At 63.6% G+C, this 111,619-nt stretch carries 102 protein-coding genes; 57 read left to right on the top strand and 45 right to left on the bottom strand.

Annotated elements, in window-relative coordinates; all coding sequences use genetic code 11:
- The 5 genes from IVB01_RS24945 to IVB01_RS24925 form a co-directional block, all read left to right on the top strand.
- The coding region (locus IVB01_RS24945; RefSeq protein WP_247301210.1) for an efflux RND transporter permease subunit at positions 1 to 305 on the top strand (305 nt) is incomplete at its 5' end.
- A gap of 164 nt (positions 306 to 469) precedes the next feature.
- Positions 470 to 3,052, top strand: a complete 2,583-nt coding sequence (locus IVB01_RS24940) for an ATP-binding protein (RefSeq protein ID WP_247279851.1) — start codon at positions 470 to 472, stop codon at positions 3,050 to 3,052.
- Positions 3,049 to 3,438: a response regulator gene (locus tag IVB01_RS24935; RefSeq protein WP_247279850.1), complete on the top strand. Its 390-nt coding sequence runs from the start codon at positions 3,049 to 3,051 to the stop codon at positions 3,436 to 3,438. Before IVB01_RS24940 ends, IVB01_RS24935 begins: the two co-directional genes overlap by 4 nt.
- Positions 3,435 to 4,685, top strand: a complete 1,251-nt coding sequence (locus IVB01_RS24930; RefSeq protein ID WP_247279849.1) for an adenylate/guanylate cyclase domain-containing protein — start codon at positions 3,435 to 3,437, stop codon at positions 4,683 to 4,685. Before IVB01_RS24935 ends, IVB01_RS24930 begins: the two co-directional genes overlap by 4 nt.
- A gap of 9 nt (positions 4,686 to 4,694) precedes the next feature.
- Positions 4,695 to 5,441 (top strand): hypothetical protein, encoded by a 747-nt coding sequence (locus tag IVB01_RS24925; protein WP_247494941.1) that lies wholly within the window; start codon positions 4,695 to 4,697, stop codon positions 5,439 to 5,441.
- Positions 5,442 to 5,557: 116 nt separating this feature from the next.
- Here IVB01_RS24925 and IVB01_RS24920 read toward each other — a convergent pair whose 3' ends face one another.
- The 12 genes from IVB01_RS24920 to IVB01_RS24865 form a co-directional block, all read right to left on the bottom strand.
- Positions 5,558 to 6,442 (bottom strand): ABC transporter permease, encoded by an 885-nt coding sequence (locus tag IVB01_RS24920; RefSeq protein ID WP_247279847.1) that lies wholly within the window; start codon positions 6,440 to 6,442, stop codon positions 5,558 to 5,560.
- Positions 6,443 to 6,446: 4 nt separating this feature from the next.
- On the bottom strand, positions 6,447 to 7,388 hold the full coding sequence (locus tag IVB01_RS24915; protein ID WP_247279846.1) for an ABC transporter permease: 942 nt from the start codon (positions 7,386 to 7,388) through the stop codon (positions 6,447 to 6,449).
- 10 nt (positions 7,389 to 7,398) lie between these two features.
- The gene (locus tag IVB01_RS24910) at positions 7,399 to 8,907 is read right to left on the bottom strand and encodes an ABC transporter substrate-binding protein (RefSeq protein ID WP_247279845.1); all 1,509 of its coding nucleotides are present in this window, start codon (positions 8,905 to 8,907) and stop codon (positions 7,399 to 7,401) included.
- Positions 8,908 to 8,929: 22 nt separating this feature from the next.
- On the bottom strand, positions 8,930 to 10,036 hold the full coding sequence (locus IVB01_RS24905) for a dipeptide ABC transporter ATP-binding protein (RefSeq protein ID WP_247279844.1): 1,107 nt from the start codon (positions 10,034 to 10,036) through the stop codon (positions 8,930 to 8,932).
- Entirely contained in the window at positions 10,036 to 11,025 is a 990-nt protein-coding gene (locus IVB01_RS24900; protein WP_247494940.1) for an ABC transporter ATP-binding protein, read from the bottom strand. Before IVB01_RS24900 ends, IVB01_RS24905 begins: the two co-directional genes overlap by 1 nt.
- Positions 11,022 to 11,732 carry a DUF1028 domain-containing protein gene (locus IVB01_RS24895; protein ID WP_247279842.1) on the bottom strand — a complete coding sequence of 237 codons (711 nt, stop codon included), beginning with the start codon at positions 11,730 to 11,732 and terminating at the stop codon, positions 11,022 to 11,024. Before IVB01_RS24895 ends, IVB01_RS24900 begins: the two co-directional genes overlap by 4 nt.
- A gap of 9 nt (positions 11,733 to 11,741) precedes the next feature.
- Complete coding sequence (locus tag IVB01_RS24890) at positions 11,742 to 13,547, bottom strand: gamma-glutamyltransferase family protein (protein ID WP_247279841.1); 1,806 nt, start codon at positions 13,545 to 13,547, stop codon at positions 11,742 to 11,744.
- Between the two features lie 81 nt (positions 13,548 to 13,628).
- Positions 13,629 to 14,618 carry an oligopeptide/dipeptide ABC transporter ATP-binding protein gene (locus tag IVB01_RS24885; RefSeq protein WP_247279840.1) on the bottom strand — a complete coding sequence of 330 codons (990 nt, stop codon included), beginning with the start codon at positions 14,616 to 14,618 and terminating at the stop codon, positions 13,629 to 13,631.
- A complete protein-coding gene (locus IVB01_RS24880) occupies positions 14,615 to 15,601 on the bottom strand; it encodes an ABC transporter ATP-binding protein (RefSeq protein WP_247279839.1) in 987 nt (328 codons plus the stop codon). The genes IVB01_RS24885 and IVB01_RS24880 overlap by 4 nt, the downstream gene beginning before the upstream one ends.
- A gap of 13 nt (positions 15,602 to 15,614) precedes the next feature.
- On the bottom strand, positions 15,615 to 16,586 hold the full coding sequence (locus IVB01_RS24875) for an ABC transporter permease (RefSeq protein WP_247279838.1): 972 nt from the start codon (positions 16,584 to 16,586) through the stop codon (positions 15,615 to 15,617).
- A 10-nt stretch (positions 16,587 to 16,596) separates the two neighbouring features.
- On the bottom strand, positions 16,597 to 17,577 hold the full coding sequence (locus tag IVB01_RS24870) for an ABC transporter permease (RefSeq protein WP_247279837.1): 981 nt from the start codon (positions 17,575 to 17,577) through the stop codon (positions 16,597 to 16,599).
- 104 nt (positions 17,578 to 17,681) lie between these two features.
- Positions 17,682 to 19,277 (bottom strand): ABC transporter substrate-binding protein, encoded by a 1,596-nt coding sequence (locus tag IVB01_RS24865; RefSeq protein ID WP_247279836.1) that lies wholly within the window; start codon positions 19,275 to 19,277, stop codon positions 17,682 to 17,684.
- A 304-nt stretch (positions 19,278 to 19,581) separates the two neighbouring features.
- Between IVB01_RS24865 and IVB01_RS24860 the strand changes: the two genes are divergently transcribed.
- The 6 genes from IVB01_RS24860 (at position 19,582) to IVB01_RS24835 (ending at position 27,309) form a co-directional block, all read left to right on the top strand.
- Entirely contained in the window at positions 19,582 to 19,839 is a 258-nt protein-coding gene (locus IVB01_RS24860; protein ID WP_091891548.1) for a DUF6489 family protein, read from the top strand.
- Positions 19,839 to 20,639, top strand: a complete 801-nt coding sequence (locus tag IVB01_RS24855; RefSeq protein WP_247279834.1) for an alpha/beta hydrolase — start codon at positions 19,839 to 19,841, stop codon at positions 20,637 to 20,639. Before IVB01_RS24860 ends, IVB01_RS24855 begins: the two co-directional genes overlap by 1 nt.
- A 48-nt stretch (positions 20,640 to 20,687) precedes the next feature.
- Positions 20,688 to 22,238, top strand: coding sequence for a wax ester/triacylglycerol synthase family O-acyltransferase (locus tag IVB01_RS24850; protein ID WP_247279833.1), 1,551 nt, complete (start codon positions 20,688 to 20,690; stop codon positions 22,236 to 22,238).
- 10 nt (positions 22,239 to 22,248) lie between these two features.
- Complete coding sequence (locus tag IVB01_RS24845; RefSeq protein WP_247279832.1) at positions 22,249 to 23,244, top strand: alpha/beta hydrolase; 996 nt, start codon at positions 22,249 to 22,251, stop codon at positions 23,242 to 23,244.
- Positions 23,245 to 23,367: 123 nt separating this feature from the next.
- Complete coding sequence (locus IVB01_RS24840) at positions 23,368 to 26,604, top strand: cytochrome P450 (RefSeq protein WP_247279831.1); 3,237 nt, start codon at positions 23,368 to 23,370, stop codon at positions 26,602 to 26,604.
- Positions 26,605 to 26,634: 30 nt separating this feature from the next.
- On the top strand, positions 26,635 to 27,309 hold the full coding sequence (locus IVB01_RS24835) for a spermidine synthase (RefSeq protein ID WP_247279830.1): 675 nt from the start codon (positions 26,635 to 26,637) through the stop codon (positions 27,307 to 27,309).
- On the opposite strand, the gene IVB01_RS24830 is transcribed toward IVB01_RS24835, so the two are convergent.
- Positions 27,306 to 28,220 (bottom strand): alpha/beta hydrolase, encoded by a 915-nt coding sequence (locus IVB01_RS24830; RefSeq protein ID WP_247494939.1) that lies wholly within the window; start codon positions 28,218 to 28,220, stop codon positions 27,306 to 27,308. The two genes, IVB01_RS24835 and IVB01_RS24830, sit on opposite strands and share 4 nt — an antisense overlap.
- Before the next feature lie 164 nt (positions 28,221 to 28,384).
- On the opposite strand from IVB01_RS24830, the gene IVB01_RS24825 reads away from it, so the two are divergent.
- The 16 genes from IVB01_RS24825 to IVB01_RS24750 all read left to right on the top strand — a co-directional run bounded on the left by IVB01_RS24825 (position 28,385) and on the right by IVB01_RS24750 (position 42,511).
- Entirely contained in the window at positions 28,385 to 28,768 is a 384-nt protein-coding gene (locus tag IVB01_RS24825; RefSeq protein WP_247279828.1) for a hypothetical protein, read from the top strand.
- Positions 28,765 to 29,847 (top strand): alpha/beta fold hydrolase, encoded by a 1,083-nt coding sequence (locus IVB01_RS24820; protein ID WP_247279827.1) that lies wholly within the window; start codon positions 28,765 to 28,767, stop codon positions 29,845 to 29,847. Before IVB01_RS24825 ends, IVB01_RS24820 begins: the two co-directional genes overlap by 4 nt.
- Complete coding sequence (locus IVB01_RS24815) at positions 29,844 to 30,437, top strand: GNAT family N-acetyltransferase (protein WP_247279826.1); 594 nt, start codon at positions 29,844 to 29,846, stop codon at positions 30,435 to 30,437. Before IVB01_RS24820 ends, IVB01_RS24815 begins: the two co-directional genes overlap by 4 nt.
- Before the next feature lie 212 nt (positions 30,438 to 30,649).
- Positions 30,650 to 31,069: a phasin gene (locus tag IVB01_RS24810; RefSeq protein WP_247494938.1), complete on the top strand. Its 420-nt coding sequence runs from the start codon at positions 30,650 to 30,652 to the stop codon at positions 31,067 to 31,069.
- A 238-nt stretch (positions 31,070 to 31,307) separates the two neighbouring features.
- Positions 31,308 to 32,594 (top strand): DUF445 domain-containing protein, encoded by a 1,287-nt coding sequence (locus IVB01_RS24805; RefSeq protein ID WP_247494937.1) that lies wholly within the window; start codon positions 31,308 to 31,310, stop codon positions 32,592 to 32,594.
- A 199-nt stretch (positions 32,595 to 32,793) separates the two neighbouring features.
- Positions 32,794 to 33,564, top strand: coding sequence for an alpha/beta hydrolase (locus IVB01_RS24800; RefSeq protein WP_247279824.1), 771 nt, complete (start codon positions 32,794 to 32,796; stop codon positions 33,562 to 33,564).
- Positions 33,565 to 33,659: 95 nt separating this feature from the next.
- On the top strand, positions 33,660 to 34,526 hold the full coding sequence (paaX, locus tag IVB01_RS24795) for a phenylacetic acid degradation operon negative regulatory protein PaaX (RefSeq protein WP_247279823.1): 867 nt from the start codon (positions 33,660 to 33,662) through the stop codon (positions 34,524 to 34,526).
- A 74-nt stretch (positions 34,527 to 34,600) separates the two neighbouring features.
- Entirely contained in the window at positions 34,601 to 35,593 is a 993-nt protein-coding gene (gene paaA / locus IVB01_RS24790; RefSeq protein WP_247494936.1) for a 1,2-phenylacetyl-CoA epoxidase subunit PaaA, read from the top strand.
- Positions 35,594 to 35,602: 9 nt separating this feature from the next.
- Complete coding sequence (paaB, locus tag IVB01_RS24785) at positions 35,603 to 35,890, top strand: 1,2-phenylacetyl-CoA epoxidase subunit PaaB (protein WP_106942621.1); 288 nt, start codon at positions 35,603 to 35,605, stop codon at positions 35,888 to 35,890.
- Positions 35,890 to 36,666: a 1,2-phenylacetyl-CoA epoxidase subunit PaaC gene (gene paaC / locus IVB01_RS24780; RefSeq protein WP_247279821.1), complete on the top strand. Its 777-nt coding sequence runs from the start codon at positions 35,890 to 35,892 to the stop codon at positions 36,664 to 36,666. The genes paaB and paaC overlap by 1 nt, the downstream gene beginning before the upstream one ends.
- Positions 36,660 to 37,163, top strand: a complete 504-nt coding sequence (paaD, locus tag IVB01_RS24775; protein WP_247279820.1) for a 1,2-phenylacetyl-CoA epoxidase subunit PaaD — start codon at positions 36,660 to 36,662, stop codon at positions 37,161 to 37,163. The genes paaC and paaD overlap by 7 nt, the downstream gene beginning before the upstream one ends.
- Positions 37,164 to 37,300: 137 nt before the next feature.
- Positions 37,301 to 38,383: a 1,2-phenylacetyl-CoA epoxidase subunit PaaE gene (paaE, locus tag IVB01_RS24770; protein ID WP_247279819.1), complete on the top strand. Its 1,083-nt coding sequence runs from the start codon at positions 37,301 to 37,303 to the stop codon at positions 38,381 to 38,383.
- Between the two features lie 55 nt (positions 38,384 to 38,438).
- Complete coding sequence (gene paaI / locus IVB01_RS24765; RefSeq protein ID WP_247279818.1) at positions 38,439 to 38,888, top strand: hydroxyphenylacetyl-CoA thioesterase PaaI; 450 nt, start codon at positions 38,439 to 38,441, stop codon at positions 38,886 to 38,888.
- Positions 38,889 to 38,929: 41 nt separating this feature from the next.
- Positions 38,930 to 40,261 (top strand): phenylacetate--CoA ligase PaaK, encoded by a 1,332-nt coding sequence (gene paaK, locus IVB01_RS24760; protein WP_247279817.1) that lies wholly within the window; start codon positions 38,930 to 38,932, stop codon positions 40,259 to 40,261.
- A gap of 51 nt (positions 40,262 to 40,312) precedes the next feature.
- Entirely contained in the window at positions 40,313 to 41,317 is a 1,005-nt protein-coding gene (locus IVB01_RS24755; protein WP_247279816.1) for a zinc-binding alcohol dehydrogenase family protein, read from the top strand.
- Between the two features lie 114 nt (positions 41,318 to 41,431).
- On the top strand, positions 41,432 to 42,511 hold the full coding sequence (locus IVB01_RS24750; RefSeq protein ID WP_247279815.1) for a YeeE/YedE family protein: 1,080 nt from the start codon (positions 41,432 to 41,434) through the stop codon (positions 42,509 to 42,511).
- Position 42,512: 1 nt separating this feature from the next.
- Here IVB01_RS24750 and IVB01_RS24745 read toward each other — a convergent pair whose 3' ends face one another.
- From IVB01_RS24745 to IVB01_RS24725, 5 genes are read right to left on the bottom strand one after another with little or no spacing between them, the layout of a single operon-like run.
- A complete protein-coding gene (locus IVB01_RS24745) occupies positions 42,513 to 43,736 on the bottom strand; it encodes a bifunctional alpha/beta hydrolase/OsmC family protein (protein WP_247449728.1) in 1,224 nt (407 codons plus the stop codon).
- 25 nt (positions 43,737 to 43,761) lie between these two features.
- Positions 43,762 to 44,421: a sulfite oxidase-like oxidoreductase gene (locus IVB01_RS24740; RefSeq protein ID WP_247279814.1), complete on the bottom strand. Its 660-nt coding sequence runs from the start codon at positions 44,419 to 44,421 to the stop codon at positions 43,762 to 43,764.
- 3 nt (positions 44,422 to 44,424) lie between these two features.
- On the bottom strand, positions 44,425 to 45,747 hold the full coding sequence (locus tag IVB01_RS24735; RefSeq protein WP_247494935.1) for an MFS transporter: 1,323 nt from the start codon (positions 45,745 to 45,747) through the stop codon (positions 44,425 to 44,427).
- Positions 45,748 to 45,777: 30 nt separating this feature from the next.
- Positions 45,778 to 47,001, bottom strand: coding sequence for a cytochrome P450 (locus IVB01_RS24730; RefSeq protein ID WP_247279812.1), 1,224 nt, complete (start codon positions 46,999 to 47,001; stop codon positions 45,778 to 45,780).
- A 55-nt stretch (positions 47,002 to 47,056) separates the two neighbouring features.
- Positions 47,057 to 47,266 (bottom strand): ferredoxin, encoded by a 210-nt coding sequence (locus IVB01_RS24725; RefSeq protein ID WP_247279811.1) that lies wholly within the window; start codon positions 47,264 to 47,266, stop codon positions 47,057 to 47,059.
- Positions 47,267 to 47,401: 135 nt separating this feature from the next.
- On the opposite strand from IVB01_RS24725, the gene IVB01_RS24720 reads away from it, so the two are divergent.
- A complete protein-coding gene (locus IVB01_RS24720) occupies positions 47,402 to 48,046 on the top strand; it encodes a TetR/AcrR family transcriptional regulator (RefSeq protein ID WP_247279810.1) in 645 nt (214 codons plus the stop codon).
- Here the strand turns inward: IVB01_RS24720 and IVB01_RS24715 are convergent.
- The 4 genes from IVB01_RS24715 to IVB01_RS24700 all read right to left on the bottom strand — a co-directional run bounded on the left by IVB01_RS24715 (position 48,043) and on the right by IVB01_RS24700 (position 52,084).
- A complete protein-coding gene (locus IVB01_RS24715) occupies positions 48,043 to 48,681 on the bottom strand; it encodes an aspartate/glutamate racemase family protein (protein WP_247279809.1) in 639 nt (212 codons plus the stop codon). The two genes, IVB01_RS24720 and IVB01_RS24715, sit on opposite strands and share 4 nt — an antisense overlap.
- Before the next feature lie 151 nt (positions 48,682 to 48,832).
- Positions 48,833 to 49,846 carry an amino acid ABC transporter substrate-binding protein gene (locus IVB01_RS24710; RefSeq protein WP_247279808.1) on the bottom strand — a complete coding sequence of 338 codons (1,014 nt, stop codon included), beginning with the start codon at positions 49,844 to 49,846 and terminating at the stop codon, positions 48,833 to 48,835.
- 12 nt (positions 49,847 to 49,858) lie between these two features.
- The gene (locus tag IVB01_RS24705) at positions 49,859 to 51,208 is read right to left on the bottom strand and encodes an aspartate aminotransferase family protein (RefSeq protein ID WP_247279807.1); all 1,350 of its coding nucleotides are present in this window, start codon (positions 51,206 to 51,208) and stop codon (positions 49,859 to 49,861) included.
- A gap of 3 nt (positions 51,209 to 51,211) precedes the next feature.
- The gene (locus tag IVB01_RS24700) at positions 51,212 to 52,084 is read right to left on the bottom strand and encodes a MurR/RpiR family transcriptional regulator (RefSeq protein WP_247279806.1); all 873 of its coding nucleotides are present in this window, start codon (positions 52,082 to 52,084) and stop codon (positions 51,212 to 51,214) included.
- A gap of 88 nt (positions 52,085 to 52,172) precedes the next feature.
- Here IVB01_RS24700 and IVB01_RS24695 point away from each other — a divergent pair, with 88 nt between their 5' ends.
- Together IVB01_RS24695 and IVB01_RS24690 are read left to right on the top strand one after the other, a co-directional pair.
- A complete protein-coding gene (locus IVB01_RS24695; RefSeq protein WP_346015459.1) occupies positions 52,173 to 53,360 on the top strand; it encodes an ABC transporter permease subunit in 1,188 nt (395 codons plus the stop codon).
- A 2-nt stretch (positions 53,361 to 53,362) separates the two neighbouring features.
- Positions 53,363 to 54,469, top strand: coding sequence for an amino acid ABC transporter permease (locus IVB01_RS24690; RefSeq protein ID WP_247279804.1), 1,107 nt, complete (start codon positions 53,363 to 53,365; stop codon positions 54,467 to 54,469).
- A 69-nt stretch (positions 54,470 to 54,538) separates the two neighbouring features.
- Here the strand turns inward: IVB01_RS24690 and IVB01_RS24685 are convergent, their stop codons facing one another.
- Complete coding sequence (locus IVB01_RS24685; RefSeq protein ID WP_247279803.1) at positions 54,539 to 55,957, bottom strand: amidase family protein; 1,419 nt, start codon at positions 55,955 to 55,957, stop codon at positions 54,539 to 54,541.
- A 126-nt stretch (positions 55,958 to 56,083) separates the two neighbouring features.
- Positions 56,084 to 56,860, bottom strand: coding sequence for an SDR family oxidoreductase (locus IVB01_RS24680; protein WP_247279802.1), 777 nt, complete (start codon positions 56,858 to 56,860; stop codon positions 56,084 to 56,086).
- 153 nt (positions 56,861 to 57,013) lie between these two features.
- On the opposite strand from IVB01_RS24680, the gene IVB01_RS24675 reads away from it, so the two are divergent.
- A complete protein-coding gene (locus IVB01_RS24675; protein ID WP_247449733.1) occupies positions 57,014 to 58,087 on the top strand; it encodes a tartrate dehydrogenase in 1,074 nt (357 codons plus the stop codon).
- A gap of 198 nt (positions 58,088 to 58,285) precedes the next feature.
- Here the strand turns inward: IVB01_RS24675 and IVB01_RS24670 are convergent, their stop codons facing one another.
- From IVB01_RS24670 to IVB01_RS24655, 4 genes are read right to left on the bottom strand one after another with little or no spacing between them, the layout of a single operon-like run.
- Positions 58,286 to 59,359: a malate/lactate/ureidoglycolate dehydrogenase gene (locus IVB01_RS24670; RefSeq protein ID WP_247279800.1), complete on the bottom strand. Its 1,074-nt coding sequence runs from the start codon at positions 59,357 to 59,359 to the stop codon at positions 58,286 to 58,288.
- An 11-nt stretch (positions 59,360 to 59,370) separates the two neighbouring features.
- Entirely contained in the window at positions 59,371 to 60,282 is a 912-nt protein-coding gene (locus IVB01_RS24665; protein ID WP_247279799.1) for an NAD(P)-dependent oxidoreductase, read from the bottom strand.
- A 12-nt stretch (positions 60,283 to 60,294) separates the two neighbouring features.
- Entirely contained in the window at positions 60,295 to 61,545 is a 1,251-nt protein-coding gene (locus IVB01_RS24660; protein ID WP_247279798.1) for a Zn-dependent hydrolase, read from the bottom strand.
- A 32-nt stretch (positions 61,546 to 61,577) separates the two neighbouring features.
- Positions 61,578 to 62,495: a LysR family transcriptional regulator gene (locus IVB01_RS24655; protein WP_247279797.1), complete on the bottom strand. Its 918-nt coding sequence runs from the start codon at positions 62,493 to 62,495 to the stop codon at positions 61,578 to 61,580.
- 120 nt (positions 62,496 to 62,615) lie between these two features.
- Between IVB01_RS24655 and IVB01_RS24650 the strand changes: the two genes are divergently transcribed.
- The 6 genes from IVB01_RS24650 to IVB01_RS24625 all read left to right on the top strand — a co-directional run bounded on the left by IVB01_RS24650 (position 62,616) and on the right by IVB01_RS24625 (position 68,209).
- On the top strand, positions 62,616 to 63,431 hold the full coding sequence (locus IVB01_RS24650) for a putative hydro-lyase (RefSeq protein WP_247279796.1): 816 nt from the start codon (positions 62,616 to 62,618) through the stop codon (positions 63,429 to 63,431).
- Between the two features lie 88 nt (positions 63,432 to 63,519).
- Positions 63,520 to 64,764: an ABC transporter substrate-binding protein gene (locus tag IVB01_RS24645; RefSeq protein ID WP_247279795.1), complete on the top strand. Its 1,245-nt coding sequence runs from the start codon at positions 63,520 to 63,522 to the stop codon at positions 64,762 to 64,764.
- Positions 64,765 to 64,931: 167 nt separating this feature from the next.
- Complete coding sequence (locus tag IVB01_RS24640; protein WP_346015458.1) at positions 64,932 to 65,810, top strand: branched-chain amino acid ABC transporter permease; 879 nt, start codon at positions 64,932 to 64,934, stop codon at positions 65,808 to 65,810.
- Positions 65,810 to 66,793 carry a branched-chain amino acid ABC transporter permease gene (locus IVB01_RS24635; RefSeq protein ID WP_247279794.1) on the top strand — a complete coding sequence of 328 codons (984 nt, stop codon included), beginning with the start codon at positions 65,810 to 65,812 and terminating at the stop codon, positions 66,791 to 66,793. The genes IVB01_RS24640 and IVB01_RS24635 overlap by 1 nt, the downstream gene beginning before the upstream one ends.
- On the top strand, positions 66,790 to 67,521 hold the full coding sequence (locus tag IVB01_RS24630; protein ID WP_247279793.1) for an ABC transporter ATP-binding protein: 732 nt from the start codon (positions 66,790 to 66,792) through the stop codon (positions 67,519 to 67,521). Before IVB01_RS24635 ends, IVB01_RS24630 begins: the two co-directional genes overlap by 4 nt.
- Positions 67,505 to 68,209 (top strand): ABC transporter ATP-binding protein, encoded by a 705-nt coding sequence (locus IVB01_RS24625; protein ID WP_247420781.1) that lies wholly within the window; start codon positions 67,505 to 67,507, stop codon positions 68,207 to 68,209. The genes IVB01_RS24630 and IVB01_RS24625 overlap by 17 nt, the downstream gene beginning before the upstream one ends.
- 182 nt (positions 68,210 to 68,391) lie before the next feature.
- Here IVB01_RS24625 and IVB01_RS24620 read toward each other — a convergent pair whose 3' ends face one another.
- Positions 68,392 to 69,066 carry an aldolase gene (locus IVB01_RS24620; RefSeq protein ID WP_247279791.1) on the bottom strand — a complete coding sequence of 225 codons (675 nt, stop codon included), beginning with the start codon at positions 69,064 to 69,066 and terminating at the stop codon, positions 68,392 to 68,394.
- A 104-nt stretch (positions 69,067 to 69,170) separates the two neighbouring features.
- On the opposite strand from IVB01_RS24620, the gene ltnD reads away from it, so the two are divergent.
- The 6 genes from ltnD (at position 69,171) to IVB01_RS24590 (ending at position 78,550) form a co-directional block, all read left to right on the top strand.
- Positions 69,171 to 70,088 carry an L-threonate dehydrogenase gene (gene ltnD / locus IVB01_RS24615; protein WP_247279790.1) on the top strand — a complete coding sequence of 306 codons (918 nt, stop codon included), beginning with the start codon at positions 69,171 to 69,173 and terminating at the stop codon, positions 70,086 to 70,088.
- Positions 70,089 to 70,104: 16 nt separating this feature from the next.
- Positions 70,105 to 70,887: a 2-oxo-tetronate isomerase gene (otnI, locus tag IVB01_RS24610; RefSeq protein WP_247279789.1), complete on the top strand. Its 783-nt coding sequence runs from the start codon at positions 70,105 to 70,107 to the stop codon at positions 70,885 to 70,887.
- Positions 70,884 to 72,158, top strand: coding sequence for a 3-oxo-tetronate kinase (otnK, locus tag IVB01_RS24605; protein ID WP_247494934.1), 1,275 nt, complete (start codon positions 70,884 to 70,886; stop codon positions 72,156 to 72,158). The genes otnI and otnK overlap by 4 nt, the downstream gene beginning before the upstream one ends.
- 167 nt (positions 72,159 to 72,325) lie before the next feature.
- Complete coding sequence (locus IVB01_RS24600; protein ID WP_247494933.1) at positions 72,326 to 74,017, top strand: methyl-accepting chemotaxis protein; 1,692 nt, start codon at positions 72,326 to 72,328, stop codon at positions 74,015 to 74,017.
- Between the two features lie 170 nt (positions 74,018 to 74,187).
- The gene (locus tag IVB01_RS24595) at positions 74,188 to 77,367 is read left to right on the top strand and encodes an efflux RND transporter permease subunit (protein WP_247279786.1); all 3,180 of its coding nucleotides are present in this window, start codon (positions 74,188 to 74,190) and stop codon (positions 77,365 to 77,367) included.
- A complete protein-coding gene (locus IVB01_RS24590) occupies positions 77,354 to 78,550 on the top strand; it encodes an efflux RND transporter periplasmic adaptor subunit (RefSeq protein ID WP_247279785.1) in 1,197 nt (398 codons plus the stop codon). The genes IVB01_RS24595 and IVB01_RS24590 overlap by 14 nt, the downstream gene beginning before the upstream one ends.
- Positions 78,551 to 78,694: 144 nt before the next feature.
- Here the strand turns inward: IVB01_RS24590 and IVB01_RS24585 are convergent, their stop codons facing one another.
- Positions 78,695 to 80,203 carry an acetyl-CoA acetyltransferase gene (locus tag IVB01_RS24585; RefSeq protein ID WP_247279784.1) on the bottom strand — a complete coding sequence of 503 codons (1,509 nt, stop codon included), beginning with the start codon at positions 80,201 to 80,203 and terminating at the stop codon, positions 78,695 to 78,697.
- A 134-nt stretch (positions 80,204 to 80,337) separates the two neighbouring features.
- On the bottom strand, positions 80,338 to 81,471 hold the full coding sequence (locus IVB01_RS24580) for a nitronate monooxygenase (RefSeq protein WP_247279783.1): 1,134 nt from the start codon (positions 81,469 to 81,471) through the stop codon (positions 80,338 to 80,340).
- Positions 81,472 to 81,791: 320 nt separating this feature from the next.
- Between IVB01_RS24580 and yghU the strand changes: the two genes are divergently transcribed.
- On the top strand, positions 81,792 to 82,667 hold the full coding sequence (gene yghU / locus IVB01_RS24575; protein ID WP_247279782.1) for a glutathione-dependent disulfide-bond oxidoreductase: 876 nt from the start codon (positions 81,792 to 81,794) through the stop codon (positions 82,665 to 82,667).
- Positions 82,668 to 83,022: 355 nt separating this feature from the next.
- Here yghU and IVB01_RS24570 read toward each other — a convergent pair whose 3' ends face one another.
- The 3 genes from IVB01_RS24570 to IVB01_RS24560 form a co-directional block, all read right to left on the bottom strand.
- Positions 83,023 to 84,300 carry an acyl-CoA dehydrogenase family protein gene (locus IVB01_RS24570; RefSeq protein ID WP_247279781.1) on the bottom strand — a complete coding sequence of 426 codons (1,278 nt, stop codon included), beginning with the start codon at positions 84,298 to 84,300 and terminating at the stop codon, positions 83,023 to 83,025.
- Positions 84,301 to 84,652: 352 nt separating this feature from the next.
- Positions 84,653 to 85,033, bottom strand: a complete 381-nt coding sequence (locus tag IVB01_RS24565) for a VOC family protein (RefSeq protein ID WP_247279780.1) — start codon at positions 85,031 to 85,033, stop codon at positions 84,653 to 84,655.
- Between the two features lie 107 nt (positions 85,034 to 85,140).
- Complete coding sequence (locus tag IVB01_RS24560) at positions 85,141 to 85,920, bottom strand: SDR family oxidoreductase (RefSeq protein ID WP_247279779.1); 780 nt, start codon at positions 85,918 to 85,920, stop codon at positions 85,141 to 85,143.
- A gap of 165 nt (positions 85,921 to 86,085) precedes the next feature.
- Between IVB01_RS24560 and IVB01_RS24555 the strand changes: the two genes are divergently transcribed.
- The 3 genes from IVB01_RS24555 to IVB01_RS24545 are packed head-to-tail and all read left to right on the top strand — an operon-like array spanning position 86,086 to position 88,238.
- Entirely contained in the window at positions 86,086 to 86,874 is a 789-nt protein-coding gene (locus IVB01_RS24555) for an enoyl-CoA hydratase/isomerase (protein ID WP_247279778.1), read from the top strand.
- On the top strand, positions 86,871 to 87,857 hold the full coding sequence (locus IVB01_RS24550; RefSeq protein ID WP_247279777.1) for a phosphotransferase family protein: 987 nt from the start codon (positions 86,871 to 86,873) through the stop codon (positions 87,855 to 87,857). Before IVB01_RS24555 ends, IVB01_RS24550 begins: the two co-directional genes overlap by 4 nt.
- Before the next feature lie 3 nt (positions 87,858 to 87,860).
- Entirely contained in the window at positions 87,861 to 88,238 is a 378-nt protein-coding gene (locus IVB01_RS24545; RefSeq protein WP_247279776.1) for a DUF6285 domain-containing protein, read from the top strand.
- 111 nt (positions 88,239 to 88,349) lie between these two features.
- Here the strand turns inward: IVB01_RS24545 and IVB01_RS24540 are convergent, their stop codons facing one another.
- Entirely contained in the window at positions 88,350 to 89,129 is a 780-nt protein-coding gene (locus tag IVB01_RS24540) for an enoyl-CoA hydratase-related protein (RefSeq protein ID WP_247279775.1), read from the bottom strand.
- 210 nt (positions 89,130 to 89,339) lie between these two features.
- Between IVB01_RS24540 and IVB01_RS24535 the strand changes: the two genes are divergently transcribed.
- A complete protein-coding gene (locus tag IVB01_RS24535) occupies positions 89,340 to 90,614 on the top strand; it encodes an acyl-CoA dehydrogenase family protein (protein WP_247279774.1) in 1,275 nt (424 codons plus the stop codon).
- Positions 90,615 to 90,727: 113 nt separating this feature from the next.
- Here the strand turns inward: IVB01_RS24535 and IVB01_RS24530 are convergent, their stop codons facing one another.
- Positions 90,728 to 92,305: a fatty acid--CoA ligase gene (locus tag IVB01_RS24530; RefSeq protein ID WP_247279773.1), complete on the bottom strand. Its 1,578-nt coding sequence runs from the start codon at positions 92,303 to 92,305 to the stop codon at positions 90,728 to 90,730.
- 223 nt (positions 92,306 to 92,528) lie between these two features.
- Complete coding sequence (locus IVB01_RS24525; protein WP_247279772.1) at positions 92,529 to 93,401, bottom strand: SDR family oxidoreductase; 873 nt, start codon at positions 93,399 to 93,401, stop codon at positions 92,529 to 92,531.
- A 105-nt stretch (positions 93,402 to 93,506) separates the two neighbouring features.
- On the opposite strand from IVB01_RS24525, the gene IVB01_RS24520 reads away from it, so the two are divergent.
- The 4 genes from IVB01_RS24520 (at position 93,507) to IVB01_RS24505 (ending at position 97,337) form a co-directional block, all read left to right on the top strand.
- Positions 93,507 to 94,316 (top strand): crotonase/enoyl-CoA hydratase family protein, encoded by an 810-nt coding sequence (locus IVB01_RS24520; RefSeq protein ID WP_247279771.1) that lies wholly within the window; start codon positions 93,507 to 93,509, stop codon positions 94,314 to 94,316.
- Between the two features lie 125 nt (positions 94,317 to 94,441).
- The gene (locus tag IVB01_RS24515; RefSeq protein WP_247279770.1) at positions 94,442 to 95,986 is read left to right on the top strand and encodes an acyl-CoA synthetase; all 1,545 of its coding nucleotides are present in this window, start codon (positions 94,442 to 94,444) and stop codon (positions 95,984 to 95,986) included.
- Positions 95,987 to 96,174: 188 nt separating this feature from the next.
- Entirely contained in the window at positions 96,175 to 96,543 is a 369-nt protein-coding gene (locus tag IVB01_RS24510; RefSeq protein WP_346659348.1) for a YccF domain-containing protein, read from the top strand.
- 368 nt (positions 96,544 to 96,911) lie between these two features.
- Entirely contained in the window at positions 96,912 to 97,337 is a 426-nt protein-coding gene (locus tag IVB01_RS24505; RefSeq protein WP_247279768.1) for a DUF4440 domain-containing protein, read from the top strand.
- A 306-nt stretch (positions 97,338 to 97,643) separates the two neighbouring features.
- Here the strand turns inward: IVB01_RS24505 and IVB01_RS24500 are convergent, their stop codons facing one another.
- Together IVB01_RS24500 and IVB01_RS24495 are read right to left on the bottom strand one after the other, a co-directional pair.
- Positions 97,644 to 98,033, bottom strand: a complete 390-nt coding sequence (locus IVB01_RS24500; protein WP_247449744.1) for a hypothetical protein — start codon at positions 98,031 to 98,033, stop codon at positions 97,644 to 97,646.
- Positions 98,034 to 98,376: 343 nt separating this feature from the next.
- Complete coding sequence (locus tag IVB01_RS24495; RefSeq protein WP_247279766.1) at positions 98,377 to 98,667, bottom strand: hypothetical protein; 291 nt, start codon at positions 98,665 to 98,667, stop codon at positions 98,377 to 98,379.
- A 211-nt stretch (positions 98,668 to 98,878) separates the two neighbouring features.
- On the opposite strand from IVB01_RS24495, the gene IVB01_RS24490 reads away from it, so the two are divergent.
- Positions 98,879 to 101,830 (top strand): BTAD domain-containing putative transcriptional regulator, encoded by a 2,952-nt coding sequence (locus IVB01_RS24490; RefSeq protein ID WP_247279765.1) that lies wholly within the window; start codon positions 98,879 to 98,881, stop codon positions 101,828 to 101,830.
- A 296-nt stretch (positions 101,831 to 102,126) separates the two neighbouring features.
- Here the strand turns inward: IVB01_RS24490 and IVB01_RS24485 are convergent, their stop codons facing one another.
- Both IVB01_RS24485 and IVB01_RS24480 read right to left on the bottom strand, forming a co-directional pair.
- Positions 102,127 to 102,738 (bottom strand): protocatechuate 3,4-dioxygenase, encoded by a 612-nt coding sequence (locus IVB01_RS24485; RefSeq protein WP_247279764.1) that lies wholly within the window; start codon positions 102,736 to 102,738, stop codon positions 102,127 to 102,129.
- Positions 102,738 to 103,727 (bottom strand): tripartite tricarboxylate transporter substrate-binding protein, encoded by a 990-nt coding sequence (locus IVB01_RS24480; protein ID WP_247449747.1) that lies wholly within the window; start codon positions 103,725 to 103,727, stop codon positions 102,738 to 102,740. Before IVB01_RS24480 ends, IVB01_RS24485 begins: the two co-directional genes overlap by 1 nt.
- Before the next feature lie 117 nt (positions 103,728 to 103,844).
- Between IVB01_RS24480 and IVB01_RS24475 the strand changes: the two genes are divergently transcribed.
- The 3 genes from IVB01_RS24475 to IVB01_RS24465 all read left to right on the top strand — a co-directional run bounded on the left by IVB01_RS24475 (position 103,845) and on the right by IVB01_RS24465 (position 106,386).
- Complete coding sequence (locus IVB01_RS24475) at positions 103,845 to 104,795, top strand: LysR family transcriptional regulator (RefSeq protein ID WP_247279762.1); 951 nt, start codon at positions 103,845 to 103,847, stop codon at positions 104,793 to 104,795.
- 158 nt (positions 104,796 to 104,953) lie between these two features.
- Positions 104,954 to 105,397, top strand: coding sequence for a cache domain-containing protein (locus IVB01_RS24470; RefSeq protein WP_247279761.1), 444 nt, complete (start codon positions 104,954 to 104,956; stop codon positions 105,395 to 105,397).
- Positions 105,398 to 105,573: 176 nt separating this feature from the next.
- Entirely contained in the window at positions 105,574 to 106,386 is an 813-nt protein-coding gene (locus tag IVB01_RS24465) for an alpha/beta hydrolase (protein WP_247416717.1), read from the top strand.
- Between the two features lie 581 nt (positions 106,387 to 106,967).
- On the opposite strand, the gene IVB01_RS24460 is transcribed toward IVB01_RS24465, so the two are convergent.
- From IVB01_RS24460 to IVB01_RS24445, 4 genes are read right to left on the bottom strand one after another with little or no spacing between them, the layout of a single operon-like run.
- Positions 106,968 to 107,651 (bottom strand): MIP/aquaporin family protein, encoded by a 684-nt coding sequence (locus IVB01_RS24460; RefSeq protein ID WP_247279759.1) that lies wholly within the window; start codon positions 107,649 to 107,651, stop codon positions 106,968 to 106,970.
- Positions 107,651 to 108,034: an arsenate reductase (glutaredoxin) gene (arsC, locus tag IVB01_RS24455; protein WP_247279758.1), complete on the bottom strand. Its 384-nt coding sequence runs from the start codon at positions 108,032 to 108,034 to the stop codon at positions 107,651 to 107,653. The genes IVB01_RS24460 and arsC overlap by 1 nt, the downstream gene beginning before the upstream one ends.
- A 2-nt stretch (positions 108,035 to 108,036) precedes the next feature.
- Entirely contained in the window at positions 108,037 to 108,507 is a 471-nt protein-coding gene (locus IVB01_RS24450; RefSeq protein ID WP_247279757.1) for an ArsI/CadI family heavy metal resistance metalloenzyme, read from the bottom strand.
- 13 nt (positions 108,508 to 108,520) lie between these two features.
- Entirely contained in the window at positions 108,521 to 108,868 is a 348-nt protein-coding gene (locus tag IVB01_RS24445) for a helix-turn-helix transcriptional regulator (RefSeq protein ID WP_247279756.1), read from the bottom strand.
- A 1,287-nt stretch (positions 108,869 to 110,155) separates the two neighbouring features.
- On the opposite strand from IVB01_RS24445, the gene IVB01_RS24440 reads away from it, so the two are divergent.
- Entirely contained in the window at positions 110,156 to 110,992 is an 837-nt protein-coding gene (locus IVB01_RS24440; protein ID WP_247416722.1) for a tetratricopeptide repeat protein, read from the top strand.
- Positions 110,993 to 111,619: the final 627 nt, after the last annotated feature.

The following is a 111,619-nucleotide window of genomic DNA, read 5'->3' as shown; positions in this document are numbered from 1 at the left end:
ACCGCCGCTCGGCCATCGAGATGTCGGCGCGCATTCGCCTGCGCCCGATCCTGATGACCACGGCCGCGATGGTGACGGGTCTGATCCCGCTCCTGACTGCGACCGGCGCCGGTGCGGCCAGCCGCTTCTCGATCGGTCTGGTCGTCGTGGCCGGCATGTCGATTGGCACGCTGTTCACGCTGTTCGTGCTGCCGGCGGTCTACGTGGTGCTGGCGACCGACCATCGCGCGGCGGCCGATTCGGAGCGGAACAAGCAAGTCAACGAGCTCGACCTCGGCTCCAACAAGGCCTTGCGGCCGACCTGAGGCTGTAGGCGCGCGAACCAGAGGGCGGCAGCGGTTTCCGTTGCCGCCCTTTTATTGTGTTTTTTGTGCCCCGGCGCGTAGTGAGGCGCCGCACCGGCCATCGGGCGGCCGCTCCCGGGTGCTTGCGAGAGACAAGGTCCGCTCTTCTTGGTAGTTTCCAAGGGATGAGCCTTTCCGTTGTTCCCGACACCCCGCAAGCCAGGACGTTGCCGACCGCGGCAGCGGATGGTGTCCCTGCCGGCGCGGGGATGGGGCAGGGGATCAGGAGCCGGTTGTTCACCAAATATGTCGCGCTGTTCGTGGCCGTGGTCACCGTCGCGCTCCTCGCCAACGGCCTGTTCGAGGTCTTCTTCTATTATCGCGAACACAAGGCCTCGCTGATCCGGGTCCAGCATGAGCAGGCCGAGGCGGCCGCGGCCAAGATCGGGCAGTTTGTCAAGGAGATCGAGAGCCAGCTCGGCTGGACCACGCAACTGCCCTGGTCGGCGGGCTCGATCGAGCAGCGCCGGTTCGACGCGCTGCGGCTGCTGCGTCAGGTGCCTGGGATCACCGAGTTTGCCCAGGTGGATTCGACCGGCAAGGAGCGGTTGCGGGTCTCGCGGCTGGCGATGGATGCGATCGACAGCGGCATCGACCTATCGAGCGACCCAAAGTTCACCGAAGCAGTCGCACACAAGGTCTATTACGGACCCATCTATTTCCGCAGGGAGTCCGAGCCGTACATGACGCTGGCGCTGGCCGGTGCGCGCAAGGATGCCGGCGTCAGCATCGCCGAGGTCAACCTCAAGCTGATCTGGGACGTTGTGTCCCAGATCAAGGTCGGTGAGCGCGGAGTTGCCTACGTGGTCGGACCGGGAGGGCGCCTGATCGCGCATCCCGACATCAGTCTTGTGCTGCGCAACACCGACATGTCTGGTCTCGCGCAGGTGCGCGGCGCTCAAGCCGGGGGCGGCGTCATGCCGGACGCATTGCAGGAGGCGACGAACATTCAGGGGCAGAAGGTTCTGACGGCCTCCGCCCCGATCGCGCCGCTCGGCTGGACAATGTTCGTGGAATTGCCGGTCGAGGAGGCCTACGCTTCGCTCTACGCCTCGTTACAGCGGCTTGCGATCGTGCTGCTGGCGGCTTCGATTTTCGCGGTGCTTGCGGGGATCTTTCTCGCGCGCCGCATGGTCGGTCCGATCCAGGCGCTGCGCAGCGGCGCCGAGCGGATCGGCGGCGGCGACTTCTCCCAGCGCATCTCGATCAAAACCGGCGACGAGTTCGAAGGTCTCGCCGACCAATTCAACGAGATGGGCGCGCGCTTGCAGGAATCCTACGCCGACCTCGAAAACAAGGTCGAACGGCGCACAGCGGAATTGAGCGAGTCCCTGCAGCAGCAGACTGCGACCGCCGACGTGCTGAAAGTCATCAGCCGTTCGGCGTTCGACCTGCAAGCCGTGCTGAACACGCTTGTTGGCTCGGCAGCCCGCCTGTGTGACGCGGACGAGGGAACGATTTTCCGGCCCAATGATGGCGTTTTCTATTTGGCGGCAAGCTGCGGGCTCGGCGCGGAGCAGGAAAACAAGCTTCGGACTTTCGCGTCTGTACCTGAACGGGGAAGTGTGGTCGGCCGCACGCTGCTCGATGGCAAGACGGTTCATGTCCCGGATGTGCAGGCCGACCCGGAATACGCGCCTTCGTCCGCCCGAAGGCGCGCCAACGTACGTACGATGCTGGGTGTGCCCTTGCTTCGAGAGGGCACACCGATCGGCGTGTTCGTTCTGACGCGACACGAGGTGCGGCCGTTTAGCGCGAAGCAGATCGGACTCGCCACGACCTTCGCAGACCAGGCCCTTATCGCGATCGAGAATGTCCGGTTGTTCGAGGAGGTCCAGGAACGGACCAGAGAGTTGTCGCAGTCGCTCGACGACCTGCGCGCCGCCCAGGATCGCCTGATCCAGACCGAGAAGCTCGCGTCCCTCGGCCAGCTCACGGCGGGCATCGCCCATGAGATCAAGAATCCGCTCAACTTCGTCAACAACTTCTCAGCGGTGTCGACCGAGCTGCTCGACGAGCTCAAGGAGACCCTGCAGTCGGCCGCGCTCGACGGCAAGATGAAGGAGGAGGTCGATGAGCTGACCGGCATGCTCAGGAGCAATCTCGAGAAAGTGGTGCAGCACGGCAAACGCGCCGATTCCATCGTCAGGAACATGCTGCTGCATTCGCGCGAGGGCTCCGGCGAGCATCGCGTCGTCGATATCAATGCAGTCCTGGAGGAGAGCCTAAATTTGGCCTACCACGGCGCGCGCGCCGAAAGACCGGCCTTCAACGTCACGCTCCAGCGCGAACTCGATCCCGCCGCCAGTATGGTCGATATCTATCCGCAGGAGATCACGCGCGTCTTTCTCAACCTGATCTCCAACGGCTTCTACGCAACTGCCAAGCGCAAGGAGAGCGCCGTTGACGCCTTCGAGCCGATCTTGCGCGCGGCAACGAAGAACCTCGGCGAGAGAGTCGAGATCCGGATCCGCGACAACGGCACCGGGATCCCGCCCGAGGTGAAGGAGAAGATGTTCAATCCATTCTTCACCACCAAGCCGGCCGGCGAGGGCACCGGGCTCGGCCTTTCCATGAGCCATGACATCGTCGTGAAACAGCACGGCGGCACGATCGACGTGAACACCGAGCCCGGTGTATTCACCGAATTCATCATCACGCTGCCGCGCATGATGGCGGCAAGTGGAACTACTGGAGACAAGACTTGAACGTTTATATCCTGGTCGTCGATGACGAGCCCGACGTCGAGGCGCTGTTCCGGCAGCAGTTCCGGCGGGAGCTGCGCGCGGGACGCTTCCAGATGGAGTTTGCGTCCTCTGCGCCAGATGCGCTGAGGCGCGCGGCCGAAGTTCGCGATCCCTCGCTGATTTTGATTCTCTCGGACATCAACATGCCCGGCATGAGCGGGCTCGACATGCTGCCGAAGGTGCGTGCCGCGCATCCGGATGTTCCCGTCATCATGATCACGGCCTATGGCGATGCCGAAACGCGCCGCAAGGCGATCGAGCGCGGCGCCGTCGGGCTCCTCACCAAGCCGATCGACTTTGCGCTGTTGCGGCAGGAGATCGACACGAGGCTCGAGCAAGCCGCATGACTGCGACCATCCTCTTCGTCGATGATGAACCGGATCTCGAGGCGCTGATTCTGCAAAAATTCCGCAGGCAGATCCGGGACGGGCTCATCGACATCATGTTCGCGCGCGACGGCCTTGAGGCGCTGCAATCGCTTGAGCGGAATCCGCATGTCGATATGGTGGTCTCCGACATCAACATGCCGCGGATGGACGGACTGTCGCTGCTCACGAAGCTTCAGGAGGCCGAGGACAAGAAGTCGACCATCATCGTCTCCGCCTATGGTGACATGAGCAACATCCGTACCGCCATGAACCGCGGCGCGTTCGACTTCCTGACCAAGCCGATCGATTTCGCCGATCTGGAAGCCACGATCGATAAAACCATTCGCCACGTCGAGATGCTGCGCGAGGTGCGGCGGCGCCAGATGGAAGCCGAGCGCGCCCATGCCTCGCTGTCGCGCTTCTTCTCGCCGGAGATCGCAAGGCGCCTGGCGGCGGATGTCGCCGGCGACGGCATGGAGGTGCAGTGGCGCGACGTCGCGACCATCTTTACCGACATCACCGGCTTCACCTCGCTGGTGGAGAGCGCACCGCCCCAGATGCTCGGCGAGCTCCTCAATGAATATGTCGGCGGCATGACCGAGATCGTCTTCGCACATGAGGGGACGGTCACGAAAATCATCGGCGATGCGATCCAGGTGCTCTTCAACGCGCCGGGGGACCAGCCGGATTATGCGACGCGTGCAGTCACTTGCGCACATGATCTCGACGCCTGGGCGGAGGCCTTCTCGGCGCGTTGGAGGGGCAGAGGCGTGAATTTCGGGACCACTCGGATCGGCGTGCATGCAGGCCCGGCGCTGGTCGGTAATTTCGGCGGCAATCGCTTCTTCGACTACACCGCCTACGGCGACACCATCAATATTGCGGCGCGGCTGGAGGCTGCCAACAAGCATCTGGGAACGCGCATGTGTGTCAGCATCAGCGTCGCCACGTCGGCCGATAACTTTCAAGGCCGCCCAATAGGCGAGCTGATGCTGCGCGGACGCAGCGAGCCGCTGCGCGCGTTCGAACCGCTGTCGGAGGCCAAATTCGAAGCGTCGGAAACGGCGCTATATTCCCAGGCTTTTGCCAAGATGGAGGCCGGCGACGTCGCCGCCATGCCGGCATTCGCGGCGCTGGTCGGCATGAACGCCGACGATCCCCTGGCCGGCTTTCACCTGAAGCGCCTGCTCAACGGCGCCAAGGGCATTCGCATGCAACTGGAATAGGAGTCCGTCATGATTCGTGAGTTCTCTGCCGGCAATTATCGTTTCATTCCGTCCGTGTTCCAGTATTCGGCGGGTGCCGCCGCAGATGACGGCTACGAGATCGAGCGCGTCCGGTCCGATCGCCTGGTGCCGCTTGCGGAAGGATTTGCGCTGGCGGCAAAGCTCATCCAGGAGGCAGGGCGGCCGCTCACGGCGTTCTGTGCCTGCGAATTGCGCTCGCCGGCGGCCTTCAGCGAGGAAGGTTTTCGCGCGTTCAACCTGCACTATGTGAAGACGCTGTCGGAATGGGGGATCTTCGACGGCACCAACAATCCCGTGGCACGCAGCAATGTCTGTCCCGAGATCGATCCGCCGTCGGAGCCGTCGTTCTACGCGTTCTCCTTCACGCGCCCGACCCCGTCGAAATCGCCGAGCTTCGTGATCGCCGGCGGAGCCGAGGCTCGCGAGGGCAGCGGCACCTATGTCGAGCGCACGGTACGTTACCGCGACCTCAGCCCGGAAGGGCTGCGGGAGAAGGTACGCTTCACGACGACCGCGCAGATGGAGAACCGGATGGCGGCCTTCGGCTTCGGCTGGAAGGACACCACCGGCGTGCAGGCCTATTCGGTGCATGACTTCCATCACGCGCTGGTCGACGAGTTGGTGCGCCGCGGCGCGTTGCGCTCCGGCCTCACCTGGCATTTTGCCCGACCACCCGTGGTCGATCTGGAATATGAGATGGACTGCCGCCGCGTGATGCGGGAGATCGTCATTTAAGATCCTCATCCTGAGGAGCGGCCGCTAGGCCGCGTCTCGAAGGATGGCTACAGGGACAGTCGGGCCTTCATGGTTCGAGACGCGCGTAAGAACGCGCTCCTCACCATGAGGGACAGCTAGCGCTGGCGCGGGTCGAGCGCGTCGCGCAGGCCGTCGCCAAGCAGGTTCAGCGACAACACCACGAGGAAGATCGCGAGCCCCGGCCAGATCGCCATCCAGGGCGCCTGGGTCAGGAAGCGCTGTGCGGCATTGAGCATGCTGCCCCAGGACGGTGCCGGCGGTTGCTGGCCCAGGCCAAGGAACGACAGCGCCGCTTCGGCGATGATGGCGGCGGCGATCGACAGCGTCGCCTGAACCAGCAGCGCCGGAAGGATGTTCGGCAGGATGTGCGAGAATGCGATCCGCCATGGCGGATTGCCGAGTGCGCGCGCGGCCTCGACATAATCCTCGGCCTTGACGCTCAGCACCTGGCCGCGGGTCAGGCGGATGAAGATCGGGGTGGCCGAAATGCCGATGGCGATCATGGCGTTGCCGAGGCTGGGGCCGAGGAATGCCGCGAGCGCAATTGCCAGGATCAGGAACGGGCAGGCGAGCATTGCGTCCGTGATCCGGCTGATCAGTGCGTCGGTGAAGCCGCCGCGATAGCCTGCGAGGAGGCCCAACGGGACGCCGATGCCGAGCGCGATCGCAACCGAGATCAGGCCCGCGAGCAGCGAGGCTCGCGCGCCGTAGACGACGCGGCTCAGGATGTCGCGGCCGAGTTCGTCGGTGCCGAACCAGTGCGCGGCGGTCGGCGGCTTGCGCACCAGGCTCCAGCTCGTCGCGATGGGATCGAAGGGAACGAGGACCGGCGCAAGCACCGCAAGAAGGATGAACGCGATGATCACGATGAGGCCAAACACAGCGGCCTTGCGCTTGAACAGGCGCCGCCGCGCGCGGCGTGCCGGGCTGTCCAGCTCGTGAGCTTGCGTGAGGGGACTGGCGAGCGTCGTGTCGCTCATGGCACTAGCCCCGCAGCCGCGGATTGACGAGAATATAGGCGACGTCCGCAATGAGATTCAGCGTGATGTAGACGGTGGCTGTCACCAGCACCACGCCCTGCACGACCGCATAATCGCGATTGAACACCGCATCCACAATCAGCTTGCCGAAGCCGGGGATGGAGAAGATCTGTTCGGTCAGCACGGCGCCTGACAGCAGCGTGCCGAGCTCGAGCGCACCGAGCGTGATGATAGGTGTCAGTGCGTTACGCATCGCGTGCTTGAGGATGACCGAGCGTTCCAACAGTCCCTTGGCGCGCGCAGTGCGGACATAGTCGCTCTCCATCACCTGGAGCATAGCGCTGCGGGTGTGCCGCATCAGGATCGCGGCAATTGCATTGCCGAGCACGAAGGCGGGCATGATGGTGGCAGCCAGGCTCGCGCGCCAGTTTTCGGTGAGCGGCACATAGCCCGAGGCCGGCAACCAGCCGAGCTCGATCGAGAACAGGAAGATCAGCATGATGCCGAGCCAGAAGTTCGGCGTGGAGATGCCCCATAGCGCGAAGAAATTGGCGCCATAGTCCCAGACGGTGCCCTTCTTCACCGCCGCGACAATGCCGGCGGGGATGCCGATCAGGAAAGCGATCAGGATTGCCATCGAGCCGAGCTGTAAGGTCACCGGCAGCTTCTGCGCGATCAGCTCGCGCACCGGCATCTTGTTGCGCAGCGATTCGCCGAAATCGCCGGCGAGTACGCCCTTGATCCAATAGGCGTACTGCACAGGGATGGGCTGATCGAGCCGGTACTGATGCCGGATCTGTTCGATCACGGCAGGATCGCGCTCTTCGCCCGCCATCACCAGCGCAGGATCTCCCGGCAACAATTGCTGGAGCGAGAAGATCAGCACCGAGACGAAGAACAGTGTCGGCACGATCTGCACAAGGCGGCGCGCGAGGAACTTCAGCATCCCTTCATTGTCACTTCAGCTTGAGGCCGATAACGCGCACGAGCCCGTCAGGCATCTGCCTGTAGCCTTCGAGCTTCGTCGCATGCGCGATGATGATGCGGCGGTGGTAGAGGTACAGGAGGGGCTCTTCGTCCTGGACCAGCCTCGCCAGGGCTTCGTAACTGGCTTTGCGCTTGGTGGGATCGGTCACCGATCGCGCATCCTCCAGCGCCTTGTCGGCCTGCGCATTGTTCCAAGCGCCGTAATTCTGCGGCGCGCCGCTGTGCAGGAAGACGAAGGTGTTGCCGTCGGGATCGACGCGCCCGCTCCAGGCCAGCATGAAGGCTTGGTAATCGCCGGCCTCAGCCTGCTTCAGCCCGGTTGCGAATTCGGTGACGCGGAGCTTCATGTCGAACCCGGCTTCGGCCGCCATGGACTGGATCACCTGCGCCGGCGTTTCGGTCTCCGCGCCCTTCGATACCAGGAAATCGACGCTGACCGGCGGTGTCACGCCGGCTTCCTTCAGCAGCGCCTTGGCCTTCTCGACGTTGCGGGGACGGACCGGCAGGGATTTCTGATAATAGGGATGATCGGGATTGACCCATTGATTGCCAACCTGAAACTCGCCGTTGAACACGACCTGGTTGATCGCCTCGCGGTCGATGGCAAGGTCGAGCGCCTGGCGCACCTTGGCCGATTGGCTGAGTGGCCCCTTGGCCTTGTCCTTGCCGATGTTGAGCGTGATGCCCTGATACCCGAGCTCGATGGCGGTCGCGACCTTCAGCCGCGAATCCGCGCGGACCTCCTTGAGGTCGGTGGCGAGCACGCGCTCGATCAGGTCCAGTCCACCGGATTTCAGGTTCGCGAGCCGCACCGTGGCATCGACGATCGGCTGGAACACGATACGATCGATGAAGACGTTGTCCTTGTTCCAGTAGTCCGCGAACCTCTCGAATACGATGCGGTCCTGCTGCACGCGTTCGACGAACTTATAGGGGCCGGCGCAGACCGGACGCAGGCCGAACTTATCGCCGGCTTCCTTCGCCGCCTTCGGCGACATCATCATGCCCGCGCGATCGGTGAGCTGCGCGAGCAATGGCGAGAACGGCGACTTCAGTACCAGCTTGATCGTGAGGGGATCGACGACCTCGACGTGATCGACCGAGGCCAGCTCCGGCTTGCGGAACGAGCCGGGAAAGGTGAGGTGGCGTTCCAACGAGAACTTGGCGGCCTCGGCATCGAACGGCTCGCCGTCGTGGAATTTCACACCGGGGCGGAGCTTGATGACGAGCGCCTTGCCGTCGTCGTCCGTTTGGCTCGATAGCGCGAGCTGCGGCACGATGTTGAGCTTCTCGTCGATGTCGAACAGCTTGTCGCAGAATGCGGAGAACACGATCCGGCCGACATAGGTGCGCGCCATGGTCGGATCGAGGATGTCGGGGTCCTCGGCGAGGCCGATGCGCAGCGTGGTCTGGGCTTGCGCTGTTACGACCGACAGCAGGAAGGCGGTGGCCGTTATGGCCAGGCGAAACATGTTCATCGGGCAGTCCCCATTGCTTCGGCTACGTCGTGGTGGGTGCGGTGCCTTGTATACCAACCCCGGAAACCGCTGCGCCTTCCGTCTTTCGGCTGAAAGCCGCGACCAATTTCGCAAGTGCTGGCGAAAACCCGCCGGCTGCCGGCAGGATGGCGTCGGTAGACGGTAGCTCTGCCGTACGGTGACAGGCGGCGGCGTGGCCCGCGCTGTCTGCCAGGAGCTCCGGCGCTTCAATGCGACAGCGCTCGACAACGAAGGGGCAGCGGGTATGGAAGCGGCAGCCCGCCGGCGGATTGAGTGCGCTCGGGATCTCGCCCGTCAATAGGACGGTCGTTCGTTTCGCTTTCGGCTGGGGCAGGGGGATCGCGGACAACAGCGCCCGGCTATAGGGATGGCGGGGCGCTGCGAACAGCGCGTCCGCCTCCGCCGTCTCGACGATCTGGCCAAGATTCATCACCGCCACGTGGTCGGCGATATGCTTGACCACCGCGAGGTCATGCGACACGAAAATATAGGCGAGGCCGAGCCGGTCCTGGAGCTCGCGCAGCAGGTTGAGGATCTGCGAGCGGATCGAGACATCCAGCGCCGAGACCGGCTCGTCGCAGACGATCAGCTTCGGCTCGACTGCGAGCGCACGGGCGATGGCAATGCGCTGGCGCTGACCCCCGGAGAATTCATGCGGATAACGGCGCTCCAGCCGCGGCTCCAGCCCGACCAGCCGCAGCAGTTCGGCGACCCGCCCGCGCCGCTGCGTCGGCGGCACCAGATCGTGCAGCGCCAGCGGCTCGGTCAGGATCTGGCCGACGGTCATGCGCGGATTGAGCGAGGCGTAGGGGTCCTGGAAGATGATCTGGGCTTCGCGGCGGAAGGCGCGGAGCGCATTGGCGTCGAGGGAGAGAAGATCGCGGCCGTCAAAACGAACCGTACCCGCGTCCGGCTCGATCAGCCGCAGCACCAAGCGGCTGACGGTGGATTTGCCGCAACCGGACTCACCGACCAGGGCCAGCGTCTTGCCGGCCTCGAGCGAGAAGCTGACGCCATCGACGGCCTTGACATGCGCCCGCGCGCGGCCGAACAGCGAGCGTTCGGCGACGAAATGCTTGACCAGGTCTTGGACCTCGAGCAGTGCCATCACGACACCAAACGTTCGAGCGGCGCACGGATGCAGCGCGAGAGGTGGCCGGGGCTGACTTGCAGCAGTGGCGGCGGCGCCCTGGTGCAGGCGTCCAGCACGAACGGGCAGCGCGCGGCGAAGCGGCAACCGGCGGGCAGCCGTGCCATGTTCGGCACCATGCCTTCGATCGTGGCGAGCTGCTCGGGGCGATGATCGAGCCGCGGGATCGAGCCAAGCAGGCCGACCGTGTAGGGATGCTGCGGCGCCGAGAACAATTCGTCGACAGGCGCGCGTTCGACGATCTCACCGGCATACATCACCGCGACCTCGTCGCAGACTTCGGCGACGACGCCGAGATCATGCGTGATCAGGATGATGGCGGCACCGCTCGCCGCCTTCAACTCGCGCATCAGCTCCAGAATCTGGGCCTGCAAGGTGACGTCGAGCGCCGTGGTCGGCTCGTCCGCGATCAGCAGGCGCGGATCGCAGGCGAGCGCCATTGCGATCATCACGCGCTGGCGCATGCCGCCGGAGAGCTTGTGCGGGAATTCGTCGATCCGTCGCTCCGGTGAGGGGATGTGGACGCGGCGCAGGAGCTCGATCGCCCGCTCCCGCGCATTGCGCCGCGAACCGCCGCGATGGCGCTGGATCGTCTCGATGATCTGCTCGCCGATGGTCAGGCTCGGGTTAAGTGAGGTCATCGGCTCCTGAAAGATCATCGCCAGACGGTTGCCGCGCAGGTCGCGTAGCGTCTGGTCCGGCGTCTTCAAGAGGTCGAGCCCCTCGAAGCGGATCGCTCCGGATATCTCCGCGCTTCTCTTCGGCAGCAGGCCCATGATCGCCAACGAAGTCACGCTCTTGCCGCAGCCGGATTCGCCGACGAGGCCGAGCGTCGCGCCATTGGCGACGCTGAGATCGACGCTGTCGACCGCATGCGTGATACGGCCGTCGTCGCCGTGGAAGCGGATGCGCAGATCCTTGATCTCGATGAGTGGGGTGGCGCTCATGACTGTCTTGCGCGGGCTGCGGTGATGCTGGCGTCGATCACGCTGCGATCGGTGTTGCCGGCCGGATTCTGCCGCGTCGGCATGGAGGCGCGGAAGTGCACCCAGAGCTCCTGGCTGACACGCTCGAGCCGTTCGAGCTCCCCCAGCGGATCGGGATGATCGTCGGCCCGAATGTCGAGCGCCGGCCATTCCTCCTCGCCGTGGATCAACAGCGCGGCCGACTGCTTGCCGCGCTTGTCGCCGCCGGCGGCTTCGCCCGCACGCATGGCCGCGAGCAGGCGGCGCGGAAAGGGCAGGCTGTCGTTGGCAATGTAGGTCTTGGCCGTCTCGTCGAGCACGTCGGCTCCCGTCAGCATGTTGCCGGCGATCGAGAAGCCGCTGCCTGCGATGTGCCCGCACCATTCGACGCAATCGCGCCCGGTGTGCGCGGCGATGTCGCCGCTAGCGTCCATGATGTGGATCTGCCGGCTTTCGCGGCCGTCATCGGTCGCGAGCAGGGCGGCGAGCACGTCGTGTGCATTGAGGCCTTCGCGCAGCAGCTTGACACCGTCGATGCCGTAATAGGGATTGACGAAGGCCTGCGTCGCGATGGCGCCGAGGCCGGCGGCAATGTACGGAACACGCGCGCCGACCGCGAAGAAGCGGGTCGCGACGACAATGCCGAACTGGCCGGTGGCAGCATCTCGCGCGATGATCGACCAGGTCATGTGCTGCCTTCAGCGTCCCGCGGCATAGCCCTGCATCCCGCGCGGATTGGCGGCAGCGCGTCGACGGGGGCCGACGCGCGAGGCCGCGGTAAGACGGCCTTCGGACCAGTCGGGACCGACCTCGACGATATGCCCGCGCTCGCGAAGGTTCTCGATCGTGGCCTTTGGCACGCGGTTCTCGACCACGAGCACGCCCGGGCGCGCAGTGCGCGGCCAGAACGAGATCGGAAAATGCTCGGAGTGCCAAGCCGGCGCGTCGATCGCCTCCTGGAGGTTGAGGTTGCAATGGACGTGGCGCAGGAAGAACTGTGTGATCCACTGGTCCTGCTGATCGCCGCCCGGCGAGCCCCAGGCGAGATAGGGCTCGCCGTCGCGCAGCGCCATGGTCGGCGACAGCGTGGTGCGCGGCCGCTTGCCCGGCGCAAGCGCGGCGGGATGGTTCTCCTCCAGCCAGAACATCTGCGCACGGCTGCCGAGGCAGAAGCCGAGCTCGGGAATGATCGGCGAGGATTGCAGCCAGCCGCCCGATGGCGTCGAGGACACCATGTTGCCGGCCTCATCGATGATGTCGAAATGCACGGTGTCGCCGCGCACTTCGCCGAAGCGGCCCACCGTCGGCTCGCCGGCGCCGAGCGCGCCGACCGCCTCGCGCTGGCCCTCGGCACGGCGCAGCCTGACCACGCCACCAAAACCCTCGACCGTGCCGGGCACGAAGTCGAGCGAGGCCTTGTCGGTGACGAGCTTGCGGCGCTCGTCATTATAAGCATCCGACAGCAGCGTCGTGATCGGGATCTCGGTGAATTTGGGGTCGCCGTAGAATTTTTCGCGGTCGGCGAATGCCAGCTTGGCGCATTCGATCTGGAAATGGATGAACTCCGGCCCGGTCGGATCGAGCCCATCGAGCGCAAAGCCTTTCAACAGAGCGAGCTGCTGAAGCGTCACCGGCCCCTGGCTCCAGACGCCGGCCTTGCAGACGGTGTAGCGACCGTAATCGTAGGTGAGCGGCGCCTCGATCGTCGGCTGCCACCGCGCCATGTCGTCCGCTGAGAGGACGCCGCGATGCGGCGAGCCGCTGACGTCCATCACCTCTTGCGTCCGACAGAATTTGTCGATTGCTTCTGCGACAAAGCCTTGCGACCAAGCCTTGCGCGCGCGCTCGATCTCGGCGTCGCGGCCGCCGCCGCCGCTTTCGGCTTCGCTGAGAATGCGGGAGTAGGTCGCAGCCAGTGTCTTGTTGGTGAACAGCGTACCGGGCTTTGGCACTTCACCGTTCGGCAGGTAGACGGCAGCCGAGGTCGGCCAATGCTTGCGGAACAACTGCTCGACGGTCTGGATTGTGGCGCAGGCGCGCTCGACCAGCGGATAGCCGTCACGCGCATAGGAGATCGCGGGCTCCAGCACGTCGCGCACACGCATCGTGCCATAGTCGCGCAGCAGCATCATCCAGGATTCGAAGGTGCCGGGGACGCAAGCGGCGAGCAGGCCGGTGCCGGGCACCATGTCGAGTCCCTCGCTCCTGTAGTGCGCGATGGTGGCGCGCGCCGGTGCGGGGCCCTGGCCGCAGATCACCTCGGTGCGCCCGCGCTTCACGTCATGGACGATGATGGGCACATCGCCGCCGGGGCCGTTGAGATGCGGCTCGACGACCTGGAGCGTGAAGGCTGTGGCGACGCCGGCATCGAAGGCGTTGCCGCCCTTCTCCAGAATGGCCATGCCGACGGCGGTCGCGATCCAGTGCGTGCTGGCGACGACCCCGAAGGTGCCTTCGATTTCCGGTCTCGTCGTGAACGGATCGGGATTGATGTTGCTGGCCATAGGCTACCTCATTTGCGGCGCGCGCAATTGATCACAGGGCCACCCCGCCGCCAAATGCGCAGGTTGCATGGCACGCGCGCGTCACGCCGGGATCGGCGCGGTGTTGACCGCGTGGCAGGCGACGCCGTCGATCAGTTCGGGGGTCTCCTTGCGGCAGCGATCGAACGCCAGCGGGCAGCGCGGATTGAAGGCGCATCCGGGGGGCGGATTGATCGGGTTCGGGATCTCGCCCTTGACTGGAATGCGCTGGCGGCCGCTCATGGCGAGATCAGGCACGGCACCGAGCAGCATCTTGGTGTAGGGCATGCGCGGACGGGCGAACAGCTCGCGTCCTTCCGCGATCTCGACGATGCGGCCGAGATACATCACGCCGACCCGGCTCGCCATGTGGCGGACCACGGCGAGGTTGTGGCTGATGAACATGTAGGTCAGGCCGAATTTGTCCTGGAGGTCGCGCATCAGGTTCAGGATCTGCGCCTGCACTGAGACGTCCAGGGCCGAGGTCGGCTCGTCGCAGACGATGAACTCGGCGTCCGATGCGAGCGCGCGCGCGATCGCGATGCGCTGGCGTTGGCCGCCAGAGAATTCATGCGGAAATTTCAGTCGGTCGTCGGGGTGCAGGCCGACGAGGCTGAGCAGCTCGCCGACGCGCGACTGGATGTCACGCTCACCCTGGATCAGGTCGAAGGCGCGGATCGGCTCGGAGATGATGGCGTCGACCCGGAAGCGGGGGTTCAGGCTCGCATACGGATCCTGGAAGATCATCTGGATGCGGCGGCGCAGCTTGCGGCGTGCGGGAGCCTGTCGCGGATCGGTCATCGACACGCCGTCGATCAGCACGTCGCCGGAGCTCGGCGGCAGCAGGCCGACGACCATCCGCGCCACCGTGGTCTTGCCGGAACCGGATTCACCGACCAGAGCAAACGTCTCGCCCTTCCTGATCTCGAAGGTGACGTGGTCGACCGCCTTGAGATATTCGAGATGCCCGCCTTCGAGCACGCGGTTGAGCCATGGCTTCGACACGTCGAACACCCGGCGCAGATTTCTAGCCTGGACGAACGGTGCGCTCATACCGCGCTCTCCGCCGGCACATTGTCATAGAGGTGGCAGGCGACCGACTGCGCGCCACGTGGGAGCGGCTCCGGCCGCTCCACGCGGCAGCGGTCAAAGGCGAACGCGCAGCGCGGGTTGAACGAGCAGCCCGGCGGGATCGCCGACAGGCGCGGCATCGACCCGGGAATCTGCACGAGGCGCTTGTCGTCTCCGGCCAGCGTCGGGATCGCGCCCATCAGCCCCTTGGCGTACGGGTGTAGCGGGTTCTTCACGACGTCCTGCACGGGACCGATCTCGGCGATGCGGCCGGCATACATCACCGCGACGCGGTCCGATGTCTCTGCGATCACGCCCATGTCGTGGGTCACCAGCATCACGGCCGTGCCGTGGTCGCGCCCGAGCCGCTTGATCAGCGAAATGATCTGCGCCTGCACGGAGACGTCGAGCGCGGTCGTCGGCTCGTCCGCGATGATCAGCTCCGGTTCGGCGCAGATCGCCAGCGCAATCACCACGCGCTGGCGCATGCCGCCGGAGAATTCATGGGGATAGCCGTCGATGCGTTTTTCCGGCGCTGGGATGCCGACTTCGGCCAAGAGTTCGACGGCGCGGCGCCGCGCCGCTTGTTCGGAGAGATTGAGATGGGTTCGGATCGTCTCCACGATCTGGTCGCCGACCCGGTAGAGCGGATTAAGCGAGGTGAGGGGATCCTGGAAGATCATGCCGATGCGCTTGCCCCGGATGCGGCGCATCTCTTCCGGCGGCAGATTGTCGATGCGCAGGCCCGCGAGATGAATCTCGCCGCCGGCGATGCGGCCGGGTGGATCGATCAGACCGATTACCGAGAGGCCGGTGACGGATTTGCCGGCGCCGGATTCGCCGACGACGCCGAGCACCTCGCCCTTGGCAATGTCGAAGGAGATGCCGTCGATGGCGCGCAGCGTGCCGCGGCGGGAGGCGAACTCCACATGAAGATTACGCACGGAGAGAACAGGTACGGTCATGAGCGAGGCGTACTCATCTGAGCTTCGGGTTGAGCGCGTCGCGCAGCCAGTCGCCGAGCAGGTTGATCGAGAGGATCAGCGCTGCCAGCGCAAGCCCCGGGAAGGCGACGATCCACCATTCGCCGGCGAACAGGTAGTTGTTGCCGATCCGGATCAGCGTGCCGAGCGAGGGCATGGTGTCGGGCAGCCCGACGCCGAGGAAGGACAGCGTCGCCTCGGTGATGATCGCAAGAGCGAGATTGATCGTGGCGATCACCAGGATCGGGCCCATCGTGTTCGGCAGCACATGCCGCAGCATGATCTTCGGTGCGGGCAGACCGATCAGCTGCGCGGCGGCGACGTAGTCCTTGTTCTTCTCGACCATCACGGAACCGCGCACGGTCCGGGCGTAACCCACCCAGAAACTGAGGCCGATCGAGATCACCAGCACGACCAGCATGCTGGTGGCATCCAGCCGGTTGCCAAGGATCGATTTGGCGACGCCATTGACCAGCAGCGCGATCAGGATGGCGGGGAAGGTGAGCTGCACGTCGGCGATGCGCATGATCACGCCATCGACTGCACCGCCGAAATAGCCGGCGATCAGGCCGAGCGCGATACCGAGCGCACCGGCGAAGATCACGCCGGCCACACCCACGGCGAGCGAGATGCGCATGCCGTAGAGAATGGCGGAGAACACGTCGCGGCCCTGCTCGTCAGTGCCGAGCAGGAACGGGCTCTGGCCGTCGGCGGTCCACAGCGGTGAAATACGCGAATTCATCAATTGCAGTTGTGCCGGATCGAACGGGTTCTGCACCGCGAGCGCGGATGCAAAGATCGCAAGCAGGAAGAACAAGACCGTGATGGCCGCCGCTACCATGGTGAGCTTGGAGCGCCGAAACGAATAGAAGATATCGCTGTCGAGCGTGCGGCTGAGCCAGCCGCGGGCCGTTTGCGCTGGCTGCGTGCTCTGCCCATTGGAATTGGAGACGACTGCGTCGGACATACAGGCTGCCTTACGTGGCGCGGCCGACGGTCGCGCGTAGACGCGGATCGACCACGGTGTAGAGGATATCGACCACCAGATTGATGGTGACGAAGATCAGCGAGACCATCAGCAGGTAGGCGGCCATGATCGGGATATCGACGTTTTGCACGGCCTGCACGAACAGAAGTCCCATGCCCGGCCATTGGAACACGGTTTCGGTGATGATCGAAAATGCAATAACCGAGCCAAACTGCAATCCCGCCACCGTGATCACGGGGATGAGCGTGTTCTTCAGCGCGTGGCCGAAATGGATGGCGCGGGTGGTCAACCCGCGCGCGCGGGCGAAGCGGATATAGTCGGTTCGCAGCACCTCCAGCATCTCCGCGCGCACCAGCCGCATGATCAGGGTCATCTGGAACAGGCCGAGCGTGATCGCGGGCATGATCAGCGCCTTCAGGCCCGAAAGCGTGAGCAGGCCCGTAGTCCACCAGCCGAGCTTCACCACCTCGCCGCGGCCGAAGGAGGGCAGCCAGCCCAATGTCACCGCGAACAGATAGATCAGAAGAATACCGATCAGGAAAGTCGGCAGCGAGATGCCGATCAGCGAAACCGCCTGGAATAACTTGGCGAGCACGGTGTCGCGCTTGAGCGCCGAATAGACGCCCATCAGGATGCCGAGCACCATTGCAAAGACGGTCGCGCAGATCGCAAGCTCCAGCGTCGCGGGCATGCGCTCCATCAACAGCGTCGAGACCGGCTGGCGGAACTGATAGGACACGCCGAACTTGAATTGCGCGGCATCGGCGAAATAGCGCACGAACTGCACCGGCACGGGATCATCGAGGCCGAGCGACTTGCGCACGGCTTCGCGTTCGGCCGCCGACGTGTCGATCGAGACGATCTGGTTGACGGGGTCGCCGGCGAAACGGAACATCGAGAAGGCGATGATGCCGACGGCGAACATGACGCCGATGGCCTGAACGGCGCGGCGAAGAGTGAAAGCGAGCATGCCTTCCACTGTCCTTGAGTGTGTGTCTGGCCGACGCCTTTGTCAGCCGGAAAAGGAAAGGTCCCGGAGGCCTGATGCTGCCGGGACCTTGTGTTCAACGGAGGCTATTCCTTCTTGGTCGCCCAGTGGAACATGACGAGATTGTCGGCGCGCTGCGGCAGGTTGACCTTTTTCGATACGCCCCAGGCCAGCGCCTGCTGGTGCAGCGGGATGTACGCCCAGTCCTTGTTGGCGATTTCGTAGGCTTGCTTGATCAGCTGGTTGCGCTTGGCGGTGTCGGTTTCAACCAGCACCTTGTCGGTGATGGCGTCGAACTCCTTGTTGCAATAGCCGCCGAGATTGGCTTCGCCGCGCGAGGATTTCGCATCGTCCCGGCAGCCCATGATGTCGTAGAGCACGTTGTGGGAATCCATCGTGCTCGGCGTCCAGCCCAAGAGATAGAACGAGGTCTGGTAGCCGCCTTGCTTGAGCACCTTGGCGAAGTATTGCGCCTTCGGCTGCGCCAGGAGATTGATCTTGATGCCGATACGGGCGAGCATGCCGACGACGGCCTGGCAGATCGCCGCATCGTTTACGTAACGATCGTTCGGGCAATCCATGGTGACCTCGAAGCCATCGGGGTAACCGGCCTCGGTCAGGAGCTTCTTGGCGCCATCGGGGTCGAATTTCGGCCGCGTGAACTCCTTGGACAGCGCGAACAGTTCCGGCGCAATCATCAGAGCTGACGGCGTCGACAGCCCGCGCATCACGCGCGTCTTGATCAGCTCGATGTCGATAGCCTTGTAGAAGGCTTCGCGGACGCGGACGTCCTTGAACGGATTCTTGCCCTTGATGTTGGAGTAGAGCAACTCGTCGCGGGTCTGATCGAAGCCGATGAAGAGGGTGCGCAGTTCCGGCCCTTTCAGCACCTGGGCATTCGGGCTGGAATCGACGCGGGAGATGTCCTGGATCGGCACCGGCTCGATGACGTCGACTTCGCCCGAGAGCAGCGCGGCAACGCGGGTGGCGTCGGAGGCGATCGGAGTGAAGGTGATCTCCTTCAGGTTACCATCCATCTTGCCCCAGTAATTGGGGTTGGCCTTGAACACCGTCTTCACGCCGGGCTGATGGCTTTCGATGATGAAGGGGCCGGTGCCGTTCTCGTGGAGCGAGGCGTAGCTCGGCGTGGTTGCCGCCACCGGCGTCGGATCGACGACGTTGTTCTCCTCGGCCCATTTCTTGTCCATGATATACCAGACATCCCACGACGAATGCAGGATGGGATTGGGCGAGGGCAGGACGAAATCGACGGTGTAGTCGTCAACCTTGACGACCTTGACGTCGGGTGCAAGGCGGGTCTGCATATTGGACCCCTTCTTGCGGACGCGATCGGCGGAGAACAGCACGTCGTCGGCGGTGAACGGATCGCCGTTATGGAATTTCACGCCCTTGCGCAGGTGGAAGCGCCAGCGGGTCGGCTCCGGCGTCTCCCAGCTTTCCGCCAGCGCCGGAATGATCTTGAGATCCTTGTCGCGCGCGGTGAGGCCCTGATAGACGTGGCCGAGATGGGCGTGGGTGGTGCTCTCGTTGAGGGTATAGGGATCGAGCGACTTCAGGTCGCCCTGGTTGGCATAGCGTAGTGTCTGGCTCGACGCCGGCGAGACCGAGAACGCAGCCATACCGGCGAGCGTCGCCACAAACAGACTTCGACCTACTGACATTCTTGACCCTCTCCACACTGCCGTGCCGGTGATTTTTGATTTGTTCGGCCGGCCGATCAATCCATGTTGCCCAGAGTTCTCGACCCGTGCAAGCGCCATTCCAGCAAGGAACGCGCCAAGTTGCACCGCTGTGCAGCAATGCTGATCGTGCCGCCTGGCTTGGGCGGCTTACGACTTTGGACTTGGTTGACCATATTCGGCCGTTGCGGGTCGGGACATGTCGCGCCGGCATCAGGCGCTTGCGTCGCACCACAACTCGCGGCGATACTGCCGGCAGGCCGCTCGAATCTCATCCGGAGGGGACATGAAGGTTAATATCGAAATCGACTGCACTCCCCTCGAGGCCCGCCAATTCTTTGGACTGCCCGACGTGTCGCCGATGCAGACGGCGGTGATGGACAAGCTGCAGCAGCAGGTCCTGAGCAACATCGACAAGGTCTCGCCTGAATCGTTGGTGCAGAGTTGGTTTACATACGATCCCAAGCTCGCCGAACGGTTTCAGGACATGTTCGTCGCGATGGCAGGCCTCGGCGGCACGCGCAGCAGCGACAAGAAGAAATAGTGTCATCAGGGCCGGACGGGACGCGGGATTCCGGCCGGCTTCGTCCGCCGGGTATCGGGCTGCTACTTGCCGAGGCTCGGGGTCTGCTCGAATTCAATGCGAGCCTGCTGCTGTCACCGCTGCTGATGCGCGCGCCCAGGGGCGACGGCCATCCGGTGCTGGCGCTGCCGGGCTTCCTCGCCAGCGATCTCTCGATGGCACCGATGCGACGCTATCTCAGCGAGCTCGGTTATGAGGCACATGCCTGGCGGATGGGCCGCAATCTCGGCGGGCTCGGGCGGATGCGGGATTCGCTGCGCATGCGCTTGGCCGAGATCCACGCCGCGTCGCGTCGCAAGGTCAGCCTGATCGGATGGAGCCTCGGCGGCGTCTATGCCCGCGATCTCGCACTTCAGGCGCCGGAGATGGTCCGCTATGTCGTCACGCTCGGCAGCCCTTTTGCCAACGACGTACGGGCGACCAACGTCACGCGGCTGTACGAGGCGCTGTCCGGCGAGCGGGTCGAGGATTTTGCCGAACAGCGCGAGGCGCTCGCCGGCGATCTGCCGGTGCCCACGAGCTCGATCTATTCGCGTGCCGACGGCATCGTGAACTGGCGGACCTGTCTGCTCCGTCCCTCTGCCCGTGCCGAGAACATCGAGGTGCACCTGGCGAGCCATATCGGGCTCGGGGTCAATCCCGCGGCGCTATGGGCCGTGGCGGACCGCCTGGCGCAATCGGAGGGGGAATTCCGGCCATTTGACCGGGCCGGGCCGTTTGCCATTGCATATGCCCCGGCGGAACAGGCAGTATCGGCCTGACGAGAAGCGCCGACCAAAGGCGCCCGTCTAGTCTTGCGGGAGGGAATTATGGCTGACGGGAAGAAGCTGTCGTCGCTGGACGCGTCGTTTCTCTATCTGGAAACGCCGGAAATGCCGATGCATGTCGGAAGCATGGCAATCTTTCGCCTGCCCGACGACTACAAGGGCGACTTCTTCGAAGACTTCAAGGCCATGATCGTCTCGCGCCTGCACATCGCGCCGATCCTGAAGGCGCGGCTGGAGAAGGCGCCGCTGGACATCGATCATCCCTCCTGGGTCGAGGACGATCAGTTCGACATCGATCGTCACATTTTCCGGGCCAGCCTGCCGCAGCCGCGCGACCGCGCCACGCTCGAACGCATCGTCGGCTGGATGCATGCCAAGCTCCTGAACCGGGCCCGTCCGCTCTGGGAGTTCTACGTGTTCGAGGGCATGAAGGACAACGAGGTCGGCCTTTATTCCAAGATGCATCATGCCGCCATCGACGGGGGCGCCGGTGCAGCCTTCACCAACATGATCTATGACATCTCGCCGATCCCGCGGAAGGTCGATCCGCCGACGGCTGGATCCAAGCCCGGACAGGAGCCGCGCGATATCGCGGCCAACCTGCTCGATTCCTATCAACAGCTTTTCAGCCAGCCGCTCGACGCGTCGGCGGCCGCGAAGAACCTGCAATTGCCGCGTACCGGCAAGAGCGACATCGGCTCGATCCTGTTCGACAATGCGATGTACCAGATCGAGAGCGCGGTGCGGTTTGCCGGCAACATCCCGACGGTGCTCAAGAGCGTCTCCGACGTGCTCGGTAAGGTCGCAGATCCGAAATCGCGCGAGAGCCTCGCCAGCATGGTGTCGCCGCCGACCATGCTCAACAAGACCATCTCGTCGGAGCGGAGCTTCGCCGGCGTATCGATCTCGTTGTCGCGGGCCAAGGCGCTGGCCAAGCAGGCCGGCGGCAAGCTCAATGACGTCGTGCTGGCGCTCGCCTCCGGCGTGGTCCGCCGTTATCTTCAGCAATATGGCACGCTGCCGGCGAAATCGCTGACTGCGGCGGTGCCGATCTCGCTGCGCGAGGAGGGCAACACCGAGGCCAATAACCAGGTGTTCGGCATGATCTGCTCGATCGCAACCAACATCGACAATCCAAAGGCGCGGCTGGAAGCCATCATCGCGCAATCGGCCAAGTCCAAAGAGATGTCGCATCCACTGCGGGCGCTGATGCCGCAGGTCTCCAACATCTCGATGCTGGGTGCCCCGATCATGGTGCAGATCCTGGCGCTGCTCTACGGCCGCTCCAACCTGTCCGACGTGCTGCCGCCGGCCGCCAATATCACGGTGTCCAACGTCCCGGGACCGCGGCAGACGCTCTATGCTGCAGGGGCCGAGCTTCTGCACATTTTTCCGGTCTCGATCTCGACGCATGGGCAGGCGCTCAACATCACCGTGCAGAGCTATCGGGACCAGCTCGATTTCGGCTTCATCGTCGGCGCCAACATCATTCCGCATGTGCAGGTGATGTGCGACATGCTGCCGGAAGAGTTCGCCGCACTGGAGGCGGCCTATGCGCCGCCCGCGGCCGACATCAAGCGCGCTGCGGAATAAGGAGTTCGCGATGATTGAAATGCCGCCGCTCAAGTTCGCGACGACGAACGGAATCCGCATGGGCTATTACGAGGCTGGCCCGGCAGACGACAAGCCGCCGGTCGTGCTGTGCCACGGCTGGCCCGAGCTCGCCTTTTCCTGGCGCCACCAGATCAAGGCACTGAGCGAGGCCGGCATCCGCGTGATCGCGCCCGACCAGCGCGGCTACGGTGCGACCGACCGGCCCGAGCCGGTCGAGGCCTACGACATTGAGCACCTGACCGGCGATCTCGTCGGACTGCTTGATCATCTGCAGATCGATAAGGCGATCTTCGTCGGTCACGATTGGGGCGGCTTCATCGTCTGGCAGATGCCGTTGCGGCACATCGACCGGGTCGCCGGGGTAGTCGGCATCAACACGCCCCACACCAATCGCGCCTGGGCCGATCCGATCGAGCTGTTGCGCGCACGCTTCGGCGACAAGATGTACATCGTTCAATTCCAGGATCCGGCGCGCGAGCCGGACAGGATTTTCGGCAGCCGTGTCGAACAGACTTTCGATGCGTTCATGCGTAAGCCGGTGCCGCGCCCGGCCGACACCCCGCCGGAGGAGGTGGTTGCCGGTGTCGGCGCTTCGCCGCGGCTCAATCTGGCATTTCCGCAGATGATTGCCGGCTATGATGCGAGGCACGATCCGCGTACGCCGATCCTGTCGCCGGAAGAGAAGAAAGTCTTCGTCGATGCCTTCACCAAAACGGGTTTTACCGGCGGCATCAACTGGTACCGCAACATGTCGCGCAACTGGGCGCGCTCCGAAGGGCTCGATCATACGGTCCGCGTGCCGTCGCTGATGATCATGGCCGAGAACGACGCGGTGTTGCCGCCATCCTCCGCTGATGGCATGGACAAGCTGATTCCCGATCTCGAGAAGTATCTCGTTAAGGACAGCGGCCATTGGACGCAGCAGGAGAAGCCGGAAGAGGTCAGTGCCAAGCTGATCGAATGGCGTAGAAGGCGGTTCGGCTAGGCCGTTATTGCGAGCGCAGCGAAGCAATCCAGGAATGTGCCCGCGGAGGCAGTCTGGATTGCTTCGTCGCTTCGCTCCTCGCAATGACGAGATCGACGCCTGAGGCAGGGGGAAGCACTTCTGATGTCATCCAAGAACCGACTGGACCCGATCCCGCATCCGCCGACCAAGCCGGTGGTCGGCAACATGCTGTCGCTGGACTCGGCCGCCCCCGTGCAGCACCTGACGCGGCTCGCAAAAGAGCTGGGTCCGATCTTCTGGCTCGACATGATGGGCTCGCCGATCGTGGTCGTCTCCGGCCACGACCTCGTCGACGAGCTCTCTGACGAAAAGCGCTTCGACAAGACGGTGCGCGGTGCGCTGCGGCGTGTGCGTGCGGTCGGTGGCGACGGCTTGTTCACGGCCGATACCAAGGAGCCGAACTGGAGCAAGGCGCACAACATCCTGCTCCAGCCGTTCGGCAACCGGGCCATGCAGTCGTATCACCCGAGCATGGTCGACATCGCCGAGCAGCTCGTCCAGAAGTGGGAGCGGCTCAACGCCGACGACGAGATCGATGTCGTCCACGACATGACCGCATTGACGCTGGACACAATCGGCCTGTGCGGCTTCGACTACCGCTTCAACTCGTTCTACCGCCGCGATTACCACCCGTACGTCGAGTCGCTGGTGCGCTCGCTCGAAACCATCATGATGACGCGTGGCCTGCCCTTCGAGCAGCTTTGGATGCAGAAGAGGCGCAAGACCTTGGCCGAAGACGTCGCCTTCATGAACAAGATGGTCGACGAGATCATTGCAGAACGACGCAAGAGTGCGGACGAGATCGACGACAAGAAGGACATGCTGGCCGCGATGATGACCGGCATCGACCGCGCGACCGGCGAGCAGCTCGATGACGTCAACATTCGCTACCAGATCAACACCTTCCTGATCGCGGGCCACGAGACCACCAGCGGCCTGTTGTCCTACACGCTCTATGCACTGCTCAAGCATCCGGACATCCTCAAGAAGGCCTATGACGAGGTCGACCGCGTCTTCGGTCCCGACGTCAATGCGAAGCCGACCTATCAGCAGGTGACGCAGCTCACCTACATCACGCAGATCCTGAAGGAGGCGCTGCGGCTGTGGCCGCCGGCGCCAGCCTATGGTATCTCGCCGCTCAACGATGAGACCATCGGCGGCGGCAAGTACAAGCTCAGGAAGGGCACGTTCACCACCATCCTGGTGACGGCGCTGCATCGCGATCCCTCAGTCTGGGGACCGAACCCTGATACCTTCGATCCCGAGAATTTCAGCCGCGAGGCGGAAGCCAAACGGCCGATCAATGCCTGGAAGCCGTTCGGCAACGGCCAACGGGCTTGCATCGGCCGGGGCTTTGCCATGCACGAGGCTGCGCTTGCGCTCGGGATGATCCTCCAGCGCTTCAAGCTGATCGATCACCAGCGCTATCAGATGCACCTGAAGGAAACGCTGACGATCAAGCCGGAGGGTTTCAAGATCAAGGTTCGCCCGCGCGCCGATCGCGAGCGCGGTGCCTTTGGCGGACCAGTCGTGGCAGTGGCTTCGGCACCCAAAGGACGGCGTCAGCCGGCCGCCCGGCCCGGCCACAACACGCCGATGCTGGTGCTCTACGGCTCCAATCTCGGCACCGCCGAGGAACTCGCGACGCGCATGGCCGACCTCGCTGAGATCAACGGCTTTGCCGTGCGTCTCGGCCCGCTCGACGATTACGTCGGCAAGCTGCCGCAGGAAGGTGGCGTACTGATAATCTGCGCCTCCTACAACGGCGCACCGCCTGACAATGCGACGCAGTTCGTCAAATGGCTCGGCAGCGATTTGCCGAAGGACGCCTTTGCCAATGTGCGCTACGCCGTGTTCGGCTGCGGCAACAGCGACTGGGCAGCGACGTATCAGTCGGTGCCGCGCTTCATCGACGAGCAATTGTCGGCACATGGCGCGCGCGCCGTCTATCCGCGCGGCGAGGGCGATGCGCGCAGCGATCTTGACGGCCAATTCCAGAAATGGTTTCCGGCGGCTGCCCAGGTCGCGACCAAGGAATTCGGCATCGACTGGAATTTCACCCGCACCGCGGAGGACGATCCGCTCTATGCAATCGAGCCGGTGGCGGTGACCGACGTCAACACTATCGTGGCCCAGGGCGGTGCTGTCGCGATGAAGGTTCTGGTCAATGACGAGCTTCAGAACAGAAGCGGGCCCAATCCGTCGGAGCGTTCGACGCGCCATATCGAGGTGCAACTGCCGTCCAACATCACCTATCGGGTCGGCGATCATTTGAGCGTGGTCCCGCGCAACGACCCGACACTGGTAGATTCGGTCGCCCGCCGCTTCGGCTTCCTGCCAGCCGATCAGATCCGGCTTCAGGTCGCCGAAGGCCGCCGGGCGCAATTGCCCGTCGGCGAGGCCGTGTCGGTCGGCCGTCTGCTCAGTGAGTTCGTCGAGCTGCAGCAGGTCGCGACACGGAAGCAGATCCAGATCATGGCGGAGCACACGCGCTGCCCGGTGACGAAACCAAAGCTGCTGGCGTTTGTCGGGGAGGAGGCTGAGCCACTCGAGCTCTACCGCACCGAGATCTTGGCCAGACGCAAATCGGTGTTCGACCTGCTGCTCGAATATCCGGCCTGCGAATTGCCGTTCCACGTCTATCTCGAAATGCTCTCGCTGCTCGCGCCGCGCTATTACTCGATCTCGTCCTCCCCGTCGGTCGACCGGGCGCGGTGCAGCATCACCGTCGGGGTGGTCGAAGGACCGGCCGCTTCCGGGCGCGGCACCTACAAGGGCATCTGCTCCAATTACCTGGCGAACCGGCGAGCGGGTGATACGATCTACGCCATCGTGCGTGAGACCAAGGCCGGCTTCCGCCTCCCCGACGAGTCATCCGTGCCGATCATCATGATCGGACCGGGCACGGGACTTGCCCCGTTCCGCGGGTTCCTTCAGGAGCGCGCTGCGCGCAGGGCGAAGGGGACTGCTCTTGGTCCGGCGATGCTATTCTTCGGCTGCCGCCATCCCGATCAGGATTTTCTCTACGCAGACGAGCTGAAGGCGCTGGCGGCAAGCGGCATCACCGAGCTTTTCACCGCGTTCTCGCGTGCCGATGGCCCGAAGACCTATGTGCAGCATCTCCTGGCCGCGCGGAAGGACAAGGTCTGGTCGCTGATCGAGCAAGGCGCCATCATCTATGTCTGCGGCGACGGCAGCAAGATGGAGCCCGATGTGAAGGCAGCCCTTGTCGCGATGCACCGCGAAAAGAGCGGTAGCGATGCCGCGGCCAGTGCACGCTGGATCGAGGAGATGGGCGCGAGCAACCGCTATGTGCTGGACGTTTGGGCGGGTGGGTGACCACGGGCGCGATCGTGCTAAACGTCAGGCATGATTCCCTGGGAAAAGATCGACACCGCGCAAATCCCCGGTTCCGACGGTGAGCTCCGCCTGATGCGGCGCGGCAAGGAGTTCTCCATCAAGCTCGGCAGCAACGAGCTGATGAACAGCCGCTTGTCGGGCTCGGAGGCCGCGCTTGCAACGCTGGCGGCAAAGCAGATCGAGAACGTCGCAAAGCCCGTCGTCCTCATCGGCGGCCTCGGCATGGGTTTTACGCTGCGCGCGGCGCTTGCCGTGCTCGGAGGCAAGGCGAGGATCGTGGTCTCCGAACTTGTGCCTGCGGTGGTGGCCTGGGCACGCGGCCCGATGGCGTCGGTCTTCGGCGACAGCCTCGACGATCCCAGGGTGAGCATCCGGGAGACCGACGTTGGCGAAATCATTCGGGCGCAGCGCTCCGCCTTCGACGCCATTCTCCTCGACGTCGACAACGGGCCGGAAGGGCTGACACGAAAGGATAACGACGCGCTCTACAATGCGGACGGTTTGATGGCGGCTAAGACGGCGCTGCGGCCAGGCGGCGTGCTCGCTGTCTGGTCGTCAGGGCCCAACCCGGCCTTCACCAAGCGCATTGCGAGCGCCGGCTTCGACGTCAACGAAATCAACGTCCGCGCCACCGGCAGAGGCGGCGGCGCGCGCCACGTGATCTGGATCGCGAGGAAGGGCTAGGCGGCTTGCGCCGCCGCGCCATGCGCGTGGTCGTCGATGGCGCCGATGATCTCGGGCCAGAAGCGCATCGGCAGCGCGTGGCCCATGCCTTCGATCATCAACAGCTTGGCGCCGAGAATTGACGCTGCCGTGTCCTTGCCGCCTTTGGGATGGACCAGGGGATCGACGGTGCCGTGAATGACGAGCGTCGGCGTCTTCACCCCATGCAGCCGTTCCTTGCGGCTGCCCGAGGCGAGCGCGGCGCGGAGCTGCCGGCCGACGCCGGCCGGATTGAGTCCGCGTGCGAACACGCGCTCGGCGCGTTCAGGGTCGAGCGCTTCCTCTTCCGGAAAAGACCCGCCGCGCAAGATCTTCCATGTCTGGCCGAAGCGGACCATAAATTCCTCCTTGCTGCGTGGCGGCGGCGCCATCAGCATTGCGGCGGCCTCGCGTGTCGGCGGCGGCACGCGCGGATTGCCCGTCGTCGACATGATCGAGGTCAGCGAGCGTACGCGCTCGGGGAATGATAGCGTCACCTCCTGGGCGATCATGCCGCCCATGGAGGCCCCGACCAGATGCGCCGACTTGATGCCGAGCGCATCCATCAGCCCGACCGTGTCCTTCGCCATGTCGATCAGCTTGTAGGTTGCGGCAACCGGAATCCTGAGGAAGCGTAGCTTCAGCAGCTCGAGCGGCGTCAGCCGCTTGCCGCCGGTCAGATGGCTCGACTTGCCTATGTCGCGGTTGTCGAAGCGGATCACGCGAAAGCCGCGCGCGGCAAGCTGCTCGCAGAATGCATCATCCCAATGGATCATCTGCGCCCCGAGCCCCATGATCAGCAGCAGCGGCTCGGCATTGTCGTTGCCGAAGATTTCGTAGCAGATGTCGATCCCGTTGGCGCGGACGGTCTGGGGCGGCTGATGGACGTTCACGGTCGCTATCCCTTGCTGCTGACCAATGCTGTATTGCACGGTTTCCCGCGGCAAAGAAGCCGTGTGGGCGGCACCGGACCGCTCGCCGGTTGACCGGCCCCTCGCAACGGTGTGGTATGGCCCAAAAGAAGGGCATCGAAGCTCTCGAGATCAGGAGGACGCCGATGACCGACAAGCTCAACGACCCTGTCGCCATGTGGCAGAAGATGATGGGCGAGATGGAGAAGGGGTTCAACTCCTTCGCCAACGAAGCCATGTCGTCGCCCGAATTCTCACAGGCGATGAACCGCGCGGGAGGAGTTGCTGCAGGTGCTCAGAAGCAGCTCGGTGAACTCATGGAGAAGTATCTCGTCGCAATGAACCTGGCGAGCCGGCAGCAGGTCATGGGCCTTGCGGAACGGCTCCAGTCCATCGAAGCCCAGATCGGCGAGATGAGGTCGATGCTGAGCCAGATGGCGGCAAATTCCGGAATCTCGCAAGGCGGCGCCGGCGCCCCACGGCCGCCGCGGACGAAGCGCCCGCCCTCTGAAAACGGAGAGCGGACATGAACGCGGCGACGGGACTTGATTTCGCATCTATCCCGGAGCGCATCCAGACCGAGGTGCAGCGCGCAATCCAGCGCAGCATTAAGGGCGTCGAATATTTCTCGACCTCCGGCCCCACGCTCGGATCGACACCGAAGGACGTGCTGCATTCGCGCGGCACGATGAGCCTCTATCACTACCGGCCAATGTCGGACGAGATCTACCGCGTGCCGGTGCTGATCGTGATGGCCACCACCAACCGTGGCTACATTCTCGACCTCGTCCCTGGCCAGAGCTTCATCGAGTTCCTCTTGAGGCGCGGCTACGACGTCTACATGCTCGATTGGAGCGCGCCGCGGCCGGAGGAGAAGAGCCTGCGGATGGAGGACTATGTCCTCGACTTCATTCCGGATTGCGTCCGCCGTGTGCAAGCCGATTCCGGCGAGCAGGACGTTTCCGTCATCGGCTATTGCTTCGGCGGCGTGCTGTCGCTGCTCTACGGCTCGATCCACAAGGACGGGCCGATGAAGAATCTGATCTGCTTCACTACGCCGATCGACTTCCGCGAGATGAAGCTGTTGTCGAACTTCTCCGATCGCCGCTATTTCGACGTCGACCATCTTGTCGATAGCGTCGGCAACGTGCCGCCGGAGATGATCCTGTCCTCGTTCGAGATGTTGCGCCCGGCCTCGCGCACGGTGAGCCAGATCCAACTTTGGGAGAACATCTGGAACGACGAGTTCGTCAAGTCTTACCGCATGTTCGACCGTTGGGCGACCGACACGCTGCCGCTGGCGGGTGAATATTTCCGCACCATCACCAAGGATCTGATGTGGGACAACAAGCTGTTCAATGACAGCATGTCGGTCGGCGGGCGCGCGGCGAAGCTGGAGAACATCAAGGTGCCGATCCTGCATGCGGTCGCCGAGCATGACCACATCGTGCCTTATGACGCGGCAAAGCACCTGATCGCAAAGATCGGCTCCGAGGACAAGGAAGAAGTGATGTTGAAGGGCGGCCACGTCTCCCTCGTGGCCGGTGCCAATGCGGTGAAGCGGCTGTGGCCGAAACTGGACTCCTGGCTGGGAAAGAGATCGACATGAATGAGCAGCGTTCCTATCCGCGTCACCTCAAGACCGATGCCGGTGATATCGAAATCCGCCTGATGTCGCCTAGAGACGAAGCCGCGGTGCTGGCCTTCGGCCAAGGTCTTCCGTCCCATGATCTGTTGTTCCTGCCGCGCAATATCAGCCAGCCGAAGGTGCTCTCCGCCTGGGTCAAGGAGATCGAGCGCGGCGCGATCACGAGCCTGCTCGCGGTGAGGGACGGCAAGGTCGTCGGCTGCGGCACGCTGGTGCGCGATCCGCATTCCTGGTCGCCTCATGTCGGTGAGATCCGCATGGTGGTCTCGTCCGACGTACGCGGGCAGGGTGTCGGGAAGGCGCTCTCGCAGGAGACCTTTGCACTTGCGCTCGGAGCTGGCCTGGAAAAGCTCTCGGTGCAGATGACGGTCGACCAACAGGCGGCGATTGCCTTGTTCGAAAGCCTCGGCTTCAAGGCCGAGGCTCTGCTGCGCGATCATGTCCGGGACGTCGATGGCAAGACCCACGACATCGTCGTGCTCGGGCACAATATCGCGCAGGTTCAGGCCCAGATGGAGGCCTATGGATTGCCAGGCGCGGTCCAGCATTAAGACGAAGATCGGGCCGAAACGGACCTAATTCGTTCGGGACGGCCGCTGACAAGAGCTCGCGGTGCCCTTTTGGGAGGCTGTTCACGATTCCGTGATACCGCAGTGCAATAAGGTTATTGCATCGCACAATAGTCCATGCCATATATGTCGTGCCCCGGGCCATGCGGACGGGGTGAGCCATAGCTCAGAGCAATGAGGATGGAGAGAACCCCATGACCACCGAAACCAACACCGCCTTCGAGGGCTTCAAGGACGCTTTCAAGAACATCCAGAATCTGGAAGTTCCTGAGGCCGCCCGCGAGTTCGTCAAGAAGACTGCCAACACCGCCAAAGACCGTGCTGCCGAAGCTTTCGCCGGCTCCGAGCGGGTGACCGCCGCCGTCGAGAACGCGGTGACAGAATCCGTCGCCGAGGCCGGCAAGATCAGCCGCAACATTCAGCAGGCGATCTATGAGGACGCCGAGGCGTTCTTCTCGGGCATCGACAAGCTCGCGTCCGCCAAGTCGATCAGCGAGGCCGTCGAGATCCAGTCGAGCCTGCTCCGCGCCCGCGGTGAAGTGTTCGTCTCGCGAGCCAAGGCGACTGCCGACTATTTCGGCAAGCTCGCCGCCAACGGTGCGAAGTCCGCTTAGGACAATTTCGCCAAGGTCTACAACAAGACCGCGTGATACGGCGCCTTGAGACGAGAAACTGATTTTGAGGCCCGCTTCGGCGGGCCTTTGTTTTTTTGCGCCACCGTCACTGCGAGCCACCGGGCCCGCGCAAAGCGCGGCCCCATGACCGGCTCAGCGAACCAAATCCAGAGTCTTTCCACGGAAGCAGACTGGATTGCTTCGCTTGGCTCGCAATGACGAGTACTGTGATGCAGTGATGACTCCACCCGCCACCTTCTCCTTCGACACCCCTGGTGACGCCAAACGTGCGGCCGAGCTGCGCCGCGTGAAAGCGCTCGCGACGTTGGTTCTGGCCGCGACGCTTGCGCTCTTCATCGTCGCGAAGATCCTGCTGAACGTGCATCCCGTGTTCGGCTTCGTCGCGGCCTTCGCGGAAGCCGCGACCATCGGCGGGCTCGCCGATTGGTATGCCGTGGTTGCGCTGTTCAAGCGGCCGCTCGGCCTGCCGATCCCGCATACCGCGATCATCCAGAGCAACCAGGCCCGCATCGCCGACAAGCTCGGCGAGTTCATCCAGGTGCATTTCCTCGAGGCGGGACCCGTCGAGGCCAAGCTGAAGGAAATCGATTTCGGCTCCTTCGTTGCCGACTGGCTGCGTGATCGCAAGCGCAGCGACGATCTTGCGCGCTTTGCGCTGCGTCTGCTGCCGGAGGCGTTCTCAGCGACGGAAAGCTCGGGCCTGATGACGTTCATCATCCGCCGCATGTCATCGCAGCTCCAGGCGATCGACCTTGCGCCGCTCGCGGCCGGCACGCTGCGCGGCTTCATAGCTGAGGGACGGCACCAGATTCTGTTCGACGATCTCCTGCGCGTGATGCACGAGACGCTAAATCAGAAGGAGACGATGGCGATGATCCGCGAGAAGGTGCGCGCGGAATTGCCGACCCTGCTCAGGCTCTACCGCGCCGACAAGTTTCTGGTGAACAAGATCGTCGCATCCGCCACCGCCTTCTTCAATGAAGTGCGCAGCGATCCCAAGCATCCGTTTCGCGGTGAATTCGACCGCATGGTGCTGACCTTCGTCGAGAGGCTCGGCACCGACCAGGCCTATATCGACCGTATCGCCGGGCTGAAGCGCGATCTGCTGGCGCGCCCCGAGCTTGCCCAACTCGCCCGCACCGTTTGGGCCAACACGCGCTCCTTCATCGAGCGCAGCGCCAGCGGCGAGACGCAGGTGCTCCAGCATCATCTCGCCGGCATGTTCGTTGCCGCAGGCGAAGCGCTCGCGGGCGATGCCGAGTTGCGCGGCGAGATCAACAAGGGCCTGGTGACCGTGCTGCGCAGCTTCGTCGCCGATCAGAAGGGCGGCGTCTCGACTTTCATCTCCGACCAAGTCAAGGCGTGGAATATGACGCAGTTGATTTCTCTGATCGAAATCAATATCGGGCGCGACTTGCAATACATCCGCTTCAACGGCTCGCTGATCGGCGGTCTCGCCGGACTTGTGCTCTACTCCGTCGAATTCCTGGTCCGATTGTTGTGACTTTTGCGTCACGGCCGTTAGCATTAACGCCTGAGCCTATTGTCGCCTTGCGCCTCTCCCGCTTGAATGTCGGGAACCGGCCCCCCTAGCTGATTCATGTTGCGCTGCGGAACGTTCAAGAGGCCGGCGTGTTGGAATCCATGCCCATTTTCCGGCAACGCGGCCGGGCTTTTCAGGAATTCTTCCCAGGGGAACATTGATGACCGCAACTGCCCAGACGCTGCGTCCGCCGTCCCGCTCTCTGATGTTGCTGGAGGGGCGCGCGATCCACGAGTTCGGCGCCTTCCTTGGCGCGCTGCCGCTCTTGAGCCTCGCGCCGCACGGCGATGGGCATCCGGTGCTGGTGCTGCCAGGCCTCGTCGCCTCCGATTCCTCCACGCGCGCGCTGCGCGCGTTTCTGATCAGCAAGGGCTATGCGGTGAGCGGCTGGGGCCAGGGTCGCAACTACGGCCTGCGTCCCGGCGTCCAGCAAGCGATGGTCGATCTGGTCCAGGAACTCAGCGACGCGCATGGCCGCAAGATCAGCCTGATCGGCTGGAGCCTCGGCGGCCTCTATGCACGCCAGCTCGCCAAGATGATGCCGGAGCGCGTGCGCCAGGTGATCACGCTCGGCAGCCCCTTTGCCGGCAATCCGCGTTCGACCAACGCCTGGCGCGTCTATGAATGGGCGAGCGGGCGCAAGGCCGACGAGGTCGATCCGCACTTCGGCGGCGAGCTCGCCGTCCCGCCGCCGGTGCCGACCACCGCCATCTTCAGCCGCACCGATGGTGTCTGCGCCTGGCAGGGCTGCATGGAGAAATCGGGAGCGCAGACCGAGAGCATCGAGGTCGAAAGCAGCCATTGCGGCATGGGACACCATCCCGCCGTGGTCTACGCGGTCGCCGATCGCCTCGCACAGACGGAAGGCCAGTGGCAGCCGTTCGACCGCAGCGGCTGGCGCAGCCTGGCCTATCCCGATCCGCATCGGTGATGCTTCGCCTCTGGCCGTAAGAACGAAACGGGAGAGGAGCAACGGCGTGGTTCCCTCCATTGTCGCGCCCGCTCCAAACGCGCTATGCCTTCCGCATGGCACATCCGTTGTCCCGCATCATCGACCAGCTCAAGCGCGAGCCGTCGCGCACGGGCTCCATCGTCATCACCGTATTCGGTGATGCCATCGTACCGCGCGGCGGTGTGGTGTGGCTCGGTACGCTGTTGGAATTCTTCGAAAGCCTCGACATCGACAGCGGCGTGGTGCGTACCGCGATGTCGCGCCTTGCAGCCGATGGCTGGCTGACGCGCGAAAAGGTTGGCCGCAACAGCTTCTATCGGCTGGCCGAAAAGGGACGCCAGACCTTCGAGGCCGCGACGCGCCACATCTACGATCCGCCGCCGTCCGACTGGACCGGGCGTTTCGAGCTGCTGCTGATCGGCAATGGCGAGGACCGCGACGCCTCGCGCGAGGCACTCCGCAATGCCGGTTTCGGCACTCCGCTGCCGGGCGTATGGGTTGCGCCATCGGGCGTACCGGTGCCCGACGAGGCGGTTGGCGCGATCCGTCTTGAAGTCTCGGCGGAGGATGACAGCGGCCGTCGCCTGCTCAGCGCGAGCTGGCCGCTGGACCGTACCGCGGACGCCTATGTGAAATTCATGAAGACGTTCGAGCCGCTCCGTGCCGCGATCGCGCGCGGCACGGATTTGTCCGAGACCGACGCCTTCACCGCGCGCATCCTCCTGATCCACTATTACCGCCGCGTCGTGCTGCGCGACCCGCTGTTGCCCGAAAGCCTGCTGCCGGCGGATTGGCCGGGCAGGGCAGCGCGTGCGCTTTGTGGCGAGATTTATCGCGCACTGCTGGCTCCGTCGGAACAGTGGCTCGACAGGCATGGAACCAACGAGAGGGGACCCTTGCCGGCGGCGCGGAAGCTTCTGGAACGGAGGTTCGGGGTCTGATATATGTTACAGAAATATCTTGCATGAACTAAATTTTGTTATACATTTCCTCCCAACAAATCGGGAGGATGCGCATGTACACCCAGGCGCTGAACACGGCCGAGACCGACGATCGCGGTCTTGAGGACGCAGCCAGGGCTGCACAATTCCAGGCCCGCATTGATGCCGAGGAGCGCATCGAGCCGAACGACTGGATGCCGGCGGCCTATCGCAAGACGCTCACCCGCCAGATCTCCCAACACGCCCATTCCGAGATCGTCGGCATGCTGCCGGAGGGCAATTGGATCACGCGCGCCCCGACGCTGCGCCGCAAGGCCGCGCTGCTCGCCAAGGTGCAGGACGAATGCGGCCACGGGCTCTATCTCTATGCCGCCGCCGAGACGTTAGGGACCTCGCGCGAAGAGCTGGTCGATGCCATGCTCGCCGGCAAGGCCAAATATTCCTCGATCTTCAATTATCCGACGCTGACCTGGGCCGACATCGGCACCATCGGCTGGCTGGTCGACGGCGCCGCGATCATGAACCAGATCCCGCTGTGCCGCTGCTCCTATGGCCCCTATGCGCGCGCGATGATCCGCGTCTGCAAGGAGGAGTCCTTTCACCAGCGCCAAGGCTACGAGATCATGTTGACGCTGTGCCGCGGCTCGGAGGAGCAGAAGGCGATGGCGCGGGATGCGTTGAACCGCTGGTGGTGGCCGGTGCTGATGATGTTCGGCCCGCCCGATGCCGCGAGCCAGCACAGCGACACCTCGACGAAGTGGAAGATCAAGCGCTTCTCCAATGACGAGCTGCGCCAGAAATTCGTCGATGCCACCGTGCCTCAGGCGCAATATCTCGGCCTCACCATTCCCGATCCCGCCATGACCCAGGATGCCGACGGGCACTGGCGCTACAGCGAGATCGACTGGACCGAATTCAAGCAGGTGCTCGCCGGCAACGGCCCCTGCAATCGCGATCGGCTCGCCGCGCGCCGCAAGGCGCACGAGGAGGGCGCCTGGGTGCGCGAGGCGGCGGCTAGCTATGCCGCCAAGCGCGCGCAGCGTCAGATCGCACAAGCCGCGGAATAGGAGATCACGATGGCCACGCCGAACACGCCGCTGTGGGAAGTGTTCATTCGCAGCCGCAACGGGCTCGCGCACAAGCATGTCGGCTCGCTGCATGCGAGCGACGCGACGATGGCGCTGCAGGCCGCTCGCGACATCTACACCCGCCGCGGCGAGGGCCTGTCGATCTGGGTCGTGCCGTCCACTGCGATCACCGCGAGCGATCCCGCCGACAAGGGCATGATGTTCGAGCCGGCGGAGTCGAAGATCTATCGGCACCCGACCTTTTATGAGGTGCCCGAAGAAGTGGGACATATGTGATGCCGGTCGCCAATATTCAGGTCTCTGAAACGCCGCTGGTGCTCTACGCGCTGCGCCGGGCCGACGATGCGCTAATTCTCGGCCACCGGTTGTCGGAATGGTGCGGGCATGCGCCGATGCTGGAAGAGGACATGGCGCTGTCCAACATCGCGCTCGATCTTATCGGGCAGGCGCGGGAGCTCTATGGCTATGCTGCCAGGATCGAGGGCGAGGACAACGACGAGGACAAGTTCGCTTATCTGCGCGACGTCAGGCAGTACCGCAATCTGCTGCTGGTCGAGCAGCCGAACGGAGACTTCGCTCAGACGCTGGTTCGGCAGTTCTTCTATTCCGCCTTCGCCGATTTCTATTGGCGCGCGATGATGACCTCGCGCGATACGACGCTTGCCGCCATTGCAGCCAAGTCGGAGAAAGAGAGCGCCTATCATCTGCGCCATGCCTCGGAGTGGATCATCCGGCTCGGTGACGGCACGGACGAAAGCCACGCCCGCGCGCAGGCCGCGATCGATCATCTCTGGGCCTTCACCGGTGAGATGTTTGCCGTCGACGAGGGCGAACGCGCCCTGATCGATGCCGACATTGCGGTTGATCCGGCGAGCTTGCGCGGTCGCTGGTTGACGACGTTGTCGGATATCGTCAGCGAGGCGACACTTGAGCTGCCGCAGAACGGCTGGATGCAGCAGGGTGGCCGTTCTGGCCGGCACAGCGAGCATCTCGGCCATCTCCTGTCCGAGCTGCAATCGATGCAGCGCACTTTTCCGGGGCTGACATGGTGACGGCGCTGGATCGCGACACTGACCTGCGCCGGCGCGCCTGGGATGCTGCGGCGAGCGTGGTCGATCCCGAGATTCCGGTGCTGACTATCGGCGATCTCGGCGTGCTCCGTGACGTCGTTCTGGACGGCGATCGCGTCGAGGTCGCGATCACGCCGACCTATTCGGGCTGCCCTGCCATGAACATGATCGCACTCGAAGTCGAGCTCGCGCTGGAACGCGCCGGCTTCCGTCGTCCGAACGTGCGTACGGTGCTGTCGCCGGCCTGGACCACGGATTGGATGAGCGGGGAGGGGCGCGCCAAGCTGCGCGCCTACGGCATCGCGCCGCCGCAGGCCTCAAGCTCGCGCCGCGCGCTATTCGGCGGACAGACCGTCGCGTGTCCGCAATGCGGTTCTGATAAGACCGAACTCTTGTCCGAATTCGGCTCGACCTCCTGCAAGGCGCTCTGGCGCTGCAAGGCCTGCCGCGAACCCTTCGACTATTTCAAGTGTCATTGAGCTGAACGAATGCCAACCCCATCGTCATTGCGAGGAGCTCTTGCGACGAAGCAATCCAGACTGCTTCCGCGGAGAGACTCTGGATTGCTTCGCTTCGCTTGCAATGACGTCGGAGAGACCGAACGAGGGGGCACGTAATGTCAGCAGCCGCACCGCGCTTCCATCGCCTGGCCGTCAACGACGTCCGTCGCGAGGCCTCGGACGCCATCTCGCTGACCTTCGCCATTCCCGGCGAACTCGCTAGCGATTACGCCTTCACGCCCGGCCAGTACCTGACGCTCCGCACGACGCTCGATGGCGAAGAGGTGCGCCGTTCCTATTCCATCTGTTCCGGCCCCCACGACGGCGAGATCCGCATTGCCGTGAAGAAGATCGACGGCGGCGCGTTTTCGAGCTGGGCGGCGGACGAGCTGAAATGCGGCGACGAACTCGACGTGATGACACCGACCGGACGCTTCGGCCTGGTCCCATCGGCGGAGAGCGGGCGCATCCATGTCGGCTTTGCCGCGGGCTCCGGCATCACGCCCATCCTCTCGATCGTGAAGGGCATACTCGCGCGTGAACCGCAGAGCCGCTTCTTCCTGTTCTACGGCAACCGCTCTACCGACAACATCATGTTTCTGGAAGCGCTGGAGGAGCTGAAGGATCGCTTCATCGACCGTCTTTCGATCTTCCACGTCATCTCCGGTGAGGAACAGGACATCGCGATCCTGCATGGCCGGCTCGACGGCGACAAGGTGAGGGTGCTCTTGCGTTCGCTGGTGCCGGCGGAAAGCGTCGACCATGTCTTCATCTGCGGTCCATCAGGCATGAGCGAGGACATCGAGGCGACCTGCCGCGATCTTGGGGTCGCGGAAGAGCGTATCCATGTGGAGCGCTTCGTCTCCGAATTCGGCGGCAAGCCGCGGCCGAAGAAGGCCGTTGCCCCCGACGCGCCACCGAAGGCGGTCGCGTCCCTCATCATCGACGGCAAACGCCGCGATGTGCCTGTTGCCGAGGACGAGGTGATCCTCGATGCCGCGCTCCGCGCCGGCGTCGATCTGCCCTTCGCCTGCAAGGGCGGCATGTGCTCGACCTGCCGCGCCAAGCTGGTCGAGGGCGAGGCGCCGATGGACATCAACTACTCGCTGGAACCCTGGGAGCTGAAGGCCGGCTTTATCCTGACCTGTCAGGCGAAGCCGTCGTCGGAGCGCGTCGTGGTCGATTACGACCATGTTTGACAGTTTTGGCCGAGCAGCAGAGCATGATGGATAAACACTTGCCCGGGAGAAGCGCGTGAACATCAAAGCTGCCCTGTCGTCCGAGGATATCGCCCGCGCCTGTGCTGACGCGATGTGGGCGGAGGACGATGCCTCCAAGGGGCTCGGCATGGAGATCGTCGACATCGGCCCGGGCTTCGCGACGGTGACGATGGTGGTGCGGCCGGACATGGTCAACGGCCAGCGCATCGCCCATGGCGGTTTCATCTTCACGCTCGCCGATTCTGCCTTCGCATTTGCCTGCAACTCGCACAATGAGCGCGTCGTCGCGGCGCAGGGCCAGATCACTTTCATCAGGCCGGGCAAGCTCGGCGATTGCCTGGTTGCGAAGGCTAGAGAGATCACCCGTGGCGGCCGCTCCGGCATCTACGACGTGCGTGTCACTGTCGGCGACACCGTCATCGCGGAGTTCCGCGGGCATTCGCGTGTCATTCCCGGCGCGTGGCTGCCGGCGCAGGATCAATAAGAAAGCAAAGAAAAGAACAACGAAGATGAGGGGAAACGAGGATGGCTCTGACGAGGCTCAAGGAAGGTGGCAACACTTATAGCGCGGAGATGGACGCGCAGGAGCGCGCCTCGCGTGACGAGATCATGGCACTGCAGAAGCAGCGGCTGGCCTGGTCGCTGAAGCACGCCTATGACAACGTCGCGCATTACCGCAACGCCTTCGACAAGGCCGGCGTGCATCCGTCCGACTTTCGCGAGCTTGCGGATCTCGCAAAATTCCCCTTCACCGTGAAGACCGATCTCCGCGACAATTATCCTTTTAACATGTTCGCCGTGCCGCGCGAAAAGCTGGTGCGGGTGCATGCCTCCTCAGGCACCACGGGCAAGCCGATCGTAGTCGGCTATACCCAACGCGACATAGACACCTGGTCGGACGTGATGGCGCGCTCGATCCGCGCCGCCGGTGGCCGGACTGGCATGATCATCCACAATGGCTATGGTTATGGTCTTTTCACCGGCGGACTCGGCGTCCACTACGGCGCCGAGAAGCTCGGCTGCACCGTGGTGCCGATCTCCGGCGGCATGACTGAACGGCAGGTGCAGCTCATCAACGATTTCCGGCCCGACATCATCACGGTGACGCCGAGCTACATGCTGGCGATCCTCGACGAGTTCAAGCGGCAGAAGCTCGATCCGCGCCAGTGCTCGCTCAAGATCGGCATCTTCGGCGCCGAGCCTTGGACCAACGCCATGCGCGGCGAGATCGAGGACGCCTTCGACATGGATGCGACCGACATCTATGGTCTCTCCGAGGTGATCGGTCCCGGAGTCGCGCAGGAATGCATCGAGACGAAGGATGGGCTCCATATCTGGGAGGACCATTTCTATCCCGAGGTGATCGACCCCAAGACCGGCGCGGTGCTGCCCGACGGCGAGAAGGGCGAGCTGGTCTTCACCTCCCTCACCAAGGAAGCGTTCCCGGTGATCCGCTATCGCACCCGCGACCTGACGCGGCTATTGCCGGGTACGGCGCGGCCGGGCATGCGGCGCATGGAGAAAGTGACGGGGCGCTCGGATGACATGATCATCCTGCGCGGGGTCAATCTGTTCCCGACCCAGATCGAGGAGGTGCTGCTCGCCACCGACTGGTGCGGCGGCCACTTCATCCTGGAACTCACCCGCGAAGGCCGCATGGACGAGCTCACCATCATCGCCGAAGCGCGTCCCGAAAGCTGGGACGGTCGCGGGCTTGTCGATCACGCCGACAGGGTATCGACCCAAATCAAGAATACGATCGGGATCAGCTCCAAGGTTCAGGTGGTCGCACCGGCCACGCTGGAGCGCTCGCTCGGCAAGGCCAAGCGGCTCTACGACAAGCGGCCGAAGGATTGACTTGATCGTCTCCAAAGGCGACAAGCCCCGCAAGAAATCACGGGTCTTTCGATGTCGCCAGCCGATGCCAAAACCGTTGAAGCGCGCTGCGTCCGCCTCAATGCCAAGGCCGAGAACGCCGCGGCGCTTGCGCCGGTGGTCGAGCCTCAGACGCTCACGCGTGGTCTGAACGATCTCCTGATCGAGGTGAAGGCTGCCGCAGTCAATCCCTCGGATGTGAAGGCCGCAACGGGCCTGATGCCTTATGCCGTCTTCCCGCGGACGCCCGGCCGTGACTACGCTGGTGTGGTGATCGATGGGCCGGCCGGCACGATCGGCCGTGAGGTGTTCGGCTCGTCCGGCGATCTCGGCATCCGCCGCGACGGCACCCACGCAACCCATCTCGTCGTCGAAGCCGATGCCGTGGTGGAGAAGCCGAAGACGTTGTCCTGGGAGGAAGCCGCCGGCATCGGCGTGCCCTTCGTCACGGCCATGGAAGGCTTTCGCCGCGCCGGCGTGCCGAAGAGCGGCGAGACCGTGTTGGTGTTCGGCGTCAATGGCAAGGTCGGCCAGGCTGCTGTGCAGATCGCGACCTGGCAGGGCGCACGCGTGATCGGCGTGGTGCGCAAGGCAGAAGCCTATGAAGGCCACACCAACGCGCTGGTCGAGGTGATCGATGCCTCCATGAGCGATGTCGCCACGCGCGTGCGCGATTTGACCGGCGGCAAAGGCACAGACGTCGTCTTCAACACGGTCGGCGATCCCTATTTCCAGGCGGCGCACAAGTCGCTTGCCTTGCGCGGCCGCCAGATCCTGATCGCCGCGATCGACCGCATCGTGCAATTCAACATTCTCGAATTCTACCGGGGGCAGCATACATATGTGGGCATCGACACGCTTGGCCTGTCGTCGTCGGCGACCGGCGCGGTGCTGCGCGATCTCGGCGCGGGCTTTGCGAGTGGCCACCTAAAGCCGTTCCCGATCAAGGCGAATGCCGTCTACCCGCTGGAGCGCGCCAAGGACGCTTATGTCGCGGTTGCGGGTTCGTCTCGCGACAGGGTAATCCTGCGGCCATGAAAACGCGTCATTGCGAGCGTAGCGAAGCAATCCAGGGTCTTTCAAGGGCGGCAGTCTGGATTGCTTCGCTGCGCTCGCAATGACGGCGAATGGCGAGAGACCTGAGAACTACCGATGGAACCTGCACAACTCGTCATCCTCGCCGGTCTCGTCATCGGCCTGATCTATGGCGCTGTCGGTCTGCTCAGCGGCTTCTGTCTGATGAGCAGCATGCGCGGTTTTCTGGCGGGGGGCGACGGGCGGCTGGTGCGCACTTATGCGCTGGCGATTGCGGTTGCGATCGCCGCCAGCCAGTTGCTGGCGGGCAGCGGCACGGTCGATCTCGGCAAGTCGATCTATCTGCAACAAACCTTCTCTGCGCCGTCGCTGTTCCTCGGCGGCTTGCTGTTTGGCTACGGCATGGTGCTGTCAAATGGCTGTGGCTCGCGCGCGCTGGTGCTGCTCGGCCGCGGCAATCTGCGCTCCTTCGTCGTCGTGATCGTGCTTGCGATTGCCGCGCAGATGACGCTCAAGGGCCTGATTGCGCCGGCCCGCATTGCGCTGGTTCAGGCGTCGCAAGCTACCGTCAACGCGAATTCGCTGCCGTCGCTGCTGGCCGCGCTTGGTGCCGCTGAACCGGTTTCGCGCGCGCTCGCTGCTGCCGCTGTCGTCGTCGCGCTGATCCTGTTTGCCTTCGCGCAGCCGGCGTTCCGGCGCTCGCCGGGCCAGATCGCGGCCGGCGTCATCGTTGGACTTCTCGTTGCCAGTGGCTGGTTCGCCACCGGCTCTCTCGGCGCCGACGATTTCAATCCGGTGCCGGTGACTTCGCTCACCTTCATCGCGCCGATCGCCGATAGCCTGCAATACGCCATGCTCTCGACCGGCCTGACACTCAATTTCGGAATCGCGACCGTCGCCGGCGTCTTCGCCGGTAGCCTGGTCACGGCGCTCGCGACGGGTCGTTTTCATGTCGAAGGCTATTCCTCGCCCCGCCACATGCTGCGTTCAGCCGGCGGCGCCGCGCTGATGGGAATCGGCGGCGTGATGGCGTTCGGTTGCTCGATCGGGCAGGGGCTCACCGGAATGTCCACACTGGCGCTGGGCTCGTTCGTCGCTGTTGCCGGCATCCTGCTCGGCACGGCGGCGGGACTGCGCGGTGCACTGCGCGTTCAGCCTCTCAAGACGGCAGCCGGGGCCGGCTCACCGGCCCCTTGAGCTACTCCACGGCTTTCGTCACGATGCGGATCTCCGAGGTCAGCGTCCGGTGCACCGGGCACTTGTCGGCGATCTCCATCAACCTCTTGCGCTGCTCGGCATCGAGCGCGCCCTCCATTGCAATGCCGCGCTCGATCTGATCGAGCATCCCCTCGCGCGTTTCGCACTCCGCACAGTCCTTGGCATAGATCTTGGAGTGCTTCAGTGTGACCGTGACACGGTCGAGCGGCAGTGACTTGCGCTCGGCATAAAGACGCATGGTCATGGAGGTGCAGGCGCCGAGGCCGGCGAGCAGGAAATCGTAAGGGCCGGGGCCGGCATCCTCGCCGCCGGCGGCCACCGGCTCATCCGCTGTCAGGCGGTGCGGACCGACGGCGATGATCTGGTGGAACTTGCTCTTGCGGGTCTCCTGGACCACGACCTGGCGCGGCGTCTCCGGGAGATCCATCGCCTTCGCGGACTTTGCGGTGTCGACATAGCGGCTGGCCCAGGCCGCGATCACGTCGGCCGCGTAGAGGGCATCGCCGGGCTTCGCCAGAAGATGATCGGCGTGGTCGAGGGAGATGAAGCTCTTGGGGTGCTTGGCCGCGACGAAGATCTTGGTCGCATTGTCGATGCCGACGGTATCGTCGACCGGGGAGTGCATCACAAGCAGGGCTTTGTGCAGACCGGTGACGTCCTTCATCAGCTCATGCTCGACGATATCGTCGAGGAATTCACGCTTGATCCGGAATGTACGGCCGGCCAGCGAAACGTCGACTTCGCCTTGCGCGCGGATGTTGTCGATGTGGTCCTTGAAGAGACCGGTGACGTGGGCGGGATCGGACGGCGCCGCGATGGTCACAACCGCAGTGGCTTCGGGGATCTGTCCTGCTGCCGCGAGGATCGCGGCACCGCCGAGGCTGTGCCCGATCAAGACGGACGGCGCTCTGCGCGTCGCGCGCAGGTGATCGGCGGCGCGCACGAGATCGGCGACATTGGAGGAGAACGTGGAATTGGCGAAATCGCCCTCGCTGGAGCCGAGCCCGGTGAAGTCGAAGCGCAGCACAGCAATGCCCTTGGCCGCGAGCGCGACCGCGATGCGCTTGGCCGCCAGCGTATCCTTGCCGCAGGTGAAGCAATGCGCGAACAGCGCGAAAGCCGTGGGCTCGCCGTCGGGCAGTTCCAGCGCGGCCGAAAGCTGATGGCCGCCTTCACCCCTGAATTGAAAGCGCTCCGTCGGCATTGGACTTCCCCGTCCTTTGTTCAACCTAATCGCCTGAATAGCGCTGCTCGGTCCACGGATCGCCGCGGTTATGATAGCCGCGGACTTCCCAGAAGCCCGGCGCGTCCTTGTTCAAAAATTCGATGGCCTGGAGCCATTTGGCGCTCTTCCAGAAATACAGATGCGGCACGACCAGCCGCACCGGGCCGCCGTGCTCGGCCGATAGCGGCTGGCCGGACCAGCTATGGGCGAGCAGCGCATCCTCGGCGGCAAAGTCTTCCAGCGCGAGATTGGTTGTGTAACCATCATAGGAATGCAGCACGACGAAGCGCGCATCCTCGCGCGGCTGGCAGGCCGCGAGCAGCTCACGCGTCGCGAGTCCTTCCCACTCATTGTCATAGCGCGACCAGGTCGTCACGCAATGGATGTCGGAGGTGAACCGCGCCTGCTTCTGCGCGATAAACTCGTCGAAGGTCCAGAACACGGGATTTTCGATCGCGCCATAGACGTCGAGCCGCCAGCGCTCGCGCGATACCGGCGGCACGACCCCGAGATCGAGCACAGGCCAATCCTTGGTGAGATGCTGGCCGGGCGGTAGCCTTTGGTCTTCAGGCCGCGTGATCTTGCCGGTGAGGAAGCGGCCCTCGCGCGCCCATTTCTCCTTGGTGCGCGTCAGCTTGCTGTCGGATGGCGTCTCGTCGGTCATGGCCTACTCGTGCCGATGCATTGCAGAGGCGTGCTTGGTGTCGCGCATGGTGGAGTAGATGATCAGCGACAAGCAGATGATGCCGGCAAGATAGAAATAGAACCACTCCTCGTGCCCGATGCTCTTGAAGTAGAGCGCGATCGCCGGCGCGGTGCCGCCGAAGATCGAGACCGTGATGGCGTAGGGCAGGCCGACGCCGAGCGCGCGGACATTGGTCGGGAACAACTCGGCCTTCACCACCGCATTGATCGAGGTGTAGCCGGCGACGAACAGCCAGGCGGCGCAGATCAGGATGAACGCGACGAAGGGTGACTTTGTCTCCTTCAGCGTCATCAGCAGCGGCACGGTCGCGAGCGTGCCCGCGGCACCGAAGAAGATCAAGAGCGGCTTGCGCCCGATCCTGTCTGAGATGGCGCCGTAGATGGGCTGGAGGATGGTCGCGAAAATCAACGTGCCGAAGATCACGAAAGTGGTCTGGTCCTCGGTCAGCCCGACCGAAAGCTTGACGAAGGTTTGCTTGTAGGTGGTGAAGGTGTAAAACGCCGCAGTGCCGCCGGCGGTGAGGCCGACGACCAATAGCAGTTCGCGCGGATAGCGCAGCAGATTGGTGATCGAGCCGGTCGGCTTCACCACCTTCTTGGCTTCCTCGAACGCTTCGGTCTCGTGCAGGCCGCGCCGCATCACCGCGGCGAAGATCGCGAGAGCCGCGCCGATCGCGAAGGGGATACGCCAACCCCAGTCCTTCAGCTCCTCCGGCGTGAGGAAGACCTTCTGCAGAAGCAGCAGCACGATGATCGCGGTGAGCTGACCACCGATCAGCGTCACGTACTGGAAGCTGGAATAGAAGCCGCGGTGCTTGGGGTCGGCGACTTCGCTGAGGTAAGTGGCGCTCGCGCCATATTCGCCCCCGAGGCTCAGGCCCTCGATCACACGGGCGAGCGCCAGGATCACCGGTGCGGCGAAGCCGATCGTGGCATAGGTCGGCGTCAGCGCGATGATCAGCGAGCCGAAGCACATGAAGACGACAGACAGGGTCAGGGAGATGCGGCGGCCGAAATGGTCGGCGAGATAGCCGAAGAACCAGCCGCCCAGGGGCCGCATCAGGAAGGTCGCCGCGAATACAACGGCGACGTTCAATTGCTGCACGACGGGGTCGTTACCAGGGAAGAACGCGGGAGCGAAGTAGAGCGCGAACGCCGTATAGGCGTAGAAATCGTACCATTCGACGAGATTGCCGATCGAGCCGATGAAGATCGCCTTGATCCGCCGTTCAGCGTCGGCGACGTCAAAATGCCCAGAGGCCGGTTTGGTTGCTTGCTCTGTCACGTCCGGCCTCCCGTACTCTGTTGGAGAGGCCTACATCGCCTTTCCGAGCAGAAATGGCAACTGGCGGGGGCCTCTCACCGTGCCCTGCGACCAGGTCACGGTGCCTGCCGGGTCGAGCGCGAAGTCTGGAATGCGTCTCAGCCATTCCTCCAGCGCAACCTGCATTTCCATGCGCGCAAGGTTGGAACCGACGCAGCGATGGATGCCAAGCCCGAAGGCGGCGTGGCGGTTTTCGCGGCGGTCGATCACGACTTTGTCAGCGTCCGGAAACATCTTGGGGTCGCGGTTCGCCGCCGGGAAGGACAAGAGCACCATGTTGCCCGCCTTGACCGGGCAGCCCGAAATTGTGGTGTCCTGGACCACCTCGCGCGCCATTGTCACCGGCGAATAGGCGCGCAGCAGCTCTTCCACCGCGATCGGGATCAGCCCGGGCTCGGCGATCAGCCGCTCGCGATCGGCCGGCGTTTTCGCAAGATGCCACAGCGAGGAGCCAATCGCGCTCCAAGTGGTGTCGATGCCGGCGATCAGCAGCAGGCGCAGCGAGCCCACCACGTGGGAGTCCTCGAGCGGATTGCCGTCCTTGTCCCTGGCATTCATCAGATAGGAGATCAGGTCATCGGTCGGCTTCGTCTTGCGCGCCTCGATGTGTCCGCTGAAATAGGCGCTCATCTCCTCGACGGCCTGGAGCAGCTTGGTCTCGTCCTTGATGCCGAGCTCGAGGATCATGTGGATCCAGTTGATGAAGAGGTCGCTGTCGCTCTCGGGAATGCCGAGCATATGCGCGATCGCGCGCACCGGAATGTGCTTCGTGTAGCGCGCCGCAGCGTCCACGCTCTTTTCGGCGATGAAGTCGTCGATCAGTTCGTTGCAGATAGCGCGGACCCGCGGTTCGAGCTTCTTCATCGCATCCGGCGTGAACGGCGGCAGCAGCAATTGCTTGGCCGGCTTGTGCACGGGCGGGTCGGAGGTGATCGGCGGGGCGGCGTTCTTGCTGGTGATCTCCGGCCGCACGTCGCGGACGATGATCCGGCGCGAGGAGAAATGCGTGGTGTCGTTGGCGATCTCGCGCACCGCCTCATAGGTCGTCGGCAGATAGCAGCCGAGGAAGCGTTTTGTGTGCACCACCGGACTCGCGGCGCGCAACTGGTCCCAGATCGGGAAGGGATCTTCCGTCCATTGCGGATCGGTGTGGTCGAAATCATGAAACCAGTCGGTGACGGGTGGATGGGCGGCAGGCAGGCTGGCGTCGGACATCTCTAATCCCTCGGGTTCGTGGTCGCTGAAGACAGGCGAGCGGGCGGAGAGCGCGCTACTCCTCGATCACGTCGATTGCGATTTCCGGGCAGTTGGATTTGGCAAGCCAGGCTTTGTCTTCCTGACCCGCCGGGACCGTGCCGTCGCCGGTTTCATGGGCGTTGCCGAATTCGTCGAGCTCGAATAGCTCCGGCGCGAGCGCCTTGCAGCGGGCGTGGCCCTGGCACTTGTCGGGATCGACGTGAACCTTCAGTCGCTCTGTCATCGCGGCTTCCTCGGTCGTTTGCGCGCGAGGCCCGAAGGCGGCGCGTTTCCTCATCTGAGCTCTTCTTAAGTTATATCCTATTACATTCGCGGCAGGCTTCCCCTGTCAAGCGCAAACTTATAGGCTTTGCTCGATATGCGCTCACAACCCATCCGCAAGCCCGAGAAGACCTACCACCATGGCGATCTTCGCGATGCCTTGATCAAGGCCGCTCTGCGCGAAGCGGAACGCGGCGGCGCCGAGGCGATCAGCATCAAGGCGCTGGCCAAGCAGCTCGGCGTCTCGCAGCCGGCGCCGTACCGGCATTTTGCCGACCGCGAGGCCTTGCTCGCGGCGGTGACGGCGGAGGCGTTCCGGCAGCTCAGTGCAATTTTGCGCGAGGCGATGGCAAGCCCGTCGAAGCAATCGAAGCTGTCGCGGCTCGCGCTGGCCACGCTCGACTTCGGCCTCCGTCGCAACGGTGTCTACCGCCTGATGTTCGCCTCGCGCACTGTGTCATGCGCCGCCAAGGGCAGCGAGCTGCACGAGGCGACGCGCGAAACCTTTGCGCTCGTGATCGAGGCCTTGGAGGCTCCGGCGGTCGGTTACTTGCGCGAGCGGCAAGCGCTCAAGATCTGGGCGGCACTGCACGGCGTCGTGATGCTTGCTGAGCAGGGCTTGTTCACCGGCGAGGCGGCGCATGCCACGCGTGAGGAATTGGTCGAGGACTTCGTGAGCGAAACCAAGGCCGCCCTGGCCGTCGCGATCAAGGATGCCCGGCGAAAAAAGAACGGCGCTTAGGCTCCCGCTTTCAGCAGCCTCATCAGCTTGTCGACCGCGCTCTCCGGTGTAGTTACGACAGGGCGGCCGGTGGCCTCGGCGACCAGCGGCGCCGTCGCGGCGATGCTGAACTGCGCGAGCGCAATGACGTCGCAATCGCGCAAGTCGCGCGATGCGTCTGCAATCAGCCGATCGTGCGTGGCGCGATCGCCGCGGTCGAGTGCCGCCAGCGCCCCTTCGGCGAGTTTCGGTACGACCTCGACGGCGGCCGGAAATTCCTCGGGCATCGAGGCCAGGGTCGGCGGGAAAGTCGAGAGCAGGCCGATGCGCTGACCCAAGGTCACGGCACGTTCGATCATGGCCTCGTTCGGCCTCAGCACCGGCATCGGTGCATGCGCGCGCGCGACCGCTTCGATGCAGGGACCGAAGGCCGAACAGGTGAACAAAATCCCATTCGCCCCCGTTGCCGCCGCGTAGTCGCCCAGTGCCAGGAAGCGCTCGGTCATGGTATCGCTGAGCACGCCGTCGCGCGCCAGATCGGCCGACAGGCTGTCGTCGAGCAGGTTCATCAGCCGTACCTCGGGCCAAGCCTTCGCGAACGCCGTCTCGATCGGGGCGATGGAATGCTTAAGGGCGTGGATGAGGGCGATCCGCATATCTTCGCTGCTTCTCCCTCTCCCCGTTCTTTAGGGGGAGAGGGCTGGGGTGAGGGGCTCTATCAGCGCATATGGCGACAGTCGGAGGGTGGAGAGTCCTTCCTCAGCCGGATTGCTGCGTAATCCGACCAAGCGGGGAGAGGTGAACTCCTTACTTGAACGGAATGGCGTACATCAAGCCGCCTTTACTCCAGAGCCCATTGAGGCCACGATCGAGCTTGAGCGGGCTGGCCTTGCCGACATTGCGCTCGTAGATCTCGCCATAATTGCCGGTGGTCTTGATCGCCGTGACCAGCCATTTGTTGTCGAGCCCAAGCCGCGAGCCGAGGTCGCCGGAGGCACCAAGGAGCCGCTGGATTGCAGGCGTCTGCGATTTCGCCATTTCCTCGACATTGGCTTGCGTGACGCCGAGCTCTTCTGCCTCGATCAGGCCGTAATGCAGCCAGGTGATGATGTCGCTCCAGACCTCGTCGCCGTTGCGGGTGAAGGGGCCGAGCGGCTCCTTGCTGATGGTCTGCGGCAGCACGACATAGTCGGCCGGGTTCGGCGCCGCGGTGGTCACTGCACCTGCGAGCGCGGAGGCGTCCTGGGTCATGGCATCGCAACGGCCGCCGAAAAAGGTCTGGTACATGGTGTCGATGCGGTCGAACACCAGCGGCTTCCAGTCGATGCCGTTGGCGCGGCCGTAATCGCCCAGCGTGACCTCATGCGTGGTGCCTTGAGCCACGCAGACGGTGGCGCCCTTGAGGTCCTTGAGCTCCTTCACGCCGAGGTCCTTCTTCACGACGAAGCCCTGGCCGTCGTAGAAGTTGATCGGACCCTGCCGCAGGCCCAGCGTGACGCCGCGCAAGTAGGTCTGGGTCGAGTTGCGGTAGAGTACGTCGATCTCGCCCGATTGCAGCGCGGTGAAGCGATTCTGCGCAGTCAGCGAGACGTAACGCACCTTGTTGGGATCACCGAGCACGCCGGCCGCAAGGGCGCGGCAATAGTCGACGTCGAGACCCTTGTAGTTGCCTTGCGAATCCGGCGCGGAGAAGCCGGCAAAACCGGCGCTGACGCCGCACACCAACGTGCCGCGGCTCTTCACCGTGTCGAGCGTCGCGGCCGAAGCGACAACAGTCGATGCTGCGAGCACGCCCGCTGCGATAACCACTTTCCTAATCATGCTACTCTCCCCTCAGTGATTGACATTACGCAATACGTTGTCGACGGCCGTGCCAAGCCTGTCGACGATCAGGTCGATCTCATCTGCGGAAGCGATATAGGGCGGCGCCAGCAGCACGTGGTCGCCGCGCGCGCCGTCCACGGTGCCGCCGCCGGGATAGCAGCCGAGCCCGTTGGCGAGCGCCTCCGCCTTGATTTTCTGGTGCAGCTTGAGCGCCGGATCGAACGAGGTGCGGCTGGCGCGATCGGCGACGAGCTCGATGGCCCAGAACAGGCCGCGGCCCCTGATGTCGCCGACATGGCGGTGATTGCCGAAGCGTTCGGTCAGCCGCTGCTCGAGTTGTCGTCCGCGCTCCCTGACCCGATCGAGCAGGCCGTCCTCGCGGATCACGTTTTGCACCGCGAGCGCCGCCGCGCAGGCGAGGGGATGCGCCAGATAAGTGTGACCGTGCTGGAACGCGCCTGAGCCGGCGCGGATCGTGTCGATGATCTTGCCGCTCGCGAGCATCGCGCCGATCGGCTGGTAGCCACCGCCGAGCCCCTTGGCGATCGCCTGGATATCGGGCGCGACACCTTCCTGCTCCCAAGCGTGCGTGGTGCCGGTGCGGCCCATGCCGCACATGACCTCGTCGAGGATCAGCAGCGCGCCGTGCCGGTCGCAGATCTCGCGCATGGCCTTGAAGTAGCCGTCCGGCGCGGTCACGGCGCCGGCGGTGGCGCCGACCACGGGCTCGGCGAGAAACGCCGCGACCGTGTCGGGCCCCAGCCGCTGAAACTCGGCCTCGAGCTCGGCGGCAAGGCGCGCGACGAACTGCGCGTCCGCCTCGCCCTCGCGCTTCTCGTGATAGGCGAAGGCCGGCATGACGTGGCTGAACGCAGCCGAGAGCAGCGGCGCGTAGGGCGCGCGTCGCCAGGCATTGCCGCCGGCGGCCAGCGCGCCGAGCGTGTTGCCGTGATAACTCTGCCGCCGCGCGATGAAGTGCTGCCGCTGCGGCTCGCCGCGCTCGATGAAATATTGCCGCGCGAGCTTGATGCTGGCCTCGATCGCTTCCGATCCGCCGCTGACGAAATAAGCGTAGGCGAGACCGCCGGGCTCGTGCCCAACCAGCGCGTCGGCCAGCGCCTCGGCCGGCTCGGAGGAGAAGAACGCCGTATGAGCATAGGCAAGCGTCGCGGCCTGCTTCGCCATCGCCGCGATCACGCGCGGGTGCTGGTGCCCGAGGCAGGAGACCGCCGCGCCGCCGGAGGCATCGATGATGCGCCGGCCATCCTCGGCGAAGAGATAGACGCCTTCGCCGCCGATCGCCTTGGGCGGCGTTTCGCGCAATGAGCGATGCAACACACGGCTGGTGCGGGCGGCCATGGGTCAACCTTTCTCTGGGACGTAAGTGGAGGCCGCAGCGAGTCGCGCCTCGGTACTTTCCAGACGCTTCTTCGCGGCAACCCCGCCGAGCGAGAACGTGACCGCCGCGAGCGACTGCGCGATCGCAATCGCGCCAGTGAGGCTCGGAAAGAAGCCGGGGGAGGAGGCCGCCTCGAACAGCAGCACGTGGTCGGCGCCCTCTGCCATCGGTGCCGAGAGACTATCCGCGATGGCGACCAGTGTCGCGCCGGTACGATAGACCGCCTGTGCGACGCGGACGCTTGCATGCGTGTAGGGCAGGAAGCCGACGACGATGACCGCTTCCCCGGGCCGGAACGCGCCGAGATCGAGGTCGTCGGGCCCGGAAGCGCCGACGAGTTGGACCTGTTCGGGTCGAAACAGTCGCAGCTCGTAGTTCAGCAATTCCGCGACGCTGCGGCAGCTTCGATAGCCGGCGATCCAAATCCGCTTGGCGTCGTGCAGCGCGCGGGCAGCTTCCGCGATCGGCTGCGCCGGGATCCGTCGAAGACCCGCGGCCTCCGCCTGGAGCTTGTCGATGACGAGCGCGACATCGGCGTTCGGCCCGTGCCGACGGCCCTTTGCGCGGCCGGAGAAGGGCGCGGTCTGCGATGGCCGCCGCGCCTCGGTCAGCGCCGCGCGCAATTCCTCCCAGCCGGAATAGCCGATCGCCTTCGCAAGTCGCGTGAACGCAGCAGGATCGGCGCCGGCTTCCGCCGCGAGATCGCGCATGGAACGGGTGGTGGCGTCGTAATCGTTGGCGGCGACGAAGCGTCCGACTTCCTGCAAGCGCATCGGGAGCGATGGCAATGCAATACGCAGCTCGCTCAACGGCGAGGATTTCGCGGGCTCGACCATGAAACATTTGTTGCATGGATTGAAGTTTGGTGCAACAGTTGACGTGCGCTGCCGGAAATCGCTGCCTTTTTGAGAAGGTTTTTGTGCCGTGACATCAGACGTGCCGAGACCGCCGCCACGCCGTCGTTTCATCGGCGCCTTTGGGCGCCGCGAGCTGAAGGGCCTGTTCTGGCAGGTGCTGGTCGTCGGCATCGCGGTAGCGGTCGTCGCTTTCCTTTGGTCCAACACCGTCACGAACCTCTCGGCTCGGCGCATCACGACTGGCTTCGCCTTCCTCGGTCGCGAGGCCGGGATGCCGATCGCCGACAGTCTGCTCGCCTATAATCCGAGAGACACTTATCTCTGGGCGTTCATCGTCGGCGTCACCAACACCTTGCGCGTTGCCGTGATCGGAATCGTGCTCGCGACGATTTTGGGCACGCTGATCGGCATTTCGCGATTGTCGGCGAACTGGCTGCTGTCACGGCTCGCTGCGGTCTATGTCGAGACGCTCCGCGATATCCCGCTGCTGCTTCAGCTCCTGTTCTGGTACGTGTTGATGCAGGCGCTGCCGGCCGCACGCGCCGCGTGGCGACCAGTCGAGGGTGTGTTCCTGTCCAATCGCGGCCTGATCCTGCCGGCGATCCCGTTCGGGCCGGCGCAGCTCGCGGTCCTCGGCACCGCCGTGCTGGGTTGCGCGGTGTTCTATATCGTCCGGCGATCGCTGGTCGCGCAGCAGATGCGCGATGGCAAGCCGCGGTCGGCGTGGCCCTTTGCGGTTGCGCTGGTGATTGCGTTGCCGGCGCTGGCGTCCGTGCTGCTCGGTGCATCCTGGAGCATCGAATGGCCCGAGCTGCGCGGCTTCAACTTTGTTGGCGGGCTGACGCTGGCGCCGGAATATTTCGCGCTGTTGCTCGCACTCGTCACCTACACCTCGGCCTTCGTCGCCGAGATCGTGCGCAGCGGCATCCAGTCGGTGCCGCGGGGACAGTGGGACGCCGCCAACGCGCTTGGCCTGCGCCGCAGCTTCATGCTGCGGCAGATCATCCTGCCACAGGCATTGCGCGTGATCGTTCCGCCGATGACGAGTCAGTATCTCAATTTGACAAAGAACTCATCGCTCGCTGTCGCGATCGGCTACCAGGACGTGGTCTCGATCGCCAACACCACGCTGAACCAGACCGGGCAGGCGATCGAGGCGATCGCGCTGATCATGGCGGTGTTCTTGACCATCAGTCTCGGGATCAGCTTTTTCATGAACTGGTATAATGCGCGCATCGCGCTGGTAGAGCGCTGAGGATGACGGCGATCAGCGATATGCCGGACGTGCCGCGTGCCGCTCGCCGCCCGCAAGTTGGTAATCCGATGCTGCGCTGGCTGCGCAGCAACTTGTTCTCGTCGATTCCGAACGGCATCCTCACGATCGTGCTGCTGGCGGTGCTCGCGAAGGGCGTGATCAGCTTCGTGCAATGGGGCATCGCCAGCGCTGTCTGGCTTACGCCGGCGAATGATTCCAGCGCTTGCCGCGCGGTGCGCGGCATCGGCGCCTGCTGGGCTGTCATCCCCGAAAAGTACCGCTTCATCCTGTTCGGCACCTATCCATTCGACGAACAGTGGCGACCGGCGTTGTCGGTCGTGCTGTTCATTCCGCTGTTCTATCTCTCGACCCGCCGCGCACTGTGGCGGCGCGAACTCGTTTTCATCTGGATCGGTGCACTCGCGCTGATCAGCGTGCTGATGTGGGGCGGGGTGCTCGGGCTCTCGTTCGTCTCGCAGGACCGCTGGGGCGGATTGCCGGTCACGCTGATCCTGGCGACGTTTGGACTCGCGTTCGGCTTTCCGCTCGGCATCCTCGTCGCGCTCGGCCGTCGTTCGAAGCTTCCGGCAATCCGCTCGCTCAGCGTGCTCTATGTCGAGCTGATCCGCGGCGTGCCGCTGGTGAGCCTCTTGTTCATGGCGAGCGTGATGTTTCCGCTGTTCATGCCGAGTGGGTTCAACATCGACAAGCTGTTGCGCGCACAGATCGCGATCATACTGTTCGCGGGCGCCTACCTTGCCGAAGTCATCCGCGGTGGTCTCCAGGCCGTACCGCGCGGGCAGTATGAGGCTGCCGACGCGCTGGGACTGTCCTACTGGCGCAAGCACCGGCTGATCATCTTGCCGCAGGCGATCCGCCACGTCATCCCGCCACTGGTCAACACCTTCATCGCCTTCTTCAAGGATACCAGTCTCGTGCTGATCATCGGCATCTTCGACCTGCTGACGACGGCGAAGACCGCGATCATCGATCCCGCTTGGCAGCAGTTTTCCGTCGAGGTCTATATCTTCGTCGCCGCAATCTATTTTGTCTTTTGCTTTGCGATGTCGCGCTACAGCCGGAGTCTGGAGGCATCAGGCGCGCGGTGACGCTCGGGCCGCGGCGATGCAGCGCATCGCTGAAAGAGCGCTGCGCTGCGTCCGGGCACCAGAGCGAGATTAATTCTTCACCTTCGGATCGATCGGGGTCGTGCCGCGCAGGCCCAATATATCCTCCAGCACCTTCGCGCCTGCAATCACCTGCGCATCTGCGCGCGGTGCGCCGACCACCTGCACGCCGACAGGCAGGCCGGACGCGGTAAAGCCGCAGGGCAGCGACAGCGACGGGCAGCAGGCGAGCGTGATAGCGTAGACGATGCCGAGCCATTCGACATAGTTCTCGAACGTCTTGCCGGCGCATTCGGCGACATAGCGATGCTCGACGGGGAAGGGCGGCACGATCGTCGTCGGCACCAGCAGGAGGTCGTAGGTCTTGAAGAACTCGACGGCGCGCGCGGTCATGCCGACGCGCTGGGCCTCGGCGCGCTCAAGCTGCTCGACGGTGAGCTTGAGGCCTTCCTCGATGTTCCAGATCACCTCGGGCTTGAGCAGGTCACGCTTGGTCCGGAGAAGTTGCGCCTTGCTGATCGCGAAATCGAAAGCGCGCAGCACGTGGAAGCATTCATGCGCCTCGCGCCAGTCCGGATGCGCCTCCTCGACGATGACGCCGGCCTCGGCGAAACGTTCAGCTGCCTTGCGCGTGGTCGCCTTGACCTCGGGATCGACCGGCGTGATGCCGAGATCGGGCGAATAGGCGATGCGCTTCGGCTTCTTGCCGGACTGCGCCGCCGAGAGAAACGAAGTCAAAGGCGCCGGCAGCGACAGCGGATCGGCGGCATAGTCGCCGCTCATGGCATCCAGCAGCAGCGCGAGATCCTCGACGTTGCGCGCCATCGGACCCTGCACGCCCAGATTGCGGTCGATGCCTGCCTTCGGCGTATGCGCGACACGGCCGATGCTCGGCCGCATGCCGACGATGCCGCAGAAGCTCGCCGGGCTGCGCAGGCTGCCGCCCATGTCTGAGCCCTGCGCGAGCCAGGCCATGCCGGTGGCGAGCGCAACTGCTGCGCCGCCGGAGGACCCGGCCGCAGATTTCGAAGTATCCCAGGGATTGAGGGTCGCGCCGAATACCTCGTTGAAGGTGTTGGCGCCGGCGCCGAATTCCGGTGTGTTGGATTTGGCGTAGACGACCGCGCCGTTGGCCTCGAGGTTCTCGACCATGAGGTCGGATTTCGCCGGGATGTTGTCCTTGAAGATCGGCGAGCCCTGGGTGTTCAGCACGCCCGCAACGTCGGTCAGATCCTTGATCGGCACCGGCAGGCCCGCGAGCAGCCCGCGTGCGCCGGCCGGCTTCTGCATCAGCGCCTTGGCGTGATCCCGGGCGCGATCGAAGCACAGCGTCGGCAGCGCGTTGACCTTGCTGTCGACTTCACTGATGCGCTTCTCCAGCACATCCAGCAGCTCGAGCGGGGAGATGTCGCCGGACCGCAATTTGTCGACGACGGTGCACGCGGTTTCGCGAATCAGCTCTTGAGACAATTAGTTTACTCCTGTGCTTCTTCTAGGCTCCCTCGTTGCGAGGAGCGAAGCGACCAAGCAATCCAGACCTTTTGCGTAGAGGCATTCTGGATTGCTTCGCTGCGCTCGCAATGAGGAGGGATAGACCTACCCCCACCCGGCGCTGATGCCGCCATCGACGGTATAGATCACGCCCGACGTATAGCCCGAGCGAGCCGACGCCAGGAACGCCATGAGGTCGCCGATCTCGCGCGCATGCGCAGGGCGCCCGAGCGGCAGACTCTTCTGGAATTCGCTGTAGCGGCTCTCGTCGCCAAATTGGTGCTTTGCCCGCGTCTTGAGCAGGGTGACGTGGCGGTCGGTGCCGACAGGGCCGGGATTGATGCCAACCACACGGATGTTGTCGGCGAGACTTTTTCCACCGAGGGCACGGGTGAACGCCATCAGCGCAGCATTGCCGGCGCTGCCGCAGATGTAATTGCCATCAAACTTCTCGCCGGCCGCGCCGATGTCGTTGACGATCACGCCGCCACCCTTGGCTTTCATCTGCGCGTAGATCTGCCGGGTGAGGTTGATGTACCCGAACACCTTCAATTCCCAGGCGTGCCGCCAGGTCGCCTCGTCGATCTTGTCGATGGACCCGCCGGGGATGTCGCCGGCATTGTTGACGAGGATGTCGATGCCGGCGGCCTCCTTGGCGAGCCGCGCAATGTCCTCGGCTTTGCGCAGATCGACGACACTCGTCGCGGCGTCGATCTGGTGCGCGGAACGCAACCGCTCGGCCAGCGCCTTGAGCTGCTCGCCGCTGCGGGCGGCAAGCAGCAGATGCGCGCCTTCCTCGGCAAACGCCTCGGCGGCGGCCGCGCCGATGCCCTTGGATGCGCCCGTGATCAGGACGCGCTTACCGCGCAGATGCAGATCCATGAGGGGTACTCGCAGGATGGGAACAGGATCAGATCAGTAGGCGCTCGGTCGCGCCACGGTCAACATTGCAGTGCAGCGTTGCACTGCCGCCGCGTTTGGTCCATTGCAGTGCAATCAAAAGGCGGCTGCCGAAACCAACCAAGGACGTTCTCGATGAGCAAGAAACAATACCGGATCGCAGTCATTCCCGGCGACGGCATCGGCAAGGAAGTGATGCCTGAGGGCCTGCGCGTTCTGGAAGCGGCGGCGAAGAAGCACGGCGTGTCCCTGCAATTCGACCATTTCGACTTCTCGTCCTGGGATTATTACGAGAAGCACGGCCAGATGATGCCGGATGACTGGAAGGAGAAGATCGGTAAGCACGATGCGATCTATTTCGGCGCGGTCGGCTGGCCGGCCAAGATTCCGGACCACGTCTCGCTGTGGGGCTCGCTGATCAAATTCCGCCGCGAGTTCGACCAGTATGTGAACCTGCGTCCCGTGCGGCTGATGCCCGGCGTGCCGTCGCCGCTGGCGAATCGCAAGCCCGGCGACATCGATTTCTGGGTGGTGCGCGAGAACACGGAAGGTGAATATTCCTCCGTCGGTGGCCGCATGTTCCCGGACACCGAGCGCGAGTTCGTGACGCAGCAGACGGTGATGACTCGCACCGGCGTTGACCGCATCCTGAAGTTCGCCTTCGAGCTCGCGCAGTCGCGGCCGAAGAAGCACCTGACCTCGGCGACGAAGTCGAACGGCATCTCCATCACCATGCCCTATTGGGACGAACGCGTGGAGGCGATGGCCAAGAAGTTCCCGGGCGTGAAATGGGACAAGTACCACATCGATATTCTCACCGCGAACTTCGTGCTGCATCCGGACTGGTTCGACGTCGTGGTCGGCTCCAATCTGTTCGGTGACATCCTCTCCGATCTCGGCCCGGCCTGCACCGGCACCATCGGCATCGCGCCGTCTGGTAACATCAATCCCGAGCGCAATTTCCCATCGGTGTTCGAGCCGGTGCACGGCTCGGCTCCCGATATCGCGGGGCAGGGCATCGCCAACCCGATCGGCATGATTTGGTCGGGCGCGATGATGCTCGAGCATCTCGGCGAGAAGGAAGCCGGCAAGTCGATCGTCGACGCGATCGAGCGCACGCTCGCCGAACGCACGCTGCGGACGAAGGATCTCGGCGGCAATGCCGACACCACCGCCTGCGGCAAGGCGGTGGCGGAGATGGTAGACTAGTTCGCTGTTTTACCCTCTCCCCTCGTGGGAGAGGGTGGCTTCGATGCGAAGCATCGAAGACGGGTGAGGAGGAGTCTATCTCCGCAGAAGCAGACCTCTCATTGTGGGTTTTTGCTCGCTGCGAGAACCCCTCATCCGGCGCTTCGCGCCACCTTCTCCCACAAGGGGAGAAGGGAAGACAAGCGTGCCTCGCTCTGCTTAGCCCGCAATCTTCTCAATCGTCGCCTGATCGAGCCCGAACCGCTTTCCGGCGTCCAGAATCTCCTGCCAGGTATTCGGATCCACAGGAATGCCCTCGGCCAGCCGCTTCTTCTTGGTCTCGCGCTCGGGCTCGCCGGCGATCTTCACCTTGTCGACACCCGGGGCGGGGGGCGAGCCGGTGTGCCAGGCGACGAAGCTCTCGACTTCGCGCGCGAGGTTCTCGCCGGTGCCGAGCTTGTTCGGATCGATGATGATCGAGAGCATGCCGTTGAGGACGCGGCGCTTGCTGTCGGCCGGGCCTTTGACGACCTGCCCGCCCGAAAGTGCGCCGCCGAGAATTTCGCACACCAACGCCAACCCAGAACCCTTATGCTCGCCGAACGGCAGGATGGCGCCGTGCGGCGCGATCACGGTGTAGCGCGGGTTCGTGGTTGGCCTGCCTTCGTTATCGATGATGGTGCCGGGATCGAGCGCGACCCCCTTGTTGTAGGCGACGCGGGTCTTGCCCTGCGCAATCTTGCTGGTGGCGAAGTCGAGCACGATCGGCTCGTGGCCTGCGCGCGGGATGCCGACGCAGAACGGATTGGTGCCGTGGCGCGCATCGCTGCCACCCCAGGGTGCCACTATCGGACGCGAGATCACGTTGACGAAGTGGATCGACACCAGCCCGTGCTCAATGCACTGCTCGGCCCAATGGCCGATGCGCCCGATATGGTGCGAGTTGGAGAGGCCGACGACGCACACGCCGTTGCGCTTGGCGCGCTCGGCGCCCAGCTCCATCGCCTCCTGGCCCATCACCTGGCCATAGCCGGTGAGGCCGTCGAGGGTGAGCAGGGGGCCAGTGTCCATCACGATCTTGACGTGCTGGTTGACCGCGAGGCCGCCCTCGGCGACCGCCTCGGCATAGCGCGGAATCATGCCGACGCCGTGCGAGTCGTGGCCTTTCAGGTTCGCCTCGACGAGGTTGGTGGAGACCAATTCGGCTTCGCGATCGGTGGATCCGCCCGCCTTGGCGATGGCATGGATGACGCTGGTGAGCTTCTCTGCCTTGATGGTGCGGTAATCGGCCATTGTTGTTGCTGTTATCCCTTCACGATCCGGCGGCAGTGCTCCCACGCCGCGCCAATCAGGTTCTCGCTCGCCTCCGGCGTGCGGAAGGCGGAATGCGCCGACAGCGTCACATTCGGCAATTTTGTCAGCGGATGGCCGCCGGGCAGCGGCTCGATGTTGAAGACGTCGAGGCCGGCATGCCGGATGTGGCCCGATTTCAGGGCATCGATCATGGCGGCTTCGTCCACGATCGCGGCGCGAGCGGTGTTGATGAGGATGACACCGCGTTTCATCGCAAAGATCTTCTCGCGCGTGATCATGCCGCGCGTCTCGTCACTGAGCAGCAGATGCAGCGACACGACGTCGCTCCTTGCCAGCACGGTATCGAGATCGGTGAATTCTACGCCAGGATGGCTCTTCGGCGAGCGGTTCCAGGCGATCACCTTCATGCCGCTGCCGGACGCAATGCGCGCCACTTCCGCGGCGATGCCGCCGAAGCCGATCAGCCCGAGCGTCTTGCCGGTGAGCTGCATACCGTCCTCGCGCAGCCAATTGCCGCCGCGCATCTCGCGATCCATCATCGCGATGACGCGGGCCGAGGCCCACATCAGCGCGATCGCGGATTCCGCCACCGCCGTGTCGCCGTAGCCCTTGATCAGATGCACGGAGATGCCGAGCTCGGCCAGTTCCTCCGGGTTCATGTAGCTGCGCGCGCCGGTGCCCAGGAACACGACGTGCTTGAGGCCGGTGCACTTCTTTGCGACGTCGGTCGGAAGCGAAGTGTGATCAATGATCGCGATTTCGGCGCCGTCGAGAATCTCCGGATATTGCTCCGGCTTGATATCAGGATTCCTGTGGATCCGCACTTTGGGATCGCCGGGCTTCTCCAGCCGCTCCATGATCACCGCCAGCGTTTCATTGGCGTCGACGAAAACTCCGCGCATGGTTCTCTCCGGTCAGGACGCGACGCCGGCGATCGCCAGCACGGTGTGCATGAGCACGTTGGTCCCCGCGGCACAGTCCGCTTGCGTGGCATCCTCCAATTCGTTGTGGCTGATGCCGTCCTTGCAGGGCACGAACACCATAGCCGCCGGCATGACGGTGTTGAGGTTGCAGGCGTCGTGGCCAGCCCCGGAGGTGATGCGGCGAGAGGAATAGCCGAGCATCTTCGCCGCGTTCTCGACCGTCGCAATCAGCTTGGGATCGAAATGCGTCGGCGGCTTGCGCCAGACCAGGTCGACCTTGACCTCGACCTTGCGGCGCGCAGCGATCTCGGCAATCGCGGCGCGCAAATCGCGATCGAGCGCGTCCATAATGGCGCCATCCGCGCTGCGGCAATCCATGGTGAAGGCGATCTCGCCGGGAATGACGTTGCGCGAGGGATTTGCGATCACGGCCTCGCCGATGGTGCCGACCGCGTTCGGACCATGTTTCTTCGCAATCGCCTCCATCGCCAGCACGATCTCCGACAGTGTCGCCAGCGCGTCGCGCCGCAGCGGCATCGGTGTCGAGCCTGCATGGCTCTCGAAGCCGGAAATCTTGCCGTCGTACCACAGCACGCCCTGGCCGGAATCGACCACGCCGATGGTCTTGCCTTCGGCCTCCAGGATCGGGCCCTGCTCGATGTGCAATTCGACGAAGCAGCGGAGCTTCTGGAAACCGACCGGCTTGTCGCCGCGATAACCGATGCCGTCGAGCGCCTGCCTGACGGTCATGCCTTCAGCGTCCTTGCGCGACAAAATGTCATCGGTGGTGAAATCGCCGACATAGGCGCCAGACGCCATCATCGCCGGTGCGAAGCGCGAGCCTTCCTCGTTGGTCCAGTTGACGATGCAGATCGGCGCTTCCGTCTCAATGCCGGCATCGTTCAGCGTGCGGATCACTTCCAGTGCGCCGAGCGTACCCAAAATGCCGTCATACTTGCCGCCGGTCGGCTGGGTGTCGAGATGCGAGCCGATGCCGACGGGCGGCTTTGTCATGTCGCGCCCCTTGCGCAGGCCGAACATCGAGCCGAGCGCATCGACATGCACCTCCAGGCCCGCGTCTTCGCAGGCCTTGCGGAACCAATCGCGGACCTGCTTGTCCTCGGAGCTGAGCGTCAGCCGCCGCACGCCACCCTTGGCCGTCGCGCCGAACTGCGCGGTCTCGTGGATGGAGCCCCAGAGGCGGACGGGATCGATCTGCAGGTTGGTGGCGGCTCGGCTCATGCGGTCAGTCTCTCAATTGTCCGGCGCCTTTTTCAATGACGCGCCAGCGCGGGCGCGTCAACCGCGAGGCTGCTCTGCGCAATCTGCCGCGCCAGCTCCGCGACGCGCTCGATAGCCACGACGTCGGGCGAGGCGAGCCAGCTCGCGGTGAAGGTCAGCGGCGCGATCGCGAGATCGGTGTCGAGCAGTTGCAGCCTCCCGTCGGCGAGTTCGTTCTCGACGATGGCGTCGGGGATCACGGCGATGCCGAGCCCTTCGACCGCCATGTGGATGACCGTGGCCAGCGAGGCGGAGGCATGCAGTCGGATTGGCGGCAGCTCGGGCCGGTCGAACACCTCGCGCACGACCTCGTAAGGCTTGGTCTTGCGCGGGAAGGTAATGATCGGAAATCGCGCGAGCTCCGCCGGCGTCACCGGCCCCTTGCCGAGGCCGAGCGAGGGGCTGGCGAGGAAACCGATCGGATAATCGGCGAGCACGCGGTTGTGCACGCCGGAAGCGGACAGCGGTCCCACGACGAACGCCAGCTCAATCTCCTGTGCGAGCAGACGCGCGGTGAGGTTCGGCGTGATGTCGACCTCGATCTCCAGCGACAGGTTCGGATAGACCTCGTTCATGCTCTTCACCAGGCGGGGCAGCCAAGTGTGCACGATGGTCTCGGCGACGCCGAGTCGCATCACGCCGCGCATCGCCGAACGGTCGCCGATCTCCGCCATCATCGCGGCGCGCAGCCCGATCAGCTTCTCCGCATAGACCATCATCTGCCGGCCGCTCGGGGTCGGCGAGGCCACGCGATGATCGCGGTTGAGGAGCTTTACGCCCATCTCGCGCTCGAGCTGGGCGATGCGCTGGGAGATCGCCGGCTGGGTCGTGTTGAGCCGTTGCGCGGCGCCCCGAAAGCTGCCGAGCTTCACAACCCAGAGAAATGTCTCGATCGATCTGAAGTCCAGCATTGGAAGGATCTTCCCATTCGATAAAGAAAATTTATCGAGTTTGATTAGAAACGACGATTAGACTTTATAGCATGCTTGGTGTTGGCTTGTCTTTGTCGAGTTTATAGGCAGGTCGATCCCATGACTGTTTTGGTGGCAGCGCAGCAAACTGAAACGCCCGACACGCTCCCGAGCCGCAAGGCGCGGCTTGCCTATCGCGAAGGGCAGGTCGCCTCCACCGCCGGCGTTGCGCCCGGCTTCGTCCAGGGCAATCTGGCAATCCTCCCGGCGGAATGTGCCAGCGCCTTTCACCGCTTCTGCCAGCTCAATCCGAAGCCGTGCCCGATCATCGGCATGTCCGACGTCGGCAGCCCGCACATCCCCTCGCTCGGCGTCGATCTCGACATCCGCACCGACGTGCCGCGCTACCGCGTCTGGCGTGACGGCGAGATCGTCGACGAGCCGACCGACGTGAAGAGCTACTGGCGCGACGATCTCGTGACCTTCGTGCTTGGCTGCTCCTTCTCGTTCGAAGAGGCGCTGCTCGAGGAGGGAATGCCGATCCGTCACATCGAACAGAACGTGCGCGTGCCGATGTACCGCACCAACATCGCTTGCGGCGAGGCTGGCCCCTTTGCCGGCCCGATGGTGGTGTCGATGCGTCCGTTCAAGCCGGCGGACGTGATCCGCGCGGTGCAGATCACCTCGCGATATCCCGCCGTGCACGGTGCGCCGGTGCATCTCGGCCATCCGCATCTGATCGGCATCAAGGACATTGCCAAGCCTGACTACGGTGATCCCGTTCCGGTCGCCGATGACGAGATCCCGGTGTTCTGGGCTTGCGGCGTGACGCCGCAATCGGTGATCAATGCCGCCAAACTGCCGTTCGCGATCACGCATTCGCCCGGCCTGATGCTGGTGACGGATCTCAAGAACAGGACCATGGCCGTGATTTAATGGGCAGCGTATGCTGCTTGTTCAGGCTTTACCGCATCCATCAATCACTTCATTCGATCAGTCGAAATTCAGTACAGGGAACTTTGCCATGACGATCTCTCGCCGCGACGTGTTGTTAGGAGCTACCGCTACGGCCGCGCTGGTGCCGCTGGCAGCGCGCGCACAGACCTCGGAAGTCGTGATCGGCGTGATCTATCCGTTCTCCGGCGGCAGCGCGCAGCAGGGCGTCGATGCGCAGAAGGCCTATGAAACCGCGCTCGAAGTCATCAACAAGGACACCGATTTCGACCTGCCGCTGGCGAAAGGTGAAGGCCTGCCGGGCCTCGGCGGCGCCAAGGTCCGCCTCGTGTTCGCCGACCACCAGGCCGATCCGCAGAAGGGGCGTGCCGAGGCCGAGCGCCTGATCACGCAGGAAAAGGTCGCCGCCATCATCGGCACCTATCAGAGCGCGGTCGCCGTCACTGTCAGCCAGATCTGCGAGCGCTACCAGATCCCGTTCGTCTCCGCCGACAATTCCTCGCCGAGCCTGCATCGCCGCGGCTTGAAATATTACTTCCGTGCCGCGCCGCATGACGAGATGTACTCGGCCGCGATGTTCGACTTCTTCGATGCCATGAAGAAGAAGGGCACCAAGATCGAGACGCTTTCGCTGTTCCACGAGGACACCATCTTCGGCACCGACTCCGGCAACGCCCAGGCCAAGATCGCCGGCGAGCGCGGCTACAAAATCGTCACCGACATCAAGTACCGTGCCAACTCGCCCTCGCTCTCGGCCGAGGTGCAGCAGCTCAAGACCGCCAATGCCGACGTGCTGATGCCGTCGAGCTACACCACCGACGGCATCCTCTTGGTCAAGACCATGGCCGAGCTCGGTTACAAGCCGAACGCGATCGTGGCGCAGGATGCCGGCTTCTCCGAGAAGGCGCTTTATGATGCCGTCGGCGACAAAGTCGAAGGCGTGATCTCGCGCGGCACCTTCTCGCTCGACCTCGCGCAGAAGCGCCCGATGGTCGGCAAGATCAACGAGATGTTCAAGGCGAAGTCGGGCAAGGACTTCAACGACCTCACCTCGCGCCAGTTCATGGGCCTGATCATCCTCGCCGATGCCATCAGCCGCGCCAAGTCGACCGACGGCGAGAAGATTCGCGATGCGCTGGCGGCGACCGACATCCCGGGCGAGCAGACCATCATGCCCTGGAAGCGGGTCAAGTTCGACGAGATGGGCCAGAACAACGACGCCGACCCGGTGCTGCTGCAATATGTTGGCGGCAAGTTCGTCACCATCTTCCCGCCGCAGGCCGCGATCGCCGAGGCGATCTGGCCGATGAAGTAAGACGCTGCTGAAGCAGGACAGAAGATCGAGGTCGTCGTGAATGCCTCGTCATTGCGAGGAGCGTAGCGACGAAGCAATCCAGACTGCCTCGGCGGTGAGATTCTGGATTGCTTCGCTTCGCTCGCAATGACGGAGCAAACGATGACGTTTCGAACGGGGGATCAGAGGTGACAGCCCAAGCCATTATCCAAAGTCTCGCGAGCGGCCTGCTCATGGGCCTGCTCTATGGACTGATCGCGGTCGGCCTCGCGCTGATCTTCGGCCTGATGGACGTCGTGAACTTCGCTCATGGCGAGTTCCTGATGATCGCGATGTATGTGAGCTTCTTCCTGTTCGCGTTCTTCGCCATCGATCCCCTTTTGTCGGCGCCGCTGGTCGCCGCGGCGCTGTTCGTGTTCGGAGCGGTGGTCTATCTATTGATTGTCCGCTTCGCCATGCGGGCCAAAGCCAATGCCGGCATGGTGCAGATCTTCTCCACCTTCGGCCTTGCCATCGTGATGCGCGGCCTGGCGCAGTTCTTCTTCACGCCGGATTATCGCAGCATTCCGCAGTCTTGGCTCGGCGGCAAGACCATCTCGGTCGCCGGCATCTTCCTGCCGGAGCCGCAGCTGATCGGCGCGCTGGTCTCGATTCTCGCTTTCGCCGGACTCTATTTCTTCATCAATCGGACCGATTTCGGCCGCGCGCTGGAAGCGACGCGTGAGGATCCCGGCGCGGTGGCTCTCGTCGGCATCGACAAGAACCGCGTGTTTGCGCTGGGCTGGGGCCTTGGCGCCGCGCTGGTCGGTCTTGCCGGCGCCATCATGGCGGTGTTCTTCTACATCTACCCCGATGTCGGCGCGTCCTTCGCGCTGATCGCCTATGTTACGGTGGCGCTGGGCGGCTTCGGCAGCGTGTTTGGGGCCTTTGCCGGCGGGATCATTGTCGGCCTCGTGGAGGCCGTCACCGCCTTGGTGCTGCCGCCCTCGCTGAAGTCGGTCGGCATCTACGCCGTCTACCTGCTCGTCGTCTTCATCCGGCCGCGTGGCCTGTTCGGGTCGATGTGATGGACAATAAATTTGCCGCGCGGCGCCGCCGCGACCTCATCATTGCCGCAGTATTGGCCGGGCTCGCAGCGCTGGCGCCGTTGCTCGTCAAGGACGTCTACGTTCAGAACATCCTCATCCTGACCTTGATGTATGCGGCGCTGTCGCAGAGTTGGAACATCCTCTCCGGCTATTGCGGACAGATCTCGCTGGGACACGCGCTCTATTTCGGCATCGGCGCCTACACCACCGAACTCTTGTTCACCAAGTTCGGCGTGCTGCCCTGGTTCGGCATGCTCGGCGGCGGCGTGATTGCCGCCCTGATCGCGATGGGGCTCGGCTATCCCTTCTTTCGCCTGCGCGGCCATTACTTCGTGATCGCGACCATCGTCATTGCCGAGATCGGCCTGTTGCTGTTCCAGAACTGGGAGTGGGCGGGAGCGGCGATGGGGATCACCATTCCGATCCGCGGCGACAGCTGGCTGAAATTCCAGTTTCTGCGCACCAAACTGCCATACTTTTATTTCGCGCTGGCATTGTGCTGCCTCGCCTGGTTCGTCACCTGGTGGCTGGAGGACTCCAAATGGGGCTTTTGGTGGCGCGCGGTGAAGGACAACCCGGAGGCGGCCGAAAGCCTCGGCGTCGTCGTGTTCAACTCCAAGATGGGCGCGGCAGCCGTCTCCGCCTTCCTCGTCGCCATCGGCGGCGCATTCTATGCGCAGTTCCTTGCCTATATCGATCCTGAGAGCGTGATGGGCTTCCAGTTCTCGCTGCTGATGGCACTGCCGGCCGTGCTCGGTGGCATCGGTACCCTCTGGGGGCCGGTGTTGGGGGCCGCCATCCTGATCCCGATGACGGAGCTGACGCGCTCCTATATCGGCGGTTCCGGGCGCGGCGTCGACCTCATCGTCTACGGCACCCTGATCGTGCTGATCTCGCTGGCGTTGCCGCAGGGTCTGGTGAGCCTGCTCTCACGTACCAAGGCGAAGGGGGCCACACGATGACCGCGCTCCTCGAAACCCGTGGCGTCTGGCAGCGTTTTGGCGGGCTCGTCGCCAACAGCGATGTCTCGATCTCGGTCGGCCGCGGCGAGATCGTCGGCCTGATCGGCCCGAACGGCGCCGGCAAGTCGACGCTGTTCAATCTCATCGCGGGGGTGCTGCCGCCGACGCAAGGCTCGATCTGGTTCGACGGCGAGGATGTTACCCGCATGCCGGCGGCCGAGCGCTGCCAGCGCGGCATCGGGCGCACCTTCCAGGTGGTCAAGAGCTTTGAGACCATGACGGTCATCGACAACGTCATCGTCGGCGCCTTGGTTCGCAACACCGTGATGCGTGAGGCGCGCCGCAAGGCGCATGAGGTGCTCGAATTCACCGGCCTTGCCGCGCGCGCCGATGTGCTCGCAAGCGACCTCGTGCCGGCCGAGAAGCGCCGCCTCGAAGTCGCGCGTGCGCTGGCAACCGAGCCAAAGCTGCTGCTGCTCGACGAAGTCCTCACCGGCCTCACGCCGACCGAGGCGCAGACTGGCGTCGCCTTGGTGCGCAAGGTGCGCGATGCCGGCATCACCGTGCTGATGGTCGAGCACGTCATGGAGATCGTGATGCCTTTGGTCGATCGCGCCATCGTGCTCGACCTCGGCAAGGTGCTGGTCGAAGGCAAGCCTGCTGAGGTCGTCCGCGATCCCAAGGTGATCAGCGCATATCTGGGAGATCGTCATGCTGTCGGTGCGTGAAGTCACGACCGCCTACCAGGGCCTGGTCGCGATCTCCGCGGTCTCGATCGAGGTTCAGAAGGGCGAGATCGTCTGCGTTGCCGGTGCCAATGGCGCGGGCAAGTCGACGCTGCTCAAGTCCATTGCCGGCGCCGAGCGGCCGCGTTCGGGCACGGTGACATTCGACGGCAAGCGTCTCGATGGCATGGCGCAGCATCACATCACGGCCACCGGCATTGCCTATGTGCCCGAGAACCGCCGCTTGTTCCCCCGTCTGTCGGTGCGCGACAATCTGCGCCTCGGCAGCTATCTCTATCGCGGCGAGGCGAACCGTGAGGAGCCGCTCGATCTCGTCTTCCAGCTTTTCCCGCGTCTGGCCGAACGCCTGGAGCAGCGCGCCGAGACGCTCTCCGGTGGCGAACAGCAGATGCTCGCGATCGGCCGCGCTCTGATGACGCGTCCGCGGCTGTTGATGCTGGACGAGCCTTCGCAGGGTATCATGCCGAAGCTGGTCGACGAGATCTTTCAGGCCGTGAAGCGCATCCGCGATGCCGGCATGACCGTGCTGATCGTCGAGCAGCGCATGGCCGAGTGCCTCGAGATCGCCGATCGCGCCTACATCCTGCAAACCGGCCGCGTGCTGATGCAGGGTGCGGCCGCGGAGATCAAAGGCAATCCGGCCGTCCGCAAGGCGTATCTGGGGCTGTAACTGTGGCGTGTGCGGCATTCACGCTCCGCACACTCGGTGTCATCGCCCGCGAAGGCGGGCGATCCAGTATTCCAGAGGCGTCAGTGAAATACGGACAAGCCGCGGCGTACTAGATTCCCCGTCTTCGCGGGGAATGACAGCGCTGGGTGAGGCGGCGTTAGGGCGCCGATGACCGCACGACACTAATGCCCATCCCTATGCTCCGGCAGCGTCACTCCAAACACCTTCACCAGATCCGTCACCTGATCCGGCGAGAGGTATCGTGGGTTCATCCCGCGCAGCAACAGATACAGCTTCGCCGTCTCCTCCAGCTCCTCGGTCGCAAACACGGCCGCTTCCAGCGTGTCGCCGGCGACGACCGGGCCGTGATTGGCGAGCAGCACCGATGAATATTTCCCCGCCAGCCCTTTGATCGCATCCGCGACCGCACGATCGCCAGGGCGATAATACGGCACGAGCGCGGTGGCGCCGCATTTCATTAGATAATAGGCCGTCATCGGCGGCAGCGCGGCGCGCGGGTCGATGTCGGGCAGCATCGAGAGCGCAACCGAATGGGTCGAGTGCAGGTGCACGATCGCGCGCGCGCTCCCGCGCGTGTCGTAGAGCGCAGTGTGCAGCGGAACTTCCTTGGTCGGCGCATCGCCCGAAACCAGCCGGCCCTGATCGTCGAGCCGCGACAGCCGCGCCGGATCGAGGAAGCCAAGCGAGGCGTTGGTCGGCGTCACCAGCCAACCGCCGCCGTCCAGCCTGACGCTGATATTGCCGGAGGAGCCCGGCGTCAGCCCGCGCTCGAACAGCGACCGCCCGAAGCGGCAGATATCCTCGCGCAGCCGTGTCTCGTTGCTCATGGCCGTCATGCCTGCTTGTCTCACGCTTTGGCAGCGCGGCCAAGCCGTGTTATCGGTTCGCCGAGCCGCCGCAAAGGGCGGCGGTCCGGGAAACGTTCGCAAGGGTCAGTTGCATGTCCGCCTCCACGTCACAAAATCAGCGCATCGTCGTGATCGGGCTCGGCTCGATGGGCTTTGGCATGGCGACCTCGCTGAAACGCGCCGGCCATGCCGTCACCGGGTGCGACGTCTCCGACGATGCCGTCGCGCGTTTCGTGGAGGACGGCGGCGCGGGCGCCAAGACGCCGGCTGACGCTGCCAAGGACGCCGACATCGTCGTCAGCGTCGTGGTCAACGCTGCCCAGACCGAAGCCATCCTGTTCGGCAAGGATGGCGCCGCCGAGACCATGCCGAAGGGCAGCGTCTTCATATCCTCGGCCACCATGGACCCGGATGTCGCGCGGCGTCTTGCCAAGCAGTTTGAGGCGACCGGCCGGCATTATCTGGATGCGCCGATCTCCGGTGGGGCGCAGCGCGCCGCGCAAGGCGAGCTGACCATCCTCGCGTCCGGTAGCTCCACCGCTTTTGCCAAGGCGCGTCCAGCTCTCGATGCCATGGCCGCAAAGGTCTATGAGCTCGGTGACGCCGCAGGGCAGGGCGCCGCGTTCAAGATGATCAACCAGCTCCTCGCTGGCGTGCACATTGCCGCCGCCAGCGAAGCGATGGCGTTCGCGGCCAAGCAGGGCCTCGACATTCGCAAAGTCTATGAGGTGATCACAGCCTCCGCCGGCAATTCCTGGATGTTCGAGAACCGGATGCCGCACGTGCTCGATGGCGACTACACGCCGCGCAGCGCGGTCGAGATCTTCGTCAAAGACCTCGGCATCATCCAGGACATGGCGCGCAGCGCCAGATTCCCGGTGCCGGTCTCCGCCGCCGCGCTCCAGATGTTTCTGATGACGTCAGCCGCGGGCATGGGCCGTGACGACGACGCTTCGGTGGCGCGGATGTATGCGCAGGTCACCGGCGTCAAGCTGCCCGGCGACAAGTAGAGCTGAGAGGATTCCGATGCCCCGTTTTGCCGCCAATCTCTCGATGATGTTCACCGAGGTGCCGTTCCTCGACCGCTTCGATGCCGCCGCGCAAGCGGGCTTCACCGCAGTCGAGTTTCTCTTTCCCTATGAGCATCCGGCCGAGGCGGTCGGCGAGCGGCTCAAGCGCAACGGTCTGACCCAGGCGCTGTTCAACCTGCCGCCGGGCGACTGGAATGCCGGCGACAAGGGTTTTGCCGCGTTACCGGCGCGGTTCTCCGATCTGAAGGCGAGCCTGGGGAGGGCATTGCCGTACGCCCAGGCGACTGGCGTCAAGCGCCTGCACCTGATGGCCGGCATCGCCAATCGGGGCGAGCGCGTCGCGATCGAGGCCTTCTACAAATCGGTGACGTGGGCCGCGGAGTTCTTCGCGCCGCACGGCATCGATATCGTGATCGAACCGATCAATGCACGCAACGTGCCCGGCTACTTCCTCAACGATTTCGGCTTCGCCCGCGACCTGATCCAGGAGTTGAGGCTGCCGAACCTAAAACTCCAGTTCGACATCTATCACTGCCAGATCATCCACGGCGACGTCACCATGCGGCTGCGCGAGATGATGCCGATCATCGGCCACATCCAGATCGCCAGCATCCCCTCGCGCAACGAGCCTGACGGCGAGGAGCTGAACTATCCGTTCCTGTTCACTGAGCTCGACCGGCTCGGCTATGCCGGCTTCGTCGGCTGCGAATACAATCCGCGCGGCAAGACAACGGATGGGCTCGCCTGGTTCGAGCCTTACGCGGGAGTGAAGCCGTGATACTTGCGTTGGGCTGCATCGCCGACGACTACACCGGCGCCTCCGACCTCGCCAATACGCTGACGCGAGCGGGCCTGCGTACCGTGCAGACGATCGGTGTGCCCGCGAACGATCTCGCGCTGCCCGAGGTCGACGCCGTCGTGGTGTCACTGAAGAGCCGTTCGATCGACGCCAGCGTTGCCGTGTCGCGCTCACGCGCGGCGGAGACATGGTTGCGCGGCCGCGGCGCGGGCCACGTGCTGTTCAAGATCTGTTCGACCTTCGATTCCACCGATGCCGGCAATATCGGGCCGGTGATGGACGCCTTGCGCGCCGAATGCGGCGAAACCGCCGTGCTGGTGACGCCGGCCTTTCCGGAAACAGGACGCACCGTCTACCAGGGCAACCTCTTCGTCGGCGCCGTGCCGCTGAACGAGAGCCCGCTGAAGGACCATCCGCTCAACCCGATGCACGATTCCAACCTGGTGCGCGTCTTGGCGCGCCAGAGCAAGACGCAAATCGGCCTCGTCGATCTCGCCACAGTCTCGCGCGGTGCAGACGCCGTGCGGGCGCGCCTGGCCGAACTCGCGGACAAGGGCATCGGTGCCGCGATCATCGACGCCGTGTTCGACCGCGACCTCGAGACGATCGGCCTCGTCGCCGCCGAACATCGGCTCTCGGTCGGCGCCTCCGGCATCGGCCTTGGCCTCGCTCGTGCGCTGGTGTCGACAGGCAAGGTCAAGTCGACGGCGGCAGGCGGGACGGGCGCCGCGGTTGGCGGGCCGGCGGCCTGCCTTGCCGGAAGCTGCTCCCAGGCAACGCTTCAGCAGATCGCCAATGCCGAGCGTGTCATGCCGGTGTTACATCTTGATCCCGAGCAGATCGTCGCGGGGGGCGGCGAAGCGCAGCGGGCGCTGGCCTGGGCGAGACCGCGGCTGGCGGATGGCCCTGTCCTGATCGCCTCGAGCGCGACACCGGAAGCCGTTGCCGCCGTTCAGGCGCGTCACGGCCGCGATGCGGCCGGGCATGCCATCGAGCAGGCCATGGCCGACATTGCCGAAGGCCTGGTGCAGGCGGGCGTTCGGCGCTTGATCGTCGCGGGTGGCGAGACGTCAGGCTCCGTGGTCGACCGGTTGAGGATTCCCGGATTTCTCGTAGGAGTGGAAATCGCGGCGGGTGTCCCGGTGTTGCGCGCGGTCGGTGCAGAGACAGGCGAGATGCTGCTTGCGCTAAAGTCCGGAAATTTCGGTGGCCCGGAGTTTTTCACGGACGCGCTTAAGCTCATGCGCTGAGCGCAGAGCATTGTTAGCTGCCTGTTCATTTCTTTCGGCTTTCCGTACTCGTACGGAGTCGTAGTTAACATCTGCGCAGGTGCTCTGGTGTCGGATGTCGGTGCTGCTCCTTTTGTTTGATTCGTAGTTCCCGGACGCGCACCGGCCAGCACAAAGAGACCCAGTTCATGTTCGCCACTATTTCCATCCGCGCCAAGATCATCAGTGTCGTGGCATTCCTGCTGGTCGCAATGACCGGCATGGGTCTGCTCGCCGTCATGAAGATGCGGTCGATGAATGCCAACACCGTCGACATCACCACGAACTGGATGCCCAGCGTGCGCGTGCTGGCCGAACTGCGCGCCGGCGTGATCACCTATCGCAACGTGATCCGCGAGCACATGCTGTCCGAAACGTTGGAAGAGAAGCTGGCGGCGGAAAAAACGCTTGGGACCGTGATCGAGGCGAATACCAAGCTTCGGCAGTCGTATGAAGCCATGATCACGTCGCTTGAGGAACGGGCGCTCTACAGCGAGTGGTCCAAGCTGTGGGAAGACTACAAGAAGGGCACACAGGAGGTGATGGCCCTGTCGCGCAAGGAGGCCGGCAAGATTCCGCACGAAGCGCACGAGTTGAACAGCAAGACGGTCAACAAGATCGGGCTGCAGGCGGACGAGATTTTGAGGCGGGACATCGAGCTCAACACCAAGGGCGCGGATCAGGCCGCGCGAGACGCTGACGACAGCTATGATCATGCCTTCATGCTGGTCTCACTCATTCTCGGTGCGGCGGTCGTCATTGGTATCGGCGTCAGTTTTTATCTTGTTCGTGACGTCTCCCGGGGCATCAGCTCCATCACCGATCCCATGCAGGCGCTGGGCAAGGGTGACCTCAGTGCCGAAGTCCCGCATCGCGGCGAGAAGACCGAGATCGGCGCCATGGCCGATGTGCTCCAGGTCTTCAAGGAGGCGCTGATCGCCAAGAGGGCGGCGGACGAAGCTGCCGCGGCCGACGCCGAAGCCAAGATCGAGCGCGGCCGCCGCGTCGACAGCATCACCCGCGAATTCGAAACGATGATCGGCGAGATCGTCCAGACCGTCTCGTCGGCCTCGACCCAGCTCGAAGCCTCCGCCTCGACGCTGACCTCGACGGCCGACCGCTCGCAGCGGCTGGCGACCACAGTTGCCGGAGCTTCGGAGGAAGCCTCGACCAACGTGCAGTCGGTGGCCTCGGCGACCGAGGAGATGGCCTCGTCAGTCGGTGAGATCAGCCGTCAGGTGCAGGAATCGGCGCGGATGGCGGGCGACGCCGTCGGCCAGGCGCGCGCGACCACCGAGCGCGTCAGCGAACTGTCCAAAGCGGCGTCCCGCATCGGCGACGTCGTCGAGCTCATCAACACCATCGCCGGCCAGACCAATCTCTTGGCGCTGAACGCCACTATCGAGGCCGCGCGCGCCGGTGAAGCCGGCCGCGGCTTTGCGGTGGTCGCCTCCGAGGTGAAGGCGCTGGCCGAGCAGACAGCGAAGGCGACCGGCGAGATCGGCCAGCAGATATCCGGCATCCAGGCGGCGACGAACGATTCAGTCGGCGCCATCAAGGAGATCTCCTCGACCATCGAGCGCCTGTCGGAGATCTCGTCGGCGATCGCGGCGGCCGTGGAAGAGCAGGGCGCGGCAACCCAGGAGATCGCGCGCAACGTGCAGCAGGCGGCGCAGGGCACCCAGCAGGTCTCCGCCAACATCACCGACGTGCAGCGCGGCGCGACCGAGACCGGCACGGCCTCCTCGCAGGTGCTCTCGGCGGCGCAGATGCTGTCGAACGATTCGAACCGGCTGAAGAATGAAGTCGGCAAGTTCCTGTCCGACGTGCGCGCCGCCTGAGGCACGCGGCCGCATGGCTGCGATGTAGATTTCGCAGTGCGGTAGCAGGGAAGTGAATGCGCGAAGGCCGCCGGAGGTTAGCGTTTCCGGCGGCGCTCGGGTAAAGGGAGATGGGGGTCGCCCCGGGGGCGGATTTCCACATTCTTGCTTGACCTGGAATTGCCTGGCGCATGATTGCTCTGGTCCGTATTGCCCTGAGCCGGCCCTATACTTTCGTCGTGCTCGCGCTGCTGCTGCTGATCATTGGGCCGCTGGCGGCGCTGCGGACACCGACTGATATCTTCCCGGACATTCGCATTCCCGTGATCGGCGTGGTCTGGCAGTACACCGGCCTGCCGCCCGACCAGATGTCCGGCCGCATTACGACGCCGTTCCAGCGCGCGCTGACGACGACGGTCAACGATATCGAGCACATCACTGCCAATTCCTATAACGGTTTCGGCATCATCAAGATCTTCTTCCAGCCCAACGTCGATATCCGTACCGCGAACGCGCAAGTCACCGCCATCTCGCAGACGCTGCTCAAGCAGATGCCGCCTGGCGCGACGCCGCCCTTGATCCTGAACTACTCCGCCTCCACCGTTCCGATCATCCAGGTGGCGCTGTCGGGTGAAGGCCTCACCGAGCAGAACCTCGCCGATATCGGCATCAATCAGCTTCGCACGCCGCTGGTCACTGTGCCCGGGGGGGCGATCCCGTACCCGTTCGGCGGCAAGCAGCGCCAGGTTCAGATCGACCTCGATCCGACCGCGCTCCAGGCCCGCGGCCTCTCGGGCCAGGACGTTGCCAACGCGCTCGCCGCCCAGAACCTCATCACGCCGGTCGGCACCCAGAAGATCGGCCAGTTCGAATACAACATCCAGCTCAACAACTCGCCGCTCCGGATCGACGAGCTCGGCAATCTGCCGATCAGGACCGTCAACGGCGCGATGGTCTACGTCCGCGACGTCGCGAGCGTGCGCGATGGCAATCCGCCGCAGACCAACATCGTCCATGTCGACGGCAACCGCTCGGTGCTGATGATGGTGCTGAAGGCGGGCGCGACCTCGACACTCGATATCATCGCCGGCATCAAGCAGAAGGTCATCGAGGTCAAGGACCAGCTGCCCGACGCACTGAAGATCGGCTTCATCGGTGATCAATCGGTGTTCGTCCGCGGCGCGATCCAGGGCGTTGCCTTCGAAGGTGTGATCGCGGCGCTGCTCACCAGCGTCATGATCCTGTTGTTCCTCGGCAGCTGGCGCTCGACCATCATCATCGCGGTCTCCATCCCGCTGTCGGTGCTGGGTGCCATCATCATGCTGTCGGCGATCGGCGAGACGCTGAACATCATGACACTCGGCGGCCTTGCGCTCGCCGTCGGCATTCTCGTCGACGACGCGACGGTCACGATCGAGAACATCAATTACCATCTGGAGCAGGGCAAGCCGGTCGAACAGTCGATCCTCGATGGTGCCAACCAGATCGTGACGCCGGCCTTTGTGTCGCTGCTCTGCATCTGCATCGTGTTCGTGCCGATGTTCTTCCTCACCGGCGTCGCGCGCTTCCTGTTCGTGCCGATGGCCGAAGCCGTGATGTTCGCGATGATCTGGTCGTTCATCCTGTCGCGCACGCTGGTGCCGACCATGGCGAACTACCTGCTGCATGCGCATGTCCATCACGAGGGCGGGCCGCCGAAGTCGCGCAATCCCTTCGTCTGGTTCCAGCGCGGCTTCGAGGCGCGGTTCGAGCGCATTCGCAGCTTCTATCGTGGTTTGCTCGGCCTCGCGTTGGTGCAGCGTGCGGTGTTCGTGATCGGCTTCCTCTGCGTGGTCGGCGCGTCCTTTGCCCTGGTGCCGTTCCTCGGGCGCAACTTCTTCCCCGCGGTCGATGCCGGCAACATCCTGATGCATGTCCGCATCCAGGTCGGCACCCGCGTCGAGGAGACCGCCAACCAGCTCGCCGACGTGCAGAAGGCGGTCCGCAAGTTGATCCCGGGCGAGATCGAGACCATGACCGACAACATCGGCATGCCGATCTCCGGCATCAACATGACCTACAACAACACCGGCGTGATCGGCCCGCAGGACGGCGACATCCAGATCAAGCTGAAAGAAGGCCATAAGCCGACCGAAGAGCATGTACGCGTGCTGCGTGAGCAGCTGCCGCGATTGTTCCCCGGCGTCAGCTTCGCGTTCCTGCCCGCCGACATCGTCAGCCAGATCCTGAACTTTGGCGCGCCGGCGCCGATCGACCTCCAGATTCGCGGCGCCAATGTCAGCGCCAATTTCGTTTACGCCAATAATCTGCTGGCCAAGGTCCGCAAGATTCCCGGCGTTGCCGATGCGCGCATCCAGCAATCGCCAAACAATCCGACATTCAATATCGATGTTGATCGCACCCGCGCGCAATATGTCGGTCTGACGGAACGTGACGTCACCAACAGCCTCGTCGTCAATCTCGCCGGCTCCTCGCAGGTCGCGCCGACCTACTACCTCAACCCCGACAACGGCGTGTCGTACTCGATCGTGATGCAGACGCCGCAATACCAGATCGACTCGCTCAGCGCGCTTCAGACGCTGCCGATCACCGCGACCGGCAATGCGCAATCGCCGATCCTCGGCGGCATCGCCGACATCAAGCGCTCGACCTCGAGCGCGGTGGTCTCGCAGTACGACATTCAGTCGATGGTGCAGATCTTCGCGACCACGTCGGGCCGCGATCTCGGGGCGGTCGCCGCCGACATCCGTCAGCTGATCGCGGACACCGCAAAGGAGGTGCCGAAGGGCTCGTCCGTGGTGCTGCTCGGTCAGGTGCAGACCATGAACAGCGCCTTTACTGGTCTCCTGTTCGGCCTGCTTGGCGCCGTCGTGCTGATCTATTTCCTGATCGTCGTGAACTTCCAGTCCTGGTCCGATCCCTTCGTCATCATCACGGCGTTGCCGGCCGCGCTCGCGGGCATCGTCTGGATGCTGTTCATGACGGAGACCACGCTGTCGGTGCCGGCGCTCACCGGTGCCATCATGTGCATGGGCGTTGCCACCGCCAACAGCGTGCTCGTGATCTCCTTCGCGCGTGAACGCTACGAGGAGCTCGGCGATCCCGTCGCCGCTGCGCTGGAAGCCGGTTTCGTCCGATTCCGCCCCGTCCTGATGACCGCGCTCGCCATGATCATCGGCATGGCACCCATGGCCTTGGGCCTCGGCGAGGGCGGTGAGCAGAATGCGCCGCTCGGCCGCGCCGTGATCGGCGGCCTGATCTTTGCAACCTTCGCCACGCTGATGTTTGTTCCCGTGGTGTTCAGCATGGTACACAAGAAACAAGGCGCCAAAGCCGCCGCCCCATTGGAGACTGCGCATGTCGCCCACTGAGACCCGCTCCCCGGTGTCGCACCGGAAATTGGGCATCTTCGGCGTGGTGGCGCTGATTGCGGCAGGCCTCGTCGTGGGCACGGGCATCCGTGCCCGCGAGGAGCAGGGCTCCAAGCTGAAGGAATGGACCGATGATCAGGCCATTCCGAGCGTTGCGGTGACCCAGCCCAACGCCAAGGCCCTCAACGCCACCATCGATCTGCCGGGCCGGCTGGAGGCCTATTACCGCGCGCCGATCTTCGCGCGCGTGTCGGGTTACCTGAAGAGCTGGAGCGCCGATATCGGCGCCCGCGTCAAGGCAGGGCAGGTGATTGCCGAGATCGAGGCGCCAGACCTCGATCAGCAGCTCTTGCAGGCCCGCGCCGACCTCGCTAGCCAGCAGGCCAGCGCCAGGCTGTCCGAAGCGACGCTGAACCGCCGCAAGACGCTGGTCGCCTCGAACTTCGTCTCGGCACAGGAGATCGACGAGCGCACTGCCGATCTCTCCAACAAGAACGCTGCCGTGCATTCGGGCCAGGCCAACGTGGAGCGGCTCGAAGCGCTGGCCGGCTACAAGAAGATCACCGCGCCGTTCGACGGCGTCGTCACCGCCCGCGACACCGACGTCGGCGCGCTGATCAATGCCGGCGGCGGGGCGGGTCCGGCTATGTTCGTGGTTTCTGACATCACCAAGCTGCGTGTTTACGTCAACGTGCCCCAGAACTATGTGCCGGCGGTCAAGATCGGCGCCAAGGCCACCATCACGCTCCCGGAATATCCGAATCGGTCGTTCCAGGCGACCGTGGAAGCCTCCTCCCAGTCCGTCGACGTCGCCTCGGGCACCACGCGGATGCAGCTCGGGCTCGACAATTCCAGCGGCGAGCTGATGCCCGGCGGTTATGCCAGCGTGAAGCTCAACTTGCAGCGCGACTCCGCGCCGCTCAGCATCCCCGCCAGTGCGTTGATCTTCAACAGCAATGGCCTGCGCGTTGCGACGGTCAGCCCGGACGACAAGGTACAGTTCAAGACCGTGACCATCGCGCGCGACCTCGGCCGCGAGATCGAACTTGCTTCGGGCATTACAGCGGACGACCGCGTCATCACGGCACCGCCGGACGGACTGTCGGATGGGGATGCGGTGCGCGTGGTTGGCGCCAAGGCCAAGCCGGCGACTGCGTCGGAGAAGCAGGCACCGAAGAGCTAGGGCGCCTCGTGCCCCGGACGCAGCGCAGCATGAAGTGATGCGCTGCTGAGCCGGCCTCGTCTCGCCTCAAAGCACCGTGTTTCTTGCCGGATCCCGGCTCTGCGGAGCGGCCTTGCATGCCGCACCGCGTCCGGGACACGAGAGCTACGTCACCCGCCACTCCGGCACGCCGTCGGCCGCCATCGTGACCTCGCCGACTGATCCCACCGGCGTGCGATCCATGTTGAGCAGATGTGTCAGCGTCGCCGTGTCGCTCGCTGGAATCCGCGCTAGCGTGCGGCGAGCGTCTGCCGTCCGCAACATCACCACGCCATGCTCGATCTCGCCGCCGCGGCCGTAGAGCACGGTAAAGCTCTCGACCTTGCCCTTGCCAGTTGCCTCCGCGACGAATTCCGGCACGGCCCGCTTGTTGCGGTCGGCTTCCGCCTGCACGCTCGTCTCCTGCACCAGCGCCTCGCGCGGTGGCGTTTTCGACACCACCAGCGCGTGGTGCTTGGTGACAAAGCCGCCCTGGCCGTAGAGCAGACCGAGCTTGGCGCCGTCGCGCACGCGCCGCACCATCGCGCAGGCCGCGTGCGTCATGTAGGTATTGAGCGGGGCGCCGAAGAAGGTGAGGCCGCCGGTCACGGTCGGCTGCACGTCGGCATCCAGGCCAAGCGTGCGCCGCGCCATCTTCGGGACGCACGGGAAGCAGCTGTAGAGCTCGATGGCGTCGAACCTCTTGCCGTCGCCGCCTGCGAGATCCATCACGGCCTTCAGAACCGCGTTCTGCGGATGGCTCTCGTAGAACTGGTCGCGCAGGAGATAGTCGCGCGGCTCCTCCGCCGAGGCGCCGCCGAGCGGATAGACCAGCTTGCCCTCGGCAATGCCCGCCGTACGCGCCTTGGCAACGCTCGTCAGCAGCAGCGCGCCGCCCATGTTGACGCTGGGATTGGCGACCATGAGCTTATTGTAAGGCCATGCGATCAGGCGGTTGTCCGCGGTCGGCGTCGTGATTTCGTCAGGCGCATAGCGCCGCTTCAGCCAGGCATTGGGATTTTGCGCCGCGGCTTCGGAGTAGCGCGACCATAGTGTCCCGGATTCCGCCATCGCCTCGCGCGGCGTCTGGCCCCAATGAGCGGACGAAGCCGCCTCATAGAACGGATAGACGGTGACGGGGCGGAACACGCCGAGTCTCACTGCCAGCGGTTTCTGGAACGCTGCCCCGCGCTTGGGCTCCTCGACGTCGTGCGCGAATGGTGTCCATGGCAGCTTTGTCCCGGCGCGCTCAGCCTTGGTCGCGGTCGATTGCGCCTCGGCGCCGCAGATGGCCGCCACGGTGCATTCGCCCCGCGCGATGCGCTTCGCAGCCTCGTGGATATAGCGGATCGGGCTCTCGCCGCCGACCGGGCCGTAGTAACAATGCGAAGGCGAGATGCCGAGCCGCTGTGCCAGCAGCGCTTCCGGATCGCGATAGCGCCAGCTCAGAAAGTTCACGACGTCAAGCGACTGCACCTCGCCCAGCAGCTTTGCGCCGGCGTCTGCTTCCGCGCGCCGCAGCGCCTGTTCGAGCAGATCGAGCGGCTCGAGGCCATCAGTGATCTCCCTGGGACGGTCGACAATCTCGCCGACGCCGACGATGACGGGGATGCGGTCTGGGGAAACAGTCGTCATTGTTCTTGCTTCTTCACTCTCTGAGATCTCCGACCTCATCCTGAGGAGCCTGCGAAGCAGGCGTCTCGAAGGATAGGCCACGGGCGCTCATGGTTCGAGACGGCGCTTGCGCGCCTCCTCAGCATGAGGGTCCATCATTCCGCCACCAGCGCATTCATGTGCTCGACGGCCTCCGCAAACTCTTGCTTGAACTCCTGCACCACGGCGCCGGCCGACTTCACGCTGTCGATCAGCCCGACGCCCTGGCCGACGAAATAGCTGACGAGATCACGCGCCTTGGCATTGCCGCTCGCCGCCGCGCGGTCGATGGAGTTGAAGGCGTCGCGACTGATGATGCTCTGGAGCGGCATCGGCAGCGCGCCCGGGCTCTCCGGCGCGCGGTCCCAGGCATCGGTCCAGACCGAGCGGAGCTGTCGCGCCGGCTTGCCGGTACGGCCCTTCGAGCGCACCGCGTCGCGTGAGGACGCCGCGATCATCTTCTCGCGAAAAATCTCCGTGGTCTCGGCCTCGACGGTCGCAAGCCACACCGATCCGGTCCAGGCGCCGGCCGCGCCCATCGCCATGCAGGCCGCCATCTGCCGGCCCGTCATGATGCCGCCGGCGGCCAGCACCGGCACTTCGCGGATCGGCTTGATCGCCTTAATCACCTCCGGCACCAGCACCATGGTCGAGACCTCGCCGCAATGGCCGCCGGCTTCCGTGCCCTGCACCACGAGAATGTCGACGCCGGCTGCGACCTGGCGCAGCGCGTGCTCCTTGGCGCCGACAAGCGCAGCAACGGGCACGCCGTGGGTCTTGCCCATCTCGATCATGGCCTTCGGCGGCACGCCGAGTGCATTGGCGATGAGCCGGATCGGATGGCGGAACGAAACTTCGAGCAGCTCCAGCGCCGTCTTGGCGTCGAACGGCTGCGGCTGGTCGGCGGCGACCTCAGTGGTCGTCAGTTCAATGTCGTACTTCTTCAGGAGATCGCGCGCGTAGTTGCGGTGCTCTTGCGGCACGCGCGTTTCCAGGCTCTTCCAGGTGACGTTCTTCTCGCCCGCGGTGGAGATGTTTTCGGGGATCAGCACGTCGATGCCGTAGGGCTTGCCATCGACGTGATCGTCGATCCATCTCAGCTCGCGTTCGAGCGTATCAGGCGTGTGCACGGTGGCACCTAACACGCCAAAGCCGCCGGCGCGGCTGACGGCCGCAATGACGTCGCGGCAATGGCTGAAGGCGAGCAGCGGGAACTCGATCCCCAGCATGTCGCAAATTGGCGATTTCATGGCTCTCTCCCGGCGGTCTTCGCGTTCTCGTTGCTGTCGCGGCGAAGCAAAGCGACGCTAGCGGATCGTCGCTGGCGATGCCATGCCGGATTCGACGGCGCATCTTGCGTGGACACGCCGCGCGATGCTCCACTCGCAGGCTAACTCCTGGTGCATGGAGGGCTTCGGGATGGAGTCCGAAGCGCCGGCGCAGGCGGCAGCCAGGCGAGGTCGCATGACGCCAGCCTGAGGCCCGCGCCGGGCGCAGATCGAGCAGCCCTTGTCATCTGCCATTTGCGGGCTAATTAATGCAGGCGCATCTTTCCGCCGGAGCCTCTCGCATGACCGATACCCCTGCCTACGTGCCGCCCAAAGTCTGGACCTGGAACAAGGAAAATGGCGGGCAGTTCGCCAACATCAACCGCCCGATCGCCGGCCCCACCCACGACAAGGAGCTACCGGTCGGCCGCCATCCGCTCCAGCTCTATTCGTTGGCGACGCCGAACGGGGTGAAGGTGACGGTGATGCTGGAAGAGTTGCTGGCGCTCGGCCATAAGGGCGCCGAATACGACGCCTGGTTGATCAGGATCGGCAACGGTGACCAGTTCGGCAGCGGTTTTGTCGACATCAATCCGAACTCCAAGATCCCGGCGCTGATGGACCGCTCCGGGCCCGAGCCGATCCGGGTGTTCGAGTCCGGCTCGATCCTGTTCTACCTCGCCGAGAAGTTCGGCGCCTTCCTGCCGAAGGACGTCAAGACCCGCACTGAGGCGATGTCCTGGCTGTTCTGGCAGATGGGCAGCGCGCCCTATCTCGGCGGCGGCTTCGGCCATTTCTACGCCTACGCGCCGACCAAGATCGAATACGCCATCGATCGCTTCGCGATGGAGACCAAGCGCCAGCTCGATGTGCTCGACCGGCGGCTCGCCGACAACGAATATCTCGCGGGCAGCGAGTACACCATCGCCGATATGGCGGTGTGGCCCTGGTACGGCGCCCTCGCCAAGGGCTTGGTCTATGGCGCCGGCGAATTCCTCTCGGTGCAGGACTACAAGAACGTGCAGCGCTGGACCGATCAGATCGCCAAGCGCCCGGCCGTGAAGCGCGGCCGCATGGTCAATCGTGTCTCCGGCGATCCCGCCAGCCAGCTCCACGAGCGCCACGACGCGAGCGATTTCGAGACCAAGACGCAGGACAAGCTCTCGCCGGCGATGTAGCGCTTCTTCACCTCTCCCCGCCTGCGGGGAGAGGTCGGATCGCTCTTGCGATCCGGGTGAGGGGGAGTCTCCGCGAGAAGGTGCAGCGTCGACTCCTCTCATCGCGAGCGGCAGGCGCGATCGCATATGACTTTTGGCGGCGTCCGAGCGCGCGCCTCGTCCTTCGAGACGACCGCTTCGCGGTCTCCTCAGGATGAGGCTAAGCGGCACTTGCCCGTTGAAGCTGCTGCCGCGCACTCGGTCCTTCATCCTGAGGGCCCGCCAACGGCGGGCGTCTCGAAGGATGGCCACAAAGAAGGGCTCTCCCAAATGCGACTACCCTGCCGCAAGCGAGGGAGGGAACAGAGAGTGCGGATCACGCCATGCTCAGCTCGTGGCGTCCCACCACCATCCAGTGCACCTCGTCCGGACCGTCCGCAAAGCGGAGGTGACGCACGTCCTGATACATCTCGGCCAGCGGCGTCCAGTGCGAGATGCCGGTGGCGCCGTGCATCTGGATAGCCTGGTCGATGATCTTGCAGGCGCGCTCCGGCACCATGGCCTTGACCATGGAGACCCAGACGCGGGCCTCCTTGTTGCCGAGCACGTCCATCGCCTTCGCGGCCTTCAGCACCATCAGCCGCATCGCCTCGATCTCGCAGCGGGCCTGCGCGATGATTTGCATGTTGCCGCCGAGATGGGCGATCTTCTTGCCGAAGGCTTCGCGGGTGAGGCCGCGCTGCACCATGAGGTCGAGCGCCTTCTCGGCCTTGCCGATGGTGCGCATGCAGTGATGGATGCGGCCGGGGCCAAGGCGGAGCTGCGAGATCTCGAAGCCGCGGCCCTCGCCGAGCAGGATGTTCTCCTTGGGCACCCGGACATTATTGAAGCGCATATGCATGTGGCCGCGCGGAGCGTGGTCCTGGCCGAACACGTACATCGGCCCGAGCACCTCGACGCCGGGCGTATCGCGCGGCACGAGGATCTGCGACTGCTGCTTGCTCGGTGCCGCATCCGGATTGGTCTTCACCATCACGATGAGGATCTTGCAGCGGGGGTCCCCTAAGCCTGAGATGTAGTACTTCTCGCCGTTGATGACCCATTCGTCGCCGACGAGTTTGGCCGTGGTCGAGATGTTCTTTGCGTCGGAGGAGGCGACGTTCGGCTCGGTCATGACGTAAGCCGAGCGGATCTCGCCGTTGAGCAGCGGCTTCAGCCATTTCTCCTTCTGCTCCTTGGTGCCGACGCGCTCCAGAACTTCCATGTTGCCGGTGTCGGGCGCCGAGCAATTCATGGTTTCGGATGCCAGCGGGCTCTTGCCGAGCTCGGAGGCGATATAGGCGTAGTCGAGATTCTTCAGGCCCTGGCCGGTCTCGTCATCGGGCAGGAAGAAGTTCCAGAGGCCTTCCTGCTTGGCCTTGTTCTTGGCCTTCTCGAGCACCTCGAGCTGCTTCGGCGTAAAGCTCCAGCGATCCTCCTTGTTCTCGCCGGCCTTGGCAAACTCGATCGACATCGGCTCGACGGTGTCGCGGATGAACTTCTTGACGTGGTCGTAGAGCGGGCGGACCTGGTCCGACATGCGCAAGTCGTTGAGCTCGTCGCCGGGATTGAGGGTGTAGTTGGTGGTGCGGGGAATGTAGGTGTGCTTTGTCATTGTTCCTCCCGGAGCGCTAGGATTCCGCTGAGCGCAAGAATAGTCGCAGCGCCGCCAAAGTGCGAGCGCGCATTTTTCACGCAGAGCCATGCCACGCGATGGAATATCGCCAAGGCGTTTGAAATGTTGTTTGAATGGTGATGAGGTTTCGCTGCGCTCGCGACAACCTCCGCTGTCATCGCCCGATTCAATCGGGCGATCCAGTATTCCAGAGACGACGGTGATTGAACCGAAAAGCCGCGGCGTACCGGATGCCCCGGTCCCGGCTCCGCTAATAGGCTACGCCGGGCCTACAAGCGCTCTCGGCCGGCGAAGCTTCAGCGGAGACGGCAAGCCGGGGCATGGCCCAGACCTAGTTCGGCATCCGATGCATCGCGCAGATCTTGTTGCCGTCGAGGTCGCGCAAATAAGCGAGATAGAGCTTGCCGCCTGGGCCCTGGCGGACACCGGGCGGATCCTCAATCGAGGTCGCACCGGCCGCGACTCCGGCCGCGTGCCAAGCCTCGACCTGCTCCGGCGAATTGCAGGCAAAGCCGATCGTGCCGCCATTCGCGCAGGTCGCCGGTTCGCCGTTGATCGGCTTCGACACCGAGAACACACCGGTCTTGGTGATGTAGAAGATGCGATGGCCGTCGACCCTGGCCGGCCGCACCTCGAGCGTGCCGAGCAGCTTGTCGTAGAACGCCTTGGCCTTGTCGAGATCGTTGGTGCCGATCATCACGTGCGAGAACATTTGCCCATTCCCTCCGAGTTTGGAGCCCGGATGGAGCGCAGCGAAATCCGGGTCTGTTTGCTTTTGGCTGTCCCGGATTACGCTGCGCTCCATCCGGGTTAACGAGATCAAAACGCCGTATAGCCGCCGTCGATCACGAATGTATCGGCGGTGTGATACGACGACGCCTTGCTCATCAGATACACTGCAATGCCGCCGAAATCGGATGCCTCACCGAAGCGCCGCACCGGAATGCGCGGCATCACGTTGGCGACGAACTTGTCGTTGGCCATGAGCCCCGCGGTCATGTCGCTCTTGATCCAGCCCGGCAGGATCGCGTTCGCGGTGACCCCGTAACGCGCGAGCTCGACGCCGAGCGCACGCACCAGCGCGTTGATGGCGGCCTTGGTCGCCGCATAATGCTCGTTGCGCGCGGTGCCGAAGATCGAGGCGAGGCTCGAGGTCGCAACCAGCCGGCCGAAGGGGTCGCCGGCATTGGCACGCTCGGTCATGTGCTTTGCCGCGGCCTGGAACGCGTGGAATACGCCGTCGAGATTGGTCGAAAACATCGTGCGCCATTCCTGTTCGGTGCGCTCGATGAACGAGCGCCGCCCGCCGCCACCGATGCCTGCGTTGGCAAAGCAGCCGTCAACCCGACCGAACGCGTCGAGCGTCGCCTTCATCGCAGCATCGACCGAGGCCGGATCGGTGACGTCGCAGACGCGGGTGTCAACTTTGCCGGCAAGGCCGGCCAGGCTCGCGGCAGCAGCCTTGTTCTTGTCAGCATTGCGGCCCCAGATCGAGACGTTGCAGCCCTGGCCGGCGAGCGCCTGCGCAATGCCGAGCCCGATGCCGCCATTGCCGCCGGTGATCACGGCGACGCGGCCGGAAAGGTCGAAAAGGTTCATGGCGCGTTTCCTGTTTTGGCCTGCGGCGGATCAGCCGCTGCGCGCAAGATTGCTTGCTATGCTCTGATCACCATGGACAAGACCGCGCCAAAAATCAAATATGCGCCCGGAAAAACAAATTCCGGTCTGCGAAACTGACGCAGGCGGCAAGCTGACGAGGAAACCATGCAGTTCAAACACGTCACGCTCGATCTCGATGGTTCGGTCGCGATCCTCAAGCTCGACCATCAGGAGGTGATGAACGCAGTCTCCTTGGACATGCTGGGCGGCCTTGCCGAAGCTCTGGATGCGATCGAGGAGAAGAAGGATGAGGTGCGCTGCGTCGTTTTGACCGGCGCTGGGCGGGCGTTCTGCACCGGGGCAAATCTCCAGGGCCGCAACAACCAGCCGAAGAAGACCAAGGCCGGCCTGACGCTGGAGACCGGCTTTCATCCGTTCCTGCGCCGCATCCGCAACCTGCATTGCCCGATCGTGACCGCGGTCAACGGTCCCGCCGCCGGCGCCGGCATGAGCTTCGCGCTGCTCGGTGACATGATCCTGTGCGCGCGCTCGTCCTATTTCCTGCAAGCCTTCCGCCGCATCGGTCTTGTGCCGGATTGCGGCTCCACCTGGCTCTTGCCGCGCCTGATCGGTCGGGCGCGCTCGATCGAATTGTCGCTGATGGGCGAGCGGCTGCCGGCCGAGAAGGCATTGGAATGGGGCCTCGTCAACCGCGTCTATGATGACGGCGTGCTGATGGAGGAGGCGATGAAGCTCGCACGCGAGCTCGCCAGCGGCCCGACGGTGGCGCTGTCGCTGATCCGCAAACTCTACTGGGACAGCCCGGAAAATTCTTTCGAGGATCAGCTTAACCTCGAATTCCAGTGCCAGCTTCGAGCGGGCGACACCGATGACTTCCGCGAAGGCGTCGGCGCGTTCCTGGAGAAGCGCCCCGCGCAGTTCAAAGGCAAATGATCGAGGCGGAGCTTTCCCGCAGCGTCGCGCGCTGGTGTCCCGGTGCGACCGGCGTCGCCGGCGCGGCCAAGCTCTCTGGCGGCGCCAGTCAGGAAACGTGGCGCTTCGATATCGTGCATCCCGATGGGCTGATAGGCGCAATCCTGCGCCGCTCGCCGAAGGGCTATGGCGCCGCGCCAACGCGCGCGGCAGGCCTCGCCGCTGAAGCGCAGCTGATGCAGCTCGCCTATGAGGCTGGCGTGCCGTCGCCGCGCGTGATGCATGTGCTCACGCCGGAGGACGATCTCGGCACGGGCTTCATCATGCAGCGGATCGAGGGCGAGACTATCGCCCGCAAGATCCTTCGCGATGAGGAGTTCGCAGCCGCACGGCCGCTGCTGGCGCGGCAGATCGGCGACGTGCTCGCCGGTTTGCACAAGCTGCCGCTGCACAAGCTGCCGGAGCTGCGCCGCATGACCGCGGCGAAGGAGGTCGATGAGTTCGAGCGCGACTATCGCAGCCTGAACTGGCCCAAGCCCGTGTTCGAGCTGGCGCTGCGCTGGCTGCGCGACCACGATCCCGGTCCCTCGGCGGAGGAGACGTTGGTACATGGCGATTTCCGCAACGGCAATCTTATCATCGGCGCCGACGGTATCCGTGCCGTGCTGGACTGGGAGCTCGCCCATCTCGGCGATCCCATGGAGGATCTCGGTTGGGTCTGCGTCAACTCGTGGCGTTTCGGCGAGATCGACAAGCCGGTTGGCGGCTTCGGCTCGCGCGAGGAGCTGTTTGCGGGCTATGAGGCCGCGGGCCGCAAGGTCGATCCGCCGCGCGTGAAATTCTGGGAAGTAATGGGCACGCTGCGCTGGGGCATCATGTGCGGCGGCATGATGCAGCGGTTTCGCGAGGGGCCTGACCATTCCATGGAGCGCGCCATGATCGGACGCCGCGCCTCCGAGACCGAGATCGATCTGTTGCGGCTGCTGGCGCCGCGCGGGAGCTGATGCATGCAGGACGAACCCACGCCGATCGAGCTGACAAAGTCAGTCGCCGATTTCTTGCGCAACGAGATCACGCCGCTGATCTCCGGCCACCAGGCTTTCAAGCTGCGCGTCGCCATCAACATCCTCGATCTCGTGACGCGGCAGCTGACGCGGGAGGAGGGCAGCGATGCGGCGGAGGTGGAGCGGCTGCGCGCGCTGCTGGGCATGGACGGTTCATTGATCGAGCTCAACCGCACGCTCGCGATGCGCATTGCCAAAGGCGAGATCGATCTCGCAACGCCGGGCCTTGCCGAGCACCTCTGGCAGACCACGATGGACAAGCTCGCAGTCGATCAGCCGAATTACGCGTCATACAAGCGAGAGCTGTCGCGAGGCGGGTAGCTCTCTCCCCGTCATTGCGAGCGCAGCGAAGCAATCCAGAGTCTTTCCACGGAGGCGGTCTGGATTGCTTCGTCGCAAGAGCTCCTCGCAATGACGGGGGGAAAGACTCGTTTACTTCCCCACCCATTTCGGTGGTCGCTTCTCCGCAAACGCCTTCGGGCCCTCGATGTAATCCTGCGACGCCACCATCGCCTTCACCGCCGGATACTCCCGCTGCTGCTCGATCGCCTGTTCCAGCGAGACGCCAAGCCCTTTCTGGATTGCCTGCTTCGAGGCCCGTATGGACATCGGCGAGTTCTTGGTGATCATCTCCGCCCAGCGCAGCGCGGCGTCGAGCGCCTCGCCTCGCGGCACCACCTCGTTGACGAAGCCGAGCTCGAGGCCTTCCTTGGCACTGACATGCCGCGCGGTAAGGATCATGCCCATGGCGCGTTTGAGGCCGATCTGCCGTGGCAGGCGGTGCAGGCCACCGGCGAGCGCGGCCAGGCCAACGCGCGGCTCGGGCAGCGCGAAGGTGGCATTCTCCGAGGCAATGATGAGGTCGCAGGCCAGCGCGATCTCGAAGCCGCCGCCCATCGCGACGCCGTTCACGGCGGCGATGATCGGCTTGTCGCAGTCGAACCGCGAGGTCAGGCCCGCAAACCCACCCTTGTCCCAGCCGCGTTTGCCGCCCGCGGCCTGCCACTTCAGATCGTTGCCGGCGCAGAACGCCTTGTCACCGCTGCCGGTGACGATCGCGATCCATTGCTCGGGATCGGCCGAGAAATCGTCGAAGACCTTGTTGAGCTCGAAATGCGCGTCCGTGTGCAGCGCGTTATAGACCTCGGGCCGCGACAGTGTGACGATCGTGATCGGGCCCTTGCGTTCCACCTTGGAAAATTTCAGCTCCATGATCGCTCCCGCATTTTCTCGTGAAGGAATATTGTCGTCATACTAGCGCGCGGGTGCGCTTGAGCACCACCGAAATGCGCAAGCGCGCCTTGCGTGCCTCACACGTCTCGGCTTGCTTGACTTGGATGCGCTCTTCTCCGCTTAATCGTGCGAAGCAAGAATGCGCTTAGCGCCTTAACGCAAAACGAAAAATCATTGAGGGAGAGACCCTTGGATTTCTCATTGCCTGACGATCTCGTCGCCTATCTCGGAGAGCTCGACCGTTTCATCGAGCGCGAGATCAAGCCGCTGGAGGAGGCCGATGACAACATCCGCTTCTTCGATCACCGCCGCGAATGGGCGCGCACCGATTTCGAGAATGGCGGCCTGCCGCGCCACGAATGGGAGGCGCTGCTGCGCAAGGCCAAGGACCTGGCGGACGCCGCGGGTCATCTGCGTTTTCCGGTGCCGAAGCAATTTGGCGGCAAGGACGGCTCCAATCTCTGGATGGCCGTGATCCGCGAGCATTTTGCCGCCAAGGGACTCGGCCTGCACAACGATCTCCAGAACGAGCATTCCATCGTCGGCAATTTCCCCGTTGTCACCATGCTCGACCGCTACGGCCGCGACGATCAGAAGGCGATGATCGACGGCTCGATCAAAGGCAAGTACCGCATCACCTTTGGCCTAACCGAGCCGCATCACGGCTCGGACGCCACCCATATGGAGACGCGCGCGGTGCCGGCGACCCGCGACAACGTCAAGGGCTGGATCATCAACGGCGACAAGATGTGGACGACAGGCATGCATGTTGCCACGCATTGCGCGCTGTTTGCGCGCACGAGCGGCAATCACGGCGATGCGCGCGGCATCACCTGTTTCCTGGTGCCGGCGAAGAGCGACGGCGTCAAGGTCGAGGAGTACATGTGGACCTTCAACATGCCGACCGACCATCCCCGCGTCAGCTTCACGGACGTGTTCGTGCCCGAGGATGCGCTGTTCGGCGAGGTGGGCCGCGGCCTGTCGCTGGCGCAGTGCTTCGTGCACCAGAACCGCATCCGCCAGGCCGCGAGCTCGCTCGGCGCCGCGGTTTACTGCATCAACGAGAGCGTGAAATATGCCCGCGAGCGCAAGCCGTTCGGCAAGGCGCTCGCCGAGAATCAGGCGATCCAGTTCCCGCTGGTCGAGCTCGCCACGCAGGCCGAGATGCTGCGTCTTCTGATCCGCAAGACTGCCTGGGAGATGGACCAGCTCACCGAAGAGCAGATTGAGCGCACGCTCTCTGATCGCGTCTCCATGTGCAATTACTGGGCAAACCGCCTCTGCTGCGAATCCGCCGACCGCGCCATGCAGGTCCATGGCGGCATGGGCTACTCACGCCACAAGCCGTTCGAGCACATCTACCGCCACCACCGGCGCTATCGCATCACCGAGGGCAGTGAGGAGATCCAGATGCGGAAGGTGGCCGGGTTCTTGTTCGGCTATATGGGGCCGGGGAAGCATTAGCGCTAGCACCGTAGGGTGGGCAAAGCGAAGCGTGCCCACCACCTCTCCCGCAATCGTCGAAGAATGGAGGGCGCGGCGCTTTGCGCCTTTGCCCATCCTACGGCACTACGCGGTCAATTCACCCGTCGCTCTTTCCCGGCCCAATACGGCTCACGCAATTGGCGCCGCAAAATCTTGCCGCTCGGATTCCTCGGCAGCGCCGGCAGAAACTCCACGGTCTTGGGCGTCTTGTAGCCAGCGATGCGCTCGCGGGTGAAGTTGATGATGTCGGTGGCTGTGGCCTGCTTGCCAGGCTTCATGACCACCATGGCCTTCACCGCCTCGCCCCATTTGTCGTCAGGCACGCCGATCACGGCGGCCTCCGCGACATCAGGATGATCGCACAACGCACTCTCGACCTCGGCCGGGTAGATGTTCTCGCCGCCCGAGATGATCATGTCCTTGATGCGATCGTGGATATAGAGATACCCGTCCTCGTCCATGTAGCCGGCATCGCCGGTGCGCAGCCAGCCGTCGGAACGAAGCGCAGCGGCGGTCGCCTCGGGCAGGTTCCAATACCCGGCCATGTTGGAGCCCGAGCGCGTCGCGATCTCGCCGACCTGGCGCGGCGGCAGCGGCTTGCCGTCGACGTCCAGGATCGCGATCTCGACGCCCGGCAGTGCCTTGCCGGCCGAGCGCATCCGCTCCAGTCCCTCGATGTGGTCTTCCGGCGGCAGCGCGACGATGGTGCCGGTGGTCTCGGTCATGCCGTACATTTGCACGAAACCGCATTTGAAGACCTCGATGCACTCCTTCAGCAGCGCCGCCGGAATTGGCGAGGCGCCATACAGCATGTATTTCAGCCGCGAGAAATCGACCGTCTTCGCGCGCGGCTGCCGCACCACGAACTGCATTGCCGCCGGCACCATGAACAGCTTCGTGATCCCGGACTGCTCGAAGAAGTCCAGAACCTTGGTCGGATCGAACTCGCGCGCGATCACGCCGCGGGCGCCGTGATAGAGCCCCATCACGCCCCAGCCCGAGCCGCCGATGTGGAAGATCGGCATCGCCACCAGCGAGACATCATCGGTCGACCACCGGTTCCACTCCGGCTTGTCCTCGGCATTACCGGTCTGTACCAGATTGAGGAAGTTCGCGTGCGAGAGCATTGCGCCCTTCGGCTTGCCGGTCGTACCCGACGTATAGAGCTGGATCGCGATATCCTTGGTGTCGATCGGGACCCTCGGATCGTCACCGCTCTGCGTGTCCCGCCAAGCCGCAAAATCCTGCCATTCCGGCGCGCCGCCTTCGGTGGTGATGATTGTACGCAGGCCCGGCAACTGGTCCTTGATTTGGCGAACGAGCGCGATGAACTCCGGCCCGACGAACAGCACCGGCGCCTTGCAGTCCTCGACGATGAAGGCGACCTCGGGTCCCGCGAGCCGCCAATTCACTGGCGCCATCACCACACCGGCCTTCATGGCGCCCATCAACAGCTCGAAATAGATGTCGCTGTTCTTGCCGAGATAGGCGATGCGGTCGCCTTTCTTCACGCCCATTGCGATCAACGCGTGGGCGACCTTGTTGGTGTTGACGTCGAATTCGGCGAAGCTGGTGAGTCGGCCCTCGAACTCGTAGGCAATGGCGCTGCCGCGGCTTTTCGCGCGCTCGCGCACCATGTCGGCGAGATTGGCCAGAGGCTGTGTGGGCATGTTTCTGCCGTCGTCTTGTTCTTATGCCGCAGAGTGTGGCGTCATCCGCGGGTGAAGACAAGACGGGACAAATCAGCCGCGGTTTCGTGTCCCCGAACGCGACGCATCACGAAGTGATGCGCTGCTCAGCCGGGACCCAGCATCCGGCGAGATGGGCCCCGGCGCTCAGCAGCGCACCAGGCCGAAGGCGGCGCGCTGCGCTGCGTCCGGGGCACGGGGGAGATCATCCCCGTTTGGCCCGGTCCTTCTCGTTCTGCGCCATGATGCTCTCGCGCGCGGCTTTCCAGTCGTCGTCGCTCCAGTCCCGGAGCTGGTAGAAATTGCCGCCCATGGCGAGCGCCTGCGCGCCGTCCATGGCGATGGTCTCGCCGTTGATCCAGTCGCAGCCGCCGGAGATCAGGAACACCGCGAGGTTCTGCAGTTCCTCCATGGTGCCGACTCGGCCCATCGGGTTCATCGCCTTGGTGCGCGCGCCGGCCTCGTCGCCGGGCTTGATCCGCTTGCTCATGCCTTCGGTCGGGATTTCGCCCGGCGCGATGGTGTTGAGGCGGATGCCGTAGCGGCCCCATTCGGTGGCGAGCGACATCGTCATGGCGTGGATCGCCGACTTGCTCATCGCCGATGGCACCACGTAAGGCGAGCCGTTGCGCACCCAGGTCACGGTGATCGAGACGACGTTGCCGGGCTGCTTCAAGGCGATCCAGCGCTTGCCGACCGCCTGCGTGACGTAGAACGTGCCGTGCATGACGATGCTGGCGACGGCATCGAAGCCGCGCGGCGAGAGCTCCTCGCTGCGCGAGATGAAATTGCCGGCAGCATTGTTGATGAGATCGGTGAGGGGACCGTCGCGAAAGATGGTCTCGATCATCTCCTCCACCGCGAGAGCGTTGCGGATGTCGACACCATGGCTGGTGACGCGGCCGCCATAGAGATCCATCAATTCGGTCGCGGTCTCGTCGCACACGATCTTACGCCGGCCGCAGATGTGCACCTCGGCGCCGAGCTGGAGGAAGCGCGCCGCCATCGACTTGCCGAGCCCGGTGCCGCCGCCGGTCACGAGAATGCGGCGTCCGGCCAGAAGATTTTCCTTGAACATGGGTGTTTCCCCCGTAGGGATTGTCAGTTAATTGGTCGATTGACTAAATCCGGCCGCCAGCGTCCTGTAAAGCGGCACTGAACAAGAACAGGGGAGAATTCATCCATGGAAGAGCGCGTCTCGATTTTGATCTCGGACGGCGTCGCCGACGTGCGCCTGATGCGCGCCGACAAGATGAATGCGCTGGATCAGGCCATGTTCGAGGCCCTTGTCGCTGCGACCGAGCGGCTTTCGAAGGAAAAGGGCGTGCGCGTCGTCGTGCTGTCCGGCGAGGGCCGCGCTTTCTGCGCCGGCCTCGACATGGGGCGTTTTGCCGCCATGAAGGAGAAGGGTGGCAACGGAATTCCGGGTGGCGAAAATCGTGACCTCACCAAGCGCACGCATGGGCAGGCGAACTTTCCGCAGGCCGCGGTGTGGGGCTGGCGTCAGCTTCCGGTGCCTGTGATTGCGGCCGTCCACGGCGTTGCTTTCGGCGGCGGCTTCCAGCTCTCGCTCGGCGCCGACATGCGCTTCCTCGCACCCGATACGCGGATGTCGATCATGGAGATCAAATGGGGCCTCGTGCCCGACATGGCGGGCACGCCGATCCTGGCAAGCCTGGTGCGCGACGACATCCTGCGCGATCTCACCTACACCGGCCGCATCTTCTCCGCGCAGGAGGCGATGACTTACGGCCTCGCCACCCGCATCTGCGACGATCCGCGCGCAGCGGCCCTGGAAGCCGCGCGCGAGATCGCTGGCAAGAGTCCCGACGCGATCCGTGCGGCAAAACGCCTGCTCAACAATCTCTCGGTCGATCCGGGCCCCGCGCTGCTCGCCGAATCCGTCGAGCAGCAGAAGCTGATCGGCAGCGCGAACCAGACCGAGGCGGTGCGGGCCAATCTGGAGAAGCGCGCGCCGAAGTTTGCGGATTAACACAGACCTCATCCCGACGAGCCGCGCAGCGGCGTCTCGAGGGATGGGCCACGGGCTCTCATGGTTCGAGACGGCGCTTTGCGCCTCCTCACCATGAGGGCGACTTTGAACAAGAAGAAGAACAAATGAGCGAAACGTCTCAATTCCTGGGCATCGTCTCCGGCAACCGTCGCCGCTCTCACGCCGAGGTCGCTGACCGTGCCGACCGCATCGCGAGTGGCCTTGCCGAGCTCGGCGTCAAGCCAGGTGATTGCGTCTGCATGCTGATGCGCAACGACATCGCCTTCCTGGAGGCCGCCTATGCTGCGATGCGGCTCGGCGCCTATGGCGTGCCCATCAACTGGCACTTCAAGCCGGAGGAGATCAATTACATCCTGGAGGATACCGGCACCTCCGTGCTGATCGGACATGCCGACATGCTGCATGCCTTGCGCGGTGCCATATCGAACGGCGTCACCGTGCTCAGCGTGCCGACGCCGCCGGAAATCCTGTCCAATTACAAGATCGATCCGGATCATCTGAAGATTCCGGAGTTCGCGATCGATTTTGAGTCTTGGCTCGCCCAGCAACAACCCTATGACGGCCCGGTCGTGCCGCAGCCGATGAGCATGATCTACACCTCGGGGACGACAGGCCATCCCAAGGGCGTCCGCCGCAATGCGCCGACGCCGGAGCAGCAGGCTGCCGGCGAGCGCATGCGCGCGATGATCTACGGCCTCAAGCCCGGCGCCCGCGCGCTGTTGCCGGGCCCGCTCTATCATTCCGCGCCCAACTCCTTCGGCATCCGCGCCGGCAAGCTCGGGGGCGCACTGGTGCTGATGCCGCGCTTCGAGGCCGAAGAATTTCTCGAACTCATCGAACGATACAGGATCGACACCATCTTCATGGTGCCGACCATGTTCATCCGCCTGATGAAGCTGCCGGAAGAGGTGCGCAGGAAATATGACGTCTCCTCGCTGCGCCACGTCATCCATGCCGCCGCGCCATGTCCGGCCGACGTCAAGCGCGCCATGATCGAATGGTGGGGACCGGTGATCTACGAATTCTACGGCTCGACTGAGTCCAGCGCGGTCACCTTCGCAACCTCGGAGGATGCGCTGAAGAAGCCCGGCACGGTCGGCAGGATCTCGCCCGGCGCGGAACTGCGCTTCATCGGGGATGACGGCCGCGTGCTTCCGGTGGGCGAAGTCGGCGAGATCTATTCCTGCATGGCCGGGATGGCCGATTTCACCTACCACAACAAGCCGGAGAAGCGCGCCGAGATCGACCGCGATGGCTTCATCACCTCCGGCGATGTCGGCTACATCGACGAGGACGGTTACGTCTTCATCTGCGACCGTAAGCGCGACATGGTGATCTCAGGCGGCGTCAACATCTATCCGGCCGAGATCGAATCCGTGCTGCACGCAGTGCCTGGCGTGCATGATTGCGCCGTGTTCGGCATCCCCGATGCCGAGTTCGGGGAGGCGCTGATGGCGGTGGTCGAGCCGCAGGCCGGCATCACGCTCGAGGCCGCCGAGGTCCGGGCGCGATTGAAGGCTTCGCTCGCCGACTACAAGGTGCCGAAGCACATCGAGATCCGCAGCGGGCTGCCGCGCGAAGATTCCGGAAAAATCTTCAAGCGCCGCCTGCGCGATCCCTATTGGGAGCAGGCCGGACGCAAGATCTAGCCGGGTGCGCAAGGCGATACCCGGGACAGTGAGAGCCAAGGTCCCGGATGTCGCCTCGCGCAGCCGGGCTTCGTTTTGTGGGTATCGAGCCGTCTTCGCAGAGACAGATTTCGAACCTATATAGATGGCGTCATCCACCTTCGGATCATCCCATGGCTCCCGTTTCCATCCTGCTCAACCTGCTCTAGATCCTCATCGGCGGCGCCTGGATGGCGTTCGGCTGGCTGATCGCCGCGGTCATCATGGCCATCACTATCATCGGCCTGCCCTGGGCGCGGGCGGCCTTCAACATCGCCGTCTACACGCTGCTGCCATTCGGCTCGAAGGCGGTGCGGCGCGACGAGGTCACCGGGATGAGCGATATCGGCACCGGCCCGCTCGGGGTGATCGGCAATATCATCTGGTTCGTGCTCGCCGGCTGGTGGCTGGCCCTCGGCCATCTCCTCACCGCCCTGGTTCTCGCCGTGACCATCATCGGCATCCCCTTCGCCTGGGCGCATTTGAAGCTCGCAGGCATCGCGCTGTGGCCGATCGGCAAGGTGGTCGTGCCGGCTTAGGCATGGACCTGTCAACGACGGCCTCCGGCGGCAGAGCGGAAGTGGCCCAGCTTGCGGGCCTCGTCGGTTGATGACGCAACTCGGACGTGAACCAAGATGGGAAGCTGTTCGCTCCGCATCGACGCTGGCGATACGGCGCGTCATCTCGTCCGCGCGGGCCGCCACGGCAAGGAGCAATCACTCTCGTCGCTCTCAGGACCGAGCGAGTTGGCTAGGGCGCCACGTCGCACTCAGTTCGTCAATATTTCTTACGGTAATTCCCCGGAGTTGCTGTTTTGTCAAACCCGGTCTGGGATGTGGCATTCGACGCCTCCGCTGTGGGCAACACCCGCGCTGCAATCGAATCGTACATTGAGTTGGAGACGATCATGCGCAACATCGTACTGGTGATGGTATTCGTGGTCTCGCTGGCGGCTCCGGCTTTGGCTCAGAAGCCCGAGATTGAAGCGATCAACACCAAATTTATTGAATTCTTCAACAAGGGCGATTTCTCTGGTATCGGCTCGCTCTATACCGCTGATGCGATCGCGATGCCGCCCGGCTCCTCGTTGGTGCAGGGCCGAGCAGCCATCGAAGTAATGTGGAAAGGCATGGCGGATCAAGTCGGCGACCCGAAGCTCACAACTGTTGACGTGAAGTCGCTCGGCCCTTCGGCGGCACGCGAGATCGGCACGTTTGCTCTGAAGACCAAAGGGCCGACACCGCAGGAAGTGACTGGGAAGTACGTCGTTGTTTGGGAAAAGGTCGGAAATGACTGGAAGCTCGCCACCGACATATGGAACGAGGGCAAGTAGGCCGCCCGTAGGCGTACGTGTCCGTTATTGGGCGAAGTCACGGCTCGTGTCATGGAGGTCCGGCTTTTGCGGCAGAGCGGACCAGATTTTCTCATCCTGAGTTTCGCAGTTTGACCCAGGGCGGACCTCGCTCCGTTGCAGCGCGGTCAACTCCGCAATTGAAATCGAGCCTGCGCGGGCTCGGAACGTAACTCAAGCGGGTATGAGATTAATGACTCGCATTGCTATCTGCGCACGAGACCGAGAAAGTCTCGGCGCGGGTCCACAACGGGGCCGGTCCATGTGGCCGGAATTACATCGAGAAGTTCAACGTCCTGTTCCTATTTCGGCGATAAGGCCACGGCAGCGGAGTATCGTGCCGGCCTCAAGTTCGCGATCGAGCGAGGCTGGCTCGAGTTGCACGAGAGTGACACCTACGTGAAGTTCACCCCAGCCGGCGCCGGTCTGTTCGCTTAAGCTCGGCGCTTCCGCCAGCGGCTTTGCTTCAGCCAGCGGCTTTCGCGTCACATCATCTTCAGACGCTGGACGGCACGTCGTTAGAACAAACGCCGACCTGCTACATTGCCATTCACTGCCGAGGGCGGCACTCGAGACAGGCCGGGGAGCAGCGGCCACGACCAATAAAGCAGCCGCAGCGGCCAGGGAATTTGCGATGACGAGCTTGCGTCCTTTGCGATTCCAAGTTGCGCCGATCATGGCCGTCGCTCCTTTTGCAGGTCAGTGAGGACGCTAGGCCGAGTTTGTTTCGGGATGGCTTCGTGGCCGCGCAAATCGGTCTCGTTCACGCGGCAGTGATGGTTTGGGCGGAGCGGGTCTCTTACTACGCTCCTGGGTGTACAGGTTGCGATCAGCTGCTTCGACGGACGGTGGAACCGCCGGTATGAAATGCCTGCCTCGGACGACCTCAAGGCATCGGGCTTGAAATCTCGGAAATAGTCCGCCCATTCCGTTCGCTCGCCGGCAAGGAGCGCAGCGATATCACGAAGTGCGACTGCCGCGCGGTGGCTGCTGGAGATCAGCCACCACGCGACAGCGCGATCTACCGCGTGGGGTCGATCGCAACAACGGGAGAGAGGGCCAGCGCTGTAATCGCGCGTCCTCCGCTGCTGGCGGTCCGCTCATCGCGTGCCCCTTGGCGCGGCATCAGGACCGGCGCGGATATGCCAGCCGCAGGCGTTTCCTGTTGCGCGTTGGCCGGTCCCAATATCACGAACTGGTGCGGCGTAATCGAAAAGCCCAGGACTTCATACGTCGGTAGTTCTGCAGCATTGGCTCCGACTGTTCCCATCACGAGGGCTGCGGCGGCGGCAAGCGACAAGCGATTCCACATCGTAATCTCCATCGGTAATGGTGGCCCTGACCTCGCGAGTAGACTACCGACCCGCCGCAATGGACCTGTCGGCGCGCGCGTGATAAATTCGCAAAATCGTCGGACCGGGTCTTTTTGCACCCTGAGTACAGGGCCGGCGGATATGGCGAAGGCAAACCTCGCACTTCTTGGCAGTTTCCGGCTCCAAACGGACACCGGAGAGCCCATCCCGTTGGCCACCAAGAAGACGACAGCCCTGCTGGCCTATCTGGCACTGCACCCGGACGACCCGCAGGCGCGACCAAAGCTTGCGGCGCTGTTGTGGGGCGACCACGATGAGGCGCAGGCCCGCGACAGTCTGCGACAGGCGCTGAGCCTTTTGCGCAAGGCTTTGTCGCACATCTGTCCTACCGCATTGGTCGCTCAGGAGGACACCATCCGCCTTGAGCCGGCCGCCCTCGAAATCGATGCAAGGGTGTTCGAGGAGCTTATCGCGGAGCCGGGCGTGGCAAACCTGGAGCGGGCCATCGGACTCTATCGTGGCGAATTCCTCGACGGCTTTCAGGTGTCGGCACCAGAATTTGAAAGCTGGGCAGCGGCGGAACGTCAGCGATTCCGTGAACTCGCCTTGGAAGGCATGGCGAAGCTGCTCGATCATCACCTGTCCGCAGGAGTGATCGAACGTGGCATTCACATTGCGACCCGCCTGCTTGCCGCAGATCCCCTGCAAGAGCGTGTTCATCGCACCCTGATGGGGCTGTATGCCCGGCAGGGCAGACAGGGCGCGGCGCTCCGCCAGTATCGAACCTGCGCCGAACTGCTCTCCAGGGAATTGGGAATTGAGCCCGACGCGCAGACCAAGACATTGCAGCGCCATCTCTTGCGAGAGTGGAACCGTACGCAGCCCAAAGCCTCAGCGATATGTAGTTCGGTGCCACAGGGTGCGGTCGGCTGGATCGATCAAGTGCCCGACACGGAAGGCCTGAGCAGAAGCATTCCGCCATCGGTGCATGCGAATGCCGCGCCGGGTAATCTCCCCGTCCAGGCAACAAGCTTTCTGGGCCGCGACAGAGATGTCGCCAGAGCCGGCCGGATACTTTCCAGCGCGCGGCTGGTCACGCTGACCGGCCCCGGCGGGATCGGCAAGACACGGCTCGCCCTCCAGCTTGCGGCGACGATGCGTGACAACTATCCGGATGGCACGTGGCTGGTGGAGCTTGCCGCTTTCGATGATCCCAATGCGACCGGTCACGCCGTCGCCGACGTCTTCGGCATCACACAACAACCCGGCAAGACGATCGAGCAAAGCGTCGCCAATGCGCTTGCCGGACGGAGCCTGCTTCTCATTCTCGACAACTGCGAGCACTTGATCGATGCGATAGCCGGCCTTGCACGGGAGATCCTGTCAACATGCCCGCATGTCAGCCTGCTGGCGACCAGCCGGGAGACGCTGATGGTCCACGGCGAGCGGACCTACCCGGTGCTTCCCCTCGAGTGCGGCGACGGAATCGATGCGCCAGCGGTGGAGCTGTTCGTGGAGCGCGCGCGATTCGTGGAGCCACACTTCGAACTCAATGGTGACGCCGACACGATCTGTGAAATATGCCGCCGCCTTGATGGCATTCCGCTGGCCATCGAGCTCGCAGCAGCCCGAACGCGGGCAATGAGTCCCACTCAGATCCGCGATCGCCTGCATGAACGCTTCCGTCTGCTCACCAGCGGGTCGCGACACGTCTTGAAGCGACATCAGACGCTGCGCCACGCCGTCGAATGGTCGTATGACCTGTTGTCGCCATCCGAGAAGGCCGTGCTTTCGCGCGCATCGGTATTTTCCGGAGGTTTCGGGCTGGAGGCTGCCGAGCGCATCTGTAGCGGCGGCGACATCGCGGCCGCCGATGTTCTCTATCTCCTGGACTCACTGGTACGAAAATCGCTGCTCAGCGCCAAACGGGTCGGGAATGCAGTTCGCTACAGCCAGCTCGAAACCATCAGACAGTTTGCCGAGGAGCGGCTCGCGATGCTGGGTGAAACAGAGGTCTTTCGGGGCCGCCATGCGCAATTTTTCGCGGAGGATGCTGAGACGCACCATAGGATTTGGCGAAGCCCGCAGCAATTGATGGCTTATGTCTGGCTCGATCAGGAAGTGGACAATTTGCGCGCGGCGTTTCGGTGGGCGAGCAGCCAAGATGATATCGATGTTGCGGCCCGGATCGCATCCAGGGTCCCGAGCATGGCGGTCCTCCGCGTGCGCAGCGAACCGCTCAATTGGCCGACGGAGATCGTCGATGCGGCACGACGCGCCGGCCATCGCCGGCTCGGCGCCCTGCTGACTTATGCAGCAAAAAGGGCCTGGAACCTGGGACGTGTTCAAGAGGCGACGCTCTACGCCGAGGAAGCGACAGCGCTGATAGGCAATGCCAACTTCGACCCGCCAGTCTGGGCGTTCTCTGTTCTGGCCATGATTGCGTCCCGACAGGGCAATGCCGAAAGCGCTGTCAAGTTTGCGCGTGCCGGCGCCGAGCACCCGGCGGACCGACGCGAGCGGCAATGCCTGGCGACGCTTCCTTTTTACCTGGCGATGGCCGGCGCGCATGACGAGGCGATGGCGATCGCCGACGACATCGTTGACAAGGTTGCGGCCGCGCGAACGCCAAGTTCGCTCATCGCGGCGCTGTTTTCCAAGGGAAGAGCCTTTAGCGAGGCCAACCCAAGGTGTGCCCTGGATGCGTTGGAGATGGCCCTTGCTCATGCAAGGACATCCGGTAATCGCTACTGGGAGATCGTCATCATCCCCGCCGTCGCGGAGTTGCAGGTGCGGAGCGGCGATCCGGTCAAGACGTTGCGAACCCTGCCGCGAATGCTCGAGATCTGGGGCCAGTCAACAGAGATAGGTCTTGCGACCCTCACGACCGCCACCCTTATTTTGCTGTTTGAGCGGCTCGGCCACCCGACGGTCGCGGCCACGCTTAGCGGAGCCCTTTCCCAAATGATCCCGTCCACCAGCTTCTTCCAGGAGTTGCCCGACACTCTCGCCCGCGTTCGCGATGTGATGGGCGAGGCCGCCTTCGCGGAGGCCAAGCGGCATGGTGCGGCGATGGCTCACCGCGAGATGGTCGATTATGCGGCAAACCAGGTCCAGCACGCGCTGGCCGCGAGGGGTGCATCCAATGCCGAATGTCGATAAGTCTATCGGCGGATTGGTCAGGAATGAATGGCCGCTGATGGCCCTTAGCTGCCTCGCCCGACCATCCAACGACCGTCTGCTTTCAGCTGGAGAGCGGATTAGGGCCGTGAAGTCTCTTCGCTTCAGCATGTGACCCCAGAGCGGACCTGCCAGTGTGGCGCAGAATGCGAGAGCTGTATGAGACTGTCGCAGTCCCGTTGCGCCCAGAGGTCGCGACCCCCATCACTGGAGTAGGGCGGTACTCCCACGGCAGATGTTGACCCGAAGCCTGACTTGGAAGCCCTCCTACACCGCCATCATCCGCTGGCCAAGACTATGTCGAAATCCGCGACCATCGCGTGCTTCTCGAGGTGGGATGGCGGCTCTTGCAAGTTGACGATCAGTCGGTCGGGGTGCGGAGCCGCGTTGAGCCAGCGGTCGGTCAGGTTTTCGGCTTCGCCAGCGAAATAGAGCTGGGTTACCAGGCGATCGAACTGGCCGTCGACGGTGAGGTGAATGTGCGGCGGCCTGATTTCGCCTTCTGCCGTCGGATAGCGGCCCGGTTTTATCGTACGAAAACTGTAGCAGCCGGACGCGTCTGCGGTCAGGCGCGCGAAACCCTTGAAATTGGGGTCGACCGGCGCTGGGTTCATATCGCTCGGATGACGATATTTCCCTGCAGCGTTTGCTTGCCAGATTTCGATGAGTGCATGCGACACCGGCTCTCCAGAAGGAGTGAGCACGCGCCCCCTGACATAGATGAGCTGGCCCTGCGCCTCGGCGGCGCTGCCCATTGGGCGCGCCAGATTGGTTGCCAGGTCGGGACGTTCCCGAATTGGATAGAACGGGCCGACGATCTGCGGCGGCGTGATCGCAAATGCTGCTTCATCGCGGCGGCCCGTCCGGCCTTTGGGTCCGGCATCGCTCATTAGGGTAGCTTGATGTCCGCGTCCTTGACGATCTTGGCCCAATGGGCAACATCGGACCGGATTCCATCGCCAAATTCTGCGGCGGTGCCGCCGACGGGCACGGCTCCTATCTTGTCGAGCGAAGCGCGGATTTTAGGCTCAGCAAGAACCTTGTTGATCGCTTTGTTGAGCTGCAAGGTGATCTCCGCGGGCGTGCCTCGCCTGGCGGCAAAGCCGATCCAATCGGCCGTCACGAGATCTGGAAAGCCTGCTTCGGCCACCGAGGGAACGCTCTTGAGGGCGGCGATCCGCGCAGGCGCGGCGACGGCGAGGGCGCGCAGCTTGCCGGTCTCGATGAGGTCGATGACCGGAAGCGTGGTCACGAACATGTATTCAACGTTGCCGCCGATCAGATCGGCGATAGCCTGCGAAAACTGCTGATAGGGTACGTGGGTGGCGTGCACGCCGGCCTGCAATGCGAACATCTCGCCAATCAGGTGCGAAGGTGTGCCGAAGCCAGCGGACGCGAAGTTGAGTTTTCCGGGCTTGCTCTTGAGCAGCGCGACCAGTTCGGGCAGGGAATTGACGGGCAACGATGGCGTGGTGACGAGCACCGTGTAGGACGTCGATATCTTGACGACCGGATCGAAATCCGCGTCGGGTCGTGTCTCTGCCTTCGGAAGCAGGGTCGGAGTAACCATCATTGGCAAGCTCATGGTGAGCAGCGTGTAGCCGTCCGCCGGACGGCCGCTTACGTCATTCATTGCGATGGTTTGCAAAGCGCCCGGCCGATCTTCCACGACGAGCCGCCAACCTTCGTTGGCCGCAAGTCCATCGGCCACCAGGCGACTGATGATGTCGGGCGGCGTGCCGGCACTCGTCGGGACGACAATTCGAATGAGGTTGGATGGATAGGTTTGCGCGGCGACCTGACGGGCCGACAACGATGCTGCAAGGGCCCCCAGCAGGAACGTGCGACGGGGCAGGCGGAAGTACGGTATCTCCGACATGGTGCTGCTCCAAAGCTCGCAAGTGAGAAGTCACTATCGATTTGCAGCTTGTTCCTGATACCTATATATGGAAAGTTCTATTTTCCGATCCTTCTATTCCGTTTCGGAAAGGGTCGCATGTTCGACGCATCCCAGATTAGTCAGCGTATCAAGCTGCGGCAGCTGAATGTCTTCATCGCTGTCGTCGAGCACGGGAGCATGGCGAAGGCGGCCGAGCACCTTGCCATTTCGCAGCCCGTCATTTCCAAGATGATCGCGAGCCTCGAGCAAACGCTTGGCCTTCCGCTCCTCGAGCGAAGCCGTCTCGGGGTGGCGCCCACGCTCTATGGCGAGGCGTTGCTCAAACGTAGCATCGCCCTGAGCAACGATTTGCGAAGTGGCGTGGACGAGCTGCAAGCGCTGGCTGATCCGACAACCGGCGAATTGCGCATCGGCAGTACGGAACCTGTGATGGCTGGCCTGCTGCCTGCCATCATCGATCGGCTATCCCGCCAATATCCGAGGCTCGCGCTTCATATCATCGAGGGCGAACCGCCGGAGCTTCAGGACCGGCATCTGCGCAACCACGATATCGATCTGATGATCGGACGGCTGCCGAGCCCGGCGCCGGCTGCTGACACCGATGTGCGGGAGCTGTTGCACGAAAGCGGCGTCGTCGTTGCAGGCTTGAACAATCCGTGGGTGCGGCGGCGCAAGATCCGCCTCGCCGAGTTGGTCAACGAGCGCTGGTGCCTGCCACCGCGCGAAAGTTTTCCGGGCGGCTGGATTGCTAATGCATTTCACGCGTCCGCACTCGAGGTGCCGCGGCCCAGCGTGACCGTGTACTCGATTCTGATGCAGTCGGCATTGCTGTCATCGGAGCGCTTCCTGAGCTTTCTTCCGGCATCGATGCTGCATTTCAGCGCCAAGCGGCTGTCGATGAAAATCTTGCCTGTCGAAATGCCTGCGCAGATGTGGCCGATCGGAATCATCACGCTGAAGGGCCGAACTCCCAATCCAGCGCGGCGGCTATTCATAGACTGCGCGCTGGAGATAGCCAAGCCGCTCGCTGGCAAGCGAACACCCTGACCGGTAAATTCAGGCGATGCACTTCCTAATGGCCCCACAGCGGACTTTACCAGTCGCCATCAAACGCGCAGCGCAAGCACAAATTTGCATCTCGACAGGCCGATTCGAAGCTGCGAAGGGAAAGGGATTGAATTCATTATCTTAGTCGGGGGCGAACGATGATTAGGATCATTCTTTCTGGCGTCGCCTCAGTCCTGTTCATCCAAGCAGCCATTGGTCAACAGTACGGCACCGCAAGTGAGGCGCGCGCCATGCTTGAAAGGGTCGTCTCCGGCATTAAGGCCGACCCGGCTGCAACAATCGAAAAAATCAATAAGAGCGACCCGAGCTTCAGCGACCGGGACTTGTATCCGACCTGCGCGGGCTCGGACGGCAAGATGGTGGCCAATCCCAACCGTGCGCGCCTCGGCCTTGTTCAGAAGGATAGTAAAGACGCCTCGGGCAAGCCGTATGGGGAAGAACTGGCTCGCGCCCAAGAGGGAGTTTTTTCAGAAGTCAGCTATCTATCGCCACGTCCCGGTGCTGACAAAACACCCGTTTCGAAGGTCGCTTTCGTTACCAAAATCGCGGGATACATTTGTCTTGTAGGGTACTCACCATAGGTCGAGTGCCGTCTGGATTTTGCGCTGAGGGTCCTGCCTTCCAAGAAGATTATCCTGCAATCCATTTTGAGGTGTCGGAAATGCGTCGGTCTATTGCCATTGCAACCACGTTGCTCAGCCTTCAGTCAGCCTCGGCGGGTCCAATGCCTCCGGATAAAGCTGAGGCGGTTAAGGCAATGGGCGCTGTGATAAATGCTCCCGAAACGGGAAAGTTGTACGCGCCGCTGCAAGCGAAAGAGCCGTATGAAAACGTAACAGTCGATCGAAACATCAAGTACGGCCAACACGAGCGAAATCTGCTGGACGTGTTTCGGGCAACGACCGCCGAGGCTCGTCCCGTTCTCATCTTCGTTCACGGCGGCGGATATGAGAGGGGCGACAAGCGCGCCGGCTCAAGCCCCTACTATGACAATGTCATGTTGTGGGCGACGAAGAATGGGATGGTCGGAGTCAACATGACCTACCGGCTCGCGCCCGACTATCCCTGGCCCGCGGCGGCGGACGATGTCGCGTCGGCAGTGGCATGGACAAAGGAGAAAATCCGGGACTACGGGGGCGATCCAAACCGCATTTTTCTGATGGGGCACTCTGCCGGGGCATCGCACGTCGGCAGTTACCTAGCGCGCGCAGCCGTGCCCGTGGTCGTCGGTGCAATACTTGTGTCCGGCACATATGACCTTCGCCCCCAAATCGAAGTGGCGGGGCAGAAATCTTATTTCGGCGCGGATACCGAATTGTGGCGGGAGCGATCCTCGCTAAATGGCTTGGCCCAATCAAAGCTGCCATTGTTAGTCGTGCGCGGAGAAATTGATGTTCCGTACTACATCGACCAAGCAGAAACTCTGAAGGCTGCGATGTGCGCTAACAATCACTGCCAAACGTTTGCGGTGCTGAAAGGCCATAGCCACATGTCGGAAATTTACTCAGTGAATACGGAAGACACGACTCTTACAGATACAATCCTCGCGTTTGTAAAGGGACTGAAATAGTCGCGTCTAATTAACGATCATCGGCGGCGGACGAATTCATTTCGCGCGCCGTTCGCGCATTGTCGTGCGGGACTGCGGCACGCCGCGTAAACTTCGGGCATCCTTTCGGTTAACGATGATGGCCGCTACTGGCCCTGAGGCGATCATGCTGCCCGGTGCAACCACAACGGTTCACCGTCACGCCGGACCAGAGCTGATTCACGTCGTACAAGGCGAAGGATGCATGGAGACGCCAGAGGGCAGGCAAATCGGCCGACCGGGAGGCAGCCAGTCATTGTGCGCGCGAACGTCCCGCACAAGCCGACCGCCACGGGCACTGTCGAACGGCGTGCATTGGCGCTCGTCCTGCACGATACGCGGGAACCTTGGGTCAATCGGGCACACGATCACGGCTGGCAAGAAAAAGGACTGTGCAAGGCCGTGGAATAGCTATCGGCACCGAAATTGGAATGACGAAGTCCGCAAGTTGCCCCGTGCCGACCTCAGCTGAGCGCGCCGCGAGGTCCGCTTACTAAAGGTGACCCGAACAAGGCGATCCGAGCGGGCCAAGGCAGCCTTTGACCCAAACCGGACCTCGCGCCTCATCGTGGCTCGCGATTATTGTCGCTACCTTCATCCCAGAGCCATTTTCCGGCAATCACCGCCGTAGCCATCCCGGCTAACTGCGCCGCGATGAAGGCGACCACACCTGCGGGAGCAATTCCCGCGAACGTGTTAGACGTAGCCCGCGCAATAGTAACGGCAGGATTGGCAAATGAAGTCGAGGCCGTGAACCAGTAAGCCGAGGTGATGTAGAGACCGACAGCGTAGGGTATCGCCGACGACGCTCGCGCAACACAACCGAAAATCGTAAGAAGAAGTCCGAAGGTCGCGACCGCCTCCGCAAACCATTGCCCGCCTCCCGAGCGCACAGTCGTCGAGAATTGCCATACCGGCAGGTCAAACATCAGATGCGCGGCCCAGACGCCCGCCATTCCGCCGATGACTTGCATGGCGATGTAAAGCGCTGCGTCAGGCCACGACAGTTCCCTACGCAGGCCGAAAGCAATTGAGACAGCGGGATTGAAATGTGCGCCTGAGATCGGTCCGAAGATTAGGATCAATACAACGAGGATTGCGCCGGTCGGTATAGTGTTGCAGAGAAGCGCGAGCGCGACGTTCCCGCCCGCGAGGTTTTGAGCCATAATGCCCGAGCCGACCACGGCCGCTAACAGGAACGCCGTGCCTAACCATTCGGCGAAGGCGCGCTGTGCAAGCGTCGGCATCAGGTTGCCGAAGATCGTTGACCGCCGCGTTGGGCCGGGAGAAGGTCAAGGACGGCTTCCGAAGGCCTGCATAGGCGCACCGCCTTCGGCGTAACCACGATTGGACGATTTATCAAGATCGGATGCGCCATCATCGCATCAAGCAACTGATCATCAGTAAGGTTCGGCTTGTTTAAACCGAGATCATTGAACGGCGTGCCTTTCTCGCGAAGTACCGACCGCACGGGCACACCCATGCGCTCGATCAGTTGTTTGAGCAGCGCACGTGCCGGAGGTGTTTTCAGGTACTCGATCACGTGCGGCTCGATCCCCGCATTGCGGATCATGCCAAGCGTGTTGCGCGAGGTTCCGCAATCCAGGTTGTGGTAGATAATGACATCCATGATTAGCAGCACGCCGACGCTTTAGCCGTTGGCTGGGGCGCACAGCGCGCGCCGCTCTGCTTCTCGTGCGCGATGCGGGCTTCTTTCTCGCCCGAGCCATCTCCGTAGTTGATGCTTTCGCCGGTCGTCAGAAACGTTTCCCAAGCAATGCCAGCCGGGTCATCGATCCATGACTTCTCAGATTTGGCATAGCAGCATGCCGTCTGGCCTTGCTCAATTACATTGCCGCCTGCGGTGCGCAGGCGGGTATAGACCTCCTGCAATTCCTCGGCGTCCTCGACTTGAATGCCAAGATGATCAAGGCCAGCTTCCCGGCCTCGTGCAGAGATCGCGAAGTTTACGCGCGGATCGTCGAGCATCCACTTTGCATAATCGGATTTGACGACAGCGGGTTGGGCGGCGAACAGCGCCGAATAGAAGCCGATCGATTGGCTGAGATCATCAACGGCGACGTGAACATGCAGGCGTTTCATGGGATCACTCCTTCTAGGCTGGGACCTTCGCGCGCTTGCGCGCAGGCTTACAGGCGACGGCGGGCGTGCATTCGATGGTGCCGCCACAGCAGTTTTCGGTGAGATAGCCGAGCAGTTCATTCATGGTCTCGAATTGTGCAGCGTAGATCATCGAGCGGCCATCGCGGCGCACGGTGACAAGCCCCGCCATCCTTAGCCGATCCAAATGGAAGGTCAGCGTATTTGGCGCGAGGTCGAGAGCCGTTGACACCGCACCGGCCGACATTCCCTCTGGCCCGGCCTGCACCAACAACCGGAATACATCAAGCCGGTTATCTTGAGCGAGAGCAGCTAGGGCTGCTACAACATCCTTCTTTTTCATATTTCAACGAATATGGAAATGATTGGTTAATGTCAAGGATATTTCAGTAATTGCTGAAATACTGCGAGGGCCGCTACTGGCCCGAGGCTGCCGTTCAACAACGAGAGGTGAATGTCGGGTGTCGGAAGGCAACAGACGATTGCCGGGCTGCCACGGCAGAGGTTGACCCAAAGCGGTCATCTCACGTCGCGAAAGCGGGCCTCAAAGTACCCAGTGCTGGGCGATGGCTCATGTCCACTGCAGACATGGGCATTCGAGAGCGAAATGAAGTAGCAATGCACTGAACTTAGTGATTTTAGACTAGCTGAGAAGGCAAAAGAAGGGAAACGGGGCCGTGCATGTACTTTCCACGCTGGGCGGCCTGCTTGCTGGCCTAGTCCTTGGCGTTTTCACCGCATTCTTTCAGCTGATCGGACCGGCTGCACTCGCGCTCGGTGCCCAGCATTTGATGAATTACTCTCTCTCTCCTGAACCTGGCGGTCTATGCGATCCTGCTGTTTCTCGTGTTCTTCCGTGCGCTTGTCGGCAATGACAAGGCAACTCCAACGCAGTTGTTCGATCGATCTTTTGCCCGGCATTTGGCTCATGTATGCGTGGCCAACGTACGGAAGCTAGAGCTTTCCCACCGACGCCCATCTCTTGCTTTTTGCCCAAAGCCGACTTCGTCAACGTGTGCGCATCCGTCATCCGCGTCCTCTGGCCATTAAGGGAGTCTCGACCGCATCGCCGCTGATCGGTAGCGATGGCAGTGTTCTAGGCTTGCTAGCAGATGGTCAATCTGCGCTGTCCGCGAGTTGGTTCAAGGCGTTGGACGGCATGATCCACCGCCGCCACTCGAGGTTCTCCGTCGCACCGAGACCGTGGTAGAATGATTGCGCCAACCATTGTCGTTCAGCACGAACCAGCAGAAGCACTTGTGCCCTGTTGTACGCGCATGTAGCGCCATTTGGCGCATGAGCCTTTGACCGACGCGGCCGCCTCGGCACTCGGGTTCAACATAGAGCCACTTCAGCATCAAAAGCGGTCGCAGAGTATGCATGAACGGGATTTCGTAGTGGACCGCCTTTCCAGCAAGCCACCCTAGCCCCGTATCCGCGACGTAAGCGCCAAACTCAGGGCGCTCGCCGAAGCCACGGCGAAGCAGCTCCGCTTCGGTGAGGCTGAAGTTCTCACCGCGCTCAAAGCTGACGATCCCTCGCATTAGCCGAAGGAACTCCGGGACGTTGCCCTCGTTCATCGGCCGTATCGTGATTGCGGCAGTCGTTGGTTGCTGGAAGTTTGACGTTCGTGATCGGTCGCGGGACGGCTTTCACCTATAAGAATAAGCAGGTCGATTTGAAGACGCTCGGCAAGGACCTTGGTATCCGATGGGCGGTACAGGGCGCGGTGCAGCGGCCCGGAGATCGGGTCCGTATGAACGTATCACTTTCCGACCTGTCGACTGGTCGCGACGTCTGGTCGGACCGCTTTGACGGCGATCGGTCAAATCTTACGGCCCTACAGGAGCAGGTCACGGCTCGGCTCGCCCGCTCTCTCAACGTCGAACTCATCCAAGCCGAAAGCCGGCGCAGCCAAATGGACAGACCAACCAATCCAGACGCTGTGGATTTCAGCATGCGCGGCTGGGCGAAGCGCTATGGCCCACGGACCAAGTTGACGAATGCAGAGGCAAACGACTTGTTCGACAGCGCACTGCGCCTCGATCCGGACAACATAGATGCAATGATCGGCAAGACGTTGTGCATAGCGGATGGCGTGATCTACGGATGGTCATCATCGGTAGTCGAGGACAAGAAGAGGGCGATCAAGCTAATAGATCAAGCTCTTGCAAAACGCCCAGCGATCGCAAATGCGCACGTAGCCAAGGGAAACATTCTGAACTACGGGAATCCTGAGGAAGCTTTACCTGAATACGACGCAGCTTTGGAAATAGATCCTAATTCGCCCGTCGCGTATGCATCCAAGGGGATCGTACTTGTTACGGCGGGACGCGCGGCCGAAGCGTTTTCTCCGATTCAGATCGCTTTGCGCCTAAGCCCCAAAGATCCGCCTGCTGGGACTTGGCGTTTTTTCCTCTGTCACGCTGATGTTCGTCTAGGCCAATACAAGGAAGGTACGTCATGATGGTTGCTTTCCCAACGCCAGCGTCCTTGCCATCGCTATGCCGGGATTCCTTGCTGGTCGACGACCGGCGGCCGGCAGCCTTCCGGCCGATGCGAAGGCGGTTGTGACGATGCGTTCATCCTTCTTCCATCTGCCAAGGCGGACGCGCTCCAACGCCTTCGCATAATTACTCGCTTTGCCGGGCGGGCAAATCACGCCACATGTAAGTCAAGGGGCAGAGCGGAAAAATTCTGATTGACCGAATTCGTATTTTCGGGTAAATCGCAAAACATCCCGGCCCGTCAAAGGGGCGTTTCGCGATCGTCACGATACGTCGGCCGGGATGCGATGGACGCGGCAGCGCCGGCGCGTGACGAGGTGGCAGGGCGGGCTAAGCCTGTGAGCCATCGCGATCCGCGGGATCGACACGGCGCGGTCACAGCGTTTCCTTTCGAGTTCGGGGGCGAGCACGCGCGAGCTTCCGAATGGGTGGGAGGGACGTCCGCGGACGGCAAAAGCGTGTGGTCCTGACGCCCGGGGTCTGTGCGTCAAGTCTTGCGGTGATGTGAGCGGCCCAACCGGACCGCGGCATCAGCCATCGGCAAGGCGACGGGGGCAATAGTGCATCGCTCCCCGGGGAGCAACTGT

The organism is Bradyrhizobium sp. 164, assembly GCF_023073715.1.
Classification (GTDB): domain Bacteria; phylum Pseudomonadota; class Alphaproteobacteria; order Rhizobiales; family Xanthobacteraceae; genus Bradyrhizobium.
The sequence above is the reverse complement of the archived record's forward strand: the minus strand, read 5'-3'. Positions and strand labels throughout refer to the sequence as shown.

Excerpts from the sequence above, each read along its gene's own strand:
- IVB01_RS24940 (WP_247279851.1), top strand. The coding sequence starts at position 470 with ATGAGCCTTTCCGTTGTTCCCGACACCCCGCAAGCCAGGACGTTGCCG.
- IVB01_RS24930 (WP_247279849.1), top strand. The coding sequence starts at position 3,435 with ATGACTGCGACCATCCTCTTCGTCGATGATGAACCGGATCTCGAGGCG.
- IVB01_RS24925 (WP_247494941.1), top strand. The coding sequence starts at position 4,695 with ATGATTCGTGAGTTCTCTGCCGGCAATTATCGTTTCATTCCGTCCGTG.
- IVB01_RS24920 (WP_247279847.1), bottom strand. The coding sequence starts at position 6,442 with ATGAGCGACACGACGCTCGCCAGTCCCCTCACGCAAGCTCACGAGCTG.
- IVB01_RS24915 (WP_247279846.1), bottom strand. The coding sequence starts at position 7,388 with ATGCTGAAGTTCCTCGCGCGCCGCCTTGTGCAGATCGTGCCGACACTG.
- IVB01_RS24910 (WP_247279845.1), bottom strand. The coding sequence starts at position 8,907 with ATGAACATGTTTCGCCTGGCCATAACGGCCACCGCCTTCCTGCTGTCG.
- IVB01_RS24905 (WP_247279844.1), bottom strand. The coding sequence starts at position 10,036 with ATGGCACTGCTCGAGGTCCAAGACCTGGTCAAGCATTTCGTCGCCGAA.
- IVB01_RS24900 (WP_247494940.1), bottom strand. The coding sequence starts at position 11,025 with ATGAGCGCCACCCCACTCATCGAGATCAAGGATCTGCGCATCCGCTTC.
- IVB01_RS24895 (WP_247279842.1), bottom strand. The coding sequence starts at position 11,732 with ATGACCTGGTCGATCATCGCGCGAGATGCTGCCACCGGCCAGTTCGGC.
- IVB01_RS24890 (WP_247279841.1), bottom strand. The coding sequence starts at position 13,547 with ATGGCCAGCAACATCAATCCCGATCCGTTCACGACGAGACCGGAAATC.
- IVB01_RS24885 (WP_247279840.1), bottom strand. The coding sequence starts at position 14,618 with ATGAGCGCACCGTTCGTCCAGGCTAGAAATCTGCGCCGGGTGTTCGAC.
- IVB01_RS24880 (WP_247279839.1), bottom strand. The coding sequence starts at position 15,601 with ATGACCGTACCTGTTCTCTCCGTGCGTAATCTTCATGTGGAGTTCGCC.
- IVB01_RS24875 (WP_247279838.1), bottom strand. The coding sequence starts at position 16,586 with ATGTCCGACGCAGTCGTCTCCAATTCCAATGGGCAGAGCACGCAGCCA.
- IVB01_RS24870 (WP_247279837.1), bottom strand. The coding sequence starts at position 17,577 with ATGCTCGCTTTCACTCTTCGCCGCGCCGTTCAGGCCATCGGCGTCATG.
- IVB01_RS24865 (WP_247279836.1), bottom strand. The coding sequence starts at position 19,277 with ATGTCAGTAGGTCGAAGTCTGTTTGTGGCGACGCTCGCCGGTATGGCT.
- IVB01_RS24860 (WP_091891548.1), top strand. The coding sequence starts at position 19,582 with ATGAAGGTTAATATCGAAATCGACTGCACTCCCCTCGAGGCCCGCCAA.
- IVB01_RS24850 (WP_247279833.1), top strand. The coding sequence starts at position 20,688 with ATGGCTGACGGGAAGAAGCTGTCGTCGCTGGACGCGTCGTTTCTCTAT.
- IVB01_RS24845 (WP_247279832.1), top strand. The coding sequence starts at position 22,249 with ATGATTGAAATGCCGCCGCTCAAGTTCGCGACGACGAACGGAATCCGC.
- IVB01_RS24840 (WP_247279831.1), top strand. The coding sequence starts at position 23,368 with ATGTCATCCAAGAACCGACTGGACCCGATCCCGCATCCGCCGACCAAG.
- IVB01_RS24835 (WP_247279830.1), top strand. The coding sequence starts at position 26,635 with ATGATTCCCTGGGAAAAGATCGACACCGCGCAAATCCCCGGTTCCGAC.
- IVB01_RS24825 (WP_247279828.1), top strand. The coding sequence starts at position 28,385 with ATGACCGACAAGCTCAACGACCCTGTCGCCATGTGGCAGAAGATGATG.
- IVB01_RS24820 (WP_247279827.1), top strand. The coding sequence starts at position 28,765 with ATGAACGCGGCGACGGGACTTGATTTCGCATCTATCCCGGAGCGCATC.
- IVB01_RS24815 (WP_247279826.1), top strand. The coding sequence starts at position 29,844 with ATGAATGAGCAGCGTTCCTATCCGCGTCACCTCAAGACCGATGCCGGT.
- IVB01_RS24810 (WP_247494938.1), top strand. The coding sequence starts at position 30,650 with ATGACCACCGAAACCAACACCGCCTTCGAGGGCTTCAAGGACGCTTTC.
- IVB01_RS24805 (WP_247494937.1), top strand. The coding sequence starts at position 31,308 with ATGACTCCACCCGCCACCTTCTCCTTCGACACCCCTGGTGACGCCAAA.
- IVB01_RS24800 (WP_247279824.1), top strand. The coding sequence starts at position 32,794 with ATGACCGCAACTGCCCAGACGCTGCGTCCGCCGTCCCGCTCTCTGATG.
- paaX (WP_247279823.1), top strand. The coding sequence starts at position 33,660 with ATGGCACATCCGTTGTCCCGCATCATCGACCAGCTCAAGCGCGAGCCG.
- paaA (WP_247494936.1), top strand. The coding sequence starts at position 34,601 with ATGTACACCCAGGCGCTGAACACGGCCGAGACCGACGATCGCGGTCTT.
- paaB (WP_106942621.1), top strand. The coding sequence starts at position 35,603 with ATGGCCACGCCGAACACGCCGCTGTGGGAAGTGTTCATTCGCAGCCGC.
- paaC (WP_247279821.1), top strand. The coding sequence starts at position 35,890 with ATGCCGGTCGCCAATATTCAGGTCTCTGAAACGCCGCTGGTGCTCTAC.
- paaD (WP_247279820.1), top strand. The coding sequence starts at position 36,660 with ATGGTGACGGCGCTGGATCGCGACACTGACCTGCGCCGGCGCGCCTGG.
- paaE (WP_247279819.1), top strand. The coding sequence starts at position 37,301 with ATGTCAGCAGCCGCACCGCGCTTCCATCGCCTGGCCGTCAACGACGTC.
- paaK (WP_247279817.1), top strand. The coding sequence starts at position 38,930 with ATGGCTCTGACGAGGCTCAAGGAAGGTGGCAACACTTATAGCGCGGAG.
- IVB01_RS24755 (WP_247279816.1), top strand. The coding sequence starts at position 40,313 with ATGTCGCCAGCCGATGCCAAAACCGTTGAAGCGCGCTGCGTCCGCCTC.
- IVB01_RS24750 (WP_247279815.1), top strand. The coding sequence starts at position 41,432 with ATGGAACCTGCACAACTCGTCATCCTCGCCGGTCTCGTCATCGGCCTG.
- IVB01_RS24745 (WP_247449728.1), bottom strand. The coding sequence starts at position 43,736 with ATGCCGACGGAGCGCTTTCAATTCAGGGGTGAAGGCGGCCATCAGCTT.
- IVB01_RS24740 (WP_247279814.1), bottom strand. The coding sequence starts at position 44,421 with ATGACCGACGAGACGCCATCCGACAGCAAGCTGACGCGCACCAAGGAG.
- IVB01_RS24730 (WP_247279812.1), bottom strand. The coding sequence starts at position 47,001 with ATGTCCGACGCCAGCCTGCCTGCCGCCCATCCACCCGTCACCGACTGG.
- IVB01_RS24725 (WP_247279811.1), bottom strand. The coding sequence starts at position 47,266 with ATGACAGAGCGACTGAAGGTTCACGTCGATCCCGACAAGTGCCAGGGC.
- IVB01_RS24720 (WP_247279810.1), top strand. The coding sequence starts at position 47,402 with ATGCGCTCACAACCCATCCGCAAGCCCGAGAAGACCTACCACCATGGC.
- IVB01_RS24715 (WP_247279809.1), bottom strand. The coding sequence starts at position 48,681 with ATGCGGATCGCCCTCATCCACGCCCTTAAGCATTCCATCGCCCCGATC.
- IVB01_RS24710 (WP_247279808.1), bottom strand. The coding sequence starts at position 49,846 with ATGATTAGGAAAGTGGTTATCGCAGCGGGCGTGCTCGCAGCATCGACT.
- IVB01_RS24705 (WP_247279807.1), bottom strand. The coding sequence starts at position 51,208 with ATGGCCGCCCGCACCAGCCGTGTGTTGCATCGCTCATTGCGCGAAACG.
- IVB01_RS24700 (WP_247279806.1), bottom strand. The coding sequence starts at position 52,084 with ATGGTCGAGCCCGCGAAATCCTCGCCGTTGAGCGAGCTGCGTATTGCA.
- IVB01_RS24690 (WP_247279804.1), top strand. The coding sequence starts at position 53,363 with ATGACGGCGATCAGCGATATGCCGGACGTGCCGCGTGCCGCTCGCCGC.
- IVB01_RS24680 (WP_247279802.1), bottom strand. The coding sequence starts at position 56,860 with ATGGATCTGCATCTGCGCGGTAAGCGCGTCCTGATCACGGGCGCATCC.
- IVB01_RS24675 (WP_247449733.1), top strand. The coding sequence starts at position 57,014 with ATGAGCAAGAAACAATACCGGATCGCAGTCATTCCCGGCGACGGCATC.
- IVB01_RS24670 (WP_247279800.1), bottom strand. The coding sequence starts at position 59,359 with ATGGCCGATTACCGCACCATCAAGGCAGAGAAGCTCACCAGCGTCATC.
- IVB01_RS24665 (WP_247279799.1), bottom strand. The coding sequence starts at position 60,282 with ATGCGCGGAGTTTTCGTCGACGCCAATGAAACGCTGGCGGTGATCATG.
- IVB01_RS24660 (WP_247279798.1), bottom strand. The coding sequence starts at position 61,545 with ATGAGCCGAGCCGCCACCAACCTGCAGATCGATCCCGTCCGCCTCTGG.
- IVB01_RS24655 (WP_247279797.1), bottom strand. The coding sequence starts at position 62,495 with ATGCTGGACTTCAGATCGATCGAGACATTTCTCTGGGTTGTGAAGCTC.
- IVB01_RS24650 (WP_247279796.1), top strand. The coding sequence starts at position 62,616 with ATGACTGTTTTGGTGGCAGCGCAGCAAACTGAAACGCCCGACACGCTC.
- IVB01_RS24645 (WP_247279795.1), top strand. The coding sequence starts at position 63,520 with ATGACGATCTCTCGCCGCGACGTGTTGTTAGGAGCTACCGCTACGGCC.
- IVB01_RS24635 (WP_247279794.1), top strand. The coding sequence starts at position 65,810 with ATGGACAATAAATTTGCCGCGCGGCGCCGCCGCGACCTCATCATTGCC.
- IVB01_RS24630 (WP_247279793.1), top strand. The coding sequence starts at position 66,790 with ATGACCGCGCTCCTCGAAACCCGTGGCGTCTGGCAGCGTTTTGGCGGG.
- IVB01_RS24625 (WP_247420781.1), top strand. The coding sequence starts at position 67,505 with ATGCTGTCGGTGCGTGAAGTCACGACCGCCTACCAGGGCCTGGTCGCG.
- IVB01_RS24620 (WP_247279791.1), bottom strand. The coding sequence starts at position 69,066 with ATGACGGCCATGAGCAACGAGACACGGCTGCGCGAGGATATCTGCCGC.
- ltnD (WP_247279790.1), top strand. The coding sequence starts at position 69,171 with ATGTCCGCCTCCACGTCACAAAATCAGCGCATCGTCGTGATCGGGCTC.
- otnI (WP_247279789.1), top strand. The coding sequence starts at position 70,105 with ATGCCCCGTTTTGCCGCCAATCTCTCGATGATGTTCACCGAGGTGCCG.
- IVB01_RS24600 (WP_247494933.1), top strand. The coding sequence starts at position 72,326 with ATGTTCGCCACTATTTCCATCCGCGCCAAGATCATCAGTGTCGTGGCA.
- IVB01_RS24595 (WP_247279786.1), top strand. The coding sequence starts at position 74,188 with ATGATTGCTCTGGTCCGTATTGCCCTGAGCCGGCCCTATACTTTCGTC.
- IVB01_RS24590 (WP_247279785.1), top strand. The coding sequence starts at position 77,354 with ATGTCGCCCACTGAGACCCGCTCCCCGGTGTCGCACCGGAAATTGGGC.
- IVB01_RS24585 (WP_247279784.1), bottom strand. The coding sequence starts at position 80,203 with ATGACGACTGTTTCCCCAGACCGCATCCCCGTCATCGTCGGCGTCGGC.
- IVB01_RS24580 (WP_247279783.1), bottom strand. The coding sequence starts at position 81,471 with ATGAAATCGCCAATTTGCGACATGCTGGGGATCGAGTTCCCGCTGCTC.
- yghU (WP_247279782.1), top strand. The coding sequence starts at position 81,792 with ATGACCGATACCCCTGCCTACGTGCCGCCCAAAGTCTGGACCTGGAAC.
- IVB01_RS24570 (WP_247279781.1), bottom strand. The coding sequence starts at position 84,300 with ATGACAAAGCACACCTACATTCCCCGCACCACCAACTACACCCTCAAT.
- IVB01_RS24565 (WP_247279780.1), bottom strand. The coding sequence starts at position 85,033 with ATGTTCTCGCACGTGATGATCGGCACCAACGATCTCGACAAGGCCAAG.
- IVB01_RS24560 (WP_247279779.1), bottom strand. The coding sequence starts at position 85,920 with ATGAACCTTTTCGACCTTTCCGGCCGCGTCGCCGTGATCACCGGCGGC.
- IVB01_RS24555 (WP_247279778.1), top strand. The coding sequence starts at position 86,086 with ATGCAGTTCAAACACGTCACGCTCGATCTCGATGGTTCGGTCGCGATC.
- IVB01_RS24550 (WP_247279777.1), top strand. The coding sequence starts at position 86,871 with ATGATCGAGGCGGAGCTTTCCCGCAGCGTCGCGCGCTGGTGTCCCGGT.
- IVB01_RS24545 (WP_247279776.1), top strand. The coding sequence starts at position 87,861 with ATGCAGGACGAACCCACGCCGATCGAGCTGACAAAGTCAGTCGCCGAT.
- IVB01_RS24540 (WP_247279775.1), bottom strand. The coding sequence starts at position 89,129 with ATGGAGCTGAAATTTTCCAAGGTGGAACGCAAGGGCCCGATCACGATC.
- IVB01_RS24530 (WP_247279773.1), bottom strand. The coding sequence starts at position 92,305 with ATGCCCACACAGCCTCTGGCCAATCTCGCCGACATGGTGCGCGAGCGC.
- IVB01_RS24525 (WP_247279772.1), bottom strand. The coding sequence starts at position 93,401 with ATGTTCAAGGAAAATCTTCTGGCCGGACGCCGCATTCTCGTGACCGGC.
- IVB01_RS24520 (WP_247279771.1), top strand. The coding sequence starts at position 93,507 with ATGGAAGAGCGCGTCTCGATTTTGATCTCGGACGGCGTCGCCGACGTG.
- IVB01_RS24515 (WP_247279770.1), top strand. The coding sequence starts at position 94,442 with ATGAGCGAAACGTCTCAATTCCTGGGCATCGTCTCCGGCAACCGTCGC.
- IVB01_RS24505 (WP_247279768.1), top strand. The coding sequence starts at position 96,912 with ATGCGCAACATCGTACTGGTGATGGTATTCGTGGTCTCGCTGGCGGCT.
- IVB01_RS24500 (WP_247449744.1), bottom strand. The coding sequence starts at position 98,033 with ATGATCGGCGCAACTTGGAATCGCAAAGGACGCAAGCTCGTCATCGCA.
- IVB01_RS24495 (WP_247279766.1), bottom strand. The coding sequence starts at position 98,667 with ATGTGGAATCGCTTGTCGCTTGCCGCCGCCGCAGCCCTCGTGATGGGA.
- IVB01_RS24485 (WP_247279764.1), bottom strand. The coding sequence starts at position 102,738 with ATGAGCGATGCCGGACCCAAAGGCCGGACGGGCCGCCGCGATGAAGCA.
- IVB01_RS24480 (WP_247449747.1), bottom strand. The coding sequence starts at position 103,727 with ATGTCGGAGATACCGTACTTCCGCCTGCCCCGTCGCACGTTCCTGCTG.
- IVB01_RS24475 (WP_247279762.1), top strand. The coding sequence starts at position 103,845 with ATGTTCGACGCATCCCAGATTAGTCAGCGTATCAAGCTGCGGCAGCTG.
- IVB01_RS24470 (WP_247279761.1), top strand. The coding sequence starts at position 104,954 with ATGATTAGGATCATTCTTTCTGGCGTCGCCTCAGTCCTGTTCATCCAA.
- IVB01_RS24465 (WP_247416717.1), top strand. The coding sequence starts at position 105,574 with ATGGGCGCTGTGATAAATGCTCCCGAAACGGGAAAGTTGTACGCGCCG.
- IVB01_RS24460 (WP_247279759.1), bottom strand. The coding sequence starts at position 107,651 with ATGCCGACGCTTGCACAGCGCGCCTTCGCCGAATGGTTAGGCACGGCG.
- arsC (WP_247279758.1), bottom strand. The coding sequence starts at position 108,034 with ATGGATGTCATTATCTACCACAACCTGGATTGCGGAACCTCGCGCAAC.
- IVB01_RS24450 (WP_247279757.1), bottom strand. The coding sequence starts at position 108,507 with ATGAAACGCCTGCATGTTCACGTCGCCGTTGATGATCTCAGCCAATCG.
- IVB01_RS24445 (WP_247279756.1), bottom strand. The coding sequence starts at position 108,868 with ATGAAAAAGAAGGATGTTGTAGCAGCCCTAGCTGCTCTCGCTCAAGAT.